The sequence below is a fragment of the Terracoccus luteus genome, from assembly GCF_003635045.1.
In the GTDB taxonomy this organism is placed as follows: Bacteria; Actinomycetota; Actinomycetes; order Actinomycetales; family Dermatophilaceae; genus Terracoccus; species Terracoccus luteus.
On sequence record NZ_RBXT01000001.1, the window covers coordinates 2,681,272 to 2,796,614 of the forward strand.

The 115,343-nt window shown below is 73.4% G+C and carries 103 protein-coding genes and 1 tRNA gene (1 of these 104 running past the window's edge); 50 read left to right on the plus strand and 54 right to left on the minus strand.

Annotation, left to right across the window (positions count from 1 at the left end; genetic code table 11):
* Positions 1-272 precede the first annotated feature (272 nt).
* From DFJ68_RS12175 to dacB, 10 genes are all read right to left on the minus strand, one after another.
* The gene (locus DFJ68_RS12175) at positions 273-743 is read right to left on the minus strand and encodes a DUF3180 domain-containing protein (protein ID WP_121033559.1); all 471 of its coding nucleotides are present in this window, start codon (positions 741-743) and stop codon (positions 273-275) included.
* Positions 740-1,675: a 2-amino-4-hydroxy-6-hydroxymethyldihydropteridine diphosphokinase gene (gene folK, locus DFJ68_RS12180; RefSeq protein ID WP_121033561.1), complete on the minus strand. Its 936-nt coding sequence runs from the start codon at positions 1,673-1,675 to the stop codon at positions 740-742. Before folK ends, DFJ68_RS12175 begins: the two co-directional genes overlap by 4 nt.
* Positions 1,672-2,511, minus strand: a complete 840-nt coding sequence (gene folP / locus DFJ68_RS12185) for a dihydropteroate synthase (protein ID WP_121035334.1) — start codon at positions 2,509-2,511, stop codon at positions 1,672-1,674. Before folP ends, folK begins: the two co-directional genes overlap by 4 nt.
* Positions 2,512-2,555: 44 nt before the next feature.
* Complete coding sequence (gene folE, locus DFJ68_RS12190) at positions 2,556-3,128, minus strand: GTP cyclohydrolase I FolE (protein ID WP_121033563.1); 573 nt, start codon at positions 3,126-3,128, stop codon at positions 2,556-2,558.
* A 3-nt stretch (positions 3,129-3,131) separates the two neighbouring features.
* Positions 3,132-5,276: an ATP-dependent zinc metalloprotease FtsH gene (gene ftsH / locus DFJ68_RS12195; RefSeq protein WP_121033565.1), complete on the minus strand. Its 2,145-nt coding sequence runs from the start codon at positions 5,274-5,276 to the stop codon at positions 3,132-3,134.
* Between the two features lie 380 nt (positions 5,277-5,656).
* Positions 5,657-6,481, minus strand: a complete 825-nt coding sequence (locus DFJ68_RS12200; protein WP_121033567.1) for a DUF1028 domain-containing protein — start codon at positions 6,479-6,481, stop codon at positions 5,657-5,659.
* A gap of 10 nt (positions 6,482-6,491) precedes the next feature.
* Positions 6,492-7,043, minus strand: coding sequence for a hypoxanthine phosphoribosyltransferase (gene hpt, locus DFJ68_RS18515; protein WP_121033569.1), 552 nt, complete (start codon positions 7,041-7,043; stop codon positions 6,492-6,494).
* 225 nt (positions 7,044-7,268) lie between these two features.
* Entirely contained in the window at positions 7,269-8,285 is a 1,017-nt protein-coding gene (gene tilS / locus DFJ68_RS18520) for a tRNA lysidine(34) synthetase TilS (protein ID WP_245963615.1), read from the minus strand.
* Positions 8,282-9,376, minus strand: coding sequence for a zinc-dependent metalloprotease (locus DFJ68_RS12215; protein ID WP_121033573.1), 1,095 nt, complete (start codon positions 9,374-9,376; stop codon positions 8,282-8,284). The genes tilS and DFJ68_RS12215 overlap by 4 nt, the downstream gene beginning before the upstream one ends.
* Positions 9,377-9,450: 74 nt before the next feature.
* Positions 9,451-10,881 carry a D-alanyl-D-alanine carboxypeptidase/D-alanyl-D-alanine endopeptidase gene (gene dacB / locus DFJ68_RS12220; RefSeq protein ID WP_121033576.1) on the minus strand — a complete coding sequence of 477 codons (1,431 nt, stop codon included), beginning with the start codon at positions 10,879-10,881 and terminating at the stop codon, positions 9,451-9,453.
* A 171-nt stretch (positions 10,882-11,052) separates the two neighbouring features.
* On the opposite strand from dacB, the gene DFJ68_RS12225 reads away from it, so the two are divergent.
* The gene (locus tag DFJ68_RS12225) at positions 11,053-11,571 is read left to right on the plus strand and encodes an inorganic diphosphatase (protein ID WP_121033577.1); all 519 of its coding nucleotides are present in this window, start codon (positions 11,053-11,055) and stop codon (positions 11,569-11,571) included.
* A gap of 161 nt (positions 11,572-11,732) precedes the next feature.
* Here the strand turns inward: DFJ68_RS12225 and DFJ68_RS12230 are convergent, their stop codons facing one another.
* A complete protein-coding gene (locus tag DFJ68_RS12230; RefSeq protein WP_121033579.1) occupies positions 11,733-11,945 on the minus strand; it encodes a hypothetical protein in 213 nt (70 codons plus the stop codon).
* A 247-nt stretch (positions 11,946-12,192) separates the two neighbouring features.
* On the opposite strand from DFJ68_RS12230, the gene DFJ68_RS12235 reads away from it, so the two are divergent.
* The 3 genes from DFJ68_RS12235 to DFJ68_RS12245 all read left to right on the plus strand — a co-directional run bounded on the left by DFJ68_RS12235 (position 12,193) and on the right by DFJ68_RS12245 (position 14,635).
* The gene (locus tag DFJ68_RS12235; RefSeq protein WP_245963616.1) at positions 12,193-12,801 is read left to right on the plus strand and encodes a TetR/AcrR family transcriptional regulator; all 609 of its coding nucleotides are present in this window, start codon (positions 12,193-12,195) and stop codon (positions 12,799-12,801) included.
* A gap of 78 nt (positions 12,802-12,879) precedes the next feature.
* Positions 12,880-13,413: a MarR family winged helix-turn-helix transcriptional regulator gene (locus DFJ68_RS12240; RefSeq protein WP_121033581.1), complete on the plus strand. Its 534-nt coding sequence runs from the start codon at positions 12,880-12,882 to the stop codon at positions 13,411-13,413.
* A gap of 7 nt (positions 13,414-13,420) precedes the next feature.
* Positions 13,421-14,635, plus strand: coding sequence for an MFS transporter (locus DFJ68_RS12245; protein WP_121033583.1), 1,215 nt, complete (start codon positions 13,421-13,423; stop codon positions 14,633-14,635).
* Positions 14,636-14,800: 165 nt separating this feature from the next.
* Here DFJ68_RS12245 and DFJ68_RS12250 read toward each other — a convergent pair whose 3' ends face one another.
* Complete coding sequence (locus tag DFJ68_RS12250; protein ID WP_121033585.1) at positions 14,801-16,129, minus strand: MFS transporter; 1,329 nt, start codon at positions 16,127-16,129, stop codon at positions 14,801-14,803.
* Between the two features lie 76 nt (positions 16,130-16,205).
* Complete coding sequence (locus DFJ68_RS12255) at positions 16,206-17,702, minus strand: NAD-dependent malic enzyme (protein WP_245963617.1); 1,497 nt, start codon at positions 17,700-17,702, stop codon at positions 16,206-16,208.
* 218 nt (positions 17,703-17,920) lie between these two features.
* Here DFJ68_RS12255 and DFJ68_RS12260 point away from each other — a divergent pair, with 218 nt between their 5' ends.
* Positions 17,921-19,171: an MFS transporter gene (locus DFJ68_RS12260; RefSeq protein WP_121033587.1), complete on the plus strand. Its 1,251-nt coding sequence runs from the start codon at positions 17,921-17,923 to the stop codon at positions 19,169-19,171.
* 58 nt (positions 19,172-19,229) lie between these two features.
* On the opposite strand, the gene DFJ68_RS12265 is transcribed toward DFJ68_RS12260, so the two are convergent.
* The 9 genes from DFJ68_RS12265 to DFJ68_RS12305 all read right to left on the minus strand — a co-directional run bounded on the left by DFJ68_RS12265 (position 19,230) and on the right by DFJ68_RS12305 (position 29,519).
* Positions 19,230-19,303, minus strand: a tRNA-Thr gene (locus tag DFJ68_RS12265).
* A gap of 66 nt (positions 19,304-19,369) precedes the next feature.
* A complete protein-coding gene (locus DFJ68_RS12270; RefSeq protein WP_170165760.1) occupies positions 19,370-21,148 on the minus strand; it encodes an alpha/beta fold hydrolase in 1,779 nt (592 codons plus the stop codon).
* Positions 21,145-22,782 (minus strand): alpha/beta hydrolase, encoded by a 1,638-nt coding sequence (locus DFJ68_RS12275; protein WP_245963618.1) that lies wholly within the window; start codon positions 22,780-22,782, stop codon positions 21,145-21,147. The genes DFJ68_RS12270 and DFJ68_RS12275 overlap by 4 nt, the downstream gene beginning before the upstream one ends.
* Positions 22,776-24,386, minus strand: a complete 1,611-nt coding sequence (locus DFJ68_RS12280) for an alpha/beta hydrolase (RefSeq protein ID WP_245963619.1) — start codon at positions 24,384-24,386, stop codon at positions 22,776-22,778. Before DFJ68_RS12280 ends, DFJ68_RS12275 begins: the two co-directional genes overlap by 7 nt.
* Positions 24,387-24,504: 118 nt before the next feature.
* On the minus strand, positions 24,505-25,665 hold the full coding sequence (locus tag DFJ68_RS12285; protein ID WP_121033593.1) for a DNA polymerase III subunit delta': 1,161 nt from the start codon (positions 25,663-25,665) through the stop codon (positions 24,505-24,507).
* Complete coding sequence (gene tmk, locus DFJ68_RS12290) at positions 25,662-26,384, minus strand: dTMP kinase (protein WP_121033595.1); 723 nt, start codon at positions 26,382-26,384, stop codon at positions 25,662-25,664. Before tmk ends, DFJ68_RS12285 begins: the two co-directional genes overlap by 4 nt.
* 89 nt (positions 26,385-26,473) lie before the next feature.
* On the minus strand, positions 26,474-27,508 hold the full coding sequence (locus DFJ68_RS12295; protein ID WP_121033597.1) for an aspartate-semialdehyde dehydrogenase: 1,035 nt from the start codon (positions 27,506-27,508) through the stop codon (positions 26,474-26,476).
* A 143-nt stretch (positions 27,509-27,651) separates the two neighbouring features.
* Positions 27,652-28,635 (minus strand): NAD(P)/FAD-dependent oxidoreductase, encoded by a 984-nt coding sequence (locus DFJ68_RS12300; protein WP_121033599.1) that lies wholly within the window; start codon positions 28,633-28,635, stop codon positions 27,652-27,654.
* A gap of 89 nt (positions 28,636-28,724) precedes the next feature.
* A complete protein-coding gene (locus DFJ68_RS12305; RefSeq protein ID WP_211333354.1) occupies positions 28,725-29,519 on the minus strand; it encodes a MerR family transcriptional regulator in 795 nt (264 codons plus the stop codon).
* A 148-nt stretch (positions 29,520-29,667) separates the two neighbouring features.
* On the opposite strand from DFJ68_RS12305, the gene ddaH reads away from it, so the two are divergent.
* From ddaH to DFJ68_RS12350, 9 genes are all read left to right on the plus strand, one after another.
* A complete protein-coding gene (gene ddaH, locus DFJ68_RS12310) occupies positions 29,668-30,438 on the plus strand; it encodes a dimethylargininase (RefSeq protein ID WP_211333355.1) in 771 nt (256 codons plus the stop codon).
* Between the two features lie 152 nt (positions 30,439-30,590).
* The gene (locus DFJ68_RS12315; protein ID WP_121033603.1) at positions 30,591-31,412 is read left to right on the plus strand and encodes a TspO/MBR family protein; all 822 of its coding nucleotides are present in this window, start codon (positions 30,591-30,593) and stop codon (positions 31,410-31,412) included.
* A 104-nt stretch (positions 31,413-31,516) separates the two neighbouring features.
* Complete coding sequence (locus DFJ68_RS12320; protein ID WP_121033605.1) at positions 31,517-32,776, plus strand: NAD(P)/FAD-dependent oxidoreductase; 1,260 nt, start codon at positions 31,517-31,519, stop codon at positions 32,774-32,776.
* A 251-nt stretch (positions 32,777-33,027) separates the two neighbouring features.
* Positions 33,028-33,702, plus strand: coding sequence for a fasciclin domain-containing protein (locus tag DFJ68_RS12325; RefSeq protein ID WP_245963620.1), 675 nt, complete (start codon positions 33,028-33,030; stop codon positions 33,700-33,702).
* A gap of 150 nt (positions 33,703-33,852) precedes the next feature.
* Positions 33,853-34,662: a DUF4397 domain-containing protein gene (locus DFJ68_RS12330; protein WP_121033607.1), complete on the plus strand. Its 810-nt coding sequence runs from the start codon at positions 33,853-33,855 to the stop codon at positions 34,660-34,662.
* Position 34,663: 1 nt separating this feature from the next.
* Positions 34,664-35,437 (plus strand): class F sortase, encoded by a 774-nt coding sequence (locus DFJ68_RS12335; RefSeq protein WP_121033609.1) that lies wholly within the window; start codon positions 34,664-34,666, stop codon positions 35,435-35,437.
* A gap of 31 nt (positions 35,438-35,468) precedes the next feature.
* Entirely contained in the window at positions 35,469-36,092 is a 624-nt protein-coding gene (locus DFJ68_RS12340; RefSeq protein ID WP_245963621.1) for an RNA polymerase sigma factor, read from the plus strand.
* Positions 36,079-36,891, plus strand: coding sequence for an anti-sigma factor (locus DFJ68_RS12345; RefSeq protein WP_121033613.1), 813 nt, complete (start codon positions 36,079-36,081; stop codon positions 36,889-36,891). The genes DFJ68_RS12340 and DFJ68_RS12345 overlap by 14 nt, the downstream gene beginning before the upstream one ends.
* Before the next feature lie 82 nt (positions 36,892-36,973).
* Complete coding sequence (locus DFJ68_RS12350; protein WP_211333356.1) at positions 36,974-37,276, plus strand: hypothetical protein; 303 nt, start codon at positions 36,974-36,976, stop codon at positions 37,274-37,276.
* Between the two features lie 21 nt (positions 37,277-37,297).
* Here DFJ68_RS12350 and DFJ68_RS12355 read toward each other — a convergent pair whose 3' ends face one another.
* Complete coding sequence (locus DFJ68_RS12355) at positions 37,298-37,717, minus strand: MarR family winged helix-turn-helix transcriptional regulator (RefSeq protein ID WP_121033615.1); 420 nt, start codon at positions 37,715-37,717, stop codon at positions 37,298-37,300.
* Between the two features lie 180 nt (positions 37,718-37,897).
* On the opposite strand from DFJ68_RS12355, the gene DFJ68_RS12360 reads away from it, so the two are divergent.
* Complete coding sequence (locus tag DFJ68_RS12360) at positions 37,898-39,958, plus strand: MMPL family transporter (RefSeq protein ID WP_121033617.1); 2,061 nt, start codon at positions 37,898-37,900, stop codon at positions 39,956-39,958.
* Positions 39,959-40,307: 349 nt separating this feature from the next.
* Here the strand turns inward: DFJ68_RS12360 and ppsA are convergent, their stop codons facing one another.
* From ppsA to DFJ68_RS12380, 4 genes are all read right to left on the minus strand, one after another.
* The gene (gene ppsA / locus DFJ68_RS12365; protein ID WP_121033619.1) at positions 40,308-42,779 is read right to left on the minus strand and encodes a phosphoenolpyruvate synthase; all 2,472 of its coding nucleotides are present in this window, start codon (positions 42,777-42,779) and stop codon (positions 40,308-40,310) included.
* The gene (locus tag DFJ68_RS12370) at positions 42,776-43,639 is read right to left on the minus strand and encodes a pyruvate, water dikinase regulatory protein (protein ID WP_121033621.1); all 864 of its coding nucleotides are present in this window, start codon (positions 43,637-43,639) and stop codon (positions 42,776-42,778) included. Before DFJ68_RS12370 ends, ppsA begins: the two co-directional genes overlap by 4 nt.
* A gap of 187 nt (positions 43,640-43,826) precedes the next feature.
* Entirely contained in the window at positions 43,827-45,326 is a 1,500-nt protein-coding gene (locus DFJ68_RS12375) for a gamma-aminobutyraldehyde dehydrogenase (RefSeq protein WP_121033623.1), read from the minus strand.
* Positions 45,327-45,366: 40 nt separating this feature from the next.
* Positions 45,367-46,695, minus strand: a complete 1,329-nt coding sequence (locus DFJ68_RS12380; RefSeq protein WP_121033625.1) for an aspartate aminotransferase family protein — start codon at positions 46,693-46,695, stop codon at positions 45,367-45,369.
* Positions 46,696-46,873: 178 nt separating this feature from the next.
* Here DFJ68_RS12380 and DFJ68_RS18135 point away from each other — a divergent pair, with 178 nt between their 5' ends.
* Positions 46,874-48,508, plus strand: a complete 1,635-nt coding sequence (locus DFJ68_RS18135; RefSeq protein WP_170165761.1) for a helix-turn-helix domain-containing protein — start codon at positions 46,874-46,876, stop codon at positions 48,506-48,508.
* 169 nt (positions 48,509-48,677) lie between these two features.
* On the opposite strand, the gene DFJ68_RS12395 is transcribed toward DFJ68_RS18135, so the two are convergent.
* Positions 48,678-50,228, minus strand: coding sequence for a CoA-acylating methylmalonate-semialdehyde dehydrogenase (locus DFJ68_RS12395; protein WP_121033628.1), 1,551 nt, complete (start codon positions 50,226-50,228; stop codon positions 48,678-48,680).
* A 206-nt stretch (positions 50,229-50,434) separates the two neighbouring features.
* Here DFJ68_RS12395 and DFJ68_RS12400 point away from each other — a divergent pair, with 206 nt between their 5' ends.
* Positions 50,435-52,660: an NADP-dependent isocitrate dehydrogenase gene (locus DFJ68_RS12400; RefSeq protein ID WP_121033630.1), complete on the plus strand. Its 2,226-nt coding sequence runs from the start codon at positions 50,435-50,437 to the stop codon at positions 52,658-52,660.
* A gap of 176 nt (positions 52,661-52,836) precedes the next feature.
* On the opposite strand, the gene DFJ68_RS12405 is transcribed toward DFJ68_RS12400, so the two are convergent.
* The 4 genes from DFJ68_RS12405 to topA are packed head-to-tail and all read right to left on the minus strand — an operon-like array spanning position 52,837 to position 57,459.
* The gene (locus DFJ68_RS12405) at positions 52,837-53,298 is read right to left on the minus strand and encodes an SCP2 sterol-binding domain-containing protein (RefSeq protein WP_121033632.1); all 462 of its coding nucleotides are present in this window, start codon (positions 53,296-53,298) and stop codon (positions 52,837-52,839) included.
* A gap of 59 nt (positions 53,299-53,357) precedes the next feature.
* Positions 53,358-54,161, minus strand: coding sequence for a PIG-L deacetylase family protein (locus DFJ68_RS12410; RefSeq protein WP_121033634.1), 804 nt, complete (start codon positions 54,159-54,161; stop codon positions 53,358-53,360).
* A gap of 29 nt (positions 54,162-54,190) precedes the next feature.
* Positions 54,191-54,703, minus strand: a complete 513-nt coding sequence (locus DFJ68_RS12415; protein ID WP_121033636.1) for a GNAT family N-acetyltransferase — start codon at positions 54,701-54,703, stop codon at positions 54,191-54,193.
* Positions 54,700-57,459, minus strand: coding sequence for a type I DNA topoisomerase (topA, locus tag DFJ68_RS12420; RefSeq protein ID WP_121033638.1), 2,760 nt, complete (start codon positions 57,457-57,459; stop codon positions 54,700-54,702). Before topA ends, DFJ68_RS12415 begins: the two co-directional genes overlap by 4 nt.
* Before the next feature lie 214 nt (positions 57,460-57,673).
* Between topA and DFJ68_RS12425 the strand changes: the two genes are divergently transcribed.
* The 14 genes from DFJ68_RS12425 (at position 57,674) to soxR (ending at position 73,485) form a co-directional block, all read left to right on the plus strand.
* Positions 57,674-58,507, plus strand: coding sequence for a dioxygenase family protein (locus DFJ68_RS12425; RefSeq protein WP_121033640.1), 834 nt, complete (start codon positions 57,674-57,676; stop codon positions 58,505-58,507).
* Positions 58,508-58,940: 433 nt separating this feature from the next.
* Positions 58,941-60,191 (plus strand): toxic anion resistance protein, encoded by a 1,251-nt coding sequence (locus DFJ68_RS12430; protein ID WP_121033642.1) that lies wholly within the window; start codon positions 58,941-58,943, stop codon positions 60,189-60,191.
* A gap of 135 nt (positions 60,192-60,326) precedes the next feature.
* The gene (locus DFJ68_RS12435) at positions 60,327-60,878 is read left to right on the plus strand and encodes a hypothetical protein (protein WP_121035341.1); all 552 of its coding nucleotides are present in this window, start codon (positions 60,327-60,329) and stop codon (positions 60,876-60,878) included.
* A gap of 59 nt (positions 60,879-60,937) precedes the next feature.
* Positions 60,938-61,546: a hypothetical protein gene (locus DFJ68_RS18760; RefSeq protein WP_245963622.1), complete on the plus strand. Its 609-nt coding sequence runs from the start codon at positions 60,938-60,940 to the stop codon at positions 61,544-61,546.
* A gap of 60 nt (positions 61,547-61,606) precedes the next feature.
* Positions 61,607-62,494, plus strand: a complete 888-nt coding sequence (locus DFJ68_RS18765) for an AAA family ATPase (protein ID WP_245963623.1) — start codon at positions 61,607-61,609, stop codon at positions 62,492-62,494.
* Entirely contained in the window at positions 62,491-63,852 is a 1,362-nt protein-coding gene (locus DFJ68_RS12445; protein ID WP_121033644.1) for a hypothetical protein, read from the plus strand. Before DFJ68_RS18765 ends, DFJ68_RS12445 begins: the two co-directional genes overlap by 4 nt.
* Positions 63,849-64,853, plus strand: a complete 1,005-nt coding sequence (locus DFJ68_RS12450; protein WP_121033646.1) for a glutamate ABC transporter substrate-binding protein — start codon at positions 63,849-63,851, stop codon at positions 64,851-64,853. The genes DFJ68_RS12445 and DFJ68_RS12450 overlap by 4 nt, the downstream gene beginning before the upstream one ends.
* Positions 64,850-66,076 (plus strand): hypothetical protein, encoded by a 1,227-nt coding sequence (locus tag DFJ68_RS12455; protein ID WP_245963624.1) that lies wholly within the window; start codon positions 64,850-64,852, stop codon positions 66,074-66,076. Before DFJ68_RS12450 ends, DFJ68_RS12455 begins: the two co-directional genes overlap by 4 nt.
* Entirely contained in the window at positions 66,076-68,640 is a 2,565-nt protein-coding gene (locus DFJ68_RS12460; RefSeq protein ID WP_245963625.1) for a serine/threonine-protein kinase, read from the plus strand. Before DFJ68_RS12455 ends, DFJ68_RS12460 begins: the two co-directional genes overlap by 1 nt.
* Positions 68,637-70,070, plus strand: a complete 1,434-nt coding sequence (locus DFJ68_RS12465; RefSeq protein ID WP_245963626.1) for a PP2C family protein-serine/threonine phosphatase — start codon at positions 68,637-68,639, stop codon at positions 70,068-70,070. Before DFJ68_RS12460 ends, DFJ68_RS12465 begins: the two co-directional genes overlap by 4 nt.
* The gene (locus DFJ68_RS12470; RefSeq protein ID WP_121033648.1) at positions 70,063-71,391 is read left to right on the plus strand and encodes a VWA domain-containing protein; all 1,329 of its coding nucleotides are present in this window, start codon (positions 70,063-70,065) and stop codon (positions 71,389-71,391) included. Before DFJ68_RS12465 ends, DFJ68_RS12470 begins: the two co-directional genes overlap by 8 nt.
* On the plus strand, positions 71,388-72,440 hold the full coding sequence (locus DFJ68_RS12475; RefSeq protein WP_121033650.1) for an FHA domain-containing protein: 1,053 nt from the start codon (positions 71,388-71,390) through the stop codon (positions 72,438-72,440). The genes DFJ68_RS12470 and DFJ68_RS12475 overlap by 4 nt, the downstream gene beginning before the upstream one ends.
* A gap of 42 nt (positions 72,441-72,482) precedes the next feature.
* Positions 72,483-73,049 carry an AAA family ATPase gene (locus tag DFJ68_RS12480; RefSeq protein ID WP_121033652.1) on the plus strand — a complete coding sequence of 189 codons (567 nt, stop codon included), beginning with the start codon at positions 72,483-72,485 and terminating at the stop codon, positions 73,047-73,049.
* Between the two features lies 1 nt (position 73,050).
* Positions 73,051-73,485 carry a redox-sensitive transcriptional activator SoxR gene (gene soxR, locus DFJ68_RS12485; RefSeq protein WP_121033654.1) on the plus strand — a complete coding sequence of 145 codons (435 nt, stop codon included), beginning with the start codon at positions 73,051-73,053 and terminating at the stop codon, positions 73,483-73,485.
* A 3-nt stretch (positions 73,486-73,488) separates the two neighbouring features.
* On the opposite strand, the gene DFJ68_RS12490 is transcribed toward soxR, so the two are convergent.
* A complete protein-coding gene (locus tag DFJ68_RS12490; RefSeq protein WP_147431579.1) occupies positions 73,489-73,959 on the minus strand; it encodes a hypothetical protein in 471 nt (156 codons plus the stop codon).
* A 50-nt stretch (positions 73,960-74,009) separates the two neighbouring features.
* Between DFJ68_RS12490 and DFJ68_RS12495 the strand changes: the two genes are divergently transcribed.
* Both DFJ68_RS12495 and DFJ68_RS12500 read left to right on the plus strand, forming a co-directional pair.
* Positions 74,010-74,447: an MOSC domain-containing protein gene (locus DFJ68_RS12495; protein ID WP_121033658.1), complete on the plus strand. Its 438-nt coding sequence runs from the start codon at positions 74,010-74,012 to the stop codon at positions 74,445-74,447.
* Between the two features lie 37 nt (positions 74,448-74,484).
* Entirely contained in the window at positions 74,485-75,165 is a 681-nt protein-coding gene (locus tag DFJ68_RS12500; RefSeq protein WP_121033660.1) for a DUF899 family protein, read from the plus strand.
* Between the two features lie 160 nt (positions 75,166-75,325).
* Here DFJ68_RS12500 and DFJ68_RS12505 read toward each other — a convergent pair whose 3' ends face one another.
* The gene (locus DFJ68_RS12505; RefSeq protein WP_121033663.1) at positions 75,326-75,985 is read right to left on the minus strand and encodes an FMN-binding negative transcriptional regulator; all 660 of its coding nucleotides are present in this window, start codon (positions 75,983-75,985) and stop codon (positions 75,326-75,328) included.
* A 106-nt stretch (positions 75,986-76,091) separates the two neighbouring features.
* On the opposite strand from DFJ68_RS12505, the gene DFJ68_RS12510 reads away from it, so the two are divergent.
* Entirely contained in the window at positions 76,092-76,349 is a 258-nt protein-coding gene (locus DFJ68_RS12510) for a type II toxin-antitoxin system Phd/YefM family antitoxin (RefSeq protein WP_121033665.1), read from the plus strand.
* A 1-nt stretch (position 76,350) separates the two neighbouring features.
* Positions 76,351-76,608, plus strand: coding sequence for a Txe/YoeB family addiction module toxin (locus tag DFJ68_RS12515; protein WP_121033667.1), 258 nt, complete (start codon positions 76,351-76,353; stop codon positions 76,606-76,608).
* Between the two features lie 120 nt (positions 76,609-76,728).
* Here DFJ68_RS12515 and DFJ68_RS12520 read toward each other — a convergent pair whose 3' ends face one another.
* From DFJ68_RS12520 to DFJ68_RS12535, 4 genes are read right to left on the minus strand one after another with little or no spacing between them, the layout of a single operon-like run.
* Positions 76,729-77,028: a winged helix-turn-helix transcriptional regulator gene (locus tag DFJ68_RS12520; RefSeq protein WP_121033669.1), complete on the minus strand. Its 300-nt coding sequence runs from the start codon at positions 77,026-77,028 to the stop codon at positions 76,729-76,731.
* The gene (locus DFJ68_RS12525) at positions 77,025-77,429 is read right to left on the minus strand and encodes a VOC family protein (RefSeq protein ID WP_121033671.1); all 405 of its coding nucleotides are present in this window, start codon (positions 77,427-77,429) and stop codon (positions 77,025-77,027) included. The genes DFJ68_RS12520 and DFJ68_RS12525 overlap by 4 nt, the downstream gene beginning before the upstream one ends.
* Positions 77,430-77,489: 60 nt before the next feature.
* Positions 77,490-78,827: a 6-phospho-beta-glucosidase gene (locus DFJ68_RS12530; RefSeq protein WP_121033673.1), complete on the minus strand. Its 1,338-nt coding sequence runs from the start codon at positions 78,825-78,827 to the stop codon at positions 77,490-77,492.
* Positions 78,824-79,579 (minus strand): DeoR/GlpR family DNA-binding transcription regulator, encoded by a 756-nt coding sequence (locus DFJ68_RS12535; RefSeq protein ID WP_245963627.1) that lies wholly within the window; start codon positions 79,577-79,579, stop codon positions 78,824-78,826. The genes DFJ68_RS12530 and DFJ68_RS12535 overlap by 4 nt, the downstream gene beginning before the upstream one ends.
* 133 nt (positions 79,580-79,712) lie before the next feature.
* On the opposite strand from DFJ68_RS12535, the gene DFJ68_RS12540 reads away from it, so the two are divergent.
* The 5 genes from DFJ68_RS12540 to DFJ68_RS12560 all read left to right on the plus strand — a co-directional run bounded on the left by DFJ68_RS12540 (position 79,713) and on the right by DFJ68_RS12560 (position 87,302).
* Positions 79,713-80,966: a PfkB family carbohydrate kinase gene (locus DFJ68_RS12540; protein WP_245963628.1), complete on the plus strand. Its 1,254-nt coding sequence runs from the start codon at positions 79,713-79,715 to the stop codon at positions 80,964-80,966.
* The gene (locus DFJ68_RS12545) at positions 80,963-82,318 is read left to right on the plus strand and encodes an extracellular solute-binding protein (RefSeq protein WP_121033680.1); all 1,356 of its coding nucleotides are present in this window, start codon (positions 80,963-80,965) and stop codon (positions 82,316-82,318) included. The genes DFJ68_RS12540 and DFJ68_RS12545 overlap by 4 nt, the downstream gene beginning before the upstream one ends.
* A gap of 144 nt (positions 82,319-82,462) precedes the next feature.
* Positions 82,463-83,311 carry a carbohydrate ABC transporter permease gene (locus DFJ68_RS12550; protein ID WP_211333483.1) on the plus strand — a complete coding sequence of 283 codons (849 nt, stop codon included), beginning with the start codon at positions 82,463-82,465 and terminating at the stop codon, positions 83,309-83,311.
* Positions 83,308-84,129, plus strand: coding sequence for a carbohydrate ABC transporter permease (locus tag DFJ68_RS12555; RefSeq protein WP_121033683.1), 822 nt, complete (start codon positions 83,308-83,310; stop codon positions 84,127-84,129). The genes DFJ68_RS12550 and DFJ68_RS12555 overlap by 4 nt, the downstream gene beginning before the upstream one ends.
* A gap of 29 nt (positions 84,130-84,158) precedes the next feature.
* Entirely contained in the window at positions 84,159-87,302 is a 3,144-nt protein-coding gene (locus DFJ68_RS12560) for a PIG-L family deacetylase (RefSeq protein ID WP_121033685.1), read from the plus strand.
* 97 nt (positions 87,303-87,399) lie between these two features.
* Here the strand turns inward: DFJ68_RS12560 and DFJ68_RS12565 are convergent, their stop codons facing one another.
* From DFJ68_RS12565 to DFJ68_RS12590, 6 genes are all read right to left on the minus strand, one after another.
* Entirely contained in the window at positions 87,400-87,846 is a 447-nt protein-coding gene (locus tag DFJ68_RS12565) for a hypothetical protein (protein WP_121033687.1), read from the minus strand.
* A gap of 107 nt (positions 87,847-87,953) precedes the next feature.
* Positions 87,954-90,077, minus strand: a complete 2,124-nt coding sequence (locus tag DFJ68_RS12570; RefSeq protein ID WP_121033690.1) for an ABC transporter ATP-binding protein — start codon at positions 90,075-90,077, stop codon at positions 87,954-87,956.
* The gene (locus tag DFJ68_RS12575) at positions 90,077-91,807 is read right to left on the minus strand and encodes an ABC transporter ATP-binding protein (protein ID WP_121033692.1); all 1,731 of its coding nucleotides are present in this window, start codon (positions 91,805-91,807) and stop codon (positions 90,077-90,079) included. The genes DFJ68_RS12570 and DFJ68_RS12575 overlap by 1 nt, the downstream gene beginning before the upstream one ends.
* Positions 91,801-92,535, minus strand: coding sequence for a TetR/AcrR family transcriptional regulator (locus tag DFJ68_RS12580; RefSeq protein WP_121033694.1), 735 nt, complete (start codon positions 92,533-92,535; stop codon positions 91,801-91,803). The genes DFJ68_RS12575 and DFJ68_RS12580 overlap by 7 nt, the downstream gene beginning before the upstream one ends.
* Before the next feature lie 208 nt (positions 92,536-92,743).
* The gene (locus DFJ68_RS12585; RefSeq protein ID WP_121033696.1) at positions 92,744-93,529 is read right to left on the minus strand and encodes an SDR family oxidoreductase; all 786 of its coding nucleotides are present in this window, start codon (positions 93,527-93,529) and stop codon (positions 92,744-92,746) included.
* Between the two features lie 50 nt (positions 93,530-93,579).
* The gene (locus DFJ68_RS12590; protein WP_121033698.1) at positions 93,580-93,924 is read right to left on the minus strand and encodes a nuclear transport factor 2 family protein; all 345 of its coding nucleotides are present in this window, start codon (positions 93,922-93,924) and stop codon (positions 93,580-93,582) included.
* A gap of 79 nt (positions 93,925-94,003) precedes the next feature.
* On the opposite strand from DFJ68_RS12590, the gene DFJ68_RS12595 reads away from it, so the two are divergent.
* Positions 94,004-94,825 (plus strand): MerR family transcriptional regulator, encoded by an 822-nt coding sequence (locus DFJ68_RS12595; protein ID WP_121033700.1) that lies wholly within the window; start codon positions 94,004-94,006, stop codon positions 94,823-94,825.
* Between the two features lie 158 nt (positions 94,826-94,983).
* Positions 94,984-96,534 carry an OFA family MFS transporter gene (locus DFJ68_RS12600; RefSeq protein ID WP_245963629.1) on the plus strand — a complete coding sequence of 517 codons (1,551 nt, stop codon included), beginning with the start codon at positions 94,984-94,986 and terminating at the stop codon, positions 96,532-96,534.
* Between the two features lie 6 nt (positions 96,535-96,540).
* Here DFJ68_RS12600 and DFJ68_RS12605 read toward each other — a convergent pair whose 3' ends face one another.
* Both DFJ68_RS12605 and DFJ68_RS12610 read right to left on the minus strand, forming a co-directional pair.
* A complete protein-coding gene (locus tag DFJ68_RS12605) occupies positions 96,541-98,229 on the minus strand; it encodes a DUF7059 domain-containing protein (RefSeq protein WP_245963630.1) in 1,689 nt (562 codons plus the stop codon).
* A gap of 67 nt (positions 98,230-98,296) precedes the next feature.
* On the minus strand, positions 98,297-98,641 hold the full coding sequence (locus DFJ68_RS12610; protein ID WP_121033706.1) for an STAS domain-containing protein: 345 nt from the start codon (positions 98,639-98,641) through the stop codon (positions 98,297-98,299).
* Positions 98,642-98,772: 131 nt separating this feature from the next.
* On the opposite strand from DFJ68_RS12610, the gene DFJ68_RS12615 reads away from it, so the two are divergent.
* From DFJ68_RS12615 to DFJ68_RS12640, 6 genes are all read left to right on the plus strand, one after another.
* The gene (locus DFJ68_RS12615) at positions 98,773-101,133 is read left to right on the plus strand and encodes a DEAD/DEAH box helicase (protein WP_121033708.1); all 2,361 of its coding nucleotides are present in this window, start codon (positions 98,773-98,775) and stop codon (positions 101,131-101,133) included.
* A 124-nt stretch (positions 101,134-101,257) separates the two neighbouring features.
* A complete protein-coding gene (locus DFJ68_RS12620) occupies positions 101,258-102,292 on the plus strand; it encodes a sulfate ABC transporter substrate-binding protein (protein WP_121033710.1) in 1,035 nt (344 codons plus the stop codon).
* Positions 102,289-103,314, plus strand: a complete 1,026-nt coding sequence (gene cysT, locus DFJ68_RS12625; RefSeq protein ID WP_245963631.1) for a sulfate ABC transporter permease subunit CysT — start codon at positions 102,289-102,291, stop codon at positions 103,312-103,314. The genes DFJ68_RS12620 and cysT overlap by 4 nt, the downstream gene beginning before the upstream one ends.
* The gene (gene cysW / locus DFJ68_RS12630; protein WP_121033712.1) at positions 103,311-104,117 is read left to right on the plus strand and encodes a sulfate ABC transporter permease subunit CysW; all 807 of its coding nucleotides are present in this window, start codon (positions 103,311-103,313) and stop codon (positions 104,115-104,117) included. Before cysT ends, cysW begins: the two co-directional genes overlap by 4 nt.
* Positions 104,114-105,181 (plus strand): sulfate/molybdate ABC transporter ATP-binding protein, encoded by a 1,068-nt coding sequence (locus tag DFJ68_RS12635; protein ID WP_121033714.1) that lies wholly within the window; start codon positions 104,114-104,116, stop codon positions 105,179-105,181. Before cysW ends, DFJ68_RS12635 begins: the two co-directional genes overlap by 4 nt.
* Before the next feature lie 138 nt (positions 105,182-105,319).
* A complete protein-coding gene (locus DFJ68_RS12640) occupies positions 105,320-105,784 on the plus strand; it encodes an RrF2 family transcriptional regulator (RefSeq protein WP_121035345.1) in 465 nt (154 codons plus the stop codon).
* 269 nt (positions 105,785-106,053) lie between these two features.
* Here DFJ68_RS12640 and DFJ68_RS12645 read toward each other — a convergent pair whose 3' ends face one another.
* The 8 genes from DFJ68_RS12645 to DFJ68_RS12675 all read right to left on the minus strand — a co-directional run bounded on the left by DFJ68_RS12645 (position 106,054) and on the right by DFJ68_RS12675 (position 112,414).
* Positions 106,054-106,431 (minus strand): Rv3654c family TadE-like protein, encoded by a 378-nt coding sequence (locus DFJ68_RS12645; RefSeq protein ID WP_121033716.1) that lies wholly within the window; start codon positions 106,429-106,431, stop codon positions 106,054-106,056.
* A gap of 23 nt (positions 106,432-106,454) precedes the next feature.
* Positions 106,455-106,796, minus strand: coding sequence for a TadE family type IV pilus minor pilin (locus DFJ68_RS12650; RefSeq protein WP_121033718.1), 342 nt, complete (start codon positions 106,794-106,796; stop codon positions 106,455-106,457).
* A gap of 124 nt (positions 106,797-106,920) precedes the next feature.
* Complete coding sequence (locus DFJ68_RS12655; RefSeq protein ID WP_121033720.1) at positions 106,921-107,130, minus strand: DUF4244 domain-containing protein; 210 nt, start codon at positions 107,128-107,130, stop codon at positions 106,921-106,923.
* Positions 107,131-107,192: 62 nt separating this feature from the next.
* A complete protein-coding gene (locus tag DFJ68_RS18315) occupies positions 107,193-107,822 on the minus strand; it encodes a type II secretion system F family protein (RefSeq protein WP_245963796.1) in 630 nt (209 codons plus the stop codon).
* Complete coding sequence (locus DFJ68_RS18320; RefSeq protein ID WP_170165763.1) at positions 107,822-108,667, minus strand: hypothetical protein; 846 nt, start codon at positions 108,665-108,667, stop codon at positions 107,822-107,824. The genes DFJ68_RS18315 and DFJ68_RS18320 overlap by 1 nt, the downstream gene beginning before the upstream one ends.
* Positions 108,664-109,839 carry a TadA family conjugal transfer-associated ATPase gene (locus DFJ68_RS12665; protein ID WP_121033722.1) on the minus strand — a complete coding sequence of 392 codons (1,176 nt, stop codon included), beginning with the start codon at positions 109,837-109,839 and terminating at the stop codon, positions 108,664-108,666. The genes DFJ68_RS18320 and DFJ68_RS12665 overlap by 4 nt, the downstream gene beginning before the upstream one ends.
* Complete coding sequence (locus tag DFJ68_RS12670; RefSeq protein ID WP_121033724.1) at positions 109,836-110,771, minus strand: hypothetical protein; 936 nt, start codon at positions 110,769-110,771, stop codon at positions 109,836-109,838. Before DFJ68_RS12670 ends, DFJ68_RS12665 begins: the two co-directional genes overlap by 4 nt.
* Before the next feature lie 752 nt (positions 110,772-111,523).
* Positions 111,524-112,414 carry a Fic family protein gene (locus DFJ68_RS12675; protein WP_121033726.1) on the minus strand — a complete coding sequence of 297 codons (891 nt, stop codon included), beginning with the start codon at positions 112,412-112,414 and terminating at the stop codon, positions 111,524-111,526.
* Positions 112,415-112,732: 318 nt separating this feature from the next.
* Between DFJ68_RS12675 and trpS the strand changes: the two genes are divergently transcribed.
* Together trpS and acs are read left to right on the plus strand one after the other, a co-directional pair.
* Complete coding sequence (trpS, locus tag DFJ68_RS12680) at positions 112,733-113,854, plus strand: tryptophan--tRNA ligase (protein WP_121033728.1); 1,122 nt, start codon at positions 112,733-112,735, stop codon at positions 113,852-113,854.
* 130 nt (positions 113,855-113,984) lie between these two features.
* Positions 113,985-115,343 carry the 5' portion of an acetate--CoA ligase gene (gene acs / locus DFJ68_RS12685; RefSeq protein WP_121033730.1) on the plus strand. It continues 624 nt past the right edge of the window, so the window shows 1,359 of its 1,983 coding nt (coding positions 1-1,359); the start codon lies at positions 113,985-113,987; its stop codon lies beyond the right edge, outside the window.

Genomic DNA, 115,343 nt, shown 5'->3' on the forward strand with positions numbered 1-115,343 from the left:
CCCCCGACGCCGTCAGCGCCACGGCCGCCACCGCCACCCACCACCGGGCCCTTCTCGAGCGCGAGCACGTCACGCCTTAAGGACACCACAGGCGCCGGAACCGTTGCCAGACCCCGGGCAGTCACGTCTCGAGCACGACCCCGCCGCGCTCCGGCCCGCAGACCCGCGATGTGCGGCGGATCAACCGGCAGACCAGCTGGCGGCTGGTGTCGCCAGCGCAACACCACGTGCAAGGTGATCGGCCAGTTGATCGAGCCGGCCCGGGGGGCGCATCAGGAGCGGCGGTCGGCGTCCTCATCGTCGCGGGGCCGTACACGGCACCAGCGCTGTACGAGCATGCCGGCCGCCGAGAGCAGCGCGGCGACGACGTCGTGGGCCAGGAAGGGCCACACCCGCGCCTGCTGCGACTCGACGTCGATGTCGGGCAGCAGCACGAGCACGTTGGCCGCGTACCAGCCGACCAGCACCGCGCCGGTCAGGGCCGCGGCCTGGGCGAGCACGAGGGTCCGAGCCGCGCGCAGCGGGGTGACGTGCGACAGCGCCTCGCCGTCGCGCACGCGCCGCACCTGCCACCCGGCCGCCACGAGGCCACCGGCGAGGAAGAGCATGGCGACGAGCCCGATCCACCCCTGGTCGGGCAGCCCGCCGGTCGCGGCCGCGCGCAGCCCGAGCCAGGCGATGCCCGTCGTGACGAGGGCGGCGATGACGAGCGTCGTGCCGCGGATGCCGGCGTGCGGGGTCACGAGGCCCCCTCCCCCACGGCCACCGGACCGTCGAGCGGTGCCGCCCCGGGCAGCGCCCGCACGCCGGTCGCGTCGAGACCGTCGAGCAGGTCGGCCACCGACCGGATGCCGTCGGGGCCGGGTCCCACGCGCAGCCTCGCACCCGGGTCGGCGTCGTGCCACGGCACGAGCACGAAGGCGCGCTCGTGGGCCCGCGGGTGCGGGAGGGTCAGCGTCGGGTCGTCGCTCGTCACCTCGTGGCGCGAGCCGGGGGCGCCGAAGGCGATGAGGTCGAGGTCGAGCGTCCTTGCCCCCCAGCGGATCTCACGGGTGCGGCCGTGCTCGGCCTCGATCTCGTGCAGGCGGGCCAGCAGCGTGTCGGGCGCCATCGTCGAGCGACCGACGACGACGGCGTTGAGGTACGGGGGCTGCTCGGGACCGCCGACGGGGTCGGTCTCGACGACCGGCGACACCCTCGTCACCGTCAGTCCGTCGGTGTCCCGCAGCGCGTCCACCGCCGCGGCCAGCGTCTCGCCGCGGTCGCCGAGGTTGGCGCCGAGGGCGACGACGACGCGGGGCGCGTTCTCCCGCACCACCCGCACCTGGACGTCGGTGAACGGATGGCCCACGGGGGCCTGCGGCTTGTGCACGACGACCTCGACGGCATCCACGAGGGCGTGGTCGAGAACGTCGTCGGCGACCACCTCGGCGAGGCGCTCGATGAGGTCGAACGACGGGCCGGTGATGCGGGCGACGACCTGGCCGGCCACCTCCGCGTAGCTCACCGTGTCGTGCAGGTCGTCGCTGCGACCGGCGGTCGCCGCGTCGAGGTGCATGAGCACGTCGACGACGAAGGTCTGGCCGTCGCGCTTCTCGTCGGCGAGCACGCCGTGGTACCCGTAGGCGCTGACGCCCTCGAGCAGGATGCGGTCGCCCGCGCGGTCGGTGCTCACCGGACACCGCCCTCGTCGGGCCCGTCGGGGTCGTCGTCGGGGGCGTGCTCGGCCGCTGCCTGCACGACCGCGAGCGCCCGCACCGTCGACGGGACGTCGTGCACCCGCACGCACCAGAGGCCGGCCATCGCGGCCATGACCGAGGTGGCGACGGTCTCGAGGTCACGGTCGGCCGGGGGCCGGGGGGCCTCGTCGGCGGAGCGGCCGAGCCGGCCGAGGAAGGTCTTGCGCGAGGCCCCGAGCACGACCGGGTGGCCGAGCCCGTGCAGCTCGGGCAGGGCGGCGAGCAGCTGCCAGTTGTGCTCGGCCGTCTTGGCGAAGCCGAGCCCCGGGTCGAGCACGAGACGCTCGGCGTCCACCCCGGCCCGCACGATCTCGTCACGGCGCACCGACAGCTCGTAGAGCACCTCACCGACGACGTCGGCGTAGACGGCCCGCGACTGCATCTCGGAGCTGTGGCCGCGCCAGTGCATGGCGACGAACGGCAGCCCGGAACCCGCGACGAAGGGCACCATGTCGGGGTCGGCCAGCCCACCGGAGACGTCGTTGACGATGCCGGCGCCGGCCTCCACCGCGGCCGCCGCCACCTCGGCGCGCATCGTGTCGATGGAGACGACGGCGCCGCGATCGGCGAGGGCGGTCACGAGCGGCAGCACCCGCCGCAGCTCCTCCGCGACCGTGGGTCGCTCGGCGCCCGGCCGCGTCGACTCGCCACCGACGTCGACGACGTCGGCACCGGCATCCAGCACCTCGAGGCCGTGCGCGAGGGCGGCGTCCGGCTCGAACCACTCGCCTCCGTCGGAGAAGGAGTCGGGCGTCACGTTGACGACCCCCATGACGAGCGTCCGGTCGGTGACGCCGAGCAGCTCGCCGGCGGTCGTCACCGGTTGCCCTCGAGCATCAGCGACATGGCCTCCGCTCGAGTGGCCGGGTCGCGCAGCTGGCCCCGCACCGCCGAGGTGATGGTGCTGGCGCCCGGCTTGCGGATGCCCCGCATCGACATGCACAGGTGCTCGGCCTGGATGACGACGATGACGCCCTGCACGTCGAGGTGCTCGACGAGCGCGTCCGCGACCTGGGCCGTCAGCCGCTCCTGCACCTGCGGGCGACGCGCGTACACCTCGACGAGCCGGGCCAGCTTCGACAGCCCCGTCACCCGCCCGTCACGGCTCGGGATGTAGCCGACGTGCGCGACCCCGTGGAAGGGGACGAGGTGGTGCTCGCACGTGCTGTACACCTCGATGTCCCGCACGATGACGAGCTCCTGGTGGTCGATCTCGAACGTCTTGCCCAGGACGTCGGCCGGGCTCATATCGAGCCCGGCGAAGATCTCCGCGTACGCCCGGGCGACGCGACCGGGGGTGTCGACGAGCCCCTCACGGGAGGGGTCCTCGCCGATGGCCAGCAGCAGCTCGCGGACGGCTGCCTCCGCCCGCTCGTGGTCGACCGGCATCCGTCAGCTCTTCTCGCCGGGGTTGACGGGCTGGTCGTCGGGCACCTCGATGATCTGCTCGGCGGGGCGCTCGTCGGCCAGCGGGTGGGCGCCGACGGAGGCGGCCTCGTCGATCTTCTCCTCGATGGCGCGGTCGGGGGCGACCGGCGGCGGCAGGTGGCCGTTGGGATTCGGGAACCCGTTCGTGCCGTTCTGCCCGGCGCCGTTCTGGCCGTGCCCGTTCTGGGCCGCCAGCTCGGCGGGGGTCAGGACCGGCGGGCGGTCGGGCAGCTGACGCGTCTGCGACGAGAGCCACGTCGGGCGCTTGGGCGCCTTGTTGACGGGCTTGAACATCTCGGCGAGCTCGTGGGCGTTGAGCGTCTCCTTCTCGAGCAGCTCGAGCACGAGGGTGTCGAGGATGTCGCGGTTGGAGTTGAGGGCGTGGTACGCCTCGTCGTGCGCGGCCTCGATGAGGGTGCGCACCTCCTCGTCGACGACGCCCGCGATCTCCTCGGAGTAGTCGCGCTGGTGGCCCATGTCGCGGCCGAGGAAGACCTCGCCCTGGCTCTGGCCCAGCTTGATGGCGCCGATGCGCTCGCTCATGCCGTACTCGGTGATCATCTTGCGGGCCATGCCGGTGGCCTTCTCGATGTCGTTGCTCGCGCCGGTCGTCGGCTCGTGGAAGACGATCTCCTCGGCGACGCGGCCACCGAGGGCGTACGCGAGCTGGTCGAGGATCTCGTTGCGGGTCGTCGAGTACTTGTCGTCGATCGGCATGACCATCGTGTAGCCGAGGGCCCGGCCGCGCGGCAGGATCGTCACCTTGGTCACCGGGTCGGTGTGGTTGAGCGCCGCGGCGACGAGGGCGTGGCCACCCTCGTGGTAGGCCGTGATCTTGCGCTCCTTGGCCGACATGATGCGGGTGCGCTTCTGCGGGCCGGCGATGACACGGTCGATGGCCTCGTCGAGCGCGTGGTTGTCGATGATCTTCTTGTCGCTGCGGGCCGTGAGCAGGGCCGCCTCGTTGAGCACGTTGGCGAGGTCGGCACCGGTGAAGCCGGGCGTGCGACGGGCGACGGCGAGCAGGTCGACGTCGTCGGCCATGGGCTTGCCCTGGGAGTGCACCTCGAGGATGCGGTGGCGCCCGATCATGTCGGGGCTGTCGACGGCGATCTGGCGGTCGAAGCGGCCCGGGCGCAGCAGCGCCGGGTCGAGGATGTCGGGGCGGTTCGTGGCGGCGATGAGGATGACGTTGGTCTTGACGTCGAAGCCGTCCATCTCGACGAGCAGCTGGTTCAGCGTCTGCTCGCGCTCGTCGTGACCGCCGCCCATGCCGGCGCCACGGTGGCGGCCGACGGCGTCGATCTCGTCGACGAAGACGATGGCGGGGGCGTTGGCCTTGGCCTGCTCGAAGAGGTCACGCACACGACTGGCGCCGACACCGACGAACATCTCGACGAAGTCCGAACCGGAGATCGAGTAGAACGGCACGCCCGCCTCGCCCGCGACGGCGCGGGCCAGCAGGGTCTTGCCGGTACCGGGCTGTCCGTAGAGCAGCACGCCCTTGGGGATCTTGGCGCCGACGGCGAGGAACTTCGAGGGCTCCTGCAGGAACTCCTTGATCTCGTGCAGCTCCTCGATCGCCTCGTCGCAGCCGGCGACGTCGGCGAAGGTCACCTTGGGGGTGTCCTTCGTGGCGAGCTTGGCCCGCGACTTGCCGAACTGCATGACGCGGTTGCCGCCGCCCTGCATCTGGCCCATGAGGAACCAGAAGAGGCCGAGGATGACGATGATCGGCAGGATCGAGAAGAGCAGGGAGCCGAACCAGCTCGGCTGGTCGATCTGGTCGGTCACGCCCTTGCTCGGGGCCGCCGAGTTGAGCGCGTCGACGACCTGGCCACCACGAGCGTTGACGTAGTAGGCGTAGACGGTCTTGGCGTCCTTCACCGAGCCGTCGGGCGAGGTGTAGGGCGTCTTGAGGGTCAGCTCCATGCGCTCGTTGTTGATGAGCTTGGCCGACTCGACGTTCTTGGCGGCGATCTGGGCCATGGCCGCGGACGTGTCGATGCGCGGCGGGCCCGACGACGAGAACATCATCCCGAAGACGAGCGCGGCGACGAGCACGAGGATCCACACCAATGGTGTCTTGACGATTCGCTTGGCGTTCATGTGCGTACGAGACCAGCGGCCCCGGTCCTCCTGCTCTGAGATGAGTCGATCCACCGGCACAACGACCGGTAGGGGTCCAGTGTTCCGCATGGTCGCGCGCTGTGACCAACCCGGCCATGCCCGTTTGCGCCCCGTTGCGACCTTGCGGGGCGTGGCCGGCGGGGCGGCGGTACGGACAGCGGTCCGGTGGTGGCCCGCCCTGTGGCCCCCTCGCCCACTGCTCCGCCTGACGGAGCAGTGGGTCTCACTGCTCCGCGACACGGAGCAGTGAGGGAGCCGTGACGGGGGCCGCGGGGACGGTGGGGGCGCCGGGGTGGCCCTTCTGAGCGCCGTGTCCAGCGCCCTCCCCGGGGCCGACGAGGATGCCGTCGCGCGTGCGGTCAGGCGGTCGCGTCGCGCAGGGCGGTCAGCACTCGGGCGTCGATGCCGTCGTCGCTGAGGCGGGACTCGTAGTTCGCGTGCCCGGCCCAGTCGGCCAGTGACGTCGCCACGTCGTCGCCCTCGAAGCCGAGCCGCGCCAGCCGCTCGCGCACCTCGTCTCCGAGCTGCCCGGTGAGCGGCTCGACCCCCTCGGGCTTGCCGAAGAACATCTCCCACTCGCCGAGCAGGCGACCGAGCTCGCCGACGGGGTCGGTGTGGTCGTCGACCCGCAGGTCGGCCAGCACGCCGCAGTCGTCGTAGCCGGCATCCGGTTCGACGGCGTAGAGGGCGGCGCTCTGACGACCGCGGGAGTCGCCCCCGGCGTCGTCGCCCGCGGCGAGGGCGGCGAGCAGCCGCTGGGCGAAGGGGCGCCCGGCCGAGTCGCGCCAGGCCTGCTCCATGGCCTGGACGACCTGCGGCCCGACGAGGATGTTGCCCTGGATGGCGAAGGCGGTGTCGCCCTCGTCGGCCGCCACTCCCCCGGCCCAGTCGTTGCACTCGCCACCGGTGAAGGTGGCGGCGCCGTCGACCCCGACGACGCCGATCTGGCGGGTCTCGCGGCCCTCGTCCAGGGCGACGGCTTCGTCGAGCGCCGTCGAGACCGGCTGCCCGCCGGCGAGGCGGCCGAGCAGCTCTTCGAGGTAGGCGACGCGGGCGTACGACTGGGTGGCGACCGCGCCCACCCCGAGCCGGGCGGCGGGCACGACCGCGCCGACGGCGAGGAACTTGCTCGCGACGGCGATGCCGTGGGCGGAGCCCTGCCGGGCGACGATGGAGAAGGTCATCGGGTCTGCCTCACTCGTAGACGTGGGGGGCGAGGGTGCCCACGCACCGCAGGTTGCGGTAGCGCTCCGCGTAGTCGAGGCCGTACCCCACGACGAACTCGTTGGGGATGTCGAAGCCGACGTAGCGCACGGGGATGTCGACCTTGACGACGTCGGGCTTGCGCAGCAGCGTGCAGATCTCGACCGAGGCCGGGCTGCGCGACTCGAGGTTGGACTTGATCCACGACAGCGTCAGGCCCGAGTCGATGATGTCCTCGACGATGAGTACGTGCTTGCCGCTGATGTCGGCGTCGAGGTCCTTGAGGATGCGCACGACGCCCGAGCTCTTCGTGCCGGAGCCGTACGAGCTGACCGCCATCCAGTCCATCGGCACCGTGCCGGGCAGGGCGCGCATGAGGTCGGCCATGACGACGACCGCCCCCTTGAGGACGCCGACGAGCAGGACGTCCTTGCCCTCGTAGTCGCGCCAGATGTCGGCGGCGAGCTCTCCGAGCCGGGCCTGGATCTGCTCCTCGGTGAGCAGCACCTTCGCCAGGTCGGCTCCCATGTGCTCGCTGTCCACGACGGCTCCTCGGTGCGCTCGGTGTGCTGGGTGTGCTCCGGCGCCCGGCGAGACCTCGTCGGTCCCCGGCCCCGGCGGCCGGGGACCATTCAACCCCACGCCCGCTCGCGGCCGTCGGGGGTGGCGCGAGGACGCCTCGGGACGCGGCCTCTCGACGGGTGGAGCCGCGTCGGGACGTGGCCTTTCGACGGGTCGGGGGGGCGTCGGGACTGGCCTCTCGACGGGTCAGGCGGTGGCGGCGTCCCGCAGGGGGCGGAACCGGATGGCGCGCCGCTCGCGGGCGACGGCGATGCCGCCGGGCACGTGCAGTGGGCCCTGGCCGTGCCACGAGGTGAGCAGGGCATCGAGCGACTCGACGTGGGCGGCGCTGACGTCGGCGAGCGGCGCCCCGGCCTCGGCGGCCAGCAGCCGCCAGACCCGGGTGCGGATGGCGCGGGGCAGCGCCGCGAGCGCGTCGAGGTCGACGCCCGGGTGGCCATCGGCGTCGGGCAGGGACGCCCGGGCCTCGACGGCGAGGGTCTCGAGGTGGTCGGCGTCCTCGCGCAGCAGGTCGGCGCTGCGGGCCAGCGCGGCCGCGAAGCCGGGGCCGAGCTCGGACTCGAGGCTGGCGAGCAGCCGACGGGCGCGCACCCGGCGGAACGACTCGTCGCGGTTGTGGGGGTCGTCCCACGGGTCGATGCCGTACGCCGCGCAGGCGGCGAGGGTGGTGGCGCGCGGGAGGGACAGCAGCGGGCGCACGAAGCGGTCGCGGCGCACCGGCATCCCGGAGAGGGAGCGGGCGCCCGAGCCGCGGGACAGGCCGAGCAGCACCTGCTCGGCCTGGTCGTCGCGGGTGTGGCCGAGCATGACGAGGGCGGCGCCGAGCCGGTCGGCGGTCGCGGTGATGGCCGCGAACCGGGCCGAGCGGGCGTCGGCCTCGAGGCCGGCCCCCGTCGTCGGCACCGTCGCCTCGACGACCTCGACCGGGTCCAGGCCCATGTCGCGGCAGAGTGAGGCGGCCTCCTGCGCGACGGCGCCCGAGCCCTCCTGCAGCCGGTGGTCGACGACGACCGCGCCGGCCCGCATCCCGGCCCGCGAGGCCTCGAACGCGAGAGCCGCGGCAAGGGCGGTGGAGTCGGGGCCGCCGGAGCAGGCGCTGAGCACGAGCGAGCCCGGCTCGAGGTCGCCGAGGTGGTCACGGACGGCGAGCCGGGTGGCGGCGACGGCGGGATCGGGGCCGGGCACCTCGGACGGCCCCCTCACGCGGCGCCGTGGACGCGTCGCACCCACGCGCCCGGGTCGAGGATCTCGGCACCGCGGGGCAGGGTCTCGGGTGAGGTCCAGACGGCGTTGAAGCCGTCGCGCCCGACCTGCTCGTGCACGGCCCGGACGAAGCCGGCGCCGTCGCGGTACTGGCGCATCTTCGCCTCGAGACCGAGCAGCCGGCGCAGCAGCTTGTCGACGCCGACCGCCCCGCTGCGGCGCTCGTCGAACCGTCGCCGGATGTGCGCGACGGTCGGGATGACGCGGGGGCCCACGTCGTCCATGACGACGTCGGCGTGGCCCTCGAGCAGCGACATGACCGCCGTGATGTCGGCGATGCGGGCCTTCTGCTCGGGCGTCGCGAAGAGGTTGGCCACCCCCTCGCCGGAGGTGAAGACGTCGGGCAGGTTGCGGGCCAGCGACTCGAGCCGCTTGCTGAAGTCGTCGGGCGTCGGCGCGAGGTCGACCGCGAGGGCCTGCGAGGCGCTGACGAGGTGGTCGCGCAGCCACGGCACCGCGGTGAACTGCACCCGGTGGGTCTCCTCGTGCATGGCGACCCAGCGCCGGAAGTCGTGCGGGTCGACCTCGAGGCGCCGCTCGGTGGCGACGATGTTCGGGGCGACGAGCAGCAGGCGGGGGGTGCCGCCCGGCGCGAGGTCGTACTGGCCCAGCACCCGGCTCGAGAGGAAGGCGAGCAGGCTGCCCATCTCGGCCCCGGTGACCTTGCCGCCGATGGCCTGGGTGGCCGCACCGGGGGCCTTCTTCATCGTGCTCGCCATCTTGTCGACGACGGGCTCCAGCAGGGCGCGGAAGGAGTCGACGTTGGCGCTGATCCAGCCCGGCCGGTCGACGACGAGGGGTGCGGGCGCGTCGTCGGGGGCGTGCAGGTCGGACGTCTCGGCCACGGGCGCGACCGCCTCGGCCGCCGCCTGCCGGAGGTCGCCGACGATGTCGGACGCCTCGGCGGCGGACACCTGCGGTCCCGCCTTGACGAGGGTGCGACCGGCGCGCTTGGCGAACTCGTAGTCGACGTAGCCCGGGCGGCGACCGCCGGTCGGTGACGCCTCGGGCGCCACGGTGGTGTCGGTCATGCGATCCCCTTCGTCGTGTCGTCGGTGACCGTACCCGCCGGCACCCGCCGTCCGTCCTGCCCGTTCCGTCCCGGTCAGCGGCAGCCGCACGCGGCGACGGCCGCCACGAACCGATCCAACGCCGACCTCGCGTCGTTGGTTCCCGCGTCGGCGACGAGGCCGGAGAAGACGATCAGCCGTCCGTCGTCGTCGACGACGCTGCCCGCGAGCGCGTTGGCGCCCGTCAGGGTGCCCGTCTTCGCCCGGGCCCGCCCCGCGGCATCCTTCGTCGTCGGGGTGTCGAACCGGCCGGCCAGGGTGCCGCTCAGGCCGCCGACGGGCAGGCCGTCGAGGGCCGTGCGCAGCACGGGGTGTCGCCCGTCGTAGCCGAGGACGAGGACGTCGGTGAGCAGCCGGGCCGTCACGCGGTTCTGCCGGGAGAGGCCGCTCGCGTCGCTCAGGGTGACGCCGCCGGTGCCGAGCCCGAGCGCGGCCACCCGCGAGACGACCCACGCGCCGGTGCGGGCGAACCCGTCGGCGCCGCCGGTGTCGACCCCGGAGCGGGACGCGGCCTGGCGGGCGAGGATCTCGGTGAGTGCGTTGTCCGACTCGGTGAGGGCGAGCGCGAGCTGGTCGCGGACGGGCGCCGACTCGACCGCCCCGAGCGAGACGGCCGACGCGGGCGTCGCCGGCGCCGGGGTCGCCGACACCGAGACCGTGAGGCCGCGGTCGCGCAGCAGCGTCGCGAACCGGTCGAGGGTGCTCGCGACGGGGTCGGCCGGCCCGATCCGGCCACCGGTGGCGCGCTGGTCGCTGCGCCCGAGCATGGCGACGGCGCCGGTGATGCCCTCGGGGCGGAAGCTCGTCGCCCAGGTCGGGGCCACGAGCGGACCACGCGCATAGGTCGTGTCGACCGAGAGGGTCACCGACGTGCGGCCCTCGCGCCGCAGGGCCGCGGCGGTCGCGTCGGCGAGGTCGCCGAGCCCCGCGCGGCCCGCCACTGCGGTGGGCTCGCCCCGGCCGGGGGCGAGCAGCGAGTCGCCACCGGCGACGAGCACGACCTCGTCGGCCGCGGCTCCCTGCACGGTGCGGGTCGTCAGGGTCGCGTCGGCCGCGAAGGCGTCGCCGATCGCGAGGGCCGAGAGGATCTTCGTCGTCGAGGCGGGGATGCGCGGGGTGTCGGCGTCCTGCTCGTAGAGCACGTCGCCGCTCTGGCCGTCGCGCACGACGAGCGCGGAGTCGTCGAGGGCGGGCAGCCGCAGCACCCCGGCGAGGGCGGTGCGCACGCCGGCCGGGGTCGCCGCCCGTGCGTCGCCCGCGAGCGAGGGCAGCGGCATCCCCGCGGATGCCGGGGCGCTGGGCTGCGCGACCACGGGCAGCGTGCGCGTCGCGGGGGTCTCGGTCGGCGGCGGCGGCGGGGCCGGTCGCGTCGTCAGCAGGCCGGGGGTGAGGTCGGCGGCGTCGAGGGCGGCGTAGCCCCCGGCGAGGACGCCGAGCGCCGCCAGCACGGCCAGACCTCGTCGCATCCGCTCCCCCTCTCGCCCCTCCGGTCGTCGGCGCACGGGCCCCCGGGCCTCGTTCGCCATCGGCCGGTCGTGCTGCCACACTGTCGCGGAAGATTCTGTCAGCAGCCGCCCGGCCCACCGGCATCCGAGACCGGTGCCGCGAGGGGTGCGGCGCACACGAAGGGGAATGACGTGGAGTTCGACGTCACGATCGAGATCCCGCGCGGCCAGCGCAACAAGTACGAGATCGACCACGAGACGGGGCGGGTGCGGCTCGACCGCTACCTCTTCACGCCGATGGCCTACCCGGCCGACTACGGGTACATCGAGGACTCCCTGGGCGAGGACGGCGACCCGCTCGACGCCCTCGTGCTGCTGCCCGAGCCGCTCTTCCCCGGCGTCGTCGTCAAGGCGCGCCCGGTCGGGATCTTCCACATGACCGACGAGGCCGGTGGCGACGACAAGGTGCTGTGCGTGCCCGTCGACCCGCGCACCGAGAACGTGCAGGACATCGGCGACGTCAGCCCGTTCACGCTCGGCGAGGTCCAGCACTTCTTCGAGCGCTACAAGGACCTCGAGCCCGGCAAGCACGTCGAGGGCTCCGACTGGGGCGACCGCGCGGCGGCCGAGAAGGTCATCGGCGAGGCGCTCGAGCGGGCCCGGGAGCAGGGCCTGTCGACGGCCCGCTGGGCCATGCCGACCGGTCACTGAGGCCGTACCGACACCACGCACACACGGATGGGCGTCCGCGGCACCGGCCGCGGACGCAGCGACGGCCGCCACCCCGAGGGGTGGCGGCCGTCGTCGTGTCCGGTGGCCGTCGACTGCGGGCCGTTGCCGGTGCAGTCAGGCGTGACCGTCAGGCGTGACGGTCAGGCGACCGAGCGCTGCTCGTGCTCGTTCTCGTTCTCGTCGAGCGAGGCGGCGGGCGACATGCGCGCGGGGAAGGCCGTCAGGGGCTCGACCCGGCCGGTGCGGGCGTCGCGGGCACGCTCGGTGCGCGGCACGTAGGTGCGGGCGGTGACGGTGGGCAAGTGGTGGGGGTTGCGTCCGGTCGACCGGACGATGTGAGCGATGGAGCTCATGGGCGGTCTCCTTGCTGGTCGTGCTCTGCGGTACTGGCTGGGAGGTACCCCGTGGTGGCGGTACGCTTAACGGAGAGCCACTCCGGTTCTTCCAGGACGACGATACGGAGAACTTCTCCGTTTAGCAAGGAGCAGGGTCGTGACGCCTCCCGGCACGACGAGCGCAGCCCGTTCGAAGCGGGTGCCGCGCACCTCGGAACCGCCTGTGGCACAGGCCGTCCCGCCGGATGCGAGCGACCAGCCCGACGTGACGGCCGTGACCGCCGCCTCGTCGGCGGCGACCGACCCGTCCGCCCCGAAGCCCATGCGCGCCGACGCCCGGCGCAACTACGACAAGATCCTCGCCACCGCCCGGCTCGTCTTCGCCGAGAGCGGCGCCGACGGCTCGCTCGACGAGATCGCCCGCCGCGCCGAGGTCGGGCCGGGCACGCTCTACCGCCACTTCCCCACCCGCGAGGCGCTCGTCGACGCGCTGATGAGCGACTGGGCCAGCCGGGTCGAGGCCGATGCGCGCAGCGCCGCCGAGGCCGGCGCACCGGCCCACGACACGCTCGTCGCCTGGTTCGGCGACCTCGTGGGACACATCACCCTGCACCGCGGCGCGGCGGCCAAGATCTGCGCGGCCATGGACGACCCCACCTCCCCCATCCACGGCAAGTGCCGCGTCATGGGCGAGGCCAACCGCGTCGTGCTCGACAGCCTCGCCGAGCGGGGCGAGCTGCGTGACGACGTCGACCCGCACGAGATCATGCGCCTGCTCGGCGGCGTGGCGAGCGTCGTCGACACCTCCCGGGCCGACCACCTCGACGTCACGCCGATGCTCGGCGTCGTCGCCGACGGGCTCCTCGCCCGCTGAGCGGGCCCTCCGCGCCGACCGGGCGGGCCGGCATCCTCTCGTCTTGCGATACATAGATAATCTATCTATATTGGGGGCGTGGACGACCTCGACTCCCTAGGCAACGAGCTGCTGCGCTCGGCCGCCCGGCTCTCGCGCTGGGCCAGCCGCAACGCGCCGTTCGACGTGCCGTTCGCGCAGGCCCGGCTGCTCGCCCTGCTCGACGAGCTCGGCCCGGCCCGCGTCAGCGCGCTCGCCGTCGCCGACCACAGCAGCCAGCCGACGATGACGACCCAGCTGCAGCGGCTCGAGTCCGCCGGCTGGGTGGAACGCTCGGCCGACCCGGCCGACGGCCGCGCGTCACTGCTCGCGCTGAGCGACTCCGGCCGCACTGCCCTCGACGGCGTGCGCCGGGCCCGCGTCGAGACCCTCGCCCCGCTGCTCGCCGAGCTCGACGAGGCCGGCGTGGCGCGGGTGCGCACCGCCGTCGGCGTGCTCGCCGACCTGCTGCGGTCGGCCGAGGACGCCGAGAACGGCGAGAGCGCGGAGGGCACCGACGCCGTCGACTCCTCCCCGGACGCCGCGGCGCCCACCCCAGGACTGAACCCCATCCCGACCCGAAAGGACGGATGACCACACCATGTGGCGCCAACCCAAGACCGTCTGGTCGATCGCCTTCGCCTGCGTGATCTCCTTCATGGGCATCGGCCTCGTCGACCCGATCCTCAAGCCGATCGCCGACGAGCTCGGTGCCGGACCCTCGCAGGTCTCGCTCCTGTTCACCAGCTACCTCGCCGTCATGGGCGTGGCCATGCTCGGCACGGGGTGGGTCAGCAGCCGCGTCGGCGCCAAGCGAACCCTGCTCATCGGCCTCGCCCTCATCATCGTCGGCGCGGCCCTCGCCGGCAGCCAGGACTCCGTCGGCGGCATCGTCGCCTTCCGCGCCCTGTGGGGCCTCGGCAACGCCCTCTTCATCGCCACGGCGCTCGCGACGATCGTGGGCGCGGCATCCGGCTCGGTGAAGCAGGCGATCATCCTCTACGAGGCCGCGCTCGGCGTCGGCATCGCGACCGGCCCGCTGCTCGGTGGCTGGCTCGGCGGCATCTCGTGGCGCTGGCCGTTCTACGGCGTCGCCGTCCTCATGGCCCTGGCCTTCATCGCCACCGTGACGACGCTGCCGGCCACCCCGCCCGCCGCGACGCCCACCTCGCTCGGCGCGCCGCTGCGTGCGCTCGGCCACCGCGGGCTGCTCACCGTCGGCGTCACGTCGCTGCTCTACAACTTCGGCTTCTTCACCCTGCTCGCGTTCACGCCCTTCCCGCTCGCCATGGGCGCGCACGAGATCGGCTTCATCTTCTTCGGCTGGGGCGTCCTGCTCGCCGTCACCTCGGTGTTCGTCGCGCCCCTGGTCCAGCGTCGCTTCGGCACGATGGCCGGCATCGTCGGCGCCCTGCTCGGCTTCGCCGTCATCCTCGCCGTCATGGCGGTCGCCACCGAGAGCAAGACGCTGCTCGTCGTGTGCGTCGTCCTCGCCGGTGCGTTCCTTGGCGTCAACAACACGCTCATCACCGAGACCGTCATGAAGGTGGCCCCGGTCGAGCGCGGGGTGGCCTCGGCCGCCTACAGCTTCGTCCGCTTCAGCGGTGGCGCCATCGCCCCGTGGCTGGCCGGCACGCTCGGCGAGCGCTCGGTGCACCTGCCCTTCTGGGTCGGCTCGGGTGCCGTCTTCGCCGCCGTGCTCGTGCTGCTCACGGCGCGCTCGATCATCGGCGCGCTCGACCACGAGGACGACCACGGCGCCGAGCCGGTCGCCTCGCGCGTCGAGGCCGAGGCGCTCACCGTCGGCGACGCCTGACCCGTCGAGAGGCCAGTTCCCGACGCCTGACCCCGTCGAGAACGCCGCCGGATGCCGAGTGGGACCGGACCTCATGGAGGTCCGGTCCCGCTCGCGTCCGGGTCGGCCCTCGGCGTGACCTCTCGACGGGGTCCATTCGACCTCTCGACGGGGTGGCGCGCGGGGTCAGTGGAAGGTGACGGGGTTGCCGGCCTGCATCTGGGCGTACTTCTCGGGGTCGGACTCGAGCGCCGCACGCCGGGCCTTGCGCCGGTAGCGCACGATCTGCATGACCCCGAGCGCCCACACGGGGTACTGGACACACATCGCGAGGCGGAAGGCGTCGACGTCCCAGCTCGACGGCCCCGCCGGTGACACCCGGTCGAGTACGACGCCGACGAGGGCCACCGCGGCCAGCGTGGCGACGAACCCCCCGGTGTTGACGATGCCCGAGGCGCTGCCGATGCGGGTCGGCGGGTTGAAAGTGCGGGCGAGGTCGAAGCCGACCATCGACCCCGGGCCACCGACGGCGATGAGCACGACGAGCACGACGAGCAGCCACAGCGGCGCGCGGCCGGGCCAGGCGATGACGACGGTCCACGCCGTGACCGCGGCGGCGACGATGCACAGCACGAGCGTGCTGCGCGAGAACGGGAAGCGCACCGTCAGCGTGCCGATGACCGGGCTGCTCGCGATCGACGTGACGACCATGACCATGAGCAGCACCGACGCCGTGCCGGGCGAGAGCCCCTGCCCCGACACGAGGAAGGGGAAGCCCCACAGCATCGAGAACATGTTCGACGAGAACTGCGACGTGAAGTGCGACCACAGCCCGAGCCGGGTGCCGGGCACGAGCCACGCCGCGCGCAGGGTGCGGGCGAGCGCCCGCAGGCGCAGCTCCTCGCGGTGCTGGTCGGCGTAGGGGCTGTCCTTGACGAGGAGCACGAGCGCCACCCCGGCGAGGATGCCGACGCCGGCGGCCGTCGCGTACGACGGGGTCCATCCCCACGTGTGCAGGGCGGCGGCGAGCGGCCCGGCGGCGGCCAGCGCGCCGAGCTGGCCGAGGACGCCGGTCACCTGCGTGACCATCGGGGTGCGGCGGGGTGAGAACCAGAGCGCGACGAGCCGCAGCACGGAGATGAAGACCATGGCGTCGCCGATGCCGAGCAGGACACGGCAGGCGAGGGCGGCCGCGAACGAGTCGACGAAGGCGAACCCGAGCTGCGAGACCGTGAGCAGGGTCAGGCCGACGCCGAGCAGCCGCTTCGAGCCGAAGCGGTCGAGCAGCGCACCGACCGGCAGCTGCATCGCGGCGTAGACGAAGACCTGCAGGATGGTGAAGGTCGACAGCTGCGAGCTGCTGATGCCGAACCGCTCGGCGGCGTCGAGACCGGCGACACCGAGCGAGGTGCGGTGGAAGACCGCGAGCACGTAGACGGCGATGGCCGCGGCCCACACCGACCAGGCGCGGCGGCCGTCGAGCGCGAAGCGGAGCGCCGGGGCGCCGGCGGTCATGCCGGCACCCGTCGGCGCGCCGCGGGATCGGTGGGGAGGGTCGGGTCTGCTCCGGGGGTCGTCGTGGGCACCCGGCTCAGGCGCGCGTGGCGTCGGCCGCCGCGTCGGCGGCGTCGTGCACGGCATCCTCGTCGGCGACGGCGCTCGTGGCCGACGACTTCGACGAAGGGGCCTTCGGCACGCAGTCGACGATGGCCTTGGCGACGGTCTTGCTCATGTCGCGCTGGAAGACGCTGGGGATGATGTAGTTCGGGTTGAGCTGCTCGTCGGTGACGACCGACGCGATGGCCTCCGCCGCCTTGATGAGCATCTCGGTCGTGACGTCGCTCGCGCGCGCGTCGAGCAGACCGCGGAAGACGCCGGGGAAGGCGAGGACGTTGTTGATCTGGTTCGGGTAGTCGCTGCGGCCCGACGCGACGACGGTGGCCCGCTGGGTCGCCTCGTAGATGTCGACCTCGGGGTCGGGGTTGGCCAGGGCGAAGACAATGCGCTTCTCGGCCATCTCGTCGATCCACTCGGGCTGCAGGATGCGCGGTGCGCTGACGCCGATGAAGACGTCGGCACCCTGCAGGCCGTCGCGCAGCGAGCCGGAGAGGCCGCGGGGATTGGTCTTGGCGGCCAGCTCGGCCCACGCCGGGGTCAGGTCGGCGTCCTCGCGGTTGAGCAGCCCGTGGCGGTCGCTCACGGTGACGTCCACGGCCCCGGCCGCGAGCAGCAGCTGCACGATGGCCGACCCGGCGGCGCCACCGCCGGAGACGACGATCTTGGCCGCGGCGAGCTGCTTGTCGACGCAGCGCAGCGCGTTGGTGAGGGCGGCGAGCACGACGATGGCCGTGCCGTGCTGGTCGTCGTGGAAGACGGGGATCGACAGGCGCTCGCGCAGCTTGGCCTCGACCTCGAAGCAGCGGGGGGCCGCGATGTCCTCGAGGTTGATGCCGCCGAAGCCGGGCGCGATGAGCTCGACGGTGCGCACGATCTCGTCGACGTCGGTCGTGTCGAGGCAGATCGGCCACGCGTCGATGTCGGCGAAGCGCTTGAAGAGCGCGGCCTTGCCCTCCATGACCGGCAGGGCGGCCTGCGGCCCGATGTTGCCGAGGCCGAGCACGGCCGAGCCGTCGGTGACGACGGCGACGGAGTTGCCCTTGATGGTCAGGCGCGGGACGTCCTCGGGGTGCTCGAAGAGGGCCTGGCTGACGCGGCCGACGCCGGGCGTGTAGGCCATGGCGAGGTCCTGGCGGTTGCGGATCTGCACCTTGCTCTCGACGCTGATCTTGCCGCCGAGGTGCAGCAGGAAGACGCGGTCGCTGACCTTGTGCACCCGCACGCCCTCGAGCGTCTCGACCGACTCGACGATCTCGCTCGCGTGGTCGGCGTCGCTCGCCGAGCACGTGAGGTCGATGACGAGACGGTCCGGCTGCGAGTCGACGATGTCGAGGGCGGTCGTGATGCCGCCGCCGTCGGCCACCTTCATCGCGAGGGCGCCGATCACCGCCGGGTCCGTGCCCGCGTGGATGCGGATCGTGATCGAGTAGGAGGCGGTGGTGGCCCTGGCGCGCTGGATCGACTCTGACACGCTGGGTATGGTCCCACGACTCGGATGCCGGGTCGCGTCGAGTCCGAGGACCGGCCAGTAACCACCCGCTCCCGTCCACACCACCGGTGCTCGGCGACCTTTGCGCCGCGCCGCGGCCGGCTCGTAGACTGGGGCCAGCTCAGGGATCCGGCGTCACCTGTTGGGCGGGTAGGTGCGCACCCGCTCTCGCGTACCCCGCGACAGGACCGGAGCCGCCCGTGTCACCCATCGACAGCTACCGCCGACTGTTCGGCCTCACCGGCGCGACGTACGTCGTCGTCGCCTTCCTCGCCCGCCTGCCCCTGGCCATGAGCCAGCTCGGCACGCTCCTGCTCGTCACCGACGCCACCGGCAGCTACGGCGCCGGCGGCTTCTGCGCCGGAGCCCTCGCCGTCGCCAACGCCCTCGGCGCCACCTTCTGGGGCGGGCGCGCCGACCGCGTCGGCCAGCGGCGGGTCGTCGCCGTGCAGTCCCTCGCCGGGGCGGTCGCCATCGCCGTCCTGCTCCTCGTCGTGCACGCCCGGATGCCGTGGGGCGTGGCCGCCGTCGCCAGCGCGGTCGCCGGCCTCCTGCTCCCCCAGATCGGTCCGCTGGCCCGGGTGCGGTGGCGCCCCATCACCGCCCGCTCGGGGGCGGCCCAGCCCCGCCTCGTCGACGCCGCCTTCTCGTACGAGGGCGCCGCCGACGAGGCGTCGTTCGTGCTCGGGCCGGCCCTCGTCGGGCTGGCCGTGTCGGCGGTCAACCCCAGCGCGGCGCTCGTCGCCGCCGCCGCCGGCCTCGCCGTCTTCGGCACGTGGTTCGCCGTCCACGACACCGCCCGCCTCACGCACGTGGCGACCCGGGCCGCGTCGGGCGTCGCCGGGCGACTGCTCACGCCGGCGCTGCTGGCGCTGTGCGGGGCCCAGCTCGTCATCGGGGCGGTCTTCGGCTCGGTGCAGACCGGCACGACGGTCCTCGCCACCGCGGCGGGACAGCCCGGCGCCACGGGCTACTTCCACGCCCTGCTCGGGGTGGGCAGCGTGGCCGCGGGGCTCGCGATGGCCGGCCTCCCGGCATCCTTCGCCCTGCCCGACCGGCTGCGCTGGTTCGCCCTCGCCCTGCTCGTGCTCGCCGCCCCGCTGCTGCTCGTCGGCTCGCTGGGCGCGCTCGTGCCGGTGCTGCTCGTGCTCGGGTGCAGCGTGGCGCCGTACATGATCACGACGTTCACGCTCGGCGAGCGGGTCAGCCCGCCGGCGCGCACCGGTGCCGCCATGACGGTGCTGGCCGCCGCCACCGGGCTCGGCTACGCCCTCGGCGCGGCGCTCGCCGGTCGCCTCGCCGACCTCGGCGGGCACCGCCCCGCCTACGCGGTGACGGTCGGCGCCGCGGTGCTCGCCGTCGTGCTGTCGTGGGCGACCCACCGCGTGCTCACCCGGGCGCTGCGCCACTCCGCCGAGGATGCCGCGCCGCCGGCCTCGGCGGCCGCCTGACCGCCCCCTCGACAGGGACGCAGAAACGCCCCCCGGGAGACCCGGGGGGCGTCGTCTGAGCCGCTTATCGGAATCGAACCGATGACCTATTCATTACGAGTGAATCGCTCTGGCCGACTGAGCTAAAGCGGCGCGGGGGTGAGCCCGGCTGCGAGTATACGCAGGGCCCGGCGGCCGTGAGAAATCGGCCTCCGACGCTCAACGGGCGGCGCAGACGTAGCCGTCCTGGGGCGCGAGCGAGCGGCTGAGGAAGTCGTCGACGACCCGGTCGGCGCAGGGCGTGCCGTTGGCGTAGGCACCGTGTCCCTCGGCGTCGACGTCGACGTAGCGGGAGTCGTCGAAGAGCTTGGCGAGGTAGGCGGTGTCCTCGATGGGGGTGACGGGGTCGCGCTCGTTGCCGATGACGAGCACGGGCGCGGACGGGCTCGAGCCGACGTACGGCTGGTTGCGCACCTTGCCGGTCCAGCCGTCGCAGCTCGCGCCGTGGCCGAGCGCCACCCGGGCCCACAGCGGGTGCGACTCGCGCACGGTGCTGCTCGGCGACAGGGCGTCCCAGCCGGACCTGGGCCAGTCGGAGCACAGCACCGGCAGGGCGTTGCGCTCGAAGCTGGGCGAGCGGTAGGCGCCCTCGTCGTCGCGCTCGACCATCCAGGTCGCGAACTCGGCGAGGGAGACCCCGTCACCCTGCTCGACCGCCTCCTGGAGGGCGGGGACGAGCTCGCTCCACGACTCGGGGTCGTCGAGGCCGCGCTCGATGGCGGTCGCCGCCCAGCCCTGGGTCAGCCTCGGCAGGACCTCGTCCTCGGTCGGCAACGGGCGCTTCTCGAGGTCGTCGACGAAGGCGACCAGCCGCTGCTCCAGCCGCTCCCGGGTGTCACCGAGGGAGCAGCTGTCGTAGTCGACGCAGGAGGACGCCAGCTCGTCGAGGGCGTCGTCGAAGACCGCCGCGTAGCCGGCGGCCTCGGCGTCGACGCGCGACTGCAGCGGGTCGCCGATGGTGCCGGTACCCGAGAAGGGCGCGGCCGAGTCGAGCACGACGTGCCCCACGCGGGTCGGGAAGAGGTGGGCGTACTCGGCACCGATGAACGTGCCGTAGCTGATGCCGAGGTAGCCGAGGCGCGTGTCACCGACGGCCGACCGCATGATGTCGAGGTCGCGCGCCACCCACTCGCTGCCCATGTTGCGGGCGAGGTCACCCCCACGCCGGAGGCACCCCCGCAGCCGGTCGGAGGCCGCCTTCGCGACGGCCGTGACCTCGGCGGCGGAGTCGGGCGTCGGGTCGGCGGCGTGCTGCGCGTCGAGGTCGGCGTCGGTGAGGCAGTCGAAGCCGCCCGACCGCCCGATGCCGCGAGGGTCGAAGCCGACGACGTCCCACCGGGCCAGCACGTCGGGGCCGAAGTACGACGCGGCGTCGGCGGCGAGGTCGATGCCGGACTCCCCCGGCCCGCCGGGGTTGACGAAGAGCGTGCCGAGGCGTGCGGCGGGGTCGGAGGCGGGCGCCCGGTGCAGGGCCACCTGCAGGCTCGCGCCGGTGGGCCGGTCGTAGTCGACCGGCACCCGCACCGTCGCGCAGTCGTGGCCGGCCCCCTCGTCGTCGGGGTCGGCGTACTCGTAGTCGTCGTCGGGGCAGTCGCCCCAGGCGAGGCGCTGGCCGTAGAACGCGCGCAGCTGGGCCGGCTCGGGGGCGACGCCGCCGCTCGGCACGAAGGCGGCCTGCTGCGGCGGGGTCTTCCACGGCGCGGACGGGTCGGTCGGGTCCGTGGTCGCGGGGCTGGTCGCCGATCCCGCCCCGGTGGGCCCGCTCGTCGTCCCCGAAGCCGGCCGACCGGCATCCACCTGGCCACCGGCACTACCGGGACCACCGGTCGCGAGCGCGACGAGGGCGCCGAGCACGACGACGGAGGTCAGGGCGACGAGCCCGCCCCGGCGCCGGTCGGCCGTACGTTCGGCGCGGGCCGCCGACGTGGGCCCGGTCACCGGCAGGCCAGCCCGTCGCGGGGCACGGTGCCGGCCGTGAGGTAGGCGTCGACGGCACCGTCGACGCACGAGCTGCCGGTGAGGTACGTGCCGTGGCCGTCGTGGTCGGAGGTGACCAGCACCCCGGAGTCGAGGTCGGCGGCGAGCTGCTTCGTGCCCCCGATGGGCGTGGCCGGGTCACGGAGGTTGCCGATGACGAGGATGGGAGCGGCGCCGGTGGCGAGGGTGGCACCCTTCGGCGTCCGGCCGGCCGCGGGCCACGTGCGGCAGGTGTCGTAGAGCAGGCCGGTCATGCGCGCCCACAACGGGTGCTCGCGCTGGGCCGTGGCCCGCGCGGCGGAGAGCGCCGGGGTGTCGGGGGTGCGGGGCCAGTCGGCGCAGCGCACGGGGATCATCGCCTGCAGGTAGGTCGAGGGCGCGTAGCGCCCGGTCGCGCTGCGCTCGACGACGCTCATGGCGCGGGCGAGCAGGATGTCGCCCTGACCGGTGCGGGCCTGCGCCAGCCCCTCGTTGAGGGTCGGCCAGCTCTGGTCGGAGTAGAGACACATGAAGACGGCGAAGCTCGCCCAGCCCTCGCCGATGGTGGTCAGGCCGGGCTTGGCCGTCTTGAGCCCGGTGCGCTCGACGCGGTCGAGCAGGTCGACGAGCTCGCCACGCGCGGCCGCCCGGTCGCGCCCGAGGGCGCAGTCGGACCGGGCGACGCACCAGTCGATGAAGGCGTCGATGGACGACTCGAAGCCCTGGATGTCGTAGGTCATCTCCTGGGTCTCGGTCTGGTTCGGCGACAGGGCCGAGTCGAGCACGAACCGACCCACCGTGGCCGGGAAGAGGTCGGCGTAGGTGGCGCCGAGGAAGGTGCCGTAGCTGACCCCGAAGAAGTTGAGCCGCGCGTCGCCGACGAGCGAGCGCAGCACGTCGAGGTCGCGGGCCACCTCGGCTGTGCTCATGTGCAGTGCCCGCTCACCCCCCGAGGCCGCGCACCGGGCGGTGACCGCGTCGGCGTCGGCCAGTAGCTTCGCCCTCTCGGCCGCGGTGTCAGGGGTCGGGTCGTCGGCGAAGAGGAGGTCCATGTCGGCATCGGTGAGGCAGCCGACCGGGTCGGACTCGCCGATGCCACGGGGGTCGAAGCCGACGATGTCGTAGTGGGCGCGGATCTCGTCGCTGAAGACGAACTGGGCGTACTGCGCGTACTCGAGCCCGGAGCCCCCCGGGCCGCCGGGGTTGATGAAGAGCGTGCCGAGCCGCTTCGCGGGGTCGGATGCCGGCACCTTGCGCAGCGCGAGCCCGAACCGGTCCCCGGTGGGGCGGGCGTAGTCGACCGGTACCTCGGCGGTGCCGCACAGGTCGCTGGTCTGCCCGTCGCAGGCCGACCACGAGAGCGACTGCGTGTAGAAGGCGTCGAGGGCGGCGTCGTGGTCGCCCGGCGCCCCCGGGGCGGCGGGACCCGGTGCACCGGTGCTGCCGGACGTCACGGCGGGCGCCGCGGCCGTCGTCGACGGGTTGGTCGCCCCGCGGCCGGACAGCCCCCACACCGTGAGCGCCGTGACGAGTACGAGGCCCAGGACGACGAGCGAGGCGACGACAGGGCGCCGGGCGGACCCCGCGGGGGTCGTCGGCGGCGGGCCGGTCAGCACGTCGTGCCGTCCTCGGGAGCGGTGCCCTGCACGTAGTAGGCGTCGATGGCGTCGTCGATGCACGAGTTGCCGCGCATGTAGGCGGTGTGGCCGTCACCGTCGCGGGTCAGCAGCGTCGCGTCGGCCAGCTGGTCGCGCAGGCGCTTGCTCCACTCGTAGATCGTCGCGGGGTCGCGGGTCGTGCCGACGACGACGATGGTGTTGCTGCCCTCCGCGTGGATCTCGTGCGGCGGGGTGCCGCCCGTGACGGGCCACTCGCCGCACGGCAGGGCCCCCCAGGCGAGCATCGGGCCCCACGTCGGCGCGCTCTTGGCGAACTCCTCGGCGTAGCCCTCGTAGGCCGCGAGGTCGGGGCTGTCGGGGCGGTCGAGGCAGTTGACGGCGTAGATGACCTCGAGGAGGTTGCCGGTGTAGCGGCCACCGGGGTCGCGGTCGGCGTACTGGTCGGCGAGGGCCATGAGGCCGGCGCCGTTGCCGTTCGACGCCTCGCGCAGCGCGTCGGTGAGGATGCCCCACGAGCCCTCGTCGTAGAGGGCCTGACCGAGGCCGAGCGAGGCCCACGCCTCGTTGAGCTCGGGCACGGCGGTGTCACCGGTGGGCAGCGGGTCGCGGTCGACCCGGGCGAGGAAGTCGCGGATCCACTGCATGCCGCCGTCGACGGTGTCGCCGAGCAGGCAGTCGCCGTCGTCGATGCACGACCGCACGTAGGCGCGGGTGGCGAGCTCGAAGCCGCGGGCCTGCCCCTCGCCCATCTCGGCGCTGGTGAGGTCGGGCGGCACGACGCCGTCGAGCACGAACCGGCCGACCCGCTTCGGGAAGAGGTCGGCGTACGTCGAGCCGAGGAAGGTGCCGTACGACTTGCCGAGGTAGTTCAGCTGGGCGTCGCCGAGGGCCGCCCGCAGCACGTCCATGTCCTTGGCGGCGTCGACGGTGCTGACGTGCGGCAGCAGCGTCGGGTTCTTCTGCTCGCAGCCGTTCGCCATGCGCTTCGCCTCACCGAGCAGCTGCTGCTGCTCGGCGGCGTCGTCGGGCGTCGGGTCGGTGCTCAGGAAGGTGTCCATCTGGCTGTCGTCGAGGCAGTCGATCGGGGCCGACCGGCCCACGCCCCGGGGGTCGAAGCCGACGACGTCGAAGTACCGGCGCACCGACTGGCCGACGATGCGGTCGGCCGCCGCGGCGTAGTCGACGCCGGAGCCGCCCGGCCCGCCGGGGTTGACGACGAGGGAGCCCAGCCGCTTGCCCTGGTCGGACGCCCTGACCCGCAGCAGGGCGAGCTCGATGTCACCGCTCGCGGGGTCGGCGTAGTCGACCGGCACCCGCAGCTTCGCGCACTCGAAGGACGAGCACCCGCTCCACGTCAGCCGCTGCCCGTAGTAGCCCGCGAGGTCGGCAGCCGGGGCTTCGGTCGCGGACGCGCTGACGGTGGGCGCCACCGGGGTGGGCCCGCCCGTCGTGCAGGCCCCGACGAGCAGGAGCGCGACGACCGCGGCCATCGCCCGCAGGCCCCGCAGGCCCCGCAGGCCCCGCAGGCCCCGCGGCGCCCGCGGACCCGGCACCGGGCGCCGGGCGCCGTGGGGGGTCGGGTCGAGCACGCGGCGCCTCATGGCGCACACGGTAACCCGGGATGCCGACAGCACCCGTCCCGCGAGTGGGTGCACCCACGGTCGTGACCGTTCCGCAGCCTCGTCCCGGCTCAGGGGGCCTCCGCGGGCTCCGGCGGGGTCAGGCCCCGAGGTCGCGGGGCACCCGCAGCTGCAGCGCCATCGCTTCGAGGGCGAGCAGCGGGGGGACGTTGGCGTTGATGCGGTCGCGCGCCTCGGCGATGGCGTCGAGGCAGCCCAGCAGCGCCTCGGCGGTGAACACCCGGGCCAGGGCCCGCACCCGGTCGATGGCGTCCTGGTTGACGAGCTCGACGGTCGACCCGAGGGCGAGCACGAGGGCGTCGCGGTACACCGACGCGAGGTCGACGAGCGCGCGGTCGACGACGTCGCGCCCGAACCGGGTGGCCCGGGTCTTCTGCTCCTTCTCGAGCGCGGTCAGCTGCGAGCGGATGTGCGGCGGCTGCGTGCGGGCGGCCGGGTCGGCGCCGAGCACCTCGAGCAGGTGGGCCCGCTCGGCGGCGTCACGCTCGGCCCCGCTCGCGCTCGACTCCTCGTCGGCGATCTGCGCGAGGTCGGCAGCGGCACCGATCGCGTCGCCCACCCCGACGATGCGGGTGGCGAGCGAGACGACGTCGCGGCGGCGGATGCGGGCGCCCTCGTCGCGGGCCAGCCGCCGGGCCAGCCCGATGTGAGACTGGGCCGCGCGGGCGGCGTAGAGGGCCATCGCCGGGTCGACCCCGTCTCGGCGCTGCAGCAGGTCGGCGACCGCGTGCACCGGGGGCGTGCGCAGCCGCACGTGCCGCGACCGCGAGCGCAGCGTGATGATGACGTCCTCGAGGCTCGGCGCGCAGAGCATCCAGACCGTGCGCGGCGTCGGCTCCTCGAGCGCCTTGAGCAGGGCGTTGGCCGGGGCGTCGCTGTAGGCGGTGAGGCGGTCGGCGTCCTCGATGATGATGACGCGCCACCGGCCCACGGACGGGCGCAGCGCCGCCTCCTGCACGAGGTCGCGCATCTGCGACACCTTGATCGACAGGCCCTCGGTCGCCACGACCTCGACGTCGGCGTGGGTGCCGTCGAGGGCGGTGCGGCACTCGCGGCACTCCCCGCAGCCGCCCCGGGGGCACTGCAGCGCCGCCGCGAACGCCCGGGCGGCGGTCGAGCGGCCCGAGCCGGGAGGGCCGGTGAAGAGCCAGGCGTGGGTCATCGATGCCTCGTCGGTGGCCGCCCGGGACAGCGTCTCGACGGTGGGCTCCTGCCCGACGAGGTCGTCCCAGACGCTCACGGCGCCTCCGCCCGGGTCGGTGCGGGTCGGGCGGCCAGCGCCGCGTCGACGCGGGCGAGCACCTGCTCGTGCAGGTCGCGTACCGGTGACGTGGCGTCGACGACGAGGTACCGACCGGCATCCTGCGCGGCGAGGGCGAGGAAGCCCCGGCGGACGGCCTCGTGGAAGGCGTCGGCCTCGGACTCGAGGCGGTCGTGCTCGGCGCCGCGCCGGGCGCGGCCGACGGAGGCGGGCACGTCGAGCACGATGGTGAGGTCGGGCAGCAGGCCGCCGACGGCCCAGTGCTGCAGGGCCCGGATCTCGCCCGCGCCGAGGTCGCGGCCGGCCCCCTGGTAGGCGATCGAGCTGTCGGTGTAGCGGTCGGTGACGACGACGCGACCGGCCCGCAGGGCGGGGCGGATCAGCTCGTCGACGTGGTGGGCCTTGTCGGCGGCGAAGAGCAGCGCCTCGGCCCGGGGTGCGACGTGGTCGCCGTGCAGCACGAGGTCACGGATGCGGGCGCCGAGCTCGGTGCCGCCGGGCTGGCGGGTGACGACGACCTCGTGGCCGCGGGCGGTGAGGGCGTCGGCCAGCAGCCGCACCTGCGTCGACTTGCCCGCGCCGTCGCCGCCCTCGAAGCACACGAAGAGGCCGGGCGACGTGGTGACGGGCGACCCGGCATCCGTGCCCTCGACCGGGAACGGCCCGGTCGACGGGGGTGCGGGCTCGCTGTCGGTCACGGGCGGCAGCCTATGCGAGCGCGCCGACACGGCGCGGGGCCGTGCACGGGCGGTCCACCCACCGGTGTACGGACGGCGCGACCGGGCCGTCAGCGGCGGGCGACGAGCTCCTCCGCGATCTGCACCGCGTTGAGGGCGGCGCCCTTGCGCAGGTTGTCGCCGACGACGAAGAGGACGAGGCCCTTGCCCTCGGGCGCGGCCTGGTCGGCGCGGACCCGGCCGACGAAGACCTCGTCACGGCCGGTGGCCTCGAGCGGGTTGGGCACGTCGGTGACGACGACGCCGGGGGCGTTCTCGAGCAGGTCGAGCGCCTCCTCGACGGAGATGTCGTCGGCGAACTCGGCGTGGATGGCGAGGCTGTGGCCCGAGAAGACGGGCACGCGCACGCAGGTGCCCGAGACGCGCAGGTCGGGGGCGTGCAGGATCTTGCGCGACTCGTTGCGCAGCTTCTGCTCCTCGTCGGTCTCGAGCGAGCCGTCGTCGACGATCGAGCCCGCGAGTGGCACGACGTTGAAGCCGACCGAGACGGCGTAGACGTTCGGCGGGGGCACGGCGACCGAGCGGCCGTCGAGCGCGAGGTCGCGCGGGTCGCCAGCCGCGTAGCCGCCGCGCAGCTGGGAGTCGAGCTCCTGGACGCCGGCGCCGCCCGAGCCCGACACGGCCTGGTAGCTGCTCACGTGCAGGCGCACGAGACCGGCCTTGTCGTGCAACGGCTTGAGCACCGGCATCGCGGCCATCGTCGTGCAGTTGGGGTTGGCGACGATGCCCTTGGGGATGTCGTCGAGGTCGGCGGCGTTGACCTCCGAGACGACGAGGGGCACGTCGGGGTCCTTGCGCCAGGCGCTCGAGTTGTCGATGACGGTGGCCCCGGCGGCGGCCACCTTCGGCGCGAGCTCCTTCGAGGCCGCGCCGCCGTTGCTGAAGAGGGCGATGTCGATGCCGGAGAAGTCGGCCGTGGCGGAGTCCTCGACGACGACGTCCTCGCCCTTGAACGGCAGGGTCGTCCCGGCCGATCGCGACGACGCGAAGAAGCGCACCGACGTGATCGGGAAGTCACGCTCCTCGAGCAGCGTGCGCATGACGCGGCCGACCTGACCTGTGGCACCGAAGACTCCGACTCGCATGGGCCCAGCGTACGGCGGCCCATGCGGGGCGACCGGCGCTCGTTCACCTGTCGGTCAGCGGTTCGGGCGGGGCGGTCGCACGCCGCCGGTTGGCCTTTCGGCGACCTCTATCTGGCCTTTCGACGGGGGTGGGCGGGGTGGGGTCAGGGGTGGGCGAGGCGGGCGACGATCGCGTCGCCGAGCTCGGCGCCCGACAGCCAGGCGGCCTCGACCCGCGGCTTGTCCGACCACGAGTCGCCGCACAGCCCGACGCCGTCGTCGCCGAGGTGGTGCGTGCGGTCGCGCGACGACGCCGGGTGCGCGAAGCTCCAGCGCTGCACGCGTGACCACTCCGGGGCCATGTCGACGCCGAGGATGCCGGTCAGCGCGGCCAGCAGCGCCGGTGCGGCCGCGTCGGGGTGGTCGAGGTTGGCCCGAGCCACGTCGACGGTCGAGTGCGCGACGAGGACGGCGGCGCCGTCACCGCGCCGGCGACCGTCGTCGGCGATCCACGACAGGGTGTCGTCGCCGTTGACGAAGGCACCGTCGAAGTCGGGATGCGTTCGCTCCCAGAGCCGCTCGCCCCAGCCGGCGAGCAGGGCGAGGGTCGGCTCGAAGTCGTCGGTCAGCTGCGCCGTCGACTCGAGGGTGTCGTCGAGCAGTCGTCGCGCCTGGGGGTCGGGCATCGCCAGCACGACGACCGCGGCCCGTCGGCCGTCGACGAGGAGGGCCTCCCCGTCGCGCGTCACGTGCAGGGCCGTCTCCTGGCGGACGTCGAGGCCGGTCGCGAGGTCGTCGGCGAGGGCCCGCAGCCCCTGCGGGCCGGACCACCGCATGGCGCCCTGCTTGGGCTCACCGAACGCCCCGTCGTCGACGACGTCGAACGTGTCGGTCCACGGACGGGCGAGGTCGCGCCCGTGCCAGTCGTCGACGACGGCGCGGAAGCGGTCGTGGGAGACCGTGAAGTACGAGGCCCCGGTATCGATGGCGTGACCGTCGACGGTGCGCTGGCCGAGGCGGCCACCCGGTCGGCGACCGCGGTCGAGCACCGTGACGTCGTGACCGGCATCCGCGACGACCCGCGCGCACGCGAGGCCCGAGATCCCGGCCCCGACGACGACCACCGACTGCGTGCGCTGCGACTGCATGGGGCTCTCATGCCCCGTCGGGCGTCGCCCCTACCGGTCGGGCCGGTCGGGGCGACGCGGACGGAGGGCGTCCCTCGGCGGGGAGCGGCTCAGGCCCCGTGCCGGGTCGAGTTCGCGTCGATGGCGTCGTGCACGTACTGCGCGAGCCCGGGCTCGAGCTGCTCGAACGTCGCGGTGAAGCGCGGGTCGCCGACGTAGAGCTCGGCGAGGTTGCGGTGCCAGGCGTGCGACACGTCGTAGAACCGTTCCTCGATGTGGCGACGGTGGGCCTCGGCGGCGTCCATCGCGGCGTCGCCGTCGGCGGGCACGCCCGACCGCTTGGCGGTGACGAAGGCGGCGTTGACGGCATCCGCCTCCTGCTTGACCTGCGCCCAGTCGGCCTTCGTGTAGCGGCTCGTGCGCGCCTGCGACTGGCGCCACTGGTCGGTCTCGCCCCAGCGCTCCTGCGCCTCCTGCTGGTACTCGTCCTTGAAACCGTCGCCGAAGAGCTCCTTGAGGTCGTCGGTCGTGGCGGGGGTGTCGGTCATCTCTCTCTCCAGTGCTCGGTCGATGGCCGCGACGAGCTCGGTGAGCTCGCCCAGCCGGGACATGACCGTGGCGCGTTGACGCCGCAGGTGCTCGGCCGCGTCCTCGCCGCCGTCGAGCAGCTCGGCGATGCGGTCGAGGGGCAGCTCGAGCCGCCGGTAGACGACCACCTGCTGCAGCCGCGCGAGGTCGTCGCCGGTGTAGAGGCGGTAGCCCGCCGCGGTGCGCCCGCTCGGCACGAGCAGCCCGATCTCGTCGTAGTGGTGCAGCGTGCGCACCGTGACGCCGAACCGCTGGGCCACCTGGCCCACCGTCAACGGCTCCACCGTCGTGCCCACCTGCAGCGTCCTCCCGGTCATGAGACGAGCGTGGCCCCTCACGTCGCGTGAGGGTCAAGCCGGCGGCAGGCACGTCCACGACGGCCACGTCGAGGATGCCGGGAACCGCACTCCCGCAGGCCCGCTCGCCCCCAGCCTAGGCCGGCACCCACCCCCTAGGGTGAGGTGCGTGCACCGTCGCCTCGCGCTCGTCCGCCGCCCGTCGCCCTCGCTCGCCGACGGGATCGTCACGCACCTCGAGCGAGCGGCGTCGGTCGACGCGGACCTCGCCCTGCGCCAGTGGCAGGAGTACGTGGCGGTGCTGCAGCGCAGCGGCTGGCAGGTCGTGGAGGCGCCCCCGGCCGACGACTGCCCCGACGGCGTCTTCGTCGAGGACCAGGTCGTGGTGCACGGCGACGTCGCCGTCCTCTGCCGCTCGGGGGCACCCGAGCGGCGGCCGGAGCAGGCCGGTCTGGCAGAGGTGCTCGAGGGCCTCGGGTACCGGACGGTCGCGGTCGAGGCGCCGGCGACGCTCGACGGCGGCGACGTCCTCAAGCACGGGCCAGACGCGTGGGTCGGGGTCGGCGGTCGCAGCGACGAGGCCGGCGCGGCCCGGCTGGCGGCGGCCCTCGAGGGGCACCGCGTCACGGTGCGCCCGGTCCGTGGCACCCGGGCCCTGCACCTGAAGTCGGCCGTGACGATGCTGCCGCTGGGCGCCGCCATCGGCTGGGAGCCGGCCGTCGCCGACCCGTCGGTGTGGCGCGAGTTCGTCTCCGCCCCGGAGGAACCCGGAGCGCACGTCGTGCTCCTCGGCGGCATGTCCCTGCTCATGTCGGCGGCCGCGCCGCGGACCGCCAACCTGCTGCGGGGCGCCGGACACGACGTCACCCTCGTCGACATATCCGAGTTCGAGAAGCTCGAGGGCTGCGTCACCTGCCTGTCGGTGCGCCTGCGCGGCTGAGGGCGCAGCGCGACCGGGTACGTCTCCGGCGGACGACGGGTGGGCAGGTGGGTGGGCGGTCGGCGGCGCCGACACAGGTGCTGGCCCTCTGTTACGGTTGTTAAGCAGGTGAGCAACCGACCTAGCGAAAACCGTCAGACCAAGGAGCCGTCATGAGCACTCTCACCCGTTCCGACCAGGTGCGGCGCATCGTCGTCGTGCTGGCGGAGGTCTTCTGCGTCGTGGGCACCCTCGTCGGCGTGGGCGTCCTCGGCACCGAGGTGTCGTCGACCTCCGGCGGTGCGCTGTCGGCCGACGCCACCCTCGTCGCCCCGGCCACCACGGCCTTCTCGATCTGGACGCCGATCTATGTCGGCCTGCTCGGCTACACCGTCTGGCAGTTCCTGCCCCGCAACGCCACCCGCGAGCGCATCCGCTCGACCGGCTGGCTCGCCGCGGCCTCGATGGTCCTCAACGCCGGCTGGCTGCTCGTCACCCAGCAGGGCTGGATCTGGGGCAGCGTCGTCGTCATCCTCGCCCTGGCCGTCACGCTCGGCCTGCTCATGCAGCGCCTGCACCGCGAGCCCGCCCGCGACACCGTCGAGAAGGTGCTCGTCGACGGCACCTTCGGGCTCTACCTCGGCTGGGTCGCCGTCGCCACGTGCGCGAACGTCACGGCGGCCTTCGTCAGCTCGGGGGTGCAGCTCGGCGCCACCGCCGACCAGGTCGCCGCGGTCGTCGTCGTGCTCGTCGCCGGCGCGCTCGGCGTCCTCTTCGCCATGCGCTTCGGCGGCCGCTGGGCCGTCGCCGCCGCGATGGCCTGGGGCCTGGCGTGGATCGCCGTCGGCCGCCTCACCGACCAGCCCCGCTCGACCGCAACCGCCGTGGCCGCCCTCGTCGCCGCCGTCGTCGTCGTGGCCGCCGCGGTGCGGTACCACCGGGGCGACGCCGTCGCGCAGGCCCCCTCGCGCCGCCGCTCCCCCGCCACCGCCTGACCCGTCGAGAGGACGCCTGGCCCCCGTCGAGTGGTCACCCGGCCGTCGCTCGGCAGGGGGTCGGCGCACCGGCGTCGCCCGGGCCCGGCAACTAGGGTCGGCGCATGAGCCGCACCCCCAGCTGTGACGTCGTCGTCGTCGGTGCGGGCCTCGCCGGGCTGGCCTGCGCCCGCCGCCTCACCGGGCTCGGTCGCGAGGTCGTCGTGCTCGAGGCGTCGGATGCCGTGGGCGGCCGGGTCCGCACGGACGTCGTCGACGGGTTCCGCTGCGACCGCGGCTTCCAGGTGCTCAACCCGGCCTACCCGGCGGTCGAGCAGCTCGTCGACGTCGACGCGCTGGCGATGCGCTCGTTCGGCGCGGGGGTGCTCGTCCGCCGCGGCGACAGGCTCGTCACCGTGGCCGACCCCCGGCGCGAGCCCCGGCTGCTCGGCGCGACGCTGCGCAGCGGCTACGTGCGACCGCTCGAGCTCGTGGCCCTCGCCCGGTGGGCCGGGCAGGCCCTCGTCGCCCCCGGACGCTCCAAGCGTGGCCGCGACCGGTCGCTCGCCGGCTCCTTCGACGACGCGGGCGTGACGGGCCGGCTGCGGCACGAGGTGCTCGAGCGCTTCCTCGACGGCGTCCTCGTCGAGAGCCGCGGCGAGACCTCCGCCACCTACGTCAGGCTGCTCGTGCGCAGCTTCGCCCTCGGCCGGCCGGGGGTGCCCGCCCTCGGCATGCAGTCGCTGCCCGAGCAGCTCGCCGCCCCCCTCGCCGACCGCGTGCAGCTCGATCGCCCCGTCGAGACGGTCGAGCGCGCCGAAGAAGGCTGGACGGTACGCGCCGCCGGGGCCACGACGACGGCCCGCGCTGTCGTCGTCGCCACCGACCCCCTCACGGCCGCCGACCTCACCCCGCTGCCCGCACCGGCGGTGAACGGGCTGACGACGTGGTGGTTCGAGGCACCCGAGCCGCCCACCCGGCATCCGCTCGTGGCCGTCGACGGGGACCGGCTCGCGGGCGGCCGCCCGCGCGGACCCGTCGTCAACTCCACCGTCATGACGAACGCCGCGCCCACCTACGCACCGCAGGGTCGCCACCTTGTCGAGGCGACGACGCTGCACGGCGAGGGACCGGCGTCGGAGGCGCAGGTGCGTCCCCACCTCGCGACCCTGTGGGGCAGGCCGACGACCGACTGGCGCGTCGTCACGAGGCACGACGTCGACCTCGCCCTCCCGGCCTTCCCCGCCGGCCGGCCGCTGCGCTCACCCGTCGACCTCGGCGACGGCCGCTTCGTCTGCGGCGACCACCGTGACACGCCCTCGATCCAGGGCGCGCTCGTCTCGGGCCGCCGCACCGCCGAACGGGTGCACACGGCCCTCGGCTGACGCCACCGCGAGATCAGATGCCGGCCGGTGGAGGTTCGTCGCTGGCCACGCAGCCACCACGATCCTCCACGGGCCTCCGACGCGCGCGCGGCGAGGCCCGGTCGTGGCCGCATCTCGCAGCATCGCCACAGGGTCGTCAGAAACTTATTCAAGAAAGTTGTGCAGAAGTGCATCCGAACTGATGCGTGCGGCGGAAGAGGGGGCAAGGACCGTCGCCGACGACGGGCCCCTCCCCCAGGAAGGACCCCCGCATGATGAAGAAGCGCCACCTCGTACCGCTCACGGCCGCGCTGGCCGGGGCGCTCGCGGTTCCCGCGGCCCTCGCTGCGCCTGCCTCGGCAGTGACCGTCACCCGCGCCACCGCCGCCTCCGACACCGGTACGACCAGCCTCGCCGAGGTGCTGCTCGCCGACGGCGACGAGTTCGACGGCAACTGGCAGGACTACGACATCCTCACCCAGGCCGTGCTCGCGGTCCTCGCGGCCAAGCCCGACAGCCCCGTCAAGGTGCTGACCCAGGGTGACGTCGCCCTCACCGCCTTCCTCCCCAGCGACCGCGCCTTCCAGGGCCTCGCCAAGGACCTGACGAAGCGCGGCTACGGCACCGAGCAGAAGGTCTTCGACGCCCTCGTCGCAGCCGTCGGCGTCGACACCATCGAGCAGGTCCTGCTCTACCACGTCATCCCCGGCGCCACGATCGACTCCAAGACCGCGCTGAAGTCCGACAACGCCGTGCTCACGACGGCCCTGCCGGGCGCGACGATCAAGGTCGACGTCCTCTCCCGCTTCCTCAAGCTCGTCCAGCTCAAGGACGCCGACCCCAACGACGTCAACGCCTTCCTCAACTACCGGGCGCTCGACATCAACAAGGGCAACGCGCAGATCGCCCACGGCGTCACCTCCGTCATGCGCCCGGCCGACCTCTGACCGGTCCGGCCCACCGGCACCACACCTGCACCACTCCTGCACCACAGCTCGGCGCGGCTCCCCCGGGACCCCGCCACCCGGCATCCGCCACCCGGCGCCGTGCCAGCACCCCGAGAAATCGCAGAACAGCCCCGAAAGGCAGCCCTCACCATGAAGACCGTCCGTATCGCCGCCGTCACGATGCTCGCCCTCGCCCCCCTTGGCATGGCCACCACCGCCCACGCCGCCGGCGAGTCCGCCGTCTCCGTCCTGCACGCCGTGCCGGGCGCCACCGTCGACGTCTACGCCAACGGCAAGGCCCTGCTCACCGACTTCAAGCCCGGCACCCTCACCGACCCGGTGATGCTCGCCGAGGGCAGCTACGACCTCAAGGTCGTCGCGGCCGGTGACGGAGCCGACGGCAAGGCCATCGTCGAGGCCAAGGACGTCGCCGTCCCGGCCGACGCCAACATCACCGTCGTCGCCCACCTCACCGCCGACGGCGCCCCGGCGCTGACGCCCTACGTCAACGACACCTCGAGCGTCCCGGCCGGCCAGGCCCGCCTGACCGTGCGCCACGACGCCGCGGCCCCGGCCGTCGACGTCCGCGCCAACGGCGAGGTCGCCCTCAAGGGCCTGACCAACCCCAAGGAGGCCAAGGCGGTCGTCCCGGCCGGCACCATCTCGGCCGACGTCGTGCTCGCGGGCACCGACACCGTCGCCATCGGCCCGGCCGACGTCAGCCTCAAGGAGGGCACGAACACCATCGTGTACGCCTGGGGCAGCGCGGCCGACAAGAACCTCATGCTCGCGACGCAGGTCGTCGGCGGCATGAGCTCGGCGCCGGGTGGGGTCAACGCGGGTGGCAGCGGCCAGGCCGCCGCCGCCTCGAACGAGGCCGGTCGCTACCTCGCCATCGCGGGGGCGGCTGCCCTCGCCGGTGGGGTCGTGCTCGTCAGCCGTCGCAAGGCGACCCGCTGACATGAGCACGACAGGCTCGCGCGGGAGGGTGGTGGCTGCCCTGTCCGCCGCCCTCCTCGCGGGCTCGCTCACGGCGTGGGTCACTCGCCCGGCGGCGAACGCCGACGGCCTCCACGGGCCGTCGCTCGCCCATCCGAGCCAGGCGGTGACGTCGACGACCACGCCGGCACGGGGTGGCACGGCCGGTGACAGCTCCCCGGCCGTGCCACCCACGGGTGACACGCGGGCGGATGCCGGGTCGTCGGCATCGCCCGACGCCCGGGTCCCTCGGGGCTCGGGCACCACCCCCCTGCTCGGACGGCCGCTGGCCCAGGCGCCCGCCTCGACCGCCCCCGTGCCGACGCGCTTCCGCATCGACCGGCTCGGCATCGACATGCAGGTGCTGCCCGAGGGGGTGGCCCGTGACGGCGAGATGGCGCTGGCGCCCGACCCGGCCGACGTCGGCTGGTACCGCTACGGGCCTCGACCCGGTGACGCCCAGGGCGCCGCGGTGCTCGCCGCCCACGTCGACAACGTCGGCTACGGCGTGGGTCCGCTCGCCGCGCTGCACACCCTGCGCGACGGCGACGTTCTCACCGTCGTCTCCGGAGGCCAGACCCGCCGCTACGCCGTCGAGAGCGTCGACTCGATCGAGAAGACGACGCTCGACCTCGGCGCCCTCTTCACCCGCTCCGGCCCCCCGCGCCTGCACGTCGTCACCTGCGGCGGGACCTTCGACCAGGAACGTCGCCGCTATGACCGCAACGTCGTTGTCGTGGCCGTACCGATCCGCTGAGCACGGCGTCCGCTGCTTTAGGGTGGGCCCCGTGCACGTGCACGACGACCCCGAGCTCGGCCCCGCCCCGGCGGACACCCGGCCCGACGCCCTGACCGACCCGCCCGTCGACGACGACAGCGCGCGGCTCGCCGCCGACCTCGCGGCCGGCTCCCAGGACGCCCTCGCCGCCATGTACGAGCGGTGGGGCTCGCTCGTGCACACCATCGCCTACCGCGCCCTCGGCGACCGTCACGACGCCGAGGACGTCACCCAGCAGGTGTTCGTCTCGGCCTGGAACGGCCGGCACAGCCTGCGACCGGAGGCCGGCTCGCTCGGCGCCTGGCTCGTCGGCATCACCAAGCACCGCATCGCGGACCTGCGCACCCAGCGGTACCGGGCGCACCGTAACCTGCAGGCGGTGGCGGCCGAGTCGGTGACGCGGCCGACCTCGGTCGACGACGACCTGGCCGAACGGCTGCTCATCGTGCACGAGCTCGAGCGCATCGGCGATCCGCGGGCGACCGTGCTGCGAATGGCTTTCATCGAGGACCGCTCGCACGACGACATCGCCCGGGCCCTCGAGCTGCCCCTCGGCACGGTGAAGAGCCACGTGCGCCGGGGTCTGACCCAGCTGAGACGACGACTTGAGGAGGTGCGACGTGCGACACCCTGACGACTCCGAGCTCGTCGACGCCGCCTTCGCCGGCACGTCGCCGAGCGACCCGAGCGACGCGGAGCGGGTCACGCTCGCGCACGTCGCCGAGTGCGACCGCTGCCGCGCCACCGTCGACGACGTCCGCCGCGTCGCGGACCTGCTGCGAGACACCACAGCCGAGGATGCCCGGTGGCTGCCTTCCCCGGACACCGTGTGGGCGGCCGTGGCCGCCCGTCTCGACAGCCCGGCATCCGGTGGCGTGGGCGGCGACCCCGAGCCGGGGCTGCCCCCGGCCACCCGCCCCACCTCGCCCACCCCGCCCACCCCGACGCGCACGCAGCCCGACGAGCTCGCGGCCCGGCGCGAGCGCACCCGCTCGCCCCGGCTCGTGGGCTGGGCGGCCGGGATCGCGGCGGCCGGGCTCGTCATCGGCCTGCTCACCGGGCGGGCGCTGTGGCGCGAGCCCGCACAGACCGCGCCGACCACGGTGGCCCAGGTGACCCTCGACACCCTCGACACCCGGCAGCGTGGTGGTGAGGCGAGCGTCGTGCGCACGCGCACCGGCGTCGACCTCACCGTCGACACGACGACGCCCCTCGACGCGGGCGACGGCTACCTCGAGGTGTGGCTCATCAACCGCGACCTCAAGCGCATGGTGTCGGTCGGCGTGCTCCGCGGCGAGGGGACCGCGAGCTTCCCGATCACCCAGAGCCTCATCGACCAGGGCTACACCGTCGTCGACATCTCCAAGGAGCACTTCGACGACCAGCCGGCGCACTCCGGCGACAGCCTGCTGCGCGGCTCGTTGCCCGCCTGAGTCCCACCCCGGCGACCCGGCTGACCACCCGCCTGACAACCCGGCTCGCGGGGCGTCCGCCCGCTGCGTGACAATCTCTGCCATGGCCAAGCCACGCGCCATCCCCCGCTTCCTCACGCGTCGAGGCCACGATCTCACCGTCGAGGACGAGCGGGGACGTCGCCACCAGGTCACGATCGAGAAGGTCGACGCCGAGCCCGACGACGGCGTCCGGGTGACGAAGGACGACGGGGCCTTCGCCTTCGGCTACTGCAAGAGCTGCGACTGGACCGGCCCGGCCCGTCGCGCACGCGAGAAGGCCCGCAAGGACGCCACCGCCCACCAGGACGACTGCCCGAAGAAGGGCAAGGTCCGCATCGGCGTCAGCGACGACGACCTGCGCTGACCCGTCCGGCTCCGCGGCCGGTCAATCGACGAGCGCCCGCATCGCCGCCGCCGCGCCGCGGAGGTAGCGCTCGACGAGATCGCGCTGGTCGTCGTCGAGCTCGTTGTCGACCTCGGCCAGCCCCGCGAACATCGGCTGCAGGCGGGCGATGACCTCGGCGCGGCCGGAGTCGGTGATGACGACCTCGGTGCGCCGCCCGTCGCCGGGATGGGCGCGCCGCTCGGCGTGCCCGTGCCCCACGAGCCGGTCCACGACGCCCGAGCTCGCGGCCGAGGTCACGCCGAGGGCCTTGGCCAGCTCGACGGGGCCCATCGGGCCCCGCATGAGGTGGCGCAGCGAGTGCAGCTCGGACGTGCTGAGCCCCGCCTTCTTGGCCATGGCGGCGGGCACCGTCTCGGCGAGGCTCACCAGCTCCTGGAGCGCGACCAGGGACGGGCTCATGCGGAAGCCCGGTGCGCCGGCCGACGCCGTCGGCTTGGCCCCCTCGGGCCACGGCGGACCGGGCCGGCCGGCGGCCCCGGCACTCGCGTCGGTCCGCGAGGTGCGATCTGAACTGGTAATGTCACTCACCTACTTAGTAATCTCTTGAGTAACCGTCTGAGCATCTTAACGGAGGTACCCGTGTCCGCAGTTGCCGATCGTGTCACCCGCACGATCACCCGCACCCGGTGGGCGGTCGTCATCGTCCTCGTCGCCTTCGCCGGGGCCCTCACCGCGGTCGCGGCCGTGGGCGAGGCCACGCGCACGAGCACGTCGGTCGACGCCCTGCCCATCGGCTCGGACAGCGCTGCGGCCCTCCAGCTTCGCGACCGCCTCCCCGCGGCCGAGGGATCGACCGCGGTCGTGCTCTTCGCGAAGGAGTCGGGCACCCTGAGCGGCGCCGAGCTGGCCACGCTGCAGCAGCGCTTCTCCTCCCTGCCGGATGCCGGTCGCATCCCGTTGCAGCGCAGCGAGGACGGCACCGCCGCCGTGGGCGTCGTCCCCGTCGCCCAGTCGGACGCCACCGGGGTCGCCGACGTCGTCGGCGAGCTGCGCACCGCCGCCCGGGCTGACCTGCCCGACGGGGTCACCGCCCAGGTGACCGGACCGGCAGCCATCCAGGCCGACCTCGCTGCGGTCTTCGACGGCGCCAACGTGCGCCTCCTCGCGGCGACGGCCACGGTCGTCGCGCTGCTGCTCATCATCACCTACCGCAGCCCGGTCCTCTGGGTCGTGCCGCTCGCCGTCGTCGGCGTCGCCGACCGCCTCGCCGCCGTCGTCTCGACGCACGTCCTGTCCGTCCTCGACGTCACGTGGGACGAGTCGACGATCGGCATCCTCTCTGTCCTCGTCTTCGGCGCCGGTACCGACTACGCCCTGCTGCTCATCTCCCGCTACCGCGACGAGCTGCGCCGGCACGCGAGCCGTCACGAGGCGATGGCCCTCGCGCTGCGCCGCACCGCCGAGGCGGTCGTCTCCAGCGCCGTCACGGTCGTGCTCGGCCTGCTGACCCTCATGCTCTCGCTCTTCCCGGCGACCCGCGGCCTCGGCCTCGCCTGCGCCGTGGGCGTCGTCATCGCCGCGGCCTTCGTGCTCGTCGTCCTCCCGGCGCTGCTCGTGCTCTTCGGTCGCTGGGTCTTCTGGCCGCGCATCCCCCGCGAGGGCGAGAGCTCGCTCGCCGACGGCCACTCCCTCTGGCGCCGCGTGGGCGACCGCGTCGCCGCCCACCCCCGCCGCTTCATCGCCGTCACCCTCGTCGCGCTCGCCGCCATGGGCGCCGGCGTCGGCTTCGTCAGCGTCGGCCTCTCGCAGTCCGACCAGTTCCTCACCAAGCCCGAGGCGATCTCCGCGAGCGAGCGCCTCGGCCGCTCCTTCCCGGCCGGCTCGGCCGACCCCGCCGTCATCGTCACGACGGCGTCGGCGGATGCCGTCAAGGCCACCACCGAGTCCGTCCGCGGTGTCGACTCGGCCCGCGTCACGGCATCCGAGGGCGGGGTGAGCGAGGTCGACGCCGTGCTCGCCGCCGGCCCGGGCACCGACGCGGCCGCCCAGACGGTGCGTGACCTGCGGGCCGCGCTCGCCGTGCACCCGGGCACCCACGTCGCCGGCACCGAGGCGCAGACCCTCGACCAGGACGACGCGAGCAGCCGCGACCGCGGCCTCATCCTGCCCGTCGTGCTGGGTCTGGTCCTGCTCGCGCTCGTCGTGCTGCTGCGCTCGGTCGTCGCGCCGATCGTGCTCGTCGCCACGGTGCTCGCGACGTTCGTGGCCAGCCTCGGCGCGTCGTGGTGGATCTTCACGCAGGTGTTCGGCTTCTCGGGCCTGGACAACAGCGCGCCGCTCTACGCCTTCGTCTTCCTCGTCGCGCTCGGCGTCGACTACAACATCTTCCTCGTCAGCCGGGCCCGTGAGGAGTCGGCCCGGCACGGCGCCCACGAGGGGATGCTGCGCGGGCTCGCCGCGACGGGCGGGGTCATCACGAGCGCCGGCATCCTGCTCGCGGCCGTCTTCGCCGTCCTCGGCGTGCTGCCGCTCGTCGTGCTGGCCCAGATCGGCGTCATCATCTGCGTCGGCGTGCTGCTCGACACCCTCGTCGTGCGCACCGTGCTCGTGCCGGCCATCGCGCTCGTGCTCGGCGACCGGTTCTGGTGGCCCCGGCTCGTGCAGCCCGGGCGTCACGAGGCCGGCACCGGCAAGGCCTGAGCGACGACGCGGCGACGGGCGCTCCCGAGGCGTCCGGCACCGTCCCGAACGCTCGACAAAGGCTTGACAGCCCGGTGAGGGCGCCGCAGAATCGAGACGTCGGTCGCGGTGGCGCCCCCTCCCCCATCCGCACCACGCGGCCGGCAGCACCGAGAGGTGACAGCACAGGAGAGCACCACCCGGGCCGCCCTGCGGCCCACGTGACACCACGACGCGACCGGACCCCCTGCCGGCCGACGTCGCCGATCGGGCCACGAGCCGGAGTCCCCCCTCCCGGCCCGTGGCCCGATCAACGTCCTGCGTGTCAGTCACCGAAGGCGGCCCCGGCCCCGCCCGGTGTCAGCCGGTGTCAGGACGTCGGCGCGGCCGTCACCCCGGCGAGGCGCTGCCACGTGTCGACGACGGTGTCGGGGTTGAGCGACAGCGAGTCGATGCCCTGCTCGAGCAGCCACTGCGCGAGGTCGGGGTGGTCGGACGGGCCCTGCCCGCAGATGCCGACGTACTTGCCCTGCTCACGACAGGCCTTGATGGCAGCGCTCAGCATGAACTTGACCGCGGGGTCGCGCTCGTCGAACCCGCCGGCGACGAGCGCGCTGTCGCGGTCGAGGCCGAGGGTCAGCTGCGTCATGTCGTTGCTGCCGATGGAGAACCCGTCGAAGTGCTCGAGGAACTGGTCGGCGATGACCGCGTTCGAGGGCAGCTCGCACATCATGATGACCTCGAGACCGTTCTCGTGGCGCCTGAGGCCGTTGCGGCCGAGCAGCTCGACGACGCCCTTCGCCTCGGTCAGGGTGCGCACGAACGGGATCATGACCTTGACGTTGGTCAGGCCCATCTCGTCGCGCACGTAGCGCAGCGCCTCGCACTCCATGGCGAAGCACTCCGCGAACTCCTCCGAGAGGTAGCGGGCCGCGCCGCGGTACCCGATCATCGGGTTCTCCTCGTGCGGCTCGTAGTTCGAGCCGCCCACGAGGTTGGCGTACTCGTTCGACTTGAAGTCGGACATGCGCACGATGACGGGGTGCGGCGCGAACGCGGCGGCGAGCATCGAGACGCCCTCGGCGACCCGGGTGACGAAGTAGTCGCGCGGGCTGTCGTAGGCGGCGGTCGCCGCCCGCACCTCGTCGGCGAGCTCACCGGTGAGCGAGTCGGCCTCGAGCAGCGCCTTGGGGTGGATGCCGACCTGGCGGTTGATGATGAACTCGAGGCGGGCCAGGCCGATGCCCGCGTTGGGCAGCCGGCTGAAGGCGAAGGCCTGGTCGGGCGTGCCGACGTTCATCATGATCTTCACCGGCAGCTCGGGCATCGAGTCGAGGGTCGTCGTCTCGACGTCGAAGGGCAGGATGCCGTCGTAGACAATGCCGGTGTCGCCCTCGGCGCACGAGACGGTGACCTCCCGGCCGTCGCCCAGCCTGGCCGTCGCGTCACCGGTGCCGACCACGGCCGGGATGCCGAGCTCGCGGGCGATGATCGCCGCGTGGCAGGTGCGACCGCCGCGGTTGGTGACGATGGCCGAGGCGCGCTTCATGATCGGCTCCCAGTCGGGGTCGGTCATGTCGGCGACGAGCACCTCACCCGTCCGGAACTCGTGCATGGCCGCCGCCGAGGCGAGCACGCGCACCGGGCCGGCGCCGATCTTCTGGCCGATGGCACGGCCCTCGACGACGAGCGGTCCGCTGCCCTTGAGCCTGAAGCGTTGCGTCTGCGACGCGCTCGCCCGCGACTGCACCGTCTCGGGGCGGGCCTGCAGGATGTAGAGCAGTCCGTCGGTGCCGTCCTTGGCCCACTCGATGTCCATCGGCCGCTGGTAGTGCTCCTCGATGGCGAGCGCGTGCCGGGCCAGCTCGGTCACCTCGTCGTCGGTGAGGCTGAGCAGTCCGCGTCGCTCGAGCGGGACGTCGACGAACTCGGTCGTGCGCCCGACGGTCGCGTCGTCGGTGTAGACCATCTGGGTGGCCTTGCTGCCGATGCCGCGCTTGAGGATAGCGGGCCTCCCGGCGCGCAGCGCCGGCTTGTAGACGTAGAACTCGTCGGGGTTGACGGCCCCCTGCACGACCGCCTCACCGAGCCCGTACGACGACGTGACGAACACGGCATCCGTGAACCCCGACTCGGTGTCCATCGTGAACATGACCCCGGAGGCGCCGGTGTCGGAGCGCACCATGCGCTGGATGCCGGCCGAGAGGGCGACGGCCTCGTGGGCGAACCCGTGGTGCACGCGGTAGGCGATGGCCCGGTCGTTGTAGAGCGAGGCGAAGACCTCCCGGATGGCGGTGAGCACCGCCTCGATGCCACTGATGTTGAGGAAGGTCTCCTGCTGCCCGGCGAAGGAGGCGTCGGGCAGGTCCTCCGCCGTCGCCGACGAGCGCACGGCGAACGAGGCGTCGGCGTGGTCGGCGGCCAGCTGCTCGTAGGCGCCGCGGATGTCGGCCTCGAGGTCCGGCGGGAAGGGCTGGGCCACGACGAGCTCACGGATCTCGCGGCCGACCTCGGCGAGGCGGGTCACGTCGTCGGTGTCGAGACCCTCGAGGCGGCTCTCGATGCGCTCGGCCAGCCCGGTCTCGCCGATGAAGCGGCGGTAGGCGTCGGCCGTCGTCGCGAAGCCGGGCGGGACCCGCACGCCGGCGTCGGCGAGGTTGCTGATCATCTCGCCGAGCGAGCTGTTCTTGCCGCCCACCTCCTCGAGGTCGGCCAGCCCCAGCTCGGTGAACCAGGCGACGTTGCGGCTCGTGCCCACGGCGGGGTCGGTGGCGGGATCGGTGGCGGGATCGGTGGCGGGGTCGGTGGTGGTGGCGCTCGGATCGGTGGGGGTGGCGCTCATCGGTGATCCCTTCGGTGGACGGACTGCATGATGACGGTGGCGATCTCCTCGACCGAGCGGGTCGCGGAGCTGATCGTGGGGATGCGGTGGTTCTGCAGCAGCGCCTCGACCCGGCGGACCTCCCAGGAGCACTGCTCGCGCGAGGCGTAGCGCGAGCCGGGGCTGCGGGCCTCTCGCACCTGCTGCAGGCGCTGCGAGGTGGTCGTGATGCCGTAGCAGCGGTCGCGCATCGAGCGCACCGGGGCCGGCAGCTCGGTCTGCTCGAGGTCCTCGTCGACGAGGGGGTAGTTGGCGACGAAGAGCCCGTGCTGTAAGGCGAGGAACATGCTCGTCGGCGTCTTGCCGCAGCGTGACGGCCCGAGCAGGATGATGTCGGCCTTGTCGAGGGCGCGCATGCTCTGGCCGTCGTCGTGCTCGATCGCGTACTCGATCGCGGCCATGCGGTCGTTGTAGCGCTTGACGTCGCCGAGGCCGTGCATCCGCCCCGGCGCCCGCACGCCCTGCCGGCCGAGCACGCTCTCGACCCGGGCCATGTGGAGGTCGAAGAAGTCGATGAGCGGGCAGCGGGTGCGGTGCAGCTCGTCGCGGATCTGGGTCTCTGCGGTCGTCGAGAAGGCCAGCGGCGTCACCGGGCCGTCGGCCGCCGCGTCGAGCACGGCCACGACCCGTCGGGCCTCCTCGACCGTCGTGATGAAGGGGAAGAGCTCGCGCTCGAAGGTCAGCTCGGGGAACTGGATGAGCAGGGCGTTGCCGAGGGTCTCGGCCGAGATGCCCGTGCTGTCGGACACGAAGAAGATCGGCACCACCGGCGACGGGCCGGGGGCACCGGTCCCGGCAGGGGTGCGGGTGGGTGCGGTCATGGGTCCTTCTCGACGCGACGGTGGGGCGAGGCTGACGAGATGGAGGGTAGCGGGCTCACCGAGGGCGGTCCCCGGACCGCGACGTGGGCTACACCACGCCCGTGTCGTTGGTCACGGGGTACCGACCGGTAGCGGCCTCGGTGCGGCGCGGAACGTCGTCGGCGCGTGGACGGCCGGCTGTGACCGCTCAGTCGTCGGTCGAGGCCGGGAGACCGAAAACCGTTCTGTGCCAGGCCTTTCGGGCGACAGCCGTGCGATCGAGCATGACGTGCTTGACGACGGTGTACTCCTCGAAGGAGTACGACGACATGTCCTTGCCGAAGCCGGACTGCTTGAGACCGCCGTGCGGCATCTCGCTGACGATCGGTATGTGGTCGTTGACCCACACGCAGCCGGAGCGGATCTCGGCGGTCGCCCGCATGGCGCGGTAGACGTCGCGGGTCCAGACCGACGCCGCCAGCCCGTAGACGGTGTCGTTGGCGAGGGCGATCGCCTCGTCGTCGGTGTCGAACGGGGTGACGGCGAGCACGGGCCCGAACACCTCGTCGGTGAAGAGCTCGTGCTCGGGCCGGATGCCGGTGACGAGCGTGGGCAGGAAGTAGCTGCCCCGCTCGAGCCGCCGCCCGAGGTCGCCACCGGGCAGGCCACCGGTGACGACCGTCGCGTAGCCGCGGGCCCGCTCGACCATGGCCGCGACGCGGTCGCGGTGGGCCGACGAGACGAGGGGGCCCAGGTCGGTGTCGGGGTCGTCGGTGGGGCCGAGACGCACCTGGGCGGAGAGGTCGGCGACGCCCTGCACGAACCGGTCGTGCAGCGACCGGTGCACGATGGCCCTGGTGGCGGCGGTGCAGTCCTGCCCGGTGTTGATGAGGCTGCCGGCCACGGCGCCGTGCACGGCCGCCTCGAGGTCGGCGTCGTCGAAGACGACGAACGGAGCCTTGCCGCCCAGCTCGAGGTGCACGCGCTTGGCCGTCCCGGCGGCGGCCTCGAGCACCGTGCGGCCGACCCGGGTCGAACCGGTGAAGCTGACCATGTCGACGTCCGGGTGCCGCAGCAGCGGCGCCCCCGCCTCCTCGCCCGTACCGACGACGACGTTGACGACGCCGTCGGGCATCCCCGCCGCCGTCGCGGCCTCGGCGAACATGATGCTGGTCAGCGGGGTGATCTCGGCCGGCTTGAGCACGACCGTGTTGCCGGCCGCGACCGCGGGGAGGATCTTCCAGGCGGCCATCTGCAGCGGGTAGTTCCACGGCGAGACCGACCCGACCACGCCGACCGCCTCGCGCCGGATCATCGAGGTGTGGTCGGGTGAGTACTCGCCGGCCGCCTGCCCCTCGAGGTGGCGTGCGGCGCCGGCGAAGAACGCGACGTTGTCGACGGTGCCCGGCACGTCGAACTCCCGGGCGAGGCGGATGGGCTTGCCCGCCTGCCGGCTCTCGACCCGGGCGAGGCTCTCCGCCTGCTCGGCGAGCACGGCGGCCCACCGGGTCAGCACTCCCGACCGCTCGGCGGGGGTCGCGCGCGACCACTCGGGGAAGGCCCGCCGGGCCGCGCCGACGGCGCGGTCGACGTCACCGGCATCCGCCATCGTCACCGTCTCGACGACCTCGCCGGTCGACGGGTCGGTGACCTCGGCGGTGCGGCCACCGGTGGCGGGGCCGACGGCCCCGTCGATGAACTGCGACATCGGTTGCGTCCTCGGGGGTGGGTGGGGCGGTGGTCCGCGCTCAGGCGAGGGCGGCGAGCGTCTCGTCGACGACCTGCAGGCCGGTGGCGACCTCGGCGGGCGTGACGACGGCGGGCGGCACGACGTGGAGGCGGTTGTCGGCCGTGAAGGGCAGCACACCGCGCTGCAGCAGCTCGCCCTTGAGGCGGCCCATCCAGGCCGCGGTCACCGGCTCGCGCGTCTCGGCGTCGGAGACGAGCTCGACCGCCCAGAACACCCCGCGGCCGCGGACCTCGCCGATCACCTCGTGCTTCGCGGCGAGCGCGGCGAGGCCGGGGCCGAGGTGCGAGCGCCCGATCTCGGCCGCGTGCTCGACGATGCCCTCCTGCTCCATCGCGTCGATGCTCGCGACGATGCTGGCGGCGGCGAGGGGGTGGCCCGAGTAGGTGAGGCCGCCGGGGAACATGCGGTCGTCGAAGTGGCGCGCCACCCGGTCGCTGATGAGCACGCCGCCGACGGGCACGTAGCCGGAGTTGACGCCCTTGGCGAAGGTGACGAGGTCGGGGACGAGGCCCTCGGCGTCGAAGGCGAACCACTCACCGGCGCGGGCGAACCCGGCCATGACCTCGTCGAGGATGAGCAGGATGCCGTACCGGTCGGCGATGGCGCGCACGCCGGCGAGGTAGCCCGGCGGGGGGACGAGCACCCCGGCGGTGCCGGGGATCGTCTCGAGGAGGATGGCGGCGACGGTGCTCGGGCCCTCGCACTGCACGATGCGCTCGAGGTGCTGCAGCGCCCGCTCGCACTCCTGCTCGGGCGTCGTGGCCCAGAACTCGGAGCGGTAGAGGTAGGGGCCGAAGGCGTGCACGTGGCCGGTGGCGTACTCGTTGGAGACCCGGCGCCAGTCGCCGGTCGCGACGATGGCCGCGCCGGTGTTGCCGTGGTAGCTGCGGTAGCGCGAGATCACCTTGTCGCGTCCGGTCACGAGGCGGGCCATGCGGATGGCGTTCTCGTTGGCGTCGGCGCCGCCGTTGGTGAAGAAGACCTTGTCGAAGCCGTCGGGGGCGTGCGCCGTGATGCGGGCGGCCGCCTCGCCGCGCATGTCGTTGGCGTGGGCCGGCGCCACGGTGGTCAGACGACCGGCCTGCTCGCGGATCGCCTCGACGATGCGCGGGTGCTGGTGCCCGATGTTGACGTTGACGAGCTGGCTCGAGAAGTCGAGGTAGCGGCGACCGTCGAAGTCCCAGACGGTGCTGCCCTCGCCGCCGGCGATGACCATGGGGTCCAGGGCGCCCTGCACCGACCACGAGTGGAAGACGTGGCGCCGGTCGAGGGCGTGGGTCGACTCGTTGTCGTTGACGGGCAGCGCGCCGACGGTGTGGGTGGTCATGCTGGCTCCTCGGGCGGGTCGGGTGGTCTCCCGATCATGCCCCGGCCGGGCCGGGGCGGCTGTGCCAGAGTGGTGCGGTGACCGGCCCGACGACGACGAAGTGGCGCGTGACCCGTCGCGGACGCCGGCTGCCGGGGTCGGACTCGGCGCCGCGGCGACGTCCGCGGGGTGGGCGCTGATGCCGACGACGCTGCGGCGTCTGGTCGCCGACCGCCGTTTCCACCTCACCCTCGTCACGGCCGCGCCGACGCCCACGGCCGCGCCCGCGCCCGCGCCGACAGGCGACCGGCCGGACGACACCACCGGCGCGCTCGACGCCCCCGTGACGTGGGCGCACAGCTCGGACCTGCCCGACCCGACGCCCTGGCTCGAGCCGGGCCAGCTGCTGCTCACCGACGGGGCCCAGTTCGAGACAGTGCTGGGGGTCGGCCGCACCGACGACACCGGGGTCGCCGACGTCGACCCCCGCTTCGCCGACGACTACATCCGGCGGCTGGTGCGGGCCGACGTCCTCGCCCTCGGGTTCGCCGTCGACGTCGTCCACGCCGCCGTGCCGCCCGCCCTCGTCGCCGCGTGCGCCGCGCACGGCCTGCCGCTGCTCGAGGTCGGCGGCCGCACCCCCTTCATCGCCATCGTGCGACACGTCGCCGAGGTGCTCGCGACGGAGGCCCGCGAGCGCCTCGACTGGTCGCTGCGGGCACAGCGCTCCCTCGCCCGCGCCGCCCTGCGGCCCGACGGCCTGAGCGCGGTGCTCGGCGAGCTCGAGCGGCAGCTCGGCTGCTGGGTGGCGCTCTACGACGCGGCCGGGCACCGGGTGCCCGTGCGCACGCGCCGCGACGTCCCGGCATCCGCGACCCCGGCGCTCGACGAGGCCGTGCACGCCGTGCTCGCCCGAGGGGTGCGGGCGGCCACCCGGCTCGGCGACCTCGGCGGCGGCTCGGGTGGGCTCGACGTCACGCTGCAGACCCTGGGCTCGCGCGGGCGGCTGCGGGGCGTGCTCGCCGTCGGCGCCCCCGTGCCGCTCGACCCGGCGGCCGCGGACCTCGTCACGAGCGTCATCGCGTTGGCGAGCATCGCGCTCGAGCAGAGCCGCGCGCTCGACGCCGCGCGGCGCAGCCTGCGCTCGGGGCTGCTCGAGCTGCTGCTCGCCGGCACCCCCGACGTCGCGGCGGCCACGGCGCGGCGCGTGTGGGGCGGCTTCCCCACCGGCGGGCTGCGGGTGCTGGCCTGTGCGGTTGAGGGCCCGTCGGCCGACCTCGTGCTCGACGACCTCGAGATCACCGCGGCCGACCGTCGGGGGCGGGTCTTCTTCGCCGAGCAGGCCGGCGGGCCGCTGCTCGTGCTCGCCGGCCCCACCGACGTCGACGACGTGAGCGACGTGCTCGTCGGCCGGCACGGGCTCCGCGTCGGGGTGTCGGGCGCCGGCAACACCGAGGGCCTGGCCCGGCTCGTCTCCGAGGCCGGTCGGGCGCTCGAACGCACCACCGCCCCAGCCCCGCTCGCGCACTTCGACACCCTGCACGGCGAAGGGCTGCTCGGCGTGCTGGCCGGTCACGGTGGCACGGAGGTCGCACGGCGTGTGCTGGCCCCCCTGCTCGCCAGCCCCGACTCCGATGAGCTGCTGCGGGCGGTGCGGGCCTGGTGCGAGCACAACTGCGCGTGGGACCCGGCCGCCCGCTCCCTCGGCATCCACCGCCACACCCTGCGGCACCGGGTCGGCGACGCCGCCCGGCTGCTCGGGCTCGACCTCGACCGGTTCGACGACCGCGTCGAGCTGTGGAACGCCCTGCGCCTGCACGACCTCGCCACCTGAGCCGGACGACCCGGCACCGTGCGGACGCCCGCACACGTCGCGGACGCGACCACACGGCATCCGGTGGGCGCGGACCCTCGGCCGCGGCAGGTGTCGGCGAGGTGTGCGGGCGTCTCCGACGGGGGCGGATGCCGGTGGCCTCCCCGCGCGGGAGGCCACCGGCATCCGGTCAGCTCGTCTGCGGGAAGCCGAGGTTGATGCCGCCGTGGCTCGGGTCGAGCCAGCGGCTCGTGACGGCCTTGGTCTGGGTGTAGAAGCGCACGCCCTCGGCGCCGTGGGCCTTGGTGTCGCCGAAGAGCGAGGCCTTCCACCCGCCGAACGAGAAGGTGGCGACGGGTACGGGGATCGGCACGTTGATGCCGACCATGCCGACCTGCACCTCGTTCTGGAAGCGCCGGGCGGCGCCGCCGTCGTTGGTGAAGATCGCCGTGCCGTTGCCGAAGGCGCCGCTGTTGACGAGCGCGACGCCCTCCTCGTAGCTGTCGACGCGCACGACCGAGAGCACCGGGCCGAAGATCTCCTCGGTGTAGACCCGGCTCGTCGTCGGCACGTGGTCGATGAGGGTCGGGCCGAGCCAGAAGCCGTCGGCCTCACCGTCGACCTCGACGCCGCGGCCGTCGACGACGATCTTGGCGCCGTCGGCCTCGGCCACGTCGAGGTACCCGGCGACCTTGTCGCGGTGCTCACGGGTGACGAGCGGGCCCATGTCGCAGCCGCGCCGGCCGTCGCCGACCGTGAGCGTCTCCATGCGCCCACGGATGCGGGCCACGAGGTCGTCGGCGACGGGCTCGACCGCGACGACGACGCTGATGGCCATGCACCGCTCCCCCGCCGAGCCGAAGCCGGCGTTGATGGCGCTGTCGGCGACGAGGTCGAGGTCGGCGTCGGGCAGCACGAGCATGTGGTTCTTGGCGCCGCCGAGAGCCTGCACCCGCTTGCCGTGCTTGGCCCCGACCTCGTAGACGTACTGGGCGATCGGCGTCGAGCCGACGAACGAGACCGCCCTCACCTCGGGGTGGGTCAGCAGGCCGTCGACGGCCTCCTTGTCGCCGTGCAGCACGGTGAAGACGCCGTCGGGCAGACCGGCCTCCTTCCACAGCGCGGCGAGCCAGTTGGCGGCCGACGGGTCCTTCTCGCTCGGCTTGAGCACGACGCAGTTGCCGGCGGCGACGGCGACGGGGAAGAACCACATCGGCACCATGGCCGGGAAGTTGAAGGGCGAGATGATGCCGACGACGCCGAGCGGCTGACGCAGGCTGTAGACGTCGACGCCGGTCGAGACCTCCTCGGAGTACTCGCCCTTGAGGTGGTGGGCCAGCCCGGTGGCGAACTCGACGACCTCCTGGCCGCGGCTGATCTCGCCGAGCGCGTCCGAGAGCACCTTGCCGTGCTCGGCCGTGATGATCTCGGCGAGCTCGCCCTTGCGGGCGTTGAGCAGCTCGCGGAAGGCGAAGACCACCGACTGCCGCTTGGCGAGCGAGGTGTCGCGCCAGGCCGGGAAGGCGGCGGCGGCGCTCGCCACGGCGGCCTCGACGTCCTCGGCGTCGGCGAGGGCGACCCGCCTGGTCTCGGTGCCGAGCGCGGGGTCGTACACCGGCGCGGTGCGCGGGCCGTGGCCGGCGCGCTCGGCGCCGTCGACCCAGTGGGTGACGACGGGCAGGGACTGCGACGACGGCGACGACTGCGACGACTCTGACGACTCTGACGGCTGCTGCGACATGACCTCACCGTAGGCACCGGCAGCCCGTCATGGTCGTGCCAGTCCGTCGACGCGGTGCCGGTCGCACCGACAACCCGGCACCGGATGCCGGGTCGCTGGCCGGGTGCGCCGGCGGCGGGCAGGATGGTGGCGCGCGAACGCGCCGCGACACGGCATCCGATATCTTGATGTCAAGATTTCTACCCGTACCTCGGAATGGAGCACCGGTGACTGACTCGACGATCATCTACACGCACACCGACGAGGCGCCGGCGCTGGCGACGGCGTCGCTGCTGCCCATCGTCTCGGCCTTCGCGAAGGCGGCCGGCGTGCAGGTGCAGACGCGCGACATCTCGCTCTCGGGCCGCATCCTCGCCGCGTTCCCCGACCGGCTGCGCGACGACCAGAAGGTCGACGACGCCCTCGCCGAGCTCGGCGCGCTCGCCAAGACGCCCGAGGCCAACATCATCAAGCTGCCGAACGTGTCGGCGTCGATCCCGCAGCTCAAGGCGGCCGTCGCCGAGCTGCAGAGGGCGGGCTACGACCTGCCCGACTACCCCGACAACCCGAGTACCGACGACGAGAAGGCCGCGCGGGCCGCCTACGACAAGATCAAGGGCTCGGCCGTCAACCCCGTTCTGCGTGAAGGCAACTCGGACCGTCGCGCCCCCGCGTCGGTCAAGAGCTACGCCCGCAAGCACCCGCACTCGATGGGCGCCTGGGACTCCGCGTCGACGACGAACGTCGCGACGATGGACGCCGGCGACTTCCGGCACAACGAGAAGTCGGTCGTCGTCGAGGCCGACGGCACGCTTCGCATCGAGCACGTCGCCGCCGACGGCACGACGACGGTGCTCAAGGAGTCGGTGCCGGTCCTGGCCGGCGAGGTCGTCGACGCGACGTTCATGGACGTCGCCGCGCTGCACCGCTTCCTCGCCGCGCAGGTCGAGCGGGCCAAGAAGGAGGGCGTGCTGTTCTCCGTGCACCTCAAGGCCACGATGATGAAGGTCAGCGACCCGATCATCTTCGGCCACGTCGTGCGCGCTTTCTTCGCCGACGTCTTCCGCGAGTTCGGGGCCGACCTGGCCGCCGCCGGGGCCTCGCCGAACGACGGCCTCGGGGCCGTGCTGTCGGCGGTGCAGACGCTGCCCGGCGACCGACGTGCGGCGGTCGAGGCCGGCATCCAGCAGGCGATCGCCGACGGGCCCGACCTCGCGATGGTCGACTCGAACCGAGGCATCACCAACCTGCACGTACCGAGCGACGTCATCGTCGACGCCTCGATGCCGGCGATGATCCGCACCTCGGGCCACATGTGGAACGCGGCCGGCGACGAGCAGGACACCCTCGCCGTGCTGCCCGACAGCTCGTACGCGGGCATCTACCAGGTCGTCATCGACGACTGCCGCGCCAACGGCGCCTACGACCCCTCGACGATGGGCTCGGTGCCCAACGTCGGCCTCATGGCGCAGGCCGCCGAGGAGTACGGCAGCCACGACAAGACGTTCGAGATCCCGGCCGACGGCACCGTGCGCGTCGTCGACGGCGAGGGAACCGCACTGCTCGAGCACGCCGTGTCGGCCGGCGACATCTGGCGCGCGTGCCAGACCAAGGACGTGCCGATCCGCGACTGGGTCAAGCTCGCCGTCACCCGCGCCCGTGCCACCGGAGCCCCCGCGGTGTTCTGGCTCGACGCCGACCGGGCCCACGACGCCAACCTCATCACGAAGGTGAACGAGTACCTCGGGGAGCACGACACCGACGGCCTGACCATCGAGATCATGAAGCCGACCGACGCGATCGCCTTCTCGCTGGAGCGGATCCGTCGCGGCGAGGACACCATCTCGGTCACCGGCAACGTGCTGCGCGACTACCTCACCGACCTCTTCCCGATCCTCGAGCTCGGCACGTCGGCGAAGATGCTCTCGGTCGTGCCGCTCATCAACGGCGGTGGCCTCTTCGAGACCGGCGCCGGCGGGTCGGCCCCGAAGCACGTGCAGCAGCTCGTCGCCGAGAACTACCTGCGGTGGGACAGCCTCGGTGAGTTCCTCGCCCTTGCCGTCAGCTTCGAGCACCTCGCACAGGTCACCGACAACGCCCACGCCCAGGTGCTCGCCGACACGCTCGACCGCGCCACCGGCCGCCTGCTCGACGAGAACAAGGGCCCGGCCCGCAAGGTCGGCCAGATCGACAACCGGGGCAGCCACTTCTACATCGCGCTGTTCTGGGCGCAGGAGCTGGCGAAGCAGACCGACGACCCGCAGATCGCCGAGCGCTTCGCGGACGTCGCCGCGCGCCTCTCCGAGAACGAGGAGAAGATCGCGGGCGAGCTCATCGACGCGCAGGGCTCCCCCGTCGACATCGGCGGCTACTACCGCCCGGATGCCGACAAGGTGGCCTCCGTCATGCGTCCCTCGGCCACGCTCAACGAGATCATCGACTCGCTGGGCTGAGCACCCGAGCCGGTACGCGAGGGCCCACCCGACCACACGGTCGGGTGGGCCCTCGCACGTGCGGGCTCCGGCGCCGGTTTCCCCTGCCGTGTGGCCACTCGATGGTGGCTGAGCGCCCGGCCTGAAACCGCCACCTCTCGACGGGGTCGAAGCGCCCTCTCGACGGGCGGGGTGGGTCAGGCGGCCGGGGGCTCGAACCAGCCGGCGATGCTCGCGGCGAGGCCGAGGTCGCCCGAGGCCTTGAGCTTGCCGGTCATGAACATCATCACCGGGTTGCCGGTCTTGCTGATGATCTTGACGAAGGCGACCGGCGTCAAGGTCAGCGCGAGCGAGGCGTCGCCCTCGTGTCCCTCGGTGACGCGGCACGTGCCGTCGGCCACGGCCACGGTGTAGCGGTCCTCGCCGCCGTCGGGGCGCTCGGTGATGGTCCAGTGCGTCAGGGCCCGGGCGTCGCCCGCCCGCTCGGGACGGAAGATCTGCGGCATCCGCTCGAAGACGTTCTCGACGATCGGCGCGCGGTTCGGCCCGCGCATGAGGGCCCCCAGCTCACCGTCGGACATCGTCCTGACGACGGCGATGAACTCCCCGGGCTCGAGCGCCTTGAGCTGCTCGGGGGTGGCGGTGGTGAGGTCGAGCATCGGGCTCCTCGGGTCACGGGTGCAGCACGCGCGGCACCGGACGGCGCCGTCACCGCAACCTAACCCGTGGGCTCGCCCTCGAGGAACCAGCCCCGCACCATGCCCTCGGGCCGGCCCGGCTCGATGAGGTGCTCGGTCGAGAACCCGGCCGCGAACATCTCCTCGGGCATCTCGAGCATCCCCCGCGCGTCGGACTGGCTGGCGTGCGCCTGCAGCGCGCGCCGCTTGACCTCGATGAACTCGCCGACGTCGCAGGCCCAGTGCAGCTCGCTCTCGGGGGTGCCGAGGGGGTTGCCGTCGTCCATGGGCTGGCTCGGGTCCCAGTCGCCGACGTCCATGCCGGCGCCCTTGGCCGCCTCGAACGAGCGCATCATCGCGTCGCGGTTCATCGTGCTCTCGAGGTAGCGACGGATGCCGGTCAGCTCGGCCGCACGCTTCGCCACCGCGTGCACCTTGACGTGGTCGGGGTGGCCGTAGCCGCCGTGCCAGTCGTAGCCGACGAGGACGTCGGCCCGCTCCTCGCGCAGGATCGCCGCCACGCGCTCGGCCGCCTCCTCGGTGTCGGCCCGGGTGAAGCTGTCGTCGTGGTCGTTCTGGGACCACCCGCTCATGCCCGAGTCGGCGTAGCCGAGCCACTCGACGCGGTGCGTGCCGATGATGGCGTTGCTGCGACCGGCCTCGACGTGGCGGCGCTGCACGACCGTCTCGCCCTCGCCGAGGTCGTCGGGGGCGTCGCCGTGGTCGCCGTTCGTGGCGATGACGAGCACGACGCGGTGGCCCTCGGACACGGCCCGCGCCATCGATCCGGAGGTCTGCGACGCCTCGTCGTCGGGGTGGGCGTGGACGAACACGACGGTGGCCATGGCGTCAGCCTCTCACCCGGCGGTGACGCTCAGAGCGGCAGGCGGTAGACGACGAAGCCGCTGAAGGGCACGAGCGAGTCGTAGAGGCGGCGGGCCACCGCGTTGTCCTCCGCCGTCTGCCAGTAGACCCGGCCGCACCCCTGGGCCCGGGCCCACTCCGCCACCGCCTCGACGAGCGCCCGCCCGACGCCACGGCCCCGGGCCTCGGGCGAGGTGAAGAGGTCCTGCAGGTAGCAGACGTCGGGGCCGCTCGTGTTGGCGTGCACGAGGAAGTGCGTGATGCCGACGAGCTCGCCGTCGACCCGCGCGCCCAGCGCGTGCAGCACGGTGTCGGAACGGAACTCGCGCCAAGCGCGGTCGTAGGCCGCCTGCGGCAGCTCACGCCCGTAGAAGGCGATGTAGTCACGGAACAGCGCCTCCCACCGGTCGTGGTCGGCATCGGTGAGCGGCCCGACCTCCCCGGCGGGGTGGTCGGGCCGCCCCGGGCCCTCGCCCGAGGCACCCGGAGCTCCCGGAGCTCCCGGGCCGCCCGACCCGGTCATGCCTTCTTGGCCGTGGCCTTCTTGGCCGGCGCCCGCTTGGTCGTCTTCTTCGCCGTCTTCTTCACGGCGCGCTTGCGCGTCGTCGGGCCCTTGGCCCGCTTCTCGGCGAGCAGCTCGAAGCCGCGCTCGGGGGTGATCGACTCGGGGTCGTCGTCCTTGCGCAGCGTCGCGTTCGTCTCGCCGTCGGTGACGTAGGGGCCGAACCGGCCGTCCTTGACGACGACGGGCTTGCCGCTCGCCGGGTCCTCGCCGAGCTCCTTGAGCGGGGCGGCCGCCGCTGCGCGCCCGCGCTGCTTGGGCTGGGCGTAGATGGCGAGCGCCTCGTCGAGGGTGATGTCGAACAGCTGCTGCTCGGAGGTGAGCGAGCGGGAGTCGGTGCCCTTCTTGAGGTACGGGCCGTAGCGGCCGTTCTGGGCCGTGATCTCGACACCCTCGGCGTCGGCTCCGACGACCCGCGGCAGCGACAGCAGCCGCAGGGCCGCGTCGAGGTCGATGGTCGAGAGGTCCATGTCCTGGAAGAGGGAGGCCGTCCGCGGCTTGGCCTTGACGGCCTTCTTGCGGCCCTTGGCCGGCGCCTCCTCGGCGTTCTCCGGCAGCACCTCGGTGACGTACGGGCCGTAGCGCCCGGCCTTGGCGACGATGTCGTGGCCGGTCGCCGGGTCCTGCCCGAGCACCTTGCCGTCGTCGGCCGCGGCCTCGAGCAGCTCGCGGGCCTTCGCGGGCGTCATCTCGTCGGGGGCGACGTCGTCGGTGATCGTGGCCCGTCGCGGCGCGGCCGGCACCTCGGCGCCCTCGGCCACCTCGCCCGTCGAGAGGTCGACGCCCCCGGGAACGACCTCCTCGACGTAGGGGCCGTAGCGACCGACGCGCACGACCATGCCCTCGCCGAGGGGGATGGTGCTGATCTCACGGGCGTCGATCTCGCCGAGGTCGTCGACGAGCGCTCGCAGGCCCGCGCCCGACGTCGCCTCGTCGCCGAAGTAGAAGCGCTTCAGCCAGTCGACCCGGCCCTCGTCGCCGTTGGCGATGCGGTCGAGGTCCTCCTCCATCGAGGCGGTGAACTCGTAGTCGACCAGGTTGCCGAAGTGCTCCTCGAGCAGCCGGGTCACGGCGAAGGCGAGCCACGTCGGCACGAGCGCCTGGCCCTTGGTGAAGACGTAGCCGCGGTCCTGGATGGTGCCGATCGTCGACGCGTACGTCGACGGGCGACCGATGCCGCGCTCCTCCATCGCCTTGACGAGGGTGGCCTCGGTGTAGCGCGCCGGCGGGCTCGTCTCGTGGCCGTCGGCCTCGGCGCGCACGACCTCGAGCTGGACGCCCTCGCTGACCTTGGGCAGTCGGCGCTCCTCCTCGGCGGCCTGCGCGCGGGCGGCGGCCTCGTCGTCGCGACCCTCCTCGTACGCGGCGAGGAAGCCGCGGAAGGTGATGATCGTGCCGCTGGCGCTGAACTCGACCTGCTGGGCGCCCTCGATGCCGGTGTCGACCGTGAGCTTGACCGTGGCCGTCGAGCCGCGGGCGTCGGCCATCTGCGAGGCGACGGTGCGCTTCCAGATCAGCTCGTAGAGCGCGAAGTCCTCGCCACGCAGCTCGCCGGCCACCTGCGCGGGCGAACGGAAGCGGTCACCCGCCGGGCGCACGGCCTCGTGCGCCTCCTGCGCGTTCTTGACCTTCTTCTCGTAGCGGCGGGGGCTCTCGGGCACGTACTCCGCGCCGTAGAGGTCGCGGGCCTGGCTGCGCGCGGCGGTCAGGGCGGCGTCCGAGAGCGTCGTGCTGTCGGTACGCATGTAGGTGATGTAGCCGCCCTCGTAGAGCCGCTGCGCCACGCGCATCGCGTTCTTCGACGACAGGCGCAGCTTGCGCGAGGCCTCCTGCTGCAGCGTCGAGGTCGTGAAGGGCGCCGACGGGCGGCGCGTGTACGGCTTCTCCTGCACGTCGGAGACGACGGCGGTCGTCGCGACGACGGCCTCGGCGATGCGCCGGGCCAGCCCCTCGTCGAGCTGCACGGTGCCCCGCCCGGTGAGCACACCGGCATCCGAGAAGTCACGCCCCGTGGCGACGCGCGCACCGTCGACCTGCGAGAGGCGCGCGGTGAAGTGCTGCCCGGCGCTCTCGGGAGTGAACTCGCCCTCGACGTCCCAGTACGACGCCCGCACGAAGGCCATCCGCTCGCGCTCGCGCTCGACGACCATGCGGGTCGCGACCGACTGCACGCGGCCGGCCGAGAGTCCCTGGCGCACCTTGCGCCACAGCACCGGGCTGACCTCGTAGCCGTAGAGGCGGTCGAGGATGCGGCGGGTCTCCTGCGCGTCGACCATGGCCGTGTCGATCTCGCGGGTGTCGTTGACGGCGCGCTGGATCGCCTCGCGGGTGATCTCGTGGAACACCATGCGCTTGACGGGGACCCGCGGCTTGAGCGCCTCGAGCAGGTGCCACGCGATGGCCTCGCCCTCGCGGTCCTCGTCGGTGGCGAGGTAGAGCTCGCTGGCGTCCTTGAGCTTGCGCCGCAGCTCGGCGACCTTCTTCTTCTTGTCGGCGTCGACGACGTAGTAGGGGTCGAAGCCGTTGTCGACGTCGACGGCGAACCGGCCGTACGGCCCCTTCTTCATGTCGGCGGGCAGCTCGCTCGGGTTCGGCAGGTCACGGATGTGCCCGATCGACGCCTCGACCTCGTACTCGCCGCCCAGGTAGCTCGCGATCGACTTCACCTTTCCCGGTGACTCGACGATGACGAGCTTGCGGCCCTTGCCAGCAGCCATGACTGTTCCTCGACTTCCTCGGTCGCACGTGCAGCGGATTCGTCGCTGCTCCGACGTGGACGCGGCTAGACCGTAACAGCCCGAACCCGACACGACCTGAACGGCTCACGCGGGGTCGTGCCGTCGCACCGCCTCGGATGCCGGGTGGCCCGGCAGGTGCCCGGCGGCCACCGGGCGTGGTAAGTTTAATGTTCAACACACGGAGGAGCCGACCATGACCGCCACCACCCGCGAGAGCGACCGCACCGCCACGACGAGCCCCGCGCCCGTGCTGTACCTCAGCCACGGCGCGCCGCCGCTCGCCGACGACGCGCGGTGGACCGGCCAGCTGGCCGACTGGTCGGCCTCCATCGACAAGCCCGAGAACGTGCTCATCGTCTCCGCCCACTGGGAGGACGCCCCGACGACGCTCGGCACGACGACCGGCGCCCCGCTCACCTACGACTTCTGGGGCTTCCCCCAGCACTACTACGAGGTGACCTACGACGCCCCGAACGCGCCGGGCCTCGCCGACGACGTGACGAAGCTGCTCACCGCCCCGGGAGCGGCGTCGTCGTCCGACGTGCACCGCGACGAGCAGCGCGGCCTCGACCACGGCGCCTACGTGCCGCTCAAGGAGATGTTCCCCGACGCCGACGTGCCGGTGCTGCAGATGTCGATGCCGACGCTCGACCCGCGGGGGCTGTTCGACATCGGCCGTCGCCTCGCCCCCCTGCGCGACCAGGGCACGATGATCGTGGGCTCCGGCTTCACGACCCACAACCTGCGGTGGTTCGACCCGCGCGCCGGCGCCGACGCCGCCGCCCCGCAGGCGAGCGCAGAGTTCGACCAGTGGGCGCAGGAGGCCATGCAGGCGCAGGACGTCGACAGCCTGCTCGACTTCCTCGCCAAGGCCCCGGCCGCCCGCGAGGCCCACCCCCGCACCGAGCACTTCGCGCCGCTCTTCGTCACCCTCGGCGCGGCCTACGAGTCCGGCGGCCTCGACAACCGCAGCGTCATCGACGGCTTCTGGTTCGGCCTCAGCAAGCGCAGCTGGCAGTTCGGCTGAGCCCCGGCGGGCCGGACGCCCGTGCGTCGGCTCACAGGGTCGGGCCGGAACTCGCCCCACCGGGCACCCGTTGTCGGGAGGTGGGGGCCACACACCGCGGTCGTGGCCCGGGAACTCCCCTGACCCCGGGCCGCGGCCGCTCCCCCGGCCTACCTGCCCGTCCCGGACGGCTGCCGCCCGCGACGGCGCCCGGTCGACGCCGGTGCGACAGCCTTTCGTCGGGGCCTGCAGCGTGGTCACCCGGGTGCGGCAGGGCGGCATCCGGAACCGGCCGCGGCCCCGTCCCGTCCTCGAGGGGCTGCCCGTAGAGTGTCCGTACGCTCGCCCGGCGGCACCTGCACCACGCCTGCACCACACGCCTCCGGCGGGCTCCGGGACCACCGTCCGGGCCCTCGGGCCACGGCCGGAACATAGGGGAAGGACCCGTTCGACGATGACCGATCAGCCCGCCACCGCTGCCGCGCAGCCGGCCCCCCTCGCGCCGCCCGCGGCCGACGCGTTCGCGCTGACGCCGCCCCCGGTGGCCGCGCCCGTCGCCGAGACCGCCGCGCCGAAGATGGCCCCCGCCGTGCCCGAGGCGGCGCTGCCCGGCCTCGACGCCAAGGTCGACACCTACCTCACCGACCTCATGAAGGCCGCGACGAAGTCGCCGGAGTGGGAGGCCAAGGCGGCCGACGTCCGCTCGATGGGCAACGACGAGGTGCGCTTCGCCGCCGAGAGCAGCAACCGCATGCTGCAGCTGCCGGTCAAGGCCCTCAACGACGGCAACCTCTCGGGCAGCTCGAAGGTCGGCAAGACCCTGCTCGACCTGCGCCGCACCGTCGAGGACCTCGACCCCGGGCAGGCGACGGGCGCGAAGAAGTTCCTCGGCATGATCCCGTTCGGCGACCGCGTCACCGACTACTTCCGCAAGTACCAGAGCAGCCAGAGCCACCTCAACGGCATCCTGCACTCGCTGCAGTCGGGGCAGGACGAGCTGACGAAGGACAACGTCGCCCTCAACCTCGAGAAGCGCTCGCTGTGGGACTCCATGGGTCGGCTCAACCAGTACGTCTACGTCGCCGAGCGGCTCGACGCCAAGCTCTCGGCCCAGGTCGCGACCCTCGACGCGACCGACCCCGAGAAGGCCAAGGCGATGCGCGAGGACGTCCTGTTCTACGTGCGCCAGAAGCACCAGGACCTGCTGACGCAGCTGGCCGTGTCGATCCAGAACTACCTCGCCATCGACATCGTCATCAAGAACAACATCGAGCTCATCAAGGGCGTCGACCGGGCCACGACGACGACGGTGTCGGCGCTGCGTACGGCCGTCATCGTCGCGCAGGCCCTCAACAACCAGCAGCTCGTGCTCGACCAGATCACGGCGCTCAACACGACGACGTCGGGGCTCATCGAGCGCACGAGCGAGCTGCTCAAGACGAACTCGGCGCGCATCCAGGAGCAGTCGGCCAGCTCCACCCTGTCGATCGAGTCGCTGCAGAAGGCGTTCGCCAACATCTACGAGACGATGGACGCCATCGACCAGTTCAAGGTGCGCGCCCTCGACAACATGGCCGCCAGCATCGGCACCCTCGAGACCGAGGTGGCCAAGTCGCGCAGCTACCTCGACCGCGTCAAGGCGCACGACGACCGCACGGCGAGCGGCACGGCATCCGGCGTGCTCGACCTCGGGGCGCCGCGCTGAGGGCACCGACCGTGACGAGAGCACGGGTGGCACGAGCGGCAGGGTCGCCGGACGCGACGCGGCCGCGGCAGGCGCAGCGGTAGAGGACGGGACGCAGTGGGCATCAGGTCGTGGTTCGGGCTGGGCAGGCCCGAGGTGCCCGAGCCTGCCCCCACGCCCGGCCCGCCCACGACCGAGCAGCTGCTGACGGCGCTCGACGGCATCGAGCAGCTCGCCCGCGACGGCAAGGTGCCCGGCGTCGTGCTCTCGCGGCTGCTGCGCGTCACCCGGGTCGTGCGCCAGTGCCTGCCGCGGCTGTCGAACCTCGGCCTCGGCAGCGCCCAGGGTTTCAGCGTCATGGCGACGGTGACCGACTACCTGCCCGTCGCCATCGGCAACTACCTGCGGCTGCCCCGCGACTGGGCCAACACGCGGCCGATCGCAGCCGGCAAGAGCTCGGTCATGCTGCTCGTCGACCAGCTCGACCTGCTCGGCTCGACGATGGACAAGGTCTACGACGCCGTCAACCGGGCCGACGCCGAGGCGATCATCGTGCACGGCGCCTTCCTCGAGCAGAAGTTCGGCCACCCGGCCTCCGGTGGCTCGCTCGGTCTCGACGCCCCCGACCCGACACCGCCGTCGCGGTCCGTGGATCCGGACGGCGCCCCCGTGCGTCCGTCCGTCGACCCCCTCGCCCCGCCGACCTGAGAGCACCCGCCACCGACATGAGCCGTGACGACCAGCCGGGAGAGCAGCTGTGAGCAGACATGAGCACTGACGCCGACACCCACCTCGACGAGGCGCTGGGCGGGCTGGCCGACGTCGCCGGCGAGGCCGGCCTCGACCCGGCCGTCGCCCGCGACGAGGGCCTGCGCGTCGCGGCCGCACTCGCCGAGTCGGTGCCCGGAGCCGCCGTGTCGTGGGCCGCCGTCGCGAGGCCGGGCACGACCGACCTCGGCGCCGCCAACGAGGCCTTCTTCGACGCGGCCTCCCGCGGCCGTCGCTGGCGCGCCGCCCCGACCGACCTGCTCGCCACGCTCGTGGAGTCGGGGAGCCCCCGCGCCGCCGACTACGCGCAGGCCCTCACCGAGGTCGCCTCCGCCGCCGTCATGCTCGGCACCGCACCCATCTGGGTCATCGCCAACGCCTCGGCCACCTCGGCCGCCTACCTCGCCGCCGCCCGCCCCGCGACCGCGCCGCCCGCCGTCCCCGCCCTGCCGCCCCACGCCTTCCCGACCCCCACGCTCACCGGGGGGATGCCGGGGAGCCCGCTCGGCGGCATCCGCGCGGGTGCTGACGGGGCCGGGTCACCGGCCACCGGTGCGGCGGGCGCTCCCGCGGCCACGCAGACGGCCGAGCCGGGCGCGACGGCCTAGCCCGAGGCGCCGGCGGAGCCCGAGAAGACCGTCGAGGAGCTGCTGGCCGAGCTCGACGACATGATCGGTCTCGACGCCGTGAAGAAGGAGATCCACCGCCAGGTGGCCCTGCTCACGGTCGAGAAGCTGCGCACCGAGGCCGGCCTCAAGGCCCCGCGGATGAGCCGCCACCTCGTCTTCGTCGGCAACCCCGGCACCGGCAAGACGACCGTCGCCCGGCTCGTCGGCGGCATCTACAAGGCGCTCGGGCTGCTGCCGACCGGTCAGCTCGTCGAGGTCGACCGCAGCGAGCTCGTCGCCGGCTACGTCGGGCAGACCGCCATCAAGACGGCCGAGGTGTGCGCGAAGGCCGTCGGCGGGGTGCTCTTCATCGACGAGGCCTACTCGCTGGCCGGCGACCAGTACGCCCAGGAGGCGGTCAACACCCTCGTCAAGGAGATGGAGGACCACCGGCACGACCTCGTCGTCATCGTGGCCGGCTACCCCGACCCGATGGCGCGGTTCATCGCCCAGAACCCGGGGCTCGCGAGCCGCTTCACGACGACGATCGAGTTCGACGACTACGACGACGACGAGCTGATGGCCATCCTCACCTCGATCGCGTCGGGCTCCGACTACGAGCTGTCGGACGAGGCGGAGCAGCGCGTGCGGGCCATGCTGCAGGCGACCCCGCGCGGCCCCGCCTTCGGCAACGGCCGCTTCTCGCGCAACCTCTTCGAGGCGGCCGTCGGGCGCCACGCCTGGCGGCTGCGCGACGAGAAGGCGCCGACGGTCGAGCAGCTGCGTCGCCTCGAGGCCGGCGACCTCGTCGAGATCCCCGAGACCGAGCCGACGGCGCCCGTCCCGGGGTCGGCTCCGGACACGCTCAGGGACGACCCTGATGGGGTCGGCGCCGACGATGAGGCACGCTCGGACGAGCACCCCCACGACGACGAGGGCTCCGCATGAGTGCACCGACGACCAACATCCCCGTGTCCGTCCCGGCCGGACAGCGTTCCCCCGCGCCCTCCGGAGGGCGTGGGGGGCCCGGCACCGGCCCGGCCACCATCGCGGGCAGCCTGTCCGGCATCCCCGACGCCCGGTCGGTCGTGACGCGCCTGCTGCACGGCACCCCGGGGCGCATGCGGGTGCTCGGCCTCGTCGCCGTCGTCGCGGCCCTCGTCGTCGGCGCGGTCAGCGTCAGCGCGCTGCTCGGCGCCCAGGCGGCCGTCGACCGGGCCGCCACGAACACCGCCCAGGTGGTGCGGGCGCAGACGATGCACGTCGAGCTGCTGCGCGCCGACGCCCTCGCGACCAACGCCTTCCTCGTCGGCGGCCTCGAGTCGCCGCAGTCGAGGGCCCAGTACGAGGCGGCCATGAGCGCCGTCGCCCGAGGGATCAGCGAGGCCGCCGCGGCCCAGCCCGCCGACGCCGAGGCCCTCGGCGCACTGTCGGCGCAGGTGCAGCAGTACGCGGCCCTCGTCGAGCAGGCCCGCACGAACAACCGCCAGCTGCTGCCCGTCGGGGCGCAGTACCTCAGGCAGGCGAGCGCCGGCCTGCGCGCCGAGGCGATCCCCACCGTCGAGGCGGTCGTCACGGCCAACGAGAAGCGGTCGCGCGACGAGTTCTCGCACTCGTCCTCGGTCGTGCTCCTCGTGCTGGGCGCCCTCGCGCTCGCCGTGCTCGTCTACGTGGCGGTCTGGCTGGCCCGCCGCACCCACCGCTACCTCAACCGCTCGCTCACCGGGGCGGTGGCGCTGCTGCTCGTCGGCCTCGTCGCCGCCGCGGTCACGGTCGGCAACATCAGCCGCGACGCCCAGGCGGTCGACCGGGGCAGCTACACCCAGGTCAAGGCCCTCGCCGACGTGCGCACCGCCGCCTACGACGCCCGGGCCCAGGAGGGCCTCGGCCTCGTCGCCCGCGGGCAGAGCGGTGACAGCGAGAAGGCGTTCACGGCCGACGTGCGGGAGGTCAGCGACGCCATCAACGACGTGACGCCCAGGCAGACGCGTCAGTCCCTGGGTGAGCAGTGGTCGGCGTACACGACCAAGCACGGTGAGATCCGCGCGGCCGACGACTCCGGCGACTGGGAGCAGGCCGTCGGGCTCGCCACGTCGACGGGCTCGGGCTCCGCGACGGCCACCTTCACCACTTTCGACACGACGGCCAGCAACCTGCGTGAGGACGCCTCCCGCGAGGTGGCCGCCTCGCTCGACGGCATCGGTGGGAGGGCGCCGTGGATCGCCCTCGCCCTCGGTGCCGCCGCCCTCGCGGCCGCCTGGCTCGTGCTTCGAGGGTTCGCCCAGCGACTGCAGGAGTACCGATGACACGACGACCGCGCGCCGTCCGCCGGGCCCGGGCCGGCCTCGTCACCGCCGGGGCGGCCCTGACCACCGCCGCCCTCGCCGCCTGCTCGTCAGGGGGCTACACCCCCACCGCGGTGCCGACCCCGCGGCCCACGGCGACCCAGGCGCAGGGCAACAGCCCGGCCGCGAGCTGCAGCACCGCCACCCAGTCGTACGACCCGCTGCCGAGCCTCCCCGCCGCCGACTCGATCCGCGACGCCGGCCTGCGCAAGATCCTCGACGCCGGACGCATCCGGGTCGGGGTCTCGGCCGACACCTACCTTTTCGGGTCCACCAACCCGAAGACCGGCGCCATCGAGGGGTTCGACATCGACCTCGCGCGCTACGTCGCGGAGCGCCTCTTCGGTGACCCCGGCAAGGTGCAGCTCGTCGTCATCTCCGCGGCCGATCGGCTGCCGCTGCTGCAGTCCGGCCGCATCGACATGGTGGCCCGCAACTTCTCGATGACGTGCGACCGGTGGGACGACATCGCCTTCTCGGCGGAGTACTACCGCTCGGGTCAGACCCTGCTCGTCTCGAGCGACCTCAAGGACGCCGAGAACGCCACCTTCGCGACGGTGAAGGGGCTGCGGGTCTGCGCCCCGACGGGCACCTCGTCGCTCGCGCTGCTGCGCCAGCAGGCCGAGCGGTACGACCTCAAGCCGGTCGACGCCCCCAACCACACCGGCTGCCTCGTGCGCTTCCAGCAGGGCGAGGCCGACGCGATCACCGGCGACGACACCGTGCTGGCCGGGCTCGCGGCCCAGGACCCGTACACCGTCGTGAGCAAGGCCAAGCTGGTGACGACCGAGCCGTACGGCCTGGGCGTCAACAAGGACGACGTCTATCTCGCCCGCTACCTCAACCGCGCCATCGCGGAGTACGAGTCGAGCGGGCGGTGGAAGAAGAGCTACGACACGTGGCTGGCCGACACGCTCGGCCAGGCCCCGGCTCCGCCCACCCCCCGGTACGGGCGCTCATGACGCCGTTCCCGCAGACCTCCGACGGCGCCGGTCCGGGCGCGACGAGTGGCGCCGCCGGACTCACGGCCCCCGCGGCGCCCGGCTCACTCGGCGTCCCGGTGCAGGCCGGTGCCGCGCAGACCTACCTCAACGCCCTGCGTCAGTGGGTGACCCAGCGACGGGCCGACCTCGCCGAGGTGGATGCCGTCGTGCTGACCCTCCCGCCGGCCGACCAGGCGGCGATCACGACCGACCTCACCGTGGCCCTGTCGTTCTGGAAGGCGGTCGACGACCGGCTCGTGCTGCTCGAGACCACCTTCGACGGAGGGCGGGTCGGGCCGAAAGAGGCGGAGCGCCTGTCGACGCTCATCCACGGCCGCCTCGACTCGAACAGCTCGGGCAACCTGTCCCTGCCCTCGAGCGGGTCTCTGGCCGTCAGCCTGCCCGAGGCCTGCCGCCTGCTCGACTCGCTCACCCGCACCCTGCAGGCACGGGCGTCACTCGCCCCGGGGGCAGCCGAGTCGTCGCAGCGGATCACACTGACCCGCAACGGGATCGAGCGGGTGCGCGACCAGCTTCCCCTCGTGCCAGCAGGATCGGAGCGCGACGCGGCCGCCCAGCAGCTCGCGCGGCTCGACCGCCGGCTCACGGACCTCGTCGACCGGGCCCGCCGCGGCGCCGAGGTCGGCGGCATCATCGCCCCGCTCGAGATCGAGGTGGCGACCCTCGAGCGCGACCTCATCGTCGCCTCGGCCGAGCGCGCCAACGCCGCCCGCGACCGCACCCAGACGCTGCGACGCGTCGACGAGCTCGACGCCCGGGCGGCCGCCATCCGCGCCCTCGAGAAGGCGTGCCTCGACGCCGTGACCCCGGCGCCGCACCTCGCCGTGCCCAACGTGCACGCCCTCGGACCGGTCCCCCGGGGCCGGGCCGACCTCGACGCCTTCCGCACCCGTCTCGACCGGGTGTCACGGGCGCTCGACCTCGCCCACGAGACGTACGCCGCCGCCCTCGCCGAGCGCGACGAGGTGGCCGGCCTCGCCGGCGCCCTCACCGCCATGGCCGGCGCGACGTCGGTGCCCGAGGAGGGCCGCGACGACCTCACCGAGCTGCGCGCGCGCATCAGCGCCGCGACGTCCGAGCGACCGCTGCCCGTGCACCGCACCCGGGCCCTGCTCGCCGCCCACCAGACGTACGTCGACGCCATCACCCGAGGCGCGAGCACCTCACGAGGGGGCCGCTGATGACCAGCCCGACCAGCACCACGACCGGCACCGGGGCCCGGTGCACCCAGCCCGGCTGCACCGGCACCATCAGCGACGGCTACTGCGACGTCTGCGGCATGGCCGCCGGCTCGGCGCCCGCCCCTACCGCTTCCCCCGCCGCTGCGAGCGCGGGCACGCAGGCCGGCCCACCGGCATCCGGCACCACCGGCTCGTCGGCCGCGTCCCTGCCGACCGTGCCCCCTGTCGGACCCCCTGTCGGTCCACCTGTCACACCCCCGCCCGGGGTCCCGGCGCCCGTCGTCTTCGACCCCAACGCGATCCCCGAGGGCGGACGCTGCCGTCAGCCCGGCTGCACGGGCACCATCGAGGCGGGCTACTGCAACGTCTGCGGCACCCCGGCCGACCAGCGGGCGGGCGTCCCCGTCACCGCGGGGTCGGGCGACGGCCCCGACAGCACCGCGACGGCCGCGGTGGCCGGCGTGGCGGGGGTCGGCCCCGAGCTGTCGACCCGGTCGGCCGCGTCGAGCAACCTCGCCTCGGCTGCCCTCGGGTCCAAGCGCGCCCGCGAGTCGGGCAGCATCGCCACCCGGCGAACCGGCGGGTCGCAGCGGCTGCGCTCGGCGCGCCTCGGCGGCGGCATCACGACCGTGCGGCCGGCCCCCCAGATCGACGCCGAGCGGGCCCTGCTCACCAACCCCTCGGTGCCCGAGGGCAAGCGGTTCTGCCCCAAGTGCGGCGAGCCCGTGGGTCGTGGCCGCGACGGCAAGCCGGGGCGCACGAGCGGCTTCTGCGCCAACTGCCGCCAGCCGTTCTCGTTCGAGCCCAAGCTCAGGCAGGGTGACCTCGTCGCCGGGCAGTACGAGGTGGCCGGCTGTCTCGCCCACGGCGGTCTGGGCTGGATCTACCTCGCCCGCGACAAGAACGTGTCCGACCGCTGGGTGGTGCTCAAGGGCCTGCTCAACTCGGCCGACCCCGACGCCCTCGCCGCGGCCATCGCCGAGCAGCGCTTCCTCGCCCAGGTCAGCCACCCGAGCATCGTCGAGATCTACAACTTCGTCACCCACGACGACGCCGGCTACATCGTCATGGAGTACGTCGGCGGCACGTCGCTCAAGTCGATCCTCAAGCAGCGCATGCAGACGACAGGCCGCTACGACCCGCTGCCCGTCGACCAGGCGCTCGCCTACCTGCTCGAGATCCTGCCGTCGTTCCAGTACCTGCACGACCTCGGGCTCGTCTACTGCGACTTCAAGCCCGACAACATCATCCAGGTCGGTGACGAGGTCAAGCTCATCGACCTCGGCGGCGTGCGGCGGGCCGACGACGACGACTCCGCCATCTTCGGCACGGTCGGCTACCAGGCGCCCGAGGTGGCCGAGCTGGGCGTCTCGGTCGCCTCCGACATCTACACGATCGGGCGCACGCTCGTCGTGCTGACGATGGAGTTCCGCGGCTACCAGTCGACGTACCTGAACACGATCCCGGCGCAGGACTCCAGCCCGGTGTTCCAGCGCTACGACTCCTTCTACCGGCTCGTGGCCAAGGCCTGCGCCCCCAACCGCGACGACCGCTTCGTCTCCGCCGACGAGCTGCGGTCGCAGATGGTCGGCGTGCTGCGCGAGGTCGTCGCCATCGACCGCGGCTCGGGCGCAGCCACCTCGACGGTGAGCTCGCTGCTCTTCGAGTCACCGACGACCGGCACCGAGCCCGACGACTGGCGCACCCTGCCCAACCTGCGCCGCGACCCGCACGACCCGCAGACCGGCTGGCTCCAGACCGTCGCCGGCACCCCCGGCGAGCGCCTCGCCACCCTCGACCGGGCCCCGGCCAAGTCGACCGAGGTGCTGCTCGAGATGGCCCGCACCGCCCTCGAGGCGGGCAAGCGCGACGTCACCGACAAGACGACGACGGCCCTGCTCGCCGCCGACCCGTGGGAGTGGCGGGCGGTCTGGATCCAGGGCCTCGCGGCCCTCGAGCGTGGTGACGCCCGTGGCGCGCAGGCGGCCTTCAACGCCGTCTACGGCCAGGTGCCGGGCGAGCTGGCCCCCAAGCTCGCCCTCGCCCACTCGTGCGAGAAGGCCGGCGACGACACCGTCGCCGAGAACCTCTACACCGCCTGCGCCCGCACCGACGCGACGTACGTGCCGATGGCGGCCTTCGGCCTCGCCCGGGTCAGGGGCACGCGCGGCGACATCGACGGCGCCGTCTCGGCCTACCGCCTCGTGCCGCCGCAGTCGAGCGCGTACCGCACCGCCCGGGCCGGGCTCGCCGAGCTGCTGACGACCGCCAACCGCGGCCTGCCCGACCTCGCCGAGGCGCTGCGCACCCTCGACGACACCTCGCTCACCGCCCGCCGCAAGGCCGAGCTGACGGCGCAGATCTACCGCGAGGCGCTCGCGGGCGTCGAGACGAGCGGCAACAAGGCCGACGTCCGCATCGGCGAGCACGCGGGCACCCCGACCAACCTGCGCCTCGGGCTCGAGTCGGCCCTGCGCGAGCTGGCCCGGCGCACCCCCGACCTCGGCGAGCGCGTCGCCCTCGTCGACGAGGCCAACACCGTCCGACCCTGGAGCATCTGGTGACCGAGACCCCCACCCAGCCCGGCGAGCCCGTGAGCGTGGCGCCAGTCGCCGCGCCCGCCGAGGGGGAGGCCTGCGCCGTCTGCGGCGCCGTCAACGACCCCGGCGCCAGCTTCTGCGAGGAGTGCGGGGCCGACATCTCCGCGGGGGCCGGCCACCCGGCATCCGCCCCGGCGCAGACCGCCCCGGCCGGTGAGGAGTCGCCGCTCGACGTCGGGTGGACCGGCCCCGTCGTCCCGCAGTCCGGGCCCGCGCCGGCCGACGCCCTGTGCACCGCGTGCGGCATCGGGCACATCGTCGACGGCTACTGCGACCACTGCGGCACCCCGCCGCCCGACCCGCGCAACCACGTCGTCGTGCCCGCGGCCACGTGGGTGGGCGGTGTGAGCGACATCGGCCGTCGCCACAGCCGCAACGAGGACGCCATCGCCGTCGGCGCCGGCGAGGCCCCCGGGTCGCGTGCCGTGCTCGTCGTCTGCGACGGCGTCTCGATGGCCACCGACTCGCACCTCGCCTCGCTCGCCGCGGCCCAGGCGGCCAAGGCCGTGCTCGACCGCCCCTTCCCGCAGGGGGTGGGCACCCCCGACGCGTGGGCGGCCGGCGCCGCCCGGGCGTTCACCGAGGCGGTCGAGCGTGCCAACGAGGCCGTGGCCGCCACCGTCGACGACGACGTGCCCAACCCGCCGTCGTGCACCTTCGCCGCCGCCGTGGTCGAGAACGGCGCGGTCGTCTCGGGCACGCTCGGCGACAGCCGCGTCTACTGGCTGCCCGACCGCGACGAGGAGCCCGCCCGCCAGCTCGGCACCGACGACTCCTTCGCGCAGGAGCAGATGGCCGCCGGGGTCCCCCGCGAGGAGGCCGAGAACGGCCCGCAGGCGCACTCGATCACGCGATGGCTCGGCCGTGACTCGCCCGACGACCTCACGCCGCACCTGACCACCCTGCCCGGGGGCGAGGGCTGGCTCATGGTCTGCAGCGACGGCCTGTGGAACTACTGCTCGGATGCCGGTGAGCTGAGAGAGCTGGTCCGCGCGCGGGCCCGCGCCGGGGCGACGACCGACCCCACCGAGCTGGCCGGCGCCCTCGTCGACTTCGCCAACGAGCAGGGCGGGCGCGACAACATCACGGTTGCCCTCGCCCGGCTGGCCGGGCGAGGATCGGCACCGGCGCTCCCGACCGCGGGGGCGACCGACGTGACGACCGAGAGCGCGCCCGGGCTGGACGGCGGGAGCGACTCCACCGCCCCGACCACCCCGGTCGCCCGCACCGTGACGGGCACGACCGACCCGGCGGGCGCGGGTACGAGGGACGCACCCGGCCCGGGGGTCGCGACCGACGCGAGCGCAGGACCGCAGAGCACGGCCGCCACCACGGCGGCGACGAGTGGGGCGGCCGCGACGGCCGCCCGGGAAGAGGACCCGACCCATGGCTGACTTCACCGCTGAGGTGTTCCAGAACGAGTTCCTGCCCGACGGCGGCACCGACCTGCACGCCATCGTGCGCATCACCTCGAGCGGCGCCTCGGGGGCCGCGGCCGGCGCTGCCGGCCCGGCCGGCGCGGGTGGCTACGGCACGTCACCGTCCGCCGCCGCGCCCGGGTCGTCGGCCGAGGTCATCCTCATCGACACCTCCGGGTCGATGGGTCGTCGCGGGGTCGCCGCCGCCGGCGAGGCAGCCAAGGCCGCGCTGCACGAGATCGTCGACGGCACGCTGTTCGCCGTGGTCTCGGGCAATGGCACGGCGCAGATCGTCTACCCCTACAGCCACCAGGGCGCCCTCGTCGCCATGTCGTCGCAGACGCGCGCGGAGGCGGTGCGCGCCGTCGAGGGATTGCGCGCCAACGGCGGCACGGCGATGGGAACGTGGCTCTCGCTCGCCCGCCAGATCTTCGAGACGGTGCCGCACGTGACGAAGCGGCACGCGATCCTGCTCACCGACGGCGTCAACGAGGGCGAGACGCCCGCGTCGCTGCAGGCCGCCGTGCAGTCGTGCGTCGGCGTCTTCCAGTGCGACTGCCGTGGCGTCGGCGACCAGTGGCGGGTCGAGGAGGTCCGCGGCATCGCCTCGGCGCTGCTCGGCAGCGTCGACCTCATCCCCGCGCCGGAGGAGATGGCGGCCGAGTTCCAGGCCATGATGCGCGCCTCGATGGCCCGCGGCGTGGCCAACGCCGAGCTGCGCGTGTGGACCCCGCAGGGCGCCGAGCTGCTCTTCGTGCGCCAGGTCTCCCCGACCCTCGAGGACCTCACCTCCCGCGGCACGCAGTTCAACCCGCTGACGCGCTCCTTCCCGACCGGGGCGTGGTCGGACGAGAGCCGCGACTACCACGTCGCCGTACGACTCCCCGCCCGCACGCTGGGCCAGGAGCAGCTGGCGGCCCGCGTGCAGATGGCGCTCGGGCCTGACGCGGTCGCCCAGGCGCTCGTCAAGGCGAAGTGGAGCAACGACGACGCGCTCACCACGCGCATCGACCCGGCCGTCGCGGCCTACACGGGCCAGACCGAGCTGGCCAAGACCATCCAGGAGGGCCTCGCCGCCAAGTCGGCCGGGCAGGACGACATCGCCACGTCGAAGCTCGGCCGCGCCGTGCAGCTGGCCGCGCAGACCGGCAACGCGGAGATGACGACGCGGCTGCGCAAGGTCGTCGAGATCGACGACGAGGACACCGGCACCGTGCGCCTGAAGAAGGGGGCCTCGAAGATGGACGAGATGTCGCTCGACACGGCCTCGACGAAGACGAGCCGGGTGCGCCGGTGAGCGCGGTCTGCCCCAACGGGCACACGTCCGACGCCGAGGACTACTGCGACACGTGCGGCTCGCCGATCGACGCCGCCGCCCAGCCGGCCGCCGGTGGTGGCGTCGGGGGCGGCCGGTCCTCGCTCGACCTCGACCCGCCCCCGTCCGCGCCGTCCGCCGGCGGAGGGGGCCAGGCGGCGCCGGCGAGCGCCCCCGAGACGCTCGCCTGCCCCAACTGCCACACCGAGAACTCCCCGGGCGCCCTGTTCTGCGAGGCGTGCGGCTACGACTTCACCACCGGGGCCATGCCGCGCGGCTCCGAGCCCACCGGTGGTGACCCCGCCGTGGCGGGGGCCTCCGACGGTGGTGACGGTGGTGACGGTGTCGTGTCCCCCACTGACGGCACCGACGGCACGGATGCCGGGTCGCCGGCCGCCGTCACCGACGACCCGTCCGGCGCCGCCGGGGTCCCTGGTCCGGCCTCTCCCGCCGACCCGGCGGACCCGGCCGACACCACCGACCCGACTGACACCACCGACCCGTCCGACGCCCCTGGTCCTCGCGGCCCCGGCGACGGCGGCACCGCGGCGACCGCGGGGGCCGGCTCACCGGCATCCGCCCCGACCGGCACGGGCACGACCACGGGCACGACGGGCTTCGAGTGGCTGGCGGAGGTGTGGGTCGACCCCGACTGGTACCAGACGCAGGAGGCCGACGACCCGTGCCCGTCGCCCGGGCTGCCGACGATCATGCCGCTGCGCCACCGCAGCGTGCTGCTCGGGCGGATGTCGACGAGCCGCAACACACGGCCCGAGATCGACCTGTCGTCCGACCCGGGCGTCAGCCGCCGTCACGCGCAGCTGACGACCGACGGCAGCCGCTGGTTCGTCGAGGACCTCGGCAGCTCGAACGGCACGTTCGTCGGCCCGGCGTCGGGCCCGCTGCCCGCGGCGCCGGTCGCCGTCGGCCCCCGCACCGAGCTCGACGACGACGACCGCCTCTACGTCGGTGCGTGGACCCGGGTCGTCGTGCGGCGCGCGACCCCCGACGAGGTCGAGGCCTACGGCTGAGGTACGGCGACGGCGCGGCGCCGACGCCCCTAGGGTGGTCGTGTGACCGCGCCCTCGCCGCTGCCGCCCGAGGTCGACGTGCCGCAGGTGGTCGTCGTCACCGGCGTCATGGCGGCCGGCAAGTCGACGGTGTCGCAGCTGCTCGCCGAGCGGTTCTCGCGCGCCGTGCACCTGCGCGGAGACGTCTTCCGGCGGTTCGTCGTGAGCGGGCGGGTCGAGATGTCGCCGCAGGGTGACGACGAGGCCGAGCGCCAGCTGGCCCTGCGCCACACCATCGCGGCGCGCACCGCCGACAGCTATGTCGAGGCCGGCTTCACCGTGGTCGTGCAGGACCTCTTCGTCGGCGAGACGCTCGCCCCGTTCCTCGACCAGGTGCGGTCGCGCCCGGTCAGCCTCGTCATGCTGGCGCCCGACGTCGCCGTCGTCATGCAGCGCGAGTCGGAGCGCACGAAGGTCGGCTACGGCGACCTGTGGTCGGTGCGCGACTTCGACCACATGGTGCGCACGAAGACGCCGCGCATCGGGCTGTGGCTCGACAGCTCGCAGCAGACTCCGGACGAGACGGTCGACGAGGTGGTGCGGCGTCTCGCCGAGGCGAGGGTGGCCTGACGTGCCGCCCACGCTGACGATCGGTGAGGTCGCCCACCGCACCGGCGTCGCCGCCTCGGCGCTGCGCTACTGGGAGCAGCTCGGCCTCATCCACAGCGAGCGTACCGGCGGCAACCAGCGCCGGTACGACCGCGCCACGATCCGACGGGTCTCGTTCGTGCGCGCCGCCCAGCGGGTCGGGCTCTCGCTCGACGAGGTCGCCGCCGCCCTCGACACGCTGCCCGCGGGGCGCACGCCTACTGCCCGCGACTGGGCCCGGCTGTCGCGGTCGTGGCGAGGGCGGCTCGACGACCAGATCGTGCGGCTCGAGCGGCTGCGCGACCAGCTCGACTCGTGCATCGGCTGCGGCTGTCTCAGCTTGGCGAGGTGCGTGCTGCACAACCCTGACGACGTCCTCGCCGAAAAGGGCCGGGGCGCAGTGCTGCTCGACCCGTGAGGTCTAGAACCGCGGGCGTCGGATGCCGTGTCGTTCCAGCACCGCGTCGACGGCGCGGCTGTCGCGCTCGAGCCATTCGAGCGAGGCCCAGTGCTGGGTCTCGCCCTGGTCGGCACCGTCGCTCGCGGCGGTACCGCTGAGCACCTGCGCGTCGACACCCATCGACTGCAGCTCGAGGGCGACCGCCTCGACCTCGTCGCGGCTGGCGCCCCAGTCGTGGCTCGTCGACGTGCTGCCCCACCGGCGGCGGTCGAGCACGGTGACCACCACGACGGGGACGAGCGCCAGCAGCGCGCCCCAGCCCCACGGCATCCCGAGGGCGGCGACGACGACAGCGCCGAGCGCACCGGCCACGAGGCAGGCACCCACGAGAGCGGACCAGCCGACGAGGTTGAGCTGCGCCGTGCGGAAGGGGTGCCGTCGTCGGCGCGGCGGGCCGAGCTCGTACCTGCTCGCTCCGCGCGACCGCACCATGCCCGGCATCCTGACACAGGTGCCCCGCAGGCCTCACGTACCGTGACGGGGTGACCGCGACCGTCGTCTCCATCCACGTGGCCAAGGGCCGTCGGCTGCCGACCCGCTCGGTCGAGACGGTCGAGGCCGAGGCGGGGGCCGGCCTCGTCGGTGACCGGTACCACGGCAGCCGTCACCGCCACGTCACGATCCAGACCACCGAGGCGCTCGAGGCGGCCGCCGCCGACCTCGGCCGCCCCGTCGACCCAGGCCTCACGCGGCGCAACCTCACCGTCACCGGCGGCGAGCTGCCCACCCGCCCCGGCGAGCGCGTCAGCATCGGCGAGGTCGAGCTCGAGGTGGTGCGCATCGCGGCGCCCTGCCGGCTGCTCGACGACGAGCTGGGGCCGGGTGCGGCGCGGGCCCTGCACGCCCGGGGCGGCACCGTGTTCCGTCTGCTCACCTCCGGCACGATCTCGGTGGGCGACGGGGTCACCCTGCCGTCGTAGCCCACCACCCGGCATCCGCCCCCGCTACCGTCGGTGGATGAGCGCTCCGAAGCTGCGACAGCCCACGGCCGCCCCCGACCCGGTCGACCGCGCGGCCTTCGACGCCGCCCTCGCCCGGCAGGTCGACCTCGAGAAGGAGGTGACCCGCCACGGCGACCGGGTGTCGGCCGCGCGGCGACGGCTGCCCATGGTGGAGGTCGAGAACTACGTGTTCGCCGGCACGGACGGGCCGGTCAGCCTCGTCGACCTCTTCGGCAGGCACTACCTCCTGCTCGTGCAGAACGTCATGTTCGGGCCCGGCTGGGAGAGCGGGTGCCCCAGCTGTACCTGGGCCGTCGACAACCTCCCTGCGAACATGGGGCGCCTCGACGACGAGGGCATCGCGTTCGCGATGGTCTCGCAGGCACCCGTCGACAAGCTCGAGGCCTGGCGGGTCGCCCACGGCTGGGACCACACGTGGGTGTCGTCGTTCGACACGACCTACCACCACGACTGGGGGTGGACGCAGACCGACGACACGGGTCAGGAGGGGCAGCTGCCCGGCTACTCGTACTACCTGCTGCGCGACGGCGTGCCGTACCTGACGTACATGACGACCGCGCGAGGCACCGAGGCGATCCTGCCGACGGCGCACATCATGGACCGCACCTGCTACGGCCGTCAGCAGGACTGGGAGGACAGCCCCGAGGGCTGGCCGCAGTACCCCACCTACGGCTGACCTGGGCCGCGGCCGAGGACGCCCGGGGTGAGTGGGCTGCTCGGACGACCGTTGGTCGCAGGGTGACCGGCGGCGCCCGTGCCCGCAGGCGGGGGCGAGCCGGGTCGCACAGAGAAATGGTCGTCCGAACGACCGCCCGCAGCCTGACCCCGGGCCCGACCTACGGCTGACGGGGCTGCGGCGTCGGCAGATCGGAGGCCATCGCACCGGCCACGGCATCCGCTCCGGCCTTCTGCACGGGGAGGAGGACGTCGGACTGCAGCCCGTCGACCACGCCCGCCCGGTCGGCGGCCGACCGGTTCTGGCTCAGCTTCGCCTTCCCCTCGACGCCCGTGACGGTGAGCTCGATGCCGACGATGCCCCTCAGCTGCGCGGCGACGAACGGCTCCGGCGCGTCGTCCACCGTCCAGGGCTGCTCGCGGCCCGCCTCGTGCGTCTCGGTGAGGGTGGTCACCGCGTGGCGCACCCACTCCGGGTCGTCATGCACCCGGACGGTGCCGCTCAGGTGCACGGCGCTGTAGTTCCACGTCGGGACGACGCGTCCGTGCTCGGCCTTGCTCGCGTACCACGACGGCGACACGTACGCCTCCGGGCCGGAGGCGATGAGGAGCCCTGGCATCCCGTCGGTGATGCCGCGCCAGTGCGCGTTGGCCCGCGCCATGTGCGCGACCACCGTGTCGTCGTGCCAGAGGACGGGGAGCAGCGTCGCGCGCGGCACCTGGTCCGGTCCGGCCGTGACCAGCCAGGCCGAACGGTAGGCAGCGACCATGGCCCGGACGGCATCCTCGTCGTCGACGACGTTGAAGGGTGGTGAGTACACCCGAGGATCGTACGAGCCGATCGTCAGAACGATGAGTCCGTGTTCGGGCCTCGCCCTTTGCGTCCCACCTGACCGTGGCGTACGCTTTTCTGTACAGGAGGCAACCATGAAGACGATGAGCTACACAGAGTCCCGTGCCCGCTACGCCGAGGTGCTCGACGCTGTCGCCAACGATCGCGAAGAGGTCGTCATCACCCGCGCAGGGCACGAGCCGGTCGTCATCGTCTCCCTGGACGACTATGAGTCCCTGCGCGAGACCGCCTACCTGATGCGCTCTCCGGCCAACGCCCGACGCCTCCTCGATGCGATGGAGCGCCTCGAGGCCGGCCAAGGCGACGCCCACGAGCTCATCGAGACCGAGTGACGTGCTGCTCGTCTGGGACGAGAACGCGTGGGACGACTATCTGTGGTGGCAGGCGCAGGACCGCAAAGTACTCAAGCGCATCAACGCACTTCTGGTCGACATCCAACGCAACGGTAACGAGGGCATCGGCAAACCCGAGGCACTGAAGCACGACTTCGCCGGCTACTGGTCCCGACGAATCACCGACGAGCATCGCCTCGTCTACAAGGTCACCAGCGGTGAGGTACGCATCGCCGCCTGCCGGTACCACTACGGGTAGCTGAACCCGCGCATGGGCCGCGACACGGAGTCACCGGCCCGAAGTCGTGGCGACTCTTCGTCCGTGCTCGCTCAGCTCTTGAGGTGGTCCAGACGAGCAGACCAGCCCGGACGTGTGATGTCAGGGGGCTGGCGGGGTCTCGGCATGTGCCGCTCCCCAGCGACCGAGGGCCTCGATCGCCTCCCACAGAGCGCTCCCCCGGTCGGTCAGCGCGTAGGCACGGGTGTTGTGCCGCAGGGGCAGTCGGTGCAGCACCCCGGCAGCCTCGAGCTCGCGCAGCCGGGTGGCGAGCATGTTCGTCGGCACCCCGAGCTCGCGCTGCAGGTCCCCGTACCGCTGCGGCCCGTCGAGCAGTCGCTCCACGATGAGCAGAGCCCACCGGGGCCCGACGACGTCGAGAGCGGCGCCGAGGTCGCTCACGCGGTGGGGTCGCCATCCGGCTTCATCCAGAACGGCGAGTAGTGGTAGCCGTCGAGGTCGTCGAACTGGCGCTGGTACATGAAGGGGTATTCGTCGGTGTCGCCGACGCGGCCGCCGGCGGCCCCGGCACGCTCGACGAGGGCATCGACCGCCTCGCGGCTGCCCAGGTCGAACGAGACCGTGACCTTCGAGGGGGTGTCGGCATCGCCGACGAGCTGCTCGACGCCGCCGACGCTCGCGTACATCTCACGGCTGCCGAGCATGACGTACTGCTCCGGAGCGATCGCGAAACAGGACACGTTGTGGTCTGACATCTCGGCGTTGAGGGTCCAGCCGAGGTCCGTGTAGAAGGCCGTCGCCCGTTCGACGCTCTCGACGGGGCAGGTGATGAAAAGGCTCATGGCGGGCACACTTGCAAAATGCAAGTGATCCGTCAAGGGGTCTTTGCTGCTGCGCAGGCCCTACTCGAAGACTCGGGCCAGGGTCGGGATGCGGTCGCGGTAGCCGTCGAAGAGCACGCGCGCGGTCGTCACCGAGTCGACCAGCGGGTGCAGCGCGAAGGCCGTGACCGCCGCTCGCCTCGACCGGGTCAGGGACGCCTCGATGACGAGCTGCTCGACGGCCTTGACCTGCTGCACGAGCCCGAGCTCGGCGCCGGGAAGCGACACCCCGCCGACCGGCCGCGGGCCGTTCGCGTCGACCTCGCACACGACCTCGACGACGGCCTCGGCGGGCAGGCCGGGCAGGGTCGACCCGTTGCGCACGTTGAGGATCATGCGCGTGCGCCGGTCGTGCCGGATCGCGGCCATGATGTCGAGCGCCACACCCTCGTAGCCGCCGCCCTCCACGTCGGCGGCGTCACGCTCCTCGTCCTCGGCGCGGGATTCCTTCATGTAGCTGGCGTCCCGCTCCTCGCGGGTGCGGCGCCATTGCGCCACAGCCGAACCCGGGTCCCGGGCCACCGCGTCGTAGAACGCCGTCTGCTGTTCGAGCAGGTACTCGCCCCGCGTCCCGGAGTCGCCCTTGATCGCCGCGACCGCGTCCCGCGTGAAGTAGTAGTAGTACAGGTACTCGTTGGGGATCGCCCCGATCGACTGCAGCCAGTCGGCGCCGAAGAGGCGCCCCTCCTCGAAGCTCGTCAGCAGCTCACGGTCGGCGAGCAGGTCGGGCAGCACGTCACGCCCGTCGAGGTCGAGACCGCGCAGCCAGCCGAGGTGGTTGAGGCCCGCGTAGTCGAAGCGCACGGATGCCGGGTCGTGGCCGAGGGTGCGCGCGGCGCGGCGCCCGAGCCCCAGCGGCGAGTCGCAGATGCCGACGACCCGCTCGCCGAGCACCCGCTGCATCGCCTCGGTCACCATGCCGGCCGGGTTGGTGAAGTTGATGACCCACGCCCGGGGGCACACGGCCGCCACCCGCTCGGCGACGTGCGTGGCCACGGGCACGGTGCGCAGCCCGTAGGCCACCCCGCCCGGTCCCGTCGTCTCCTGGCCGAGCAGGCCGAGGTCGAGCGCCACCCGCTCGTCGGCGGTGCGACCCTCGAGACCGCCGACCCGGATCGCCGAGAAGACGAAGTCGGCGTCGGTGAGCGCGACGTCGAGCTCGCCCGTCAGCTCGACCGCGGCAGGCTCGTCGTGGTCGGCCGCCATCCCCTGCAGCACGTGACCGATGGCCTCGAGGCGCGCCGCGTCGGGGTCGTACAGCGAGACGTGGGTGACCCGACCAGGGTCGGTGTCGCGCAGGATCGCCTCGTACACGAGGGGGACGCGGAAGCCGCCGCCCCCGAGGATGGCCAGCTTCATGCGGTCAGCACCTCCACGTCGTTCTCGGCCAGGACGGCCAGGGTCTGGGCGTCGGCACCCGGGTTGGTCACGACGGTCGAGAGCGCGTCCGCGCCGCACACGCGCAGGGTGCCGGTGCCCGGGAACTTGTGCTCGTCGGCGAGCAGCACCACCCGGTCGGCCGCCCCCAGCAGGGCCCGCTTGACCGGGACCTCGACGAGCGTCGTGTCGAGCACGGCACCGTCGGCCCGCACCCCGCTCGCGCCGACGAAGGCGAGGTCGGCGTGCACCTGGCGCAGGGCGTCCTCGGTGAGCACGCCGACCATGGAGTGGTACGGCCGGCGGACGAAGCCGCCGAGCAGGACGAGCTCGACGACCGGGTCGTCGCGCAGGGCGTCGAGCACCGCGAGGCTCGCGGTGAGCACCGTGACGGGCCGGCCGCGCAGCTGCTGAGCGAGCAGCTGCGTGCTCGTGCCGATGTCGAGCAGCACGGTGCACCCGTCGTCGACGAGGCCGGCGGCCCTGGCGGCGACGGCCCGCTTGCTCTCGACGTGGTCGACCGCCACTGCGGCGAAAGGCCGCCCGACGTCGGCGTCCTCCGGCGACACCGCGCCGCCGTTGACGCGGACGAGCTGACCCGTGGCGTCGAGCAGCTGCAGGTCACGCCGTATGGTCGAGGCGCTGACCCCGAACGAGCGGGCGAGGTCGTCGACCGACGAGACGCCGTGCACCCGGAGGCGCTGCACGATCTCGAGGTGTCGATGCTGGCGCACATCGAGCAACATAACAGTCATACGCGCGCACGTCTGCGCAGGATCGCGCAACAAATGCGCAGAGATGCTTGTCAACCAGCGGCCCGGGTGGGCAGGATGGCCGCACGTCACACGAGTTGAGGGAGGCGAGGCGGTGACCACGGCGTCACGCACCGGGTTCGACCCTCTCGGCAGCGTCCGGACCCCCGGCGAGCCCGACTACGACGTGCTCCTCTGGGGCACGGTGTTCCTCGACGTCATCTTCACCGGCATGGCCGAGATGCCCGCGGCCGGCGAGGAGGTCTGGGCCGAGGGGATGGGCTCCAGCCCGGGCGGCATCGCCAACCTCGCCGTCGCCTCGAGCCGGCTCGGCCTGCGCACCTCGCTCGCCGCCGCCTTCGGCGACGACGTCTACGCCGACTTCTGCTGGACCGCGCTCGCCGACCAGGAGCGCGTCGACCTGAGCCGGTCACGTCGCTTCGAGGGCTGGCACTCCCCCGTCACCATGTCGATGTCGGTGCACCACGACCGCAGCATGGTCACGCACGGGCACCCCTCCCCCATCAGCGCGTCCGAGCTCATCGGCACGCCGCCCACGTGCCGGGCCGTGATGGTCGACCTCGGTGGTGACGAGCACATCGGCGACGCCGACCACCCGACCTGGGTCGACCTCGCCCACGAGCAGGGCGCCCTCGTCTTCGGCGACGTGGGCTGGGACCCGACCGGCGCCTGGTCGCCGGCCCTGCTCGACCAGCTGCGCCTGTGCCACGCCTTCATGCCCAACGCCCGCGAGGCGATGGCCTACACACGCACCGAGACGGCATCCGACGCGTTGTACTCGCTCGCCGACCGGGTGCCGCTGGCCGTCGTCACCAACGGCTCGGCCGGTGCGCTCGCCATCGACGGCACGACCGGTGAGGAGGCGACGGTGCCCGCGCTGCGGGTGCCGGCCCTCGACCCGACCGGTGCGGGCGACGTCTTCGGCGCCGGCGTCGTGCTCGGCACCCTCGCCGGGTGGCCGCTGGCCGACCGGCTCGCCTTCGCCTCACTGTGCTCCGGGCTCGCCGTGCAGCACTTCGGCGGCTCGCTGTCGGCACCCGGCTGGGGTGACATCGGCGAGTGGTGGCACGGGGTGCGAGACTCGAGCGACCGCTCGAGCTACCACCAGTCGCTGCGGCGCCGCTACGCCTTCCTCGAAGAGCTCGTCCCCGACATCCCGTTGGGTGCGGTCCACCGCGCCCACGCCACGATCGCCCGGTACGCCGACGTGGCCGACGGCCCCCACGCCGACGGTGCGCCGCCCCCGGCCAGCGAGGCCGGCCCCGACACCGGCTCCCTCACCACCCCCGGCGCCACCCCGACCCTCGACCCGCACCCCGCAGCCCCGCTCGAAGGAGACCCGTCATGACCCGTTCTCGACTCGCGACGCTGACCGCCGGCGCGCTCGGCGTCGTCGTGCTGGCCGCCTGCACACCAGGCAGCAACACGGCGAGCACGCCTGCGCCCACGGTCAGCTCGGTCAACACCGACGCGGCCAAGCTCGGCAACGTGACCCTGACGATCTGGGACCAGGAGGTGCGCGGCGGGCAGGCGGCCCAGATGCAGAAGCTCAACGACGAGTTCCAGAAGGCCTACCCGAACATCAAGATCAAGCGCGTGTCGCGCTCGTTCGACGACCTCAAGACCACCCTGCGGCTGGCGCTCAGCGGCAACGAGCCCCCCGACGTCGTCGAGGCCAACAACGGGCGCTCCGACATGGGCGAGTTCGTCAAGGCCGGCCAGCTGCTCCCGCTCGACAAGTGGGCCGAGGCCTACGGCTGGAACGAGCGCTACCCGGCATCCGTGCGCCAGTACGTCTCGTACAGCCCCGACGGCAAGACGTTCGGCGAGGGCAACCTCTACGGGCTGCCGCAGGTCGGCGAGGTCGTGGGCATCTACTACGACAAGAAGGTGCTCGCCGACGCCGGCGTGACCGCGCCGACGACGTGGGCCGACTTCGAGACCTCGCTCGCGACCCTGAAGGGCAAGAACCAGGTGCCGCTCATGCTCGGCAACCTCGAGAAGTGGCCGGCGATCCACGTCTTCGGCACCATCCAGGGCCGCACGACGCCCGCCGACCAGATCCGCGAGCTCGCGTTCGGCCGACAGGGCCCGACGTGGAACACCCCGGAGAACACGAAGGCCGCCCAGACGCTCGTCGACTGGGTCGACAAGGGCTACCTCAACCCCGGCTTCAACGGCGAGGACTACGACCCCGCGTGGCAGGCGTTCAGCAAGGGCACCGGTGCGTACCTCATCGCCGGCACGTGGCTGCAGGCCGACCTGCAGAAGGCCATGGGCGAGAACGTCGGCTTCATGCTGCCCCCCGGTGACACCGCCGACGCCAAGCCCGTCGCGACCGGCGGCACCGGGCTGCCCTTCTCGATCACGAGCAAGAGCAAGAACCCCGACGCGGCCGCCGCGTACATCAACTTCATCACCAACGCCAAGGCGTCCGCGGTGCTCGCGACGACCGGCAACCTGCCCCTCGCCGACACGGCGGAGCAGCAGAGCGCCGGTCTGCAGAAGGACGTCTTCACCAGCTTCGCCAAGGCGGTCGACGGCGACGGGCTCGTGCCCTACCTCGACTACGCGACGCCGACCATGCCCGACACGCTCGGCGCCGCGCTGCAGGACCTGCTGGCCAAGAAGGCGACACCCGAGCAGTTCCTCGCGACGGTCGAGAAGGACCGCAGCGCCTTCGTCGCGAAGAACGGCTGAGTGGCCCTCGGGGCGGGCGTCGGCGTCCGCGCCGGCACGGGCACCGACACCGAGCGGGGCGCCGCCACGGTCGCCCGTGGCGGCGGCCGACGCCTGCGCCGCGGGCGGGTCCCGCTGTCGCACGCGCCGGGCGAGCCGCGACGCATCGCGTACCTGTACCTGCTGCCCGCCTTCCTCGTCTACGCCGCGTTCCTGCTCTACCCGCTCGTGCGTGCGGTGCAGATCTCGTTCTACGACTGGGACGGGCTGACCCTCGCGTCGTGGGTCGGCTTCCAGAACTACGCCGACGTGCTCGCCGACGAGGGCCTGCGCGCCGCCTTCGGCCACGCCCTCGTGCTCATCGGCTTCTTCGCCGTGCTGCCGACGGTCGTCGGTCTCGTGCTCGCCTCGATCCTCAACCGGGCGCGGGTGCGGGGCCTGCCGTTCTTCCGCACCGTTGTCTTCCTGCCGCAGGTCATCGCCATGGTCGTCGTCGCGGTGGCCTGGCGCCGCATCTTCGCCCCCGACGGGGGCCTCAACAGCCTGCTGGATGCCGTGGGGCTCGGTTCGCTGGGCCGCGCGTGGCTCGGCGACTACGGCACCGCGTTGCCCGCCATCGGGTTCGTCGGGACCTGGTTCGAGACCGGCCTCGTGACGATCCTGCTGCTCGCCGGCATGGGCCGCATCAACCCCGAGCTCTACGAGGCCGCCCGCCTGGACGGCGCCGGGCCGGTGCGCGAGTTCCTCGCCGTCACGCTGCCGTCGGTGCGTGGCGAGATCTCCGTCGCCCTGACCCTGACCGTCATCGCGGCCCTGCGCACCTTCGACCTCGTCTACGTCACGACCCGCGGCGGCCCCGGCACCACGACCTCGGTGCCGTCCTACGAGGTCTACAACCGGGCCTTCCAGCTGGGCCAGGTCGGCTCCGCCGCGGCGATCGGCGTGTGCCTCACGGTGCTCATCTTCGCCATCTCCTTCGTCATCACCCGCATCGGCGACCGGGGCGACTCGTGAGGGTCGGGCGGGGCGAGCGCACCGCGAACTACGTCATCCTCATCGCCTTCGCGCTCTTCGCGCTCTGGCCCATCGTCACGGTGCTCGTCTCGGCGCTCGGGGCCGACGACACCGGGGCACAGGGGTCCTCGTTCGCCGGCCTGCACCTCGGCAACTTCGCGCAGGCCTGGGACATCGGCCGCTTCGGCACCTACCTGCGCATGTCGGCGCTCGTCTCGACCTTCGTCGTCGCCTGCACGGTCGTGCTGTCGGTGCTGGCCGGCTACGCCTTCGGCTGCATGCGCTTCCGCGGCCAGACCGTGCTGTTCTACCTCTTCCTGCTCGGCATCATGATGCCGAGCGAGGCCGTCGTCGTGCCGCTCTTCTTCGACCTGCGCGCCATCGGCCTCACCGACACCTTCTGGGCGGTGGCCATGCCCCAGGTGGCGCAGTCGGTCGCCTTCGGCACCTTCTGGATGCGCGCCTACTTCCGCAGCAGCAGCCGGGTGCTCGTCGAGGCGGCCCGCATCGACGGGGCGTCGACCCGCCGCATCCTGTGGCAGGTGCTCGTACCCCTCGCCCGGCCCGCCATCGTCACGCTCGTCGTCCTCGTCTTCATGTGGACCTGGAACGAGTTCCTCATCCCCCTGGTCATGGTCACCGACGAGTCGCTGCGCACCGCGCCGCTCGGGCTGGCCTTCTTCCAGGGGCAGTACACGTCGGGCTTCACGCTGCTGGCCGCCGGCGCGGTCATCGTCGCGACCCCCGTCGTCGTGCTCTACCTCTTCCTGCAGCGTCACTTCATCGCAGGCATGTTGGAGGGCGCGATCAGGGAGTAACCGCATCACCAGACCCAGGGAGAATCGCAATGCAGCGATACCGCTCTACGGTCGCCGTGCTCACCGCCGCCTCCGCGGCCGTGACACTGGCGGTCGGCACCGGAGCGGCGGCGGCCTCGGCCACCGCCGGACAGCCGGTGACATCGTCACCCAGCACCACGGCATCCGCCGACAGCCAGAAGGCGGGCGGGCGCTACGTCGCCGACCCGGCCACGAAGATCAACGTCATGGGCGAGTGGGCCCACCCCGACGACGACACGAGCATCATCGGCCCGTGCGGCGTCTGGCACGACCGGTACGGCGTCAAGTGCGGCGTTATCATGGTCACCCGCGGTGAGGGCGGCGGCAACGCGGTCGGCACCGAGATCGGGCCGGCGCTCGGGCTCCGGCGCGAGAACGAGGACCGCGTCGCGCACTACCGCTCGGGCACGATCGACATCTTCAACCTCGACCGCGTCGACTTCTTCTACAACCAGAGCGCGCCGCTGACCCAGAAGTTCTGGGACCACGACGAGACGCTGCGCCGGATCACCCGGGTCATCCGCGAGACCCAGCCCGACGTCTACGTCGGCTTCACCCCGACCCTCGCCGCCGGGCACGGGAACCACCAGCAGGCAGGACGGTTCATCTGGGAGGGCGTGCTCGCGGCGGCCGACCCGACGATGTTCCCCGAGCAGCTCAAGGGCCCGAACGCCCTGAGCACGTGGCAGGTCAAGAAGGTCTTCTCGGGCGGCAGCACGCTCGGCACCGGTGGCACGACGACCAGCGCCGACTGCACGACGGGCTTCGTGCCCGACGCGACGAACAACGACACCGTCGCCGGCGTCTGGACCGGCTACCCCTCGCCGTACGCCTGGCCCGCGGGCAACCTGCAGGGCCAGCCCGCCGGCACGCCGAAGATCTGGCAGCAGGTCGCCGACGAGGGCCGCTCGGCCTACCCGACCCAGAGCCGGGTCATGTACAAGGGCGTGTCGAACCCGGGCTGCCCGCGCTTCGGCATGACCGAGGCCTTCGTGCCCTTCCAGCCCAACGTCGGCGCCGACGGCGCCGCCAACCCGCTGGCCGGCAAGGACGACGCCATCCTCTACGGCGCCGTCGTCCAGGACCCGGGCGGCCTGCCGCTCGGCACGACCCAGAAGATCACCTTCTCGCGGTTCTACAACGTCGCCGGTGTCCCCTTCACCGCGACGGTGCACCTGCGCTCCGGTGGTGCGGCGCTCGCCGCCGGGACCGTGGCGCTGGGCGTCCCGGCCGGGTGGACCGTCTCGGCCCCGCAGCGGGTCGGGCGCGTCACGAGCGGTCGCGAGACGACCGTCGACTTCGAGGTGACCCCGCCCGCCGGGGTGGCCGTCAACGCCAACGCCAAGGTCTCGGCCCGCTACACGACCGGTGACAAGAGCGGCTACACCGACAACGTCGTCCGCGCCGTGGCACCGGTCGAGGGCCGCTTCCAGCGGTGGGGCAACTGGGCCGAGTACGACAGCTGGCTGACCGATGTCGCGCCCCAGGCGCAGCGCCTCGGCCGGTCCACCGCCATCGCCTCGATGGGCGTCGGCACGACCCGCGACGTCGACGTCGTCGTGCACAACTGGTCGGCGACGACCCAGTCGGGCACGGTCTCGCTGGCGCTGCCGGCGGGCCTCACGGCATCCGAGACGACCAAGCCCTACGCCGACCTCGCCGCCGGCGCGGAGGCCACGGTGACGTTCTCGGTCACGAGCACCGACACGGCGCTGCCGCCGGTGCAGAACCTCACCATCCCGATCACGACGACGTTCGGGGCGGGCGACTCCGCGGGGTCCGGGTCCGAGAACCTCACGATGACCATCGTGCCCACGACGACGATCCCCGAGGTCGCGACCGCGCCCGTCGTCGACGGCACGGCCACGGCCGAGGAGTACCCCGGTCCCACCCTCGACCTCGGCCGCATCTGGCAGGGTGCGACGGGCTGCACCGGCACCGCCGACTGTGGTGTGTCGAGCACGGGTGAGGGCAGCACCGCCAAGGTGACCCGCACCGGCGACGCGCTGTACGTCTTCGCGCACATCAAGGACGACTACCAGTCGTACGCCGTCACGCCCGCCGAGTGCGTCGCGCACTGGCAGGCCGACTCGGTCGAGATCCTGCTCGACCCGCGCGGTGACTCGTCGGAGAAGCTCACCGACACGGCGAGCACCTTCAAGCTCGGCGTCTTCCCGTTCACCAACGACCCCACCGGGTCGAACGGCAACGGGGCCAACGGGCCGTGCTGGTCACGTGACGCCGACAACCACCAGGGGTACTCGACCGGCCCGCTGGCGAGCACCGTCGACGACGCCCCGAACGCCCCCGGCGTCGAGGTCGCCTCGACGGCGAAGTGGGTCGGCAGCAACGAGACGACGACCGACCACGCCTACACCGGTGGCGGCTACGACCTCGAGGTGAAGATCCCGCTCGCCGACCTGCCGGCGGCGGTCGACCCCGACCGCATGGGCCTGAACATCACGCCCTACGACAACGACGACACGTCGGCGGCCGGCACGACCACCCTGCGGCACATCGACATGAGCACCCGTCTCGGGTGGTCGGCGCTCGGCTCCGTGCAGTCGGACCCGTACCGCTGGGGCCTGGCCACGCTGCCCGGCTACACCCCGCCGGCCGACCGGCCGACGACGGCACCTCCGGCCAACGTCAGCAGCCCCAACCTCAACGGGGCGGAGTCGCCGCAGACGATCGCGCAGTCGGCGCGCAACGGCGTGCCGATCTCGGGTCGCACGCCGGTGGCCCCGGGCAAGGAGCTGCAGGTCAAGGCGGTCAACCTCGCCCGCTCGACGGTCAACGTGCGGCTGCAGTCGCGCGGCGTCGGCACGGCGCGGATGTTCCTGTGGTCGGGCAACACCGGCTACATCCCGGTGTGGACGACGAGCTGCGACCCCGCGGCCGACCCGGCGCCCGACTACGGGATGACGCCGTGCGCGCTCGCCGACGGCGGCATCCCGGCCTGGTCGCCCGACATGAGCGGGCGGGTGCTCTCGAAGGCCACCACGCGGGTGCGTCCGGGGACCTCGTACGTGTCGCTGCTGCTCTCACCGGCCGAGCGCAAGCTCGTGGCGGCGGGGCAGGCGCGGCTGCTCGTCTCCTACGAGACGAAGGACGACGAGGTCCAGGCCATCGACCGGGCCGTCACGCCGTGAGGCGCTGACGACCTGACCCTCTGAACGTCGAGAGGCCACTTCCCGACACCACGTGTCGTCGGGAAGTGGCCTCTCGACGGTTCCCCCCCGCGTCGGGTCAGCGGCAGCCGATGGTGCCGGTGCCGACCTGGCGCCACGCGCCGTGGAGGTAGACGCCGCCGTCGGCCTGCACGCAGTGGTTGCGGGCGCCGACCTTGACCGGCCCGGCGTAGTACGCGTACACCTTCGGGCCGTCGACCTTCTGGGCGATGTACGACGTGCACGCCTTGGTGGCGCACGTCGAGAGGCGGACGTAGGTCAGGCGGCCCTGCCCGTAGTCGCCGAACTCGCCCCCGGCGCGCGAGAACTTCGCGCAGTTCGTGCCCGTCGAGCCGTTCCAGTAGACGTCGAGCGCGCCGACGACCCGGCCGGAGTCCTTGGCCACGCCGTGCCAGATGAGCGACCCGCCGCACGACTCGGCGGCCGACGAGGTGGCGGCGGAGGGGACGATCGTCGCCCCCGCGAGCCCGACTGCTGCGACGAGGACCTTGGCCGCACGGTTCATGACTGCTCCTTCGATCGAGTGGACGTACCTGGCCCTCGACGCGGGCGGGCGGCGACGGGTTCCCGTCACCGCCCGCCTGTCGTGCGTGCCCACCGTCCGTCAGGAGGTCAGCGCTCCTCCGGGTCGTGCGGGGCCGGGACGGCGTCGTCGGGCGCGGGCACACCCGGCCCACCGGCCGGACCGGGGGCTCCTGCGCCCACGCTGACCAACCCGGGCGCCGCGACCGGCACCTGCACCGGGTCGTCGTCGAGGGCGGATGCCGCCCCCGCGAACTGGGCGCGGTAGAGGCGCGCGTACGCCCCGTCTGCCTCGAGCAGCTCGGCGTGGCTGCCCTGCTCGACGATGTGCCCGTCCTCCATGACGAGGATGAGGTCGGCGTCGCGGATGGTCGAGAGCCGGTGCGCGATGACGAAGCTCGTGCGGTCGGCCCGCAGCGCCGCCATGGCCTGCTGCACGAGCAGCTCGGTGCGGGTGTCGACCGAGCTCGTCGCCTCGTCGAGGATGAGCAGCGCCGGGTCGGACAGGAACGCCCGGGCGATGGTGACGAGCTGCTTCTCACCGGCCGAGATGTTGCCTGCCTCGTCGTCGAGCACCGTGTCGTAGCCGTCGGGCAGCGAGTGGACGAAGCGGTCGACGTAGGTCGCGCGAGCCGCCTCGAGTACCTCGGCGTCGGTGGCCCCGGGCCGCCCGTAGGCGATGTTGTCGCGGATGCTGCCGCCGAAGAGCCAGGTGTCCTGCAGCACCATGCCGATGCGCGAGCGCAGGTCGTGGCGGGTGAGGTCGCGGATGTCGACGCCGTCGATCGTGATGCGTCCGCCGTCGAGCTCGTAGAACCGCATGACGAGGTTGACGAGCGTCGTCTTGCCGGCCCCGGTCGGGCCGACGATGGCGACGGTCTCGCCGGGCCGTACCGACAGGTCGAGCCCTTCGATGAGCGGCTTCTCCGGCGTGTACGCGAACGAGACGTCCTCGAAGGCGACGGCCCCGTGGGGGTCGTCGAGGCGGACGGGCGACCCGGCATCCGGCTCCTGCTCCGGCGCGTCGAGCACCGCGAAGACGCGTTCGGCGGAGGCGACGCCCGACTGCAGCACGTTGGCCATGGAGGCCACCTGCGTGAGCGGCTGGGTGAACTGGCGGGAGTACTGGATGAAGGCCTGCACGTCGCCGAGGCTCATCGTGCCGCTCGCCACCCGGAGACCGCCGACGACGGCGATGGCGACGTAGTTGAGGTTCCCGACGAACATCATGACCGGCATGATGATGCCGCTGATGAACTGCGCCCCGAACGCGGCGCCGAACAGCTCGTCGTTCTTGCGCTCGAACTCCGCCTCGGTCTCGCGCTGGCGGCCGTAGACCTTGACGAGGCCGTGCCCGGTGAAGGTCTCCTCGACGATGCCGTTGAGCTCACCCGTGTTGCGCCACTGCTGCACGAACAGCTTCTGCGAGCGCTTGGCGATGAGGGCCGTGACGACGATGGAGATCGGGATCGTCACGAGGGCGATGAGGGCCAGCACCCACGAGATCCAGAACATGATGCCGAGCACGGCGATGACGGTGAGCAGCGAGTTGAGCAGCTGCGACAGGGTCTGCTGCAGCGACTGCCCGACGTTGTCGATGTCGTTGGTGACCCGGCTGAGCAGCTCGCCGCGTGGCTGGTTGTCGAAGTACGGCAGCGGCAGCCGGTTGAGCTTGGCCTCGACCTCCTGACGCAGGTCGTACATGGTGCGCTGGAGCACCCCCTGCAGGATCCAGCCCTGCACCCACATGAGCAGCGAGGCGACGACGAACAGGCCGACGACGAGCAGCAGCACGCGACCGACGGCGTCGAAGTCGACGCCTCGGCCGGGGACGAAGTCGACGTTCGACACGAGGTCGGCGTACGTCGTCTGACCACTGGCGCGCAGGCCGTCGACAACCTGCTGCTTCGTCGTGCCGGGCGGGGCGCCCTCGCCCACCTGCCGCCCGATGATGCCGGCGAAGATGAGGTCGGTGGCCCGGCCGAGGACCTTCGGCCCGATCGAGCTGAGCGCGACGCTCACGACGGCGAACACGAGCACGACGACGACCTTGGCGCGGTGAGGTCGTAGCCGGCCGAGCAGCCGCTTGGCCGACGGCCCGAAGTCGAGCGACTTCTCGGCGGGCTGGCCCATCGACATCGGACCGCCCGACCGCTGCGGGCCGCGGCGCTCGGCGGCGGCCTTCTCCTCCTCGGTCTTGACTCCCTCGGCCATCAGGCTGCCACCTCCGCGCTGCGCTGGGACTCGACGATCTCTTGGTAGGTCTCGCACGTCGCGAGCAGCTCGTCGTGCGTGCCCTGCCCGACGACGCGGCCGTCGTCGAGCACGACGATGTGGTCGGCGTCGACGATGGTCGAGACCCGCTGGGCGACGATGACGACGGTGCTGGCCGCCGTCACCGGCCGCAGCGCGCGGCGCAGCCTCGCGTCGGTCGAGAGGTCGAGCGCCGAGAACGAGTCGTCGAAGAGGTAGATGTCCGGCCGCGTGACGACGGCCCGCGCGATGGCGAGCCGCTGACGCTGCCCGCCCGACACGTTGGTGCCGCCCTGCGCGATGGGTGAGTCGAGCCCGCCCATGGCGCGCACGAAGTCCTCGCCCTGGCTGATGCGCAGGGCCTCCCACAGCTCGTCGTCGCTCGCCTCGGGGTTGCCGTAGCGCAGGTTGCTCGCCACCGTGCCGCTGAAGAGGTACGGCTTCTGCGGCACGAGCCCGATGCGGTCCCAGAGGTCGTCGAGCTCGAGCTCGCGCACGTCGACCCCACCCACCTCGACGGTGCCGTCGGAGACGTCGAAGAGGCGGGGCACCAGCCCGACGAGGGTCGTCTTGCCGGCGCCGGTCGAGCCGATGACGGCGGTCGTGCGCCCGGGCCGCGCCTCGAAGCTCACGTCGTGCAGCACGGCCGCCTCGGCCCCCGGGTAGTGGAAGTCGACGCCGCGGAAGGCGAGACCGGCCGCACCGACCGGCATCCGGGTCGGCCGCGAGGGTGCGACGACCGACGAGTCGGTGTCGAGCACCTCGACGATGCGGCCGGAGCTGACCGCCGCGCGCGGGATCATCGTGGCCATGAACGTGGCCATCATGACGGCCATGAGGATCTGGACGAGGTAGGACAGGAAGGCCGTCAGCTCGCCGATCTGCATCGCGCCCGAGTCGACGCGGTGCCCGCCGAACCACATGACGGCGACGGTCGAGATGTTGAAGATGAACATGACGATCGGGAAGACGAGCGCGAGCAGCCGCCCGACCTGCAGCCCCGCGTTCGTCAGCTGCCCGTTGGCCTCGGCGAAGCGGGCCTCCTCGTGCTCCTCCCGCACGAAGGCCCGCACGACGCGGATGCCGGTGATCTGCTCGCGCAGGACGCGGTTGACCCCGTCGAGCGAGGTCTGCATGCGCCCGAACCACGGCACCATGCGCGAGATGACGAGGCCGACGACGAGGCCGAGCAGGGGCACCGCGACGGCGACCAGCCACGAGAGGCCGACGTCCTCGCGCAGCGCCATGACGATGCCGCCGACCATCATGATCGGTGTGGTCACGAGCAGGGCGAAGGCCATGAAGGTCACCGTCTGCACCTGCGTGACGTCGTTGGTGGTCCGCGAGATGAGGGTGGGCGCGCCGAAGCGGGTGACCTCCTGCGCCGAGAAGTCGACGACCCGGGAGAAGACGCGGGCGCGGATGTCGCGGCCCATCCCCATCGCCACCCGGGCGGCGAGGTAGGTCGCGGCGACCGACGCGGCGATCTGCACGAGGCTGACGGCGAGCATGATGCCGCCGTGCCCGACGATGAACCCGGTGTCGCCCTTGGCGACACCCTCGTCGATGATCTGGCCGTTGAGGCTCGGCAGGTACAGCGAGGCCATCGTGCTGGCGAACTGCGCGACCACGATGAGCAGGACCAGGGGGCGGTAGGAGCGCAGGTGCGCCCGCAGCAGCCGGATCAGCATGACGGTGCCTCTCTGTCGGGACGACGTGCGCCGGCGGGGTGGTCGTGACTCGGATGCCGGGTGGCCCGGGACGCCCTCGACGCTACGGACTCACGTGGGGTGGGGGTCAACCCGTTTGTCGGGGCATCGTCACGACGCCGCAGCCCGAGCAGGACGGTGTCGACGATCTCCTCCGGCGTCAGCACGGCCCCGTCGGTGATGCCGGGGTGGCTGGCCGAGAAGGTGAACAGGCGCAGCCGGTGCACGAGCTCGGGGCCGGGCACGATCAGCTCGTCGTCGTCGTGCACGAGCAGGGCGTGGACGGTGTCGAGCAGCGGCTGGTGCACCGGGACGTGCGCGTCGCCCTCAGGGCCGCGGACGTGGCGGCCGGCCTCGTAGCAGGCCAGGTGCGGGCCGCGGTTGGGCGGCTCGGTGAGGCCGAGGGCGCCCATGAGGCCGAAGACCTCGGTGAAGCGGGCCTGCATGATGCGGGTGAAGGCGACGAGCCGGTCGTGCAGCGAGCCCTCGGGGTCGACGGCGGTGATGCGGCGCCGCACCGGCCCCGGGCAGAAGGCGGCCTGCACGGCATCCTGCTCGAGCTGGTCCTTGCTCGCGAAGACCCGGTAGATGGTGCCCTCGGCGACGCCCGCCTCCGCTGCGATCTCGCTCGTCGTCGGCGCCCGGCCCTCGCGACGGGCCACCCGGACGAAGGCGTCGACGAGTGCGTCGCGCCGGTCGTCGGGGGCCATGGGTGCGGCCCGGGTCGGCGGTGGTGTCGGCGGTGGTGTCGGCGGTGGCGTCGGCGGTGAGGCCGGTCGTGCGCTCGGAGGTGCGGTCGACGGTGCGGTCGGGAGGGGGGCGGGCACCGATCCAGTGTGGCTGAGTGAGCACTCACTCACAAGGCCGTGCCCGGCCCCGGCCCCGATGCCGACGACGTCGACCGGACCCGGCTCCGGTTCACACGGTCGGGACGGTCCCGCCGTCGATGACGTACTCCGCGCCCACGATCGCCGAGGCCCGGTCCGAGACGAGGAACCCGACCAGGTCGGCGATCTCCTCCGTGGTCGCGAACCGGCCCGACGGGACCCCGCCGAGGGCGTCGAAGACGCTCTGCCTGGCCTCGTCGACCGTCATCCCGTTGCCGTCCGCCAGCGTCTGCACGAAGTCCTCGTAGGCCTCGGTCCGGATGCCGCCCGGGCTGATCGTGTTGACCCGCACCCCCCGCGGGGCCAGCTCGTTCGCGAGTCCCTTGCTGTACGTGCGCAGCGCCGCCTTCGCCGACGCGTAGGGCAGCGTGGCGTCGTGGAGCGGCATGAGGCGCTGGATGGGGCCGAAGTGCAGGACGACACCCCCGCCGGACGCGACCATGGCGGGCACGAGCGCCCGGTCGAGCCGTACCGCCCCCATGAAGTTGAGGTTCAGCTCGGCGAGCCACTGGTCGTCGGTCACGGCCGCGAAACCACCGGGAGGCGTCGACGACCCACCGACCACGTGGACGAGGATGTCGAGCGCGCCGTGCTCGGCCACCCGGCCGGCCACGGTGGCCACCCCTTCGGTCGTCGAGGTGTCCGCCGCGATGAACCGGTCCGGTCGCTCGTAGCCGACGGGCATCGTGCGGGCGGTGGTCCAGACGTCGGCGCCCATCTCACGGAGCCGTCCGGCGACGGCTCGGCCCGACCCCTTCGAGCCCCCGGTGACCAGGGCCCTGCGGCCGTCGAGCCGGTCGCGTGCCGTGCCTGCCATGTCTTCTCCTCGGGTGAGTGGTCGGGTGTTCCGGGTCGGTGCGGCGCAGGTCAGCCGGCGACGATGTCGAGCCGCCCGACCCGCTCGCCGTCGAGGGCGAACCGGTAGTCGAGGTCGGCCGTGCCGCCGGGGAAGTCGCCCTCGAGGTGGTGGCCCACCACCCAGACGGCGCCGTCGCGGGCGACCTTGGTGACCTCGCTGGTGTAGGTGAACTCCGCGCCCGCCTCGCTCACGAAGTGGCGCAGGGCCGGCTCGCCGCTGAAGGTCTCGCCGAGGTCGGTGATCACGGCTCCCGGGGCCAGCAGGGCGAGCGCCGCCTCGGCGTCGCTGGCCTCCTGGGCCCGGAGGAAGTCACGGATCGGGGTGGGCAGCTGCTCGAGCGTCGTGGTGTCCATGGGCTCGAGCGTGGGTGCTCGCGCGGCGGGAGGGGCAAGGCCTCGACCCTCCCCCGGGGAGAGGGTCCAGACTGGCGCCATGCTGGCCATCGGCGAGTTCTCACGGATGACGCACCTGAGCATCCGCACGCTGCGGCGCTACCACGAGGCGGGCCTGCTCGAGCCGCAGCTGGTCGACCCCTCGAGCGGCTACCGGTACTACGACGTCGACCAGATCCCCACGGCCCAGGTGATCCACCGGCTCCGTGAGCTCGACGTCCCGCTGGCCGACGTCCGACGGATCCTCGGTTCCGCGGACCCCGAGCAGCGGGCGGCCCTCGTCACCGAGCACCTCGGTCGCCTCGAGTCCGAGCTGGCCAGGACCAGGGCGGCGGTCGTCTCGCTGCGGCGCCTGCTCGCGCCGGAGCCGCCGCCCCTGCAGGTCGAGCTGCGCCGGGAGCCGGCGGTGACGGTGGCCGCCGTCGAGGACGAGGTGGACGAGGGCGACGTCGAGGCCTGGTACGCGGGGGCGATGGCCGAGCTCGACGCGGCCCTCGGCGCAGCCGGAGGGCCGGGCGCGGCAGGGGCCGGACCGGCGGGTGGGCTGTACGACAACGAGCTCTTCGAGCGCGGCCGGGGACGGATGCTGCTCTACCGTCCCGTCCCCGACCCACCCACCCGCGGGCGCGTGCATGCGGTGACCCTCCCCGCCGTCGAGCTCGTCGTGACCACCCACGACGGGGAGCACGACGGGATCGACGTGACCTACGGCGAGCTCGGCGCGTGGGTCGCCAGGAACGCGCTCATCGTCGCCGGACCGGTGCGCGAGCGCTACCTCGTGACGCCCCGCGACACCGACGACCGTTCCGCCTGGCGCACCGAGATCGGGTGGCCGGTCTTCCAGGTCGCGGGGAGGGCCTGACCCGACGCGTCGGGCGCGACGACCGCCGCCGACCGGCGCCTGGCGGGGTCCGACCTATGTCGGCCCGAGCGACCGGTGGCCAGCCGGCTCACAGTGGGTACACACCGTCTGGATCTCGGGGGCGACGTCCGCTTCGTCACCACGCCCGGGAGGCCATCTTGACCGCAACGCAGCAGCGCCCGTCGACCTCGGTCGGACTGCTCGACCGGAGGCGCACGATCGCGCCCCTCGGCTTCAACCGGTGGCTCATCCCGCCGGCGGCCCTCGCCGTGCACCTCTGCATCGGGCAGGTGTACGCGACCAGCGTCTACAAGACCTCGCTCGTCGCCCACTTCGGGGCCTCCCAGACGGCGATCGGTGTCATCTTCTCGATCGCGATCGTCATGCTCGGTCTGTCGGCCGCCGTCTTCGGCACGTGGGTCGACCGCAACGGCCCCCGCAAGGCGATGTTCGTCGCCGCGATCTGCTGGGGCGTGGGCTTTCTCGTCGGCGCCCTCGGCATCGCCACGACCCAGCTGTGGCTGCTCTACCTCGGCTACGGCGTCATCGGCGGCATCGGCCTCGGCATCGGCTACATCTCGCCGGTGTCGACCCTCATCAAGTGGTTCCCCGACCGCCCGGGCCTGGCCACGGGCCTGGCCATCATGGGCTTCGGCGGCGGCGCCATGGTCGCCAGCCCCCTCTCGCGCCAGCTGCTCGGCCTCTACGACGCCGAGTACCGACCCTCCGACTCGACCTCGCTCGCCGACGGCCGGTCGCTCGCCCTGCTGTTCGTCTCGCTCGGTGTCGTCTACCTACTCGTCATGTCGATCGGTGTGCTCAACATCCGGGTGCCGCACCCCGACTGGAAGCCCGAGGGCTGGGTCCCGAAGCAGGACACCTCGGCCCTCGTCACGACCCACTCGGTCTCGGCCGCCAACGCTGTGCGCACGCCGCAGTTCTGGCTGCTCTGGGTCGTGCTGTTCTGCAACGTCACCGCCGGCATCGGCATCCTCGAGCAGGCCAGCCCGATGATCCAGGACTTCTTCCGCGAGGGCGGCACGTCGACCGTCACGGTCGCGGCCGCCAGTGGGTTCGTCGGTCTGCTCTCGCTCTTCAACATGGGCGGCCGGTTCGTCTGGAGCTCGACGAGCGACGCCATCGGGCGCAAGCCGATCTACATGGTCTACCTCGGCGTCGGCATCGTCGCCTACCTCGCCCTCGCCCTGCTCGGACACGTCGCCACGGCGCTGTTCGTGCTCATCGCCGCCGTGCTCATCTCCTTCTACGGCGGCGGCTTCGCCACCATCCCGGCGTACCTGCGCGACCTCTTCGGCGTGTTCCAGGTCGGCGCCATCCACGGGCGGCTGCTCACCGCGTGGTCGGCGGCCGGCGTGGTCGGTCCCCTGATCATCAACGGGTTCCTCGACGCGCAGGGCAAGCCCGGCACGCTCACCGCGGACGCCTACACGCCCGCCCTGCTCACCATGGTGGCCATCCTCGCCGTCGGCTTCGTCGCCAACCTGCTCGTCAAGCCGGTCGCCGACCGCTTCCACGAGTCCGACGACGCGGTGCGCGCCGCCACCGCCCGCCCCACCGACGACACGGCGGCCGGGTCGTCGCGCCTGCCCGACACCGGGCGGCTCGTCGCCCTGTGGGCGGTCATCGGCGTCATCCTCGTCTACGGGGTGTTCCAGACCGTGACGACGGCGGCCAAGCTGCTGGGCTGAGCGAGGTCAGACGAGGATGCCGTCGGCGACGAGCCCGCGCAGCACCGGCAGCACCGCGGCGCGCACCGTCTCCGGCGGCACCTCGACGAGGGTCGCGATGGCGTCGAGGGCCGCACCCGCGGTCAGCTCGCCGTCGGCCACCCCGAGGTAGGCGGCCGCGAGGGTGTCGAGTCGCACCGCCCGACCCAGCCCGCCGCCCTGCCTGACGAGGATGACGCTGGGGTCGCTCGCGCCGGGCACGTGGTGGCGCTCCTCGGTGACGTCGGGCGCGCACGACCAGGCGACGGCCAGCACCTCGTCGTCGGAGTGCTCGGCCAGCCAGGTGCGGGCGCGCAGCCCGGCCTCGAGGACCGGACCCATGGCGGCCGCGACGGGTCCCGTCGCCTCGGCGAGGTCACGCCACGGCGCACGGTCGCTCTCGGGGCGCTGCAGCGTGATGACGCCGAAGCCGACCGACTCGACGTCGCGGGAGGCGAAGTCGCGCAGCCACGCCGCGTACCGGCGGTCGTCGGTGTCGCCGTCGGCCGTCAGCCCGGCGTCGCGCGACCACAGCTCGGCGTACTGGGCGGGGTCCTGCGTCTCACGCTGGACCACCCAGGCGTCGAGGGGGACGCCGTCGAGCCACTCCTGCCACACCTCGCGCCACGTGCGGCCCGCGGGCACCTCCCAGTTGCCGAGCAGCTGGGCGACGCCACCGGGCTCGAGCACGTCGACGAGGCCGCGCACGAGCGATCGCACGACGGCGTCACCCGAGCGGCCGCCGTCGCGGTACTCGTAGATCGGGACGTCGTCGCCGCGCGGCGTGATGACGAAGGGCGGGTTGCTCACGACGAGCGAGAAGCGCTGCCCCGCAACGGGCTCGAGCAGGTCACCGAGGACGACGTCGACGCCGGGAGCAGGGTCGGTCGACCCGGTGGACGCGGTGGACGCGGTGGACGCGGTGGACGCGGCCGACTCGGTGCGGTTGAGGGCGAGGTTGAAGAGGGCGTAGTCACGGGCCCGCTCCGAGACGTCGGTCGCCACGACCGACCGGGCGTGACCGACGAGGTGCAGGGCCTGCACGCCGCAGCCGGTGCCCAGGTCGAGGGCGCGGTCGACGGGGCGACGTATCGTCCAGGCGGCGAGGGTGGTCGAGGCCCCGCCGATGCCGAGCACGTGGTCGGTGCGCAGGGCCGCACCGGTGGCGAGCTCGCCGAGGTCGGAGGCCACCCACCAGTCGTGCCGCTCGTCGGCGTAGGGGCGCAGGTCGCAGCGGGCGACGAGCGGCTCGTCCGCGGAGCCACCGGCCGCACTGTCGGTGTCGGTGGTGGTCGCTGCGACGCTCTCGTCACCAGCCGGACCCGCAGAACCGGGCATCACCGTCACGGCCAGCCCGAGGCGCCGCGCGCCCACGGCCCGCAGGCGAGGCAGGGCTCGGTCCAGGGCCGCGGCCGAGGACGGCTGCCCCAGCGTGAAGAAGGACAGCAGGATGCCGCAGGGGTCGTCGGCCCCGGATACCGCGAGACGGGCGGGCACCGCCTGCTCGCGGTGCAGGGCGGCGGCCGCGACCGGCCCCAGCCGGTCGGCCACCCCGTCGACCGTGAAGCCGGCGTCGAGCAGGTCGGCTCTCAGTGCCTCCAGCAGCCCCTCGTCGACGACGGGGGTGTCCCGCTCGTCGGGGTCGCGGGTCGCGCCGGCGGCGTCGGTCACCCTCACGGACGCGCACCGCGGTGACGCCGCCCGACGGCGCGCCTCGCGCCGCTCCCGCCGGTGGGCCGAGCGCTCACGCGGTCCCGGCGGCGAGCGCCGACTCGAGGTCGGGGTGCACCTCGAACACCTTGTCGAGGCCGGTGATGGCGAACACCTTGAGCACGCGGTCGTCGGTGCCGACGAGGCGCATCGAGCCACCCATCGTGCGGGTCAGCTTGAGCCGCCCGACGAGCACGCCGAGGCCGGTGCTGTCGAGGAAGGTGACGTCGGTGAGGTCGACGACGAGGTCGGTGCGGCCGGCCGTGATCTGCTCGTCGAGCTTCTCGCGGACGAGCGGCGCCGTGTAGACGTCGATCTCGCCACCGAGACGGACCACGGTGCGGTCCCCGTGGTCGGCACGGCTGATCGACAGCTCCACGCGCTCCCCTTCCGGACGGCCCCCGATTCCCTGCCCCCGCGGGACCCCGCGAGGGTCGACGGCGGCGTATCCTGCGCCGTCACTGCCCTGCTCGACGGTGACCCTACCCCGACCGCATACGGTAGCTCCACATGGACAGGCCCGACCCCGCCACGCTGCTGGCCGCCCTGGCCGGCGACGATCCCGGCCGGGTCGTGCACGTCCACGAGGTCCCGGCCCGGGTCGCCACGGAGGCGACGTGGCCGACGTGGGTCGAGCCCACCCTCCTCGGGGCGCTCCTCGGCGCCGGCATCGAGCGGCCGTGGTCGCACCAGGTGGAGGTGGCCGAGGCCGCGCACGAGGGGCGGCACGTCGTCGTGGCCACCGGGACGGCATCCGGCAAGAGCCTCGGCTACCTGCTGCCCGCGCTGACCGACCTCGCGGAGGGCAGTCGTGCGCCGAACGGCCGGGGGGCGACCGCGCTCTACCTCTCCCCCACGAAGGCGCTGGCCGCCGACCAGCTCACGCGCGTCGACGCCCTCGCGCTGCCGGGCGTGCGGGCCGCGACGTACGACGGAGACACCCCGACCGACGAGCGGCGCTGGATCCGCGACCACGCGAACCTCGTGCTCACCAACCCCGACATGCTGCACCACTCGGTGCTGCCCAACCACGACCGCTGGGCCTCGTTCCTGCGCGCCCTGCGGTACGTGGTCGTCGACGAGTGCCACGTCTACCGAGGCGTCTTCGGCGCGCACCTCGCGGCCGTGCTGCGCCGGCTGCGGCGCGTGGCCGGGCGCTACCGGTCGAGCCCCACCTTCGTCTTCGCGAGCGCGACCGTGGCCGACCCCGACCAGCACGCCGGGCGGCTGCTCGGGCTGCCGGTGCACCCGGTGACGGTCGACGGGTCGCCCCGGGGGGCCATGACATTCGCGCTGTGGGAGCCGCCGCTGACCACCGACGCCGGGGGCGAGCTGCACCGCACGAGCACCCTGACGGAGGTGGGCTCGATGCTCGCGGGCTGCGTCTCGCGTGACGTCCAGACCGTCGCCTTCGCCCGCTCGCGCGCAGGCGTCGAGGTCGTCGCCGGCATCGCCCGCGACCGCGTGTCGGGCACCCTCGAGCACCGGGTGGCGGCCTACCGCGGCGGCTACCTGCCGGAGGAGCGCCGTGAGCTCGAGACCGACCTGCGCTCGCGGCGGCTGCTCGGCCTCGCCGCCACGAACGCGCTCGAGCTCGGTGTCGACGTCAGCGGGCTGGATGCCGTGCTGCTCGCCGGGTGGCCGGGCACCCTAGCGTCGGTGTGGCAGCAGGCGGGGCGGGCCGGGCGCTCGGGTGACCCGTCGCTCGCCGTCTTCGTCGCCGCCGACGACCCCCTCGACACCTTCGTCGTGCACCATCCCGAGTCGATCTTCGGTCGCGGGGTCGAGGCCGCCGTCGTCGACCCCGACAACCCGCACGTGCTCGCGCCCCACCTCGCGGCCGCGGCCGCCGAGCTGCCGATCACGGAGGACGACGTCGACGTCTTCGGCCCACAGGCGAGGGGGCTGCTCGAGGCCCTCGTAGCGGCCGGCATCCTGCGCCGTCGACCCCGCGGCTGGTTCTGGGGCCGCGACGACCGCCCCTCCGACCACCTCTCGCTGCGCGGCGCTGGCGAGCCGGTGCGCATCGTCGAGACGCGCACGGGCCGCGTCGTCGGGACCGTCGACGACGCCGCCGCCCACGCGCAGGTGCACACCGGCGCCGTGCACGTGCACCAGGGACAGTCGTGGGTCGTCACCGAGCTCGACCTCGAGGACCGCGCCGCGTTCGCGGTGCGCGGCGACCCCGGGTGGAGCACGCAGGCGCGGTCGGTGAGCGAGTTCGAGATCGGGCGCGAGCTCGAGCACGAGCAGTGGGGGCCGTTGCGGGTCAGCTTCGGGGCGGTGACGGTGCGCTCGCAGGTCGTCTCGTTCCTGCGGCGGCTGCCCGGCGGCGAGGTCGTCGGCGAGCACCCCCTCGACCTACCGGTGCGCTCGCTGGCCACCAAGGCCGTGTGGTGGACCATGCCCGTCGACGAGCTCGCCGCGGCGGGCGTCGACGAGGCCGGTATCCCCGGCGCCGCCCACGCGGCCGAGCACGCCGCCATCGGCATGCTGCCGCTCTTCGCCACCGCGGACCGGTGGGACATCGGCGGGGTCTCGACGGCCCTGCACCCCGACACCGGGCTGCCGACGATCCTCATCTACGACGGCCACCCGGGCGGGGCCGGCTTCGCCGAGCGCGGCTACCGGCGCCTGCGCCAGTGGCTGCGCGCGACCCGGGAGGCCATCGCCGCGTGCGAGTGCCCGTCCGGCTGCCCCTCGTGCATCCAGAGCCCGAAGTGCGGCAACGGCAACGAGCCGCTGAGCAAGACGGGGGCGGTCGCACTGCTCGACCTCACCCTCGGTCACGGGGAGCGCCTCGTGCTGCCCGTGGATGCCGCGGGGCGGGGGGCCGAGCGGACGTCGGGGGCGGGGCACCCGGCCCGCTGACCGGCATCCGAGACCGGGGGCGCGAGTATTTGCGTTCTGCTCCCGTCGTGCAATTTCCTATCTAGCCTATAGGAACAGTTCGGATGAAAGCCGTGCTGTCGCTGACCCCCACAGGAGCATCTCCATGGCCCGCCGCCTCATCACGCTCGTGTCCGTCACTGCCGCCGCCGCGCTGGGCCTGTCCGCCTGCGGGGGTGGCGCGAGCGACGTCGTGAACGCCCCGGCCGCCTCGGGCGACGCCGGCGCCGCGACGAGCACGATCAACCTCTACGCCTACGCCGTGCCGAAGGTCGCCTTCGACGTGCTCATCCCCGCCTTCCAGAAGACCGCGGAGGGCAAGGGCGTGCAGTTCCAGCAGAGCTACGGCGCCTCCGGCGACCAGAGCCGCAAGGTGGCTGCCGGCGCGACCGCGGACTTCGTCAACTTCTCCGTCGAGCCCGACGTGACCCGGCTCGTCGACGCGGGCCTCGTCGACGCGAGCTGGAACCAGAACGAGCACAAGGGAATCCCGTTCGGGTCGGTCGTCACCGTCGTCGTGCGCAAGGGCAACCCGAAGGGCATCAAGGACTGGGACGACCTGCTGAAGAGCGGCGTCGAGGTCGTCACGCCCAACCCGTTCTCGTCGGGCTCGGCGAAGTGGAACCTGCTCGCCCCGTACGCCGCCAAGAGCAACGGCGGCCAGGACAAGGCGGCCGGCCTCGACTTCGTGCGCACGCTCGTGACCGACCACGTGAAGATCCAGCCGAAGTCGGGCCGCGAGGCGACCGAGGCGTTCCTGCAGGGGTCGGGCGACGTGCTGCTCAGCTACGAGAACGAGGCCCTCTTCATCGAGAAGAACGGCGACCCCGTCGAGCACGTCACACCGCCCACGACGTTCAAGATCGAGAACCCGGCCGCCGTGCTCAAGGGCAGCCCCAACGTCGCCAAGGCCACGGCCTTCGACACCTTCCTCTACACGCCCGAGGCGCAGAAGCTCGCCGCCGAGGCCGGCTTCCGCCCGGTCGACGAGACGGTGGCCAAGGAGTACGCCTCGAAGTTCCCTGCGCCGACCAAGCTGTGGACCATCGCCGACCTCGGCGGATGGAAGAGCGTCGACAGCACCCTGTTCAAGAAGGACTCGGGTGACATCGCGACGATCTACGACGAGGCGACGAAGTGACGGCCCACACCGACGCGCCGCTCGAGGCATCGGTCGACGCCCCCGCCGGGACGCGCAGCGCCCCGGCGGGGGTCTCCCCGTCCCCGGGCGGCGGGCGCGACGCGGGTGACCCGGCGGGCGGCGGCGCCCACGGGCCCACCCGCGGGGTGACCGTGCCGACCCTCGTCGCGCCGCGTCGTCGGCTGCGTCGACGGGGTGGGTCCGGCGGCGCCGGCGGGCCGGGCGGCGCCGCGGGACGGGTGAACCCGCTCGGCATCGGCATCGTCACGCTGTGGCTCAGCGTCATCGTGCTGCTGCCCCTGGCCGCGCTCACCGTCGCCTCGTTCGAGGACGGGCTGTCCGGCTTCTGGCGCGCCGTCACGGCGCCGACGGCCTTCGCCTCGCTGGCGGTCACCGTCGCGGTCTCGGCCGTCGTGGCGGTCATCAACGCGGTCATGGGCACGCTCATCGCGTGGGTGCTCGTGCGCGACGAGTTCCCGGGCAAGCGCATCGTCAACGCCCTCATCGACCTGCCGTTCGCGCTGCCGACCATCGTCGCCAGCATCGTGCTGCTCTCGCTCTACGGCCCGAACAGCCCGATCGACGTGCACCTCAACGCCACCCGCTGGGGCCTGGTCGTGGCGCTGGCGTTCGTGACGCTGCCGTTCGTCGTCCGCTCGGTGCAGCCGGTGCTCATCGAGGCCGACCGCGAGGTGGAGGAGGCGGCCGCGTCCCTCGGTGCGAGCGGGTGGACGACCTTCCGGCGGGTCATGCTGCCGGTGCTCGCGCCGGCGATCTTCGGCGGCGCCGGGCTCGCCTTCGCGCGCGCCATCGGCGAGTACGGGTCGGTCGTGCTCATCGGCGGCAACATCCCCCGTGAGACCCAGGTGGCCTCGCAGTACATCCAGCAGCAGATCGAGATCGACCGCCCGCAGGCCGCGGCGGCGGTGTCGGTGGCGCTGCTGGCCATCGCCTTCGTCACGCTCTTCGTCCTGCGCGTGCTGTCGACGCGGGCCCAGCGGCGTCAGGAGCAGGCGGCATGAGGGTCAGCACCCCCACCAGGATCTCGCTGCGCACGGTCGCGCTGGCCTACCTCTTCGTCCTCATCGCCGTGCCGATCGGGGTCATCTTCTGGCGCACCTTCTCGCCCGGCATCGGTGGCTTCATCGCCTCGATCAGCACACCCGCCGCCATCTCGGCGCTCAACCTCTCGCTGCTCATCGTCGCCATCGTCGTGCCGCTCAACGTCGTCTTCGGCATCGTCACGGCGCTGGCGCTCGTGCGTGGGCGGTTCCGAGGGCGTGGCCTGCTGCAGGCGGTCGTCGACCTGCCGTTCGCGGTCAGCCCGATCATCGTCGGCGTCTCGCTCATCATGCTGTGGGGCGTCGGAGGGTGGTTCGGCTTCGTCGACGAGGCCGGGTTCAAGGTCATCTTCGGCCTGCCCGGCATGGTCATCGCGACCATCTTCGTCACCCTGCCGTTCGTCGTGCGCGAGGTCGAGCCGGTGCTGCACGAGATCGGCACCGACCAGGAGCAGGCGGCCTCGACGCTCGGCGCCACCCGGTGGCAGACCTTCTGGCGCATCACGCTGCCGGCGATCCGCTGGGGCCTGACCTACGGCGTCGTGCTCACGGTCGCCCGCTCCCTCGGCGAGTTCGGCGCCGTGATCATGGTGTCCTCCGGCTTCGCCGGCGTCTCGCAGACGCTGACCCTGCTCGTGCACGCGCGCTACATCGACGACCACAACACCTACGGCGCCTACGCCGCCGCCACGCTGCTCATGGGGGTGGCGCTCGTCGTGCTACTGCTCATGACCGTTCTCGACCGCAAGAGGAGCACCCGATGATCACCGTCGACACCGCCCGCAAGCACTACGGCGACTTCCTCGCCCTCGACGACGTCAGCCTCGAGATCCCGCGCGGCTCGCTCACCGCCCTGCTCGGGCCGAGCGGGTCGGGCAAGTCGACGCTGCTGCGCTCGATCGCCGGGCTCGAGGACCTCGACAGCGGCACGGTCACCATCGACGGGCGCGACGTGACGGACGAGCCGCCGCAGCGACGGGGCATCGGCTTCGTCTTCCAGCACTACGCCGCGTTCAAGCACATGACGGTGCGCGACAACGTCGCCTTCGGCCTCAGCATCCGCAAGCGTCCGAAGAAGGAGATCGACACCAAGGTCGACGGTCTGCTCGAGATCGTCGGGCTCGAGGGCTACCGGGCCCGCTACCCCGCCCAGCTCTCCGGCGGGCAGCGCCAGCGGATGGCCCTGGCCCGGGCGCTGGCGGTCGACCCCCAGGTGCTGCTGCTCGACGAGCCGTTCGGGGCCCTCGACGCCAAGGTGCGCACCGACCTGCGGACGTGGCTGCGACGGCTGCACGACGAGGTGCACGTGACGACGGTGCTCGTCACGCACGACCAGGAGGAGGCGCTCGACGTCGCCGACCGCATCGCGGTGCTCAACGCGGGCCGCATCGAGCAGGTGGGCGACCCGGAGACGCTCTACGACCGCCCCGCCAACGACTTCGTCATGGGCTTCCTCGGCTCGATCGCCTCGATGGGCGGGCAGCTCGTGCGCCCCCACGACATCGAGCTCGTCCGCGACCGCGAGGAGGCCTTGGCCCGCGACGCCGAGGTCGCCGACTCCCCCGGGGTCATCGAGGCGACGGTCGAGCGCGTCGTGCGCCTCGGCTTCGAGGTGCGCGTCGACCTGCGGGCCGACTCCGGCGAGCACTTCGCCGCGCAGCTGACCCGCCGCGACGCCGACCACCTGCACCTGCACCGCGGCGAGACCGTCTTCGCCCGCGCCGGGCAGCGCTCGAGCGTCGTCGACCGGGTGGTCCTCGCCTCCGCGGCGCCGGCCGGGGCGGGGCGCTTGGCCGACGAGGCCGTGCGGCAGGCCGCCATCGCCTGAGAACGTCACTCGCCGTCCCCCGCGGGCCGCGCGTCGAGGATGTCGTCCCACCCGCCGCCCGGGTGGGGCGGCACCCCCGGCGCGCGGCCCGCAGCCGTCGGTGCCGGTGGCCCGCTGCCGGTGCGGCAGACTGCACCCGTGGACATCTCTGCGCGCGTCGACTACGCCGTCAGAGCCATGCTCATCCTCGCCGACGCGGATGCCGAGGCGTCACCTCCCACCAGCATCGAGACCTTGTCGACGCGGCAGGACCTGCCGAAGAAGTTCCTCGAGGCGATCTTCGCCGACCTGCGGCGGGCCGGCCTCGTGGCGAGCCGCCGCGGCGCCCGCGGCGGGTACGTGCTCGCCTCCCCCCGTGACCGGATCAGCATCGGCGACGTCTTCCGCGCCGTCGACGGCCCGCTCGCCGAGGTCCGCGGGCTGCGACCTTCGGAGACGGAGTACGACGGCGTCGCCCGGCACCTGCCCGACCTCTGGGTCGCGGTGCGGGCCTCGCTGCGGGAGGTGCTCGACGAGACCTCGCTCGAGGACCTCCGGACCGGCGCGCTGCCCGACCGCGTGCGCCAGCTGCTCGACGCCCCGGACGCCTGGGCCAACCGCTGACCGTCGAGAGGCCACTTCCCGACAGCCGCCATTGGGCCCTGGCCCGATAAGGGACAGGGAACCCGTGGGACGTGTCCTCGATCGGGCCGCAGCCCGATAGCGGGCAGCAAAGTCAGTCGGGCGAGACTCGAATCGGGCCGTGGCCCGGTAACGGACAGGAGAACCCGTCGGACGTGTCCGCAATCGGGCCGTGGCGCGAGCCAGGACGCGCGGGTGGTGCTGAGGTCGGCCGTGTGGCCACGACGTTCGGCGCGTCCGCTGGACTGGGTCTACCGGCCGGCGGGACGCACCCCCGGTGCAGGGTCCGGGCCGGCGCGGGAGCGGGCGACGGCGACCCCGGCCACGAGCGCGGCGCCGCTGCTCGTCGTCACCTCGACGTCGAACCCGCTCACGGCACAGCCAGTCGGCCGCGAGCCGTTCGACGTGGCCACCTGACCGGCCTCGGCACAGGCAGCTCCGGCAGATGAACCACGTTGCAGCGCAGCGGCACCCGCGAGAGCGGCGAGGTCGGCTGCCGCGCGGGCCCGGCCGCTGGCCACGACGGCCGAACCGACCACGAGACCGCCGGCCGTCAGGACGAGGAGTGCCAGCACGACGCCGACGACGAGCACCGACCCGCTGCCGCGGTCACGGTCGCCGAGGTGCACGCAGCCGCGTCTGTGTCGGCCGGTCACGGTGCACCGGCCTGCTCGGCGGACCGCTCGACCGGCACCCGAGCGGTCGACGAGACCGAGAACGAGGGCAGCAGCCCCCACCCGCCGGACTCGACCTCGACCCGCACCACCGCCTCATCACCACCGGCGGAGACAGAGATTCGAGCCCCGGGCGGCGCGGCCGAGACCGCGAGCGAACGCACCCGCCCGGCCTCGTCACCGCGCGCCGCGGCCCGAGCCGCGACCCGGGCGGCCTCGGTACACCGGACCTGGTCGACGACGGCCCCCAGCCCCAACAGGCACGTGGCCAGCACGAGCACGACCGCCGGCAGGGCGACGGCCAGCTCGGCCGTCACCATGCCGGCATCCGGTGTACGGGTACGCCCGGGCCAGCGCGACCACCACGTCGCAGGGCGCGGGACCGTCGAGCTGGCCGGCGGGTCGGGCGCCGGGCCTGACCGTGGCGCCCGGCGCCGGCCCACGTCAGCCCGCCAGGCCGAGGGCGTTCTGCACGATGCCGGTGAGGGCGCTACGGACCGCGTCGGACCGCACCACCCCCAGCAGGACGAGGGCGAAGGTGCACGCGGCCATGATGCCGACGGCGTACTCCGCCGTCGTCATGCCAGCGTCGGTCCCCAACCGGGACAGGCGGGTTCGCAGACGGAGGTAGAAGCGTCGAAGCGAAGTGGACATGTGGGCTCCTTGGGTGTGTCGGGGTGTTGCGGGTCGCCGCCGGGTCGGTCCCGGCGGCGCGTTCACCCGGCCACGAGCGCGCGGCCGAGGGAGACGACGAGGGGCACCACCGCGGTGAGGCAGAAGGCGGGGAGCAGGACGAGACCGAGCGGGGCGACGAGGCGCACACCGACGCGGGCCGCAGCCACCTCGAGCTGCTCGAGGCCCGAGCGCCGGACGTCGTCGGCGGCCTTGACGAGCAGCTCACCGGGAGCGATGCCGGCCCGGGAGGCGACGCCGACCGCACGCGCCGCGGGTGCCCAGCCGTCGCCCACCGACGCCCACGCGTCCTCGTCGGCGGCGCCCCACTGCAGGGCGGCCGCGACCTGGCGCAGGTCGCGGGCGGCCGGTGCGGGACTCACATCGGCAACCGCCGTGAGCACCTGCCACGTGGGAAGCCCGGAACGGTAGGCGAGGGCCAACAATGCCAGCGCGTCGCACACCTGCTCGGTGGAGGTCACGTCGTCGGCGCCCCGTCCGGCGCGGCGTCGGCCGCCCCGGCCGCAGGCCCACCGGCGGCCCCGTGCCCAGCCTCCGGGTCCCACCTCGCGGGACGTCTCGGGGTCATCGGTGTCGACGCGGGCGCGCCTCGGCGCCGAGAGCACGGCCGCGACGACGAGGATGCCGGCCAGCCAGGCGAGCGGCCCCGGCATCACGGTGCCACCGCCTTCGCCACGAGACGGCGGCACCAGGCCCGACCGGCGAGCAGCAGCACCAGCCCGAGCAGGAGCGAGAGCGAGGAGATCGCGTTGCCGAGGTAGAGCTCGAGGGGCGGCACGCCGCAGATCCACCCGAAGAACGGCCCGGTCAGGGGAAGCAGGGTCAGCACCTGCACCGTGGCCCGCGGACCGGCCACCGCGATGTCGACGCGCCGACGTCGGGACCGCCCGGCCCTCAGGCCCTCCGCGGCCCGGTCGACGGCGTCGGCCAGAGGTGCACCGGTCACCTCGGACAGCCGCCACGCCGACGCGACGAAGCCGACGGTCGGCGAGCGCGTGACGTCGGCCAGGGCCAGCCACGCCGGTGACAGCGCCGCGCCGCGGTCCGCCGCCTCGAGCAGGTCGGACCCGAACGTCCCGAGCGGCCCGAACGCCGGGCTGGTGTGACCGGCATCCCGGACCCCGGCAGAACCTCCCGGCCCGCCCCCGCCCTCGCTCCCGGCACCGGGACCGCCCCACGCATGACCGCCGAGGGTCAGGCGCAGGCACGTCGCGGCCGGCAGACCGGCCCGCAGACCGGGCGCGGTGGCGTCGAGCAGCGACAGGACGGCGGTCTCGACGTCGGCGGGCCGTCGGCGCAGGCGCCAGCGATGCCACAGCACGACCGGGTCCTGCGACCACAGACCGGACCAGCCAGCGTTCACCGGTGCACCACCGGGCGCACCCGGGGCCCCGGTGTCGACGAGGGCCGCAACGCTCGACCCGTGACCTCTGCCGGGCCTGACGAGGAGGGCCGCCACGACGAGCAGGGCGACGAGGACGAGCACAGACGACGTCACGGTGCACCCGGCCCGGCATCGAGACCGGACTCCGGACCTCCATCCAGACACAGACGGGCGACGACCGCCGGCCAGGCCTGCAACGGGACGGGCGCGTGTCCGTCGCCGGCCCACGTCGCGGCCGGAACGACCTCGGGCCGGCCGTCGCGACGAAAGACCGCCGCCACCGCCGCGAGGCGTCGCCGCCCGTCCGACCGGGTCACGTGCAGGACGAGGTCGACCGCCGACGCCAGCTGTGACGCGACGGCCTCGGGGCCGAGACCGGCGAGCGCGCCGAGGGCCTCGAAACGGGCGACGACGTCGTCCGGCGCGTTGGCGTGGACCGTCCCGCAGCCGCCCTCGTGGCCGGTGTTGAGCGCGGCCAGCAGCTCGCGGACCTCCGCGCCACGCACCTCCCCGACCACCAGGCGGTCAGGACGCATCCGCAGGGCCTGGCGCACCAGCGTCGTCAGGGTCACCTCGCCCACGCCTTCGACGTTGGGTGGTCGGGCCTCCAACCGCACGACGTGCGGGTGGTCGACCTGCAGCTCGCGCACGTCCTCGACGACGAGGACCCGCTCACGACCCGGCACCAGCCCGAGCAGGGCGGCGAGCAGGGTGGTCTTGCCCGCGCCGGTGCCCCCGGACACGACGAAGGCGACCCGCTGCCGGACGACCGCGTGCAGCAGCGGCGCCCACGCGGCCGGGAACATCCCGAGGCGCTGCAGCTCGTCGAGACCGACCGCACGCGCGGCCGGGACGCGGATCGTGATGTGCGCACCGCCGGCCACGAGCGGCGGGAGGACGGCGTGCAGACGCGCACCCGAGGGCAGCTGCCCGTCGACCCAGGGGCTGGCCTCGTCGAGCCGGCGACCGGCCACCCCGGCGAGCCGCACGGCGAGGGCGCGGGCGTCGGCCGCCTCGAGCACGGCACCGACCTGCTCCATGCCGTCCCCACGGTCGACCCAGACGCGACCGTCGCCGTTGACCGCGACGTCGGTGACGCCGGGCTCGGTCAGCCAGCGGTCGAGGGGACCGGCGCCGAGCACGCGCGCCGCCAGGGCGTCACGGGTCTGGCTCACCCGGCCGGCGCCCAGCGGCCCCGCCTCGGACCGGGCCACGTCGTCGACGAGGTCCCGGTCGGGAGCGGCGCCGTCACGGGCGTGCTGCCAGGCGGTGGGGCTGAGGCTCACGCCGCCACCTCCATCGAGACGAGACGCAGCAGCAGGTCGTCGGCCAGCCGCACGACCGGGCCCCGCCCACGGCTGCCCGGGGCCCGGCCGGCCACGAGGTCGTCGGCCGCACGGGGGTCGCGCGGCAGCACCCCCACGAGAGGCAGGTCGAGGTGGTCGACGACGGCGTCCTCGGCCTCGACGGTGAGCCGGTCGTCGCTGCGCAGCACGAGCCACGCCTCGGCCGGGCCGTCCGACCACGGGTCGACGACGCCCGACGGAGAGACCGAGCCCGCGGTGGTACCGCTCGCACCAGAGCCCGCCGCCGCAGCGGTCAGGGCGTGCGGGTCGCCGAGCGCCGACCGCAGGCGCGGCACGGAGCGTGCCGCGGCGCTCAGCCCCGCGACATCGGCCCCCACGACGACGACGAGGGCGTCGACGAGACCTGCCACCGCCTCGAGCACGGCGGGGTCGCGCGGGAGGTCGAGCACGCAGACGTCGTGCGAGCGTGAGAGCCCGGTGACGACGTCGGGGACGATGTCGAGCCACGGGCGCGACACCGTCGGCTCCCCCGGGTGGGACGGACCGGCATCCCCGACGAAGCCCGCCGAGCGTCCGGTCGGACGTCTCGCTCGCGCCTCGCCCGCGTCGTCACGGCCACCCTCGGCGCCGCAAACCACCGGGTGCGCGAGCACCGTGACGCCCTCGGCCACGGGCAACCGCGCCGCGAGCCGTCCGCCCTCGACGACGCCGGCGACGTCCGCGAGAGCGTCCCAGCGCCAGCCGGCCACCTCCTCGCAGCCGAGCAGCACGTCGAGGCGGCCCGCGACGACGTCGAGGTCGACGGCCACGCACGAGCGGCGGGCCGCGGCCGCCCGGACGGCGACGGCTGCCGCGAGCAGGCTGGCTCCGACCCCGCCCGAGGCGGGCACCACGGCGATGACGTGTCCCATGGGCCCACCGTGGCGTCGTGGCGACGCCCCGCCCACCCCGTCCTCACCGGCTGTGGACAGGACGGTCGGCGACGCAGGGGGTGTGGACCCCCGCCTCCCCCGGCCCTCGGCCCCGGACAGGCCGGTGGCCTCCCTCTGGGGGAAGAAGGAGGCCACCGCGCGGTCCGGCTCCGGGGGGGAACGAGCCCGACCACGACGCGCTGGGGTTCTTCACCCGAGCGCTGCCTCCCATGGTCACGCCGCCGGGGAGGGAAAGCAAACGTCCTGAGGGACCAGTTGCGGCCCGGCAGACCTCGCAGCCCGGACGAAGGCGTCCATAACCGCTCATGCCGGGCATGAAAGTAGGAAACGCGCAGCGAGTCCACGGCCACGTGACAGCCGGCGGTCAGCCCACGGCATCCTCGCGGCCACCGACGGGCCACCCTCGCAGCCACCGACGGGGCACCCCCGTCGCGGGCGCCCTCACCCCGGACAGGACGGAGGCCCCCCGAGGTGTCGGGGGGCCTCCTGGAGAAGCTGTCGGGCTACCAAGCGTGCGTTTCTCGATGTGTCGCCCCGGTGATGTCGAAGGACGCCGGGGGTGGACGGTTCCAAGTGAACTGCTCTCGCGTGGGTACCCGACCTCTTCCCGGGTCGAACACTCGTGGTCCGGCCTCGCCTCCCGGCGATGCGGCACCTACGACCGTTGTACTCCACCCACCCGGCGTGTCGACAGTCTTGACTTTCGCGCCGTCATGGGGATGCGCCGCGGCTCAGGTCAGCCGACCGGCGCGCACGGCGTCGCAGATGCGCACGCCCTCCGCCGCGCCGGCGGTCAGCGCGTCCACCCCACTGCGCAGCCAGAGGGCGACGCCCGCCGCACCTCCCTGCGTGTACGCGGTGAGGCTGCCGAGGTAGGCGGGGCCGCCGGCGTGGAGGTGGCCCGCCTCGGGCACCGACACGCCCGTCGCGTCGAGCCCGGACGCCTGTACGAGGCACCGTTCCAGCGCACGGGCGACGAGCGCGTTGCCCCTGACGAACGGTCGGATGCCGGCCACCTCCGCGTGCACGAGCGCCGAGACCACCGGCGCCGCAACGCGATCCGCCTGCGACAGCGCGACGGTGACGAGCTGGGCCAGGCCCCGCAGCCGGGCGGCCACGGCGTCCGCGTGAGGGGCCGGGCCGAGGTCGACCAGCTCGTCGCAGCCCTCCCCGGCAAGACGAGGGCGACCGAGCTGGTCGTCGTCGACGACACCGGCCGCGGCGACGACGTGCAGCCGGGCGAGCGCCTGCAGCGGCGCGGTGCGCAGCATCGCCACGACCCGCTCGCTCTCGCTCGTCGCGGCGACCGCGCCGCGCACGACGCGGAGCCCCGGGTCGAGCGGGTCGGGCCACTGCCGGGCGCCGCTGACGAGCTCGCGCACGACACCGACGGGCACCGACGAGCCGTCGAGCGCCGCACTCGCCTGCGCCCCGCGCACCCGCGACTCGGCCGCGGCCTCGGGGATGCGCCGGCGCAGCGCCTCGTGGAACCGCAGGGCCGTGCACGCCTCTCGGGCCGCGTCGGACGCCTCGCGCACGCCGGGCAGGTCGCTCAGCGCAGCGAGCCGGCCGACGATCGGGTCGTCGCGGTCGGCGGACGGTGGGCGGTCAGGGGCGGGCACGGCTGCAGCCTACGAGCCGGACGGACGAGTGCGCCGACACCGGCATCACCCCACCTCCCTCACGAGGGCAGCGACGAGCAGCGACAGTCGAACTCGTGACGGACGCCGTCCGACTGTCGACACGGCCGGATGCCGGGGGCTACCGTCGACCTCGTGAGCACCGACCGGCGCCGCGCCCAGGGCGCGTGGTGGCCGCCCGACTGAGGCGGCCCTCGTCGACGTGCCCGTCGACACCCACACACCCACCAGAGCCGCCTGCGGGCGGCTCTCGTCATCTCCGGCGACGACCCGTGCGCGGGCACGACCGCAGGAGACGACATGACCACCACGCACCCCACCACCTCTCACCCCGTCACCGCCGACGAGCGCACCCTCGACCGCACCCTCGACGCCGCCGTCGAACGCAGCCGGCTGCTCGACCGCCTCATCGACGAGCAGGCCGCCGCCCAGCCCGAGCGCTTCCGCGTGCTGACCGGCGACCGGCCGACCGGCCCGCTGCACGTCGGCCACCTCCTCGCCAGCCTGCGCAACCGGGTTCGCCTGCAGCAGAGGGGGGTCGAGACGTTCGTCGTCATCGCCGACTACCAGGTCGTCACCGACCGCGACGCCGTCGGTGACATCGGGGAGAACGTGCACGGGCTCGTGCTCGACTACCTCGCCGCCGGCCTCGACCCCGATCGCACCACGATCTTCACCCACAGCGCGGTGCCGGCCCTGGGCCAGCTCGTGCTGCCGTTCCTCTCGCTCGTCACGGACGGCGAGCTGCGTCGCAACCCGACGGTCAAGGACGAGCTGGCGCTGTCGGGAGGCCGGCCCCTCAGCGGCCTGCTGCTCACCTACCCCGTGCACCAGGCCGCCGACATCCTCTTCTGCCACGGCCGCGTCGTCCCCGTCGGCCGCGACCAGCTGCCCCACCTCGAGCTGACCCGGCAGCTCGCCCGCCGCTTCAACGCGCGCTACGCCGGTGGCCAACCGGTGTTCGCCGAGCCCGAGGCGCTGCTCTCGGACGTCCCGCTGCTGCTCGGCACCGACGGCACGAAGATGTCCAAGAGCAGGGGCAACACGATCAACCTGCGCGACACGGCGGACGAGACGGCCGACCGCATCCGCGCCGCCCGCACCGACGGCGAGCGCCGCATCACCTACGAGCCGGTTCGCCGTCCCGAGGTCGCCAACCTGCTGCGCCTCGCCGGGCTCTTCACCGGCGAGAGCCCGCAGACCGTCGCCGAGCGGGTCGGCGACTCCGGAGCCGCCGGGCTCAAGAGGGTCGTCACCGAGGCGGTCAACGACGGCCTCGCCGGGCACCGGGCGCGCCGTCGGCAGCTGGCCGGCGACCCGGCATCCGTCACCGCGGTGCTGCACGAGGGCAACCGGCGCGCCAACGAGGTCGCCGAGCGCACCCTCGCGACTGTGCGCGCCGTCATGGGCATGGCGTACTGACCCCCCGACCACCGCCGACCACCCGTGAGCACGCGCGACCCTCGCCGACCTCACCCCCGACCCCGTGGCGCGGGCGGACGGGCCAGAATGGCGACGACAACGCTTCAGAGACGATGCGAGAGGTGGACCCGTGAGCGACCAGACGCACGACCAGCAGGGCGAGAGCCGCACCTTCCCGCCCGACCCCGACTTCGCGGCCTCCGCGAACGGGACGGCCGACCTGTTCGACGCCGCCGAGGCCGACCACGAGGGGTTCTGGGCCGAGCAGGCCCGCACGTACCTCACGTGGAGCACGCCCTTCACCCAGAACCTCGACTGGAGCAACCCGCCCTTCGCGACGTGGTTCGCCGACGGCGAGCTCAACGCGTGCGTCAACGCGGTCGACCGCCACGTCGAGGCCGGGCGCGGCGACAAGGTCGCGATCCACTTCGTCGGCGAGCCCGAGGGCGACAGCCGCGACATCACGTACGCCGAGCTGCACGAGCAGGTGCAGCGGGCGGCCAACGCGCTGGCCGACCTCGGCATCGGCAAGGGCGACACCGTCGCCATCTACCTGCCGATGATCCCCGAGGCCGCCGTCGCGATGCTCGCCTGCGCCCGGCTCGGGGCGCCGCACTCCGTCGTCTTCGGCGGGTTCTCGGCCGACGCGCTGCACTCTCGCATCGAGGACGCCAAGGCCAAGGTCGTCATCACCGCCGACGGCGGCTACCGGCGTGGCAAGCCGTCGGCGCTCAAGCCCGCCGTCGACGCCGCGCTCGACCACGACGAGACCTCCGTCACCGACGTGCTCGTCGTGCGCCGCACCGGCGAGGACACCGCGTGGAACGACCGCGACACGTGGTGGCACGAGGCGCTCGAGAGGGCCGCGCCGACCCACGAGGCGCAGCCCGTCGAGGCCGAGCACCCGCTGTTCATCCTCTACACCTCGGGCACGACGGGGAAGCCCAAGGGCATCTTCCACTCGACCGGCGGCTACCTCACCCAGGCCGCGTACACGAACGCGATCGTGCACGACGTGCACCGCGACACCGACGTGTACTGGTGCACCGCCGACATCGGCTGGGTCACCGGCCACTCCTACATCGTCTACGGGCCGATGACGAACGGCGTCACCCAGGTGATGTACGAGGGCACGCCCGACACACCCGACCAGGGCCGCTGGTGGCAGATCGTGCAGGACCACAGGGTGACGATCCTCTACACCGCGCCCACGGCGGTGCGCACCTTCATGAAGTGGGGCGCCGAGATCCCCGCCCGCTACGACCTGTCGTCGCTGCGCCTGCTCGGGTCGGTCGGCGAGCCGATCAACCCCGAGGCGTGGCTCTGGTACCGCCGCACCATCGGCGGCGACCGCACCCCGGTCGTCGACACGTGGTGGCAGACAGAGACCGGCGCCATCATGATCAGCCCGCTGCCGGGCGTCACGACGCTCGAGCCCGGCTCGGCCCAGCGGCCCATCCCCGGCATCAGCGCCGAGATCCTCGACGAC

Bases quoted from the DNA above. Each gene is read 5' to 3' on its own strand.
- DFJ68_RS12320 (WP_121033605.1), top strand. From the start codon at position 31,517: ATGAGCCGCACCCCCAGCTGTGACGTCGTCGTCGTCGGTGCGGGCCTC.
- ftsH (WP_121033565.1), bottom strand. From the start codon at position 5,276: ATGAACGCCAAGCGAATCGTCAAGACACCATTGGTGTGGATCCTCGTG.
- DFJ68_RS12375 (WP_121033623.1), bottom strand. From the start codon at position 45,326: ATGTCGCAGTTCATCGACGGGGCCGTCGGCCCCGCCACCGGTGGCCGC.
- DFJ68_RS12415 (WP_121033636.1), bottom strand. From the start codon at position 54,703: ATGACCGGGTCGGGCGGCCCGGGAGCTCCGGGAGCTCCGGGTGCCTCG.
- DFJ68_RS18315 (WP_245963796.1), bottom strand. From the start codon at position 107,822: ATGCCGGGGCCGCTCGCCTGGCTGGCCGGCATCCTCGTCGTCGCGGCC.
- DFJ68_RS12585 (WP_121033696.1), bottom strand. From the start codon at position 93,529: ATGGCAGGCACGGCACGCGACCGGCTCGACGGCCGCAGGGCCCTGGTC.
- DFJ68_RS12575 (WP_121033692.1), bottom strand. From the start codon at position 91,807: ATGCTGATCCGGCTGCTGCGGGCGCACCTGCGCTCCTACCGCCCCCTG.
- DFJ68_RS18760 (WP_245963622.1), top strand. From the start codon at position 60,938: ATGAGCACTGACGCCGACACCCACCTCGACGAGGCGCTGGGCGGGCTG.
- DFJ68_RS12470 (WP_121033648.1), top strand. From the start codon at position 70,063: ATGGCTGACTTCACCGCTGAGGTGTTCCAGAACGAGTTCCTGCCCGAC.
- DFJ68_RS12445 (WP_121033644.1), top strand. From the start codon at position 62,491: ATGAGTGCACCGACGACCAACATCCCCGTGTCCGTCCCGGCCGGACAG.
- DFJ68_RS12635 (WP_121033714.1), top strand. From the start codon at position 104,114: ATGATCACCGTCGACACCGCCCGCAAGCACTACGGCGACTTCCTCGCC.
- DFJ68_RS12350 (WP_211333356.1), top strand. From the start codon at position 36,974: ATGGCCAAGCCACGCGCCATCCCCCGCTTCCTCACGCGTCGAGGCCAC.
- cysW (WP_121033712.1), top strand. From the start codon at position 103,311: ATGAGGGTCAGCACCCCCACCAGGATCTCGCTGCGCACGGTCGCGCTG.
- DFJ68_RS12670 (WP_121033724.1), bottom strand. From the start codon at position 110,771: ATGGGACACGTCATCGCCGTGGTGCCCGCCTCGGGCGGGGTCGGAGCC.
- DFJ68_RS12530 (WP_121033673.1), bottom strand. From the start codon at position 78,827: ATGAAGCTGGCCATCCTCGGGGGCGGCGGCTTCCGCGTCCCCCTCGTG.
- DFJ68_RS12405 (WP_121033632.1), bottom strand. From the start codon at position 53,298: ATGCTCGACCTCACCACCGCCACCCCCGAGCAGCTCAAGGCGCTCGAG.
- DFJ68_RS12560 (WP_121033685.1), top strand. From the start codon at position 84,159: ATGCAGCGATACCGCTCTACGGTCGCCGTGCTCACCGCCGCCTCCGCG.
- DFJ68_RS12655 (WP_121033720.1), bottom strand. From the start codon at position 107,130: ATGTCCACTTCGCTTCGACGCTTCTACCTCCGTCTGCGAACCCGCCTG.
- DFJ68_RS12325 (WP_245963620.1), top strand. From the start codon at position 33,028: ATGATGAAGAAGCGCCACCTCGTACCGCTCACGGCCGCGCTGGCCGGG.
- DFJ68_RS12545 (WP_121033680.1), top strand. From the start codon at position 80,963: ATGACCCGTTCTCGACTCGCGACGCTGACCGCCGGCGCGCTCGGCGTC.
- DFJ68_RS12215 (WP_121033573.1), bottom strand. From the start codon at position 9,376: ATGACCGACACCACCGTGGCGCCCGAGGCGTCACCGACCGGCGGTCGC.
- trpS (WP_121033728.1), top strand. From the start codon at position 112,733: ATGACCACCACGCACCCCACCACCTCTCACCCCGTCACCGCCGACGAG.
- DFJ68_RS12250 (WP_121033585.1), bottom strand. From the start codon at position 16,129: ATGACCGCCGGCGCCCCGGCGCTCCGCTTCGCGCTCGACGGCCGCCGC.
- DFJ68_RS12280 (WP_245963619.1), bottom strand. From the start codon at position 24,386: ATGAGGCGCCGCGTGCTCGACCCGACCCCCCACGGCGCCCGGCGCCCG.
- DFJ68_RS12295 (WP_121033597.1), bottom strand. From the start codon at position 27,508: ATGCGAGTCGGAGTCTTCGGTGCCACAGGTCAGGTCGGCCGCGTCATG.
- folE (WP_121033563.1), bottom strand. From the start codon at position 3,128: ATGCCGGTCGACCACGAGCGGGCGGAGGCAGCCGTCCGCGAGCTGCTG.
- DFJ68_RS12490 (WP_147431579.1), bottom strand. From the start codon at position 73,959: ATGGTGCGGTCGCGCGGAGCGAGCAGGTACGAGCTCGGCCCGCCGCGC.
- DFJ68_RS12460 (WP_245963625.1), top strand. From the start codon at position 66,076: ATGACCAGCCCGACCAGCACCACGACCGGCACCGGGGCCCGGTGCACC.
- DFJ68_RS12370 (WP_121033621.1), bottom strand. From the start codon at position 43,639: ATGACCGCACCCACCCGCACCCCTGCCGGGACCGGTGCCCCCGGCCCG.
- DFJ68_RS12245 (WP_121033583.1), top strand. From the start codon at position 13,421: ATGTGGCGCCAACCCAAGACCGTCTGGTCGATCGCCTTCGCCTGCGTG.
- DFJ68_RS12300 (WP_121033599.1), bottom strand. From the start codon at position 28,635: ATGCAGTCGCAGCGCACGCAGTCGGTGGTCGTCGTCGGGGCCGGGATC.
- DFJ68_RS12355 (WP_121033615.1), bottom strand. From the start codon at position 37,717: ATGAGCCCGTCCCTGGTCGCGCTCCAGGAGCTGGTGAGCCTCGCCGAG.
- DFJ68_RS12335 (WP_121033609.1), top strand. From the start codon at position 34,664: ATGAGCACGACAGGCTCGCGCGGGAGGGTGGTGGCTGCCCTGTCCGCC.
- DFJ68_RS12620 (WP_121033710.1), top strand. From the start codon at position 101,258: ATGGCCCGCCGCCTCATCACGCTCGTGTCCGTCACTGCCGCCGCCGCG.
- DFJ68_RS12595 (WP_121033700.1), top strand. From the start codon at position 94,004: ATGCTGGCCATCGGCGAGTTCTCACGGATGACGCACCTGAGCATCCGC.
- DFJ68_RS12450 (WP_121033646.1), top strand. From the start codon at position 63,849: ATGACACGACGACCGCGCGCCGTCCGCCGGGCCCGGGCCGGCCTCGTC.
- DFJ68_RS12330 (WP_121033607.1), top strand. From the start codon at position 33,853: ATGAAGACCGTCCGTATCGCCGCCGTCACGATGCTCGCCCTCGCCCCC.
- ppsA (WP_121033619.1), bottom strand. From the start codon at position 42,779: ATGAGCGCCACCCCCACCGATCCGAGCGCCACCACCACCGACCCCGCC.
- DFJ68_RS12525 (WP_121033671.1), bottom strand. From the start codon at position 77,429: ATGAGCCTTTTCATCACCTGCCCCGTCGAGAGCGTCGAACGGGCGACG.
- DFJ68_RS18135 (WP_170165761.1), top strand. From the start codon at position 46,874: ATGCCGACGACGCTGCGGCGTCTGGTCGCCGACCGCCGTTTCCACCTC.
- DFJ68_RS12430 (WP_121033642.1), top strand. From the start codon at position 58,941: ATGACCGATCAGCCCGCCACCGCTGCCGCGCAGCCGGCCCCCCTCGCG.
- DFJ68_RS12580 (WP_121033694.1), bottom strand. From the start codon at position 92,535: ATGGCCCCCGACGACCGGCGCGACGCACTCGTCGACGCCTTCGTCCGG.
- DFJ68_RS12500 (WP_121033660.1), top strand. From the start codon at position 74,485: ATGAGCGCTCCGAAGCTGCGACAGCCCACGGCCGCCCCCGACCCGGTC.
- DFJ68_RS12230 (WP_121033579.1), bottom strand. From the start codon at position 11,945: ATGAGCTCCATCGCTCACATCGTCCGGTCGACCGGACGCAACCCCCAC.
- DFJ68_RS12305 (WP_211333354.1), bottom strand. From the start codon at position 29,519: ATGACCGGGAGGACGCTGCAGGTGGGCACGACGGTGGAGCCGTTGACG.
- DFJ68_RS12315 (WP_121033603.1), top strand. From the start codon at position 30,591: ATGAGCACTCTCACCCGTTCCGACCAGGTGCGGCGCATCGTCGTCGTG.
- DFJ68_RS12615 (WP_121033708.1), top strand. From the start codon at position 98,773: ATGGACAGGCCCGACCCCGCCACGCTGCTGGCCGCCCTGGCCGGCGAC.
- DFJ68_RS18765 (WP_245963623.1), top strand. From the start codon at position 61,607: ATGATCGGTCTCGACGCCGTGAAGAAGGAGATCCACCGCCAGGTGGCC.
- topA (WP_121033638.1), bottom strand. From the start codon at position 57,459: ATGGCTGCTGGCAAGGGCCGCAAGCTCGTCATCGTCGAGTCACCGGGA.
- DFJ68_RS12565 (WP_121033687.1), bottom strand. From the start codon at position 87,846: ATGAACCGTGCGGCCAAGGTCCTCGTCGCAGCAGTCGGGCTCGCGGGG.
- DFJ68_RS12410 (WP_121033634.1), bottom strand. From the start codon at position 54,161: ATGGCCACCGTCGTGTTCGTCCACGCCCACCCCGACGACGAGGCGTCG.
- DFJ68_RS12455 (WP_245963624.1), top strand. From the start codon at position 64,850: ATGACGCCGTTCCCGCAGACCTCCGACGGCGCCGGTCCGGGCGCGACG.
- DFJ68_RS12200 (WP_121033567.1), bottom strand. From the start codon at position 6,481: ATGACCTTCTCCATCGTCGCCCGGCAGGGCTCCGCCCACGGCATCGCC.
- dacB (WP_121033576.1), bottom strand. From the start codon at position 10,881: ATGCGACGAGGTCTGGCCGTGCTGGCGGCGCTCGGCGTCCTCGCCGGG.
- DFJ68_RS12380 (WP_121033625.1), bottom strand. From the start codon at position 46,695: ATGACCACCCACACCGTCGGCGCGCTGCCCGTCAACGACAACGAGTCG.
- DFJ68_RS12570 (WP_121033690.1), bottom strand. From the start codon at position 90,077: ATGGCCGAGGGAGTCAAGACCGAGGAGGAGAAGGCCGCCGCCGAGCGC.
- DFJ68_RS12590 (WP_121033698.1), bottom strand. From the start codon at position 93,924: ATGGACACCACGACGCTCGAGCAGCTGCCCACCCCGATCCGTGACTTC.
- DFJ68_RS12425 (WP_121033640.1), top strand. From the start codon at position 57,674: ATGACCGCCACCACCCGCGAGAGCGACCGCACCGCCACGACGAGCCCC.
- DFJ68_RS12395 (WP_121033628.1), bottom strand. From the start codon at position 50,228: ATGTCGCAGCAGCCGTCAGAGTCGTCAGAGTCGTCGCAGTCGTCGCCG.
- DFJ68_RS12650 (WP_121033718.1), bottom strand. From the start codon at position 106,796: ATGGTGACGGCCGAGCTGGCCGTCGCCCTGCCGGCGGTCGTGCTCGTG.
- folP (WP_121035334.1), bottom strand. From the start codon at position 2,511: ATGGGGGTCGTCAACGTGACGCCCGACTCCTTCTCCGACGGAGGCGAG.
- DFJ68_RS12510 (WP_121033665.1), top strand. From the start codon at position 76,092: ATGAAGACGATGAGCTACACAGAGTCCCGTGCCCGCTACGCCGAGGTG.